The organism is Psychrobacter sp. H26 (assembly GCF_059073035.1).
Genome location: NZ_JCACRW010000001.1, coordinates 3,114,259 through 3,208,688 on the forward strand (window position 1 = coordinate 3,114,259; position 94,430 = coordinate 3,208,688).

The following is a 94,430-nucleotide window of genomic DNA, read 5'->3' on the forward strand; positions in this document are numbered from 1 at the left end:
TTGTCTGCTTTGAAGGACGGGTGCGCAATCATAATAATGCTACAAGCGTAGATCGTCTTACCTATTATGGTTACGAAGATTTGGCCATTAACCAAGGCCGTGCCATTATAGAAGAGGCCAAAAAACGCTTTGAGATTACTCATGCCATAGCGATACACCGTATCGGAGCCTTAGAGATTGGTGATGTGGCTGTATGGGTAGGGGTGGTGTCGGCACATCGTTATCCTGCATTTGATGCGTGTCGCTGGATATTGGATACCATCAAAGCAGATATTCCCGTCTGGAAGCAAGAGTATTACGAAGACGACTCGTCCAAATGGTTAAGCAATAATGGTTAAAGTGGTCAAGTCAGTAGCTGCTGCCGGAGCATTTACCTGTCTTCTGCTCGCACTAAGCGCTTGTACACAAGATAGTGGGGCCAAGTCTGCGACTGATACGACTGAGCAAGACAAAACGCTGCGTATCGCTGCAGCTGCCAATCTATCTGATGTGCTACCCAGCATCGTTGATAGTTATCAGGCAGACAACACTCTCTCTGGACAAGACGCCTTAGATATTGACGTCACTTATGCCTCCTCTGGCAAGCTGTATGCTCAGATTAGGGCAGGGGCACCTTATGATATATTTTTGTCCGCAAATCAGGAGTTTCCAGCAAAGCTTGCTGATGAAAGCATCGCAAATAAAGCCAGTGAGTCAGTGCGTCCGTTTACCTATACCAGAGGGCAGTTAGCACTCTATAGTGTCACAGAACCTTTGAGTAGTATCACGCCAACCTCACTTAGTGAGGTATTTAGCCGTGCCAACTTTACCAGTAACGGCAAGATAGCCATTGCTAATCCTGATCTTGCCCCTTATGGCGCCGCGGCAAAAGCCTATCTACAATCACAGAAGATGTATGACACATTAAGTGCTCAAAAACGTTTGATACAGGCAGAGAATATCGGTCAAGCGTTTCAATATGCGCACACAGGCAATGTAGACTATGGTTTTGTGGCGCAGTCTCAGCTTGTCGCAATACAAGCCAAACCTGAGCAGTTTGTCATTTTACCACCCGCAGCCTATCCAGCTATTCTACAAGATGGCATTATCATCAATAATACAACTGCTGCCGCAGCGTTTATAAGCTACTTGCGCTCGGAGGTGGGGCAACAACACTTCTCACAAGCAGGCTATCTGTCTATCAATTAATTCGTTAGACTAGACATTCTACCTATAAAACGAGCAGTGACATTATATGATCGACCCGTCTCTTATGTCAGATATGCTCAGTCCATTTTGGGTGAGTATCAAGCTCGCTACTGTTACGACCTTATGTCTATTGCTATTTGCCACGCCTATCGCTTATTGGCTGGCAAAACCTAGCCGTAGACAAGCTATGGGACGTCTCAAAGTAGTCCTCATGGGTATCATTGCTATGCCACTAGTGCTGCCACCTACCGTCATTGGTTTTTATTTACTTCTCATCCTGAGTCCCAATGCTGGTATTGGTAAGTGGCTCATTGAGCACAATATCAGTCCATTGATTTTTACTTTTGAAGGATTGGTGGTGGGTTCGATTATTTACTCATTGCCTTTTTATATACAGCCAGTATATGCACAGTTTTTGCGTATTCCCCAAAGCGTGACGGAAGTCGCGCATCTGTTAGAGCCCAGTCGTCTGCGCCGATTTATCAAAATCTCCCTACCGCAAGCGCGCGTGGGTATCATTTTGGGCAGTTTAGTGAGCTTCGCTCATACCATTGGCGAATTTGGTGTCGTACTGATGATTGGGGGCAGTATCTCTGGTGAGACTAAGGTGGTGTCGATTGCGATATATGAACAAGTAGAAGCACTCAACTATGAGGCGGCGCACATGATGTCGGGTATCTTGATTATTGTGGGAGTAGTGATGGTAGCGTTGATTGCCAGTGTCAGCCGCATGAGTCAGCGTCCATAGTCATAAAAAGATATATGCCCGTTAAATGATTATAACTATCACTAATGCAAAATAGAGGCTTATTGAGAGATACCTATATCAGTAAAAGTATAGATGTTAGAGGAAATATGGAAAGCAAGAAACACAGACACAAAAAAACCCCAAACAATCTAATGTTTGAGGCGAAACTTGCTTAAACTCGAGAGTTTAAATTCGTTTTAAATATGGCGCAGCGGACGGGACTCGAACCCGCGACCCCCGGCGTGACAGGCCGGTATTCTAACCAACTGAACTACCGCTGCTTAGGTCGTTTTAGCTTTTTGCTCCTATTTAAGGAGCCCACTTGCTAAGAAGTGGTGGGTGATGACGGATTCGAACCGCCGACATTCTGCGTGTAAGGCAGACGCTCTACCAACTGAGCTAATCACCCTTCGAACAATTGCGATGCAATTTATTCAACATCAACTGAGCCCTAAGTTTGTCACTAAGCTCTGCTGCTGTGGGTGTGTATTATATAGATTTACACATGGGTGTCAAACGTTATTTTGACTATTTTATGAAATAATTCATAATAATTTTTTAATATTATTAAAAACAATGGCATAAGGCCGATATTGATTGGCATTTTTCATAACCCATTAATTATCGTTAGCTGTTGTTTGATAATGAAAAGCTACTATACTACGGTTACTTTGTTTTTAGGCATCATTGATGGAGGTCAGCATAAATACTTTTACTATTGGACAGACCTTCACCAATTGGTCGTTGGGCGACTTTGCAGGTCTGGGTCTGATATTGCACATTGTGCTTATGATCGTCATGACGTTACGCGTGGTGTCAGTACAGCGTAATATTGGGGTATCCATTGCTTGGATTGCCGTGCTTTATACGGTGCCCGTATTCGGTTTGATTGCGTACATATTATTGGGCGAGCCGATGATCGGACGACGCTATCGTGAGCGTGTCGATCAAGCAAGTATCGTGATGAATGATATGGCACGCCGCGCGCATTTGGTGTTCGATAAAGGTCAGGAGCTATTGCCAATCAAATATCGCGGCGTCAGTCAAATTGGAACACGCTGGACAGGGCTTGGAATATATCCTAATCATCAGATGCAGTTATTGACAGATCCTGCTTTGATTTTCCAGCGCTTGATAGAGGATATCCATGCAGCAAAGCGCCTTGTCTTTATGGAGTTTTATATTGTATATCCAAAAGGACAAGTATTAGAGGTAATAGAGGCGCTATCTGTAGCGGCGCAGCGTGGGGTGGAATGTCATATATTGGCCGATAGTGTGGGTAGTTTTAGCTTTATCAACAGCAGTGAGCATCGCCGCTTAGAAAAGGCGGGTGTTTTTGTTCATCAGTCATTGCCAGTAGGATTGTTTAAGACGTTGTTTAAGCGCTCTGATTTGCGTAATCATCGCAAAATGGTCGTCATTGATGAACATATTGGTTATATCGGCAGCTTTAATTTGGTTGATCCACGGTTTTTTAAACAAAATAAAAACGTTGGACAGTGGATTGATGTGGCGATACGAACCACCAGTCAACAGGCTATCAGTATTAATACAGCGATGGCCAAGGTTATCGTGACAGATATCGGCGCCGAAAATAACGACAATCTTGCCCAGCTACATCAGCGAGTCAATAACTATACCCGTAAGCTGTACGTGATGGACCCGACCATCAATGACTTGAATAGTCGAGTGAAGGTACTGGGCGATACTATTGATGAGCATGAGCAACCAGAGATTAGCGCTACTGCTATTGTGATACCAAAGATGCCTGTCGTGGATAAAGTATTGGCGCAGCTAATACCTTCAGCCCCGCAGCTGACGGCTCACGTGATATATAACACGTTGGTCACAGTCGTCCATCGCGCAAACAAACGCATTCGCATCACCACGCCATATTTTGTACCTGATGAATCCCTATCAGGTGCCTTAACGATAGCAGCTAAACGCGGGGTAGACGTGACGCTTATCGTCCCTGAAAAGGTTGATTCGTTCCTGGTACAGCATGCGTCACAAGCCTATTACCAAGAGCTACTCGATGCTGGCGTGACCATTGCATTGTTTAGAGGCGGTTTATTACATGCCAAGACCGTGGTTATCGATGACGATTATTGTCTATTTGGCACGGTCAATATTGATATGCGTAGCTTTTATTTGAATATGGAGGTCAGTCTGGCGATTTATACACCAGAGATGGTGGCCCAAGTGGCTGACTGCCAAGAGGTCTACTTGCAAAACTGTCGTATCTTGAATAGTGAAGAGTGGCAGAAGCGCCACGGCTCAAAGCGCTTGTTTGATAATGTCGTACGCTTGTTCAGTCCGTTATTGTAGCGCTTTGGTTTTTGGGTTAAGGTAAGCTATTCAGATTTTTAATCGTGTGATCACGCTAGCTGTCTCGTCTCTACGATCAGTTAATCTACTAAAAGGACTCGCCTGTCTATGTCTGTATCGTCTGCATCGCCCTTAACGCCGCTGGATTATATGGCAGCAGGCTACTGGCAGGATTTTTTGGCTGGACGCCCTGTCGCAGGTGGTATCGCATACGAGGCAGAGCTACATGCTTGTGTGCTGGATGAGTCACTTGAGAGTTTGCAACGTATCGATACGTTATTGTCTCAGGTACGCCGTGATATGGTTAAGAGCGGCATATGGGATGAGTCGACGTTATTAGTCGATGAGTACTACCGTAATTTTTTGGTGTTTTTGGCATTTTATGCAGGGCGGGTATTGGCGCAGCAGTGGCAAAGCAGGCCCCATTGGTATGGTCAATTTGAGCTACGTAAGCACTATTCTGAGTTGCCACTCATCACTGATGACTTTTATCAGCATATGGCGGTTGGCTATAATGATAATAATGTGGCTACTGATGCTAGGCCTTTATTTTTTGTATTGGAGCCGATAGGACTGCGTTTGTTTGGTCATATTGATCGTCCGTTTGATGCAGTACAAGGTGGGCAGATTGCTAGTGGGTTGTACCAAGCAGTTAAGACAAGACTGCCAGACCTCTCTGATCCATTGAGCTATCATACGAGTGAAGTAGCAACGCCCGATGCGACCCAAAGCGTACAATCACCGATAACGCCAAATGCACATGCTGAAACAAGTGCAGCAGCCAATCTCCATGAGCAGTTAAAAAAGGCACCTGTCAGTTATCCGGTGACTCAACCTGATAGAGTAATAGCCGACACAGAGACAGCTTCTGCTATCGCTACGACCTCTGAGACATCGATGGGCGCCATACCGTTACCAGTAGAGAACCATGTGCGCCCTGAGCTGAGTGAAGTGACTGAAGTGACTGAAGTGACACCGCCAGTCACCAAACCTATAGCACCAGCAAAAACTTCGCCAACCCCAGAGATGTTTACACAATTGCTCGTAGAGTTGGATGAGATTGAGGTACCACAAACAGTAGGTGTGGCTGAATACCAAAAAGCGTGCAAAGTGCTCGATCAGTTTGAGCAGCATATTGCCAAGCAGGACAAACCTCGCAGCCAAATTGTCTTTTCAGATGATCATATCGAAGCAAAGAATAAAGCGCTGCAAACCCTGAAAGTAGCGGCCGAGACTAGTAATACGGCTGCTATGTTGCGTTTGGCAATGTATCAGTTGTTGGGCGAAGGACTGACGACAGATAATGAAAGCGATAAAAAAGCGGCTGTGGATTGGGTGAAGCAAGCCGCTAGCAAAAACGATAGCCGTGCACAGCGCTTACTCAGCAAACTGTATTACCAAGGAGTAGGTGTCCCTCAAGATATGACTAATGGTAAATACTGGTTGGAGCAAGCTGCAGACAACGGGCATATGGAAGCTGCCAATCTAGTACGCCAATGGGAGCAAGCGCAAGCATTGATCACAACCCAAAAACAAGAGCAGCACAGTACTAAACGTTATCAGTTATTATTTGGCGCCGTGATCCTAATCGCATTATTGATTTTGATTATTGTCTAGTAGCTGTTTTTAGTGCTCTTTTTTTAGTAACTGTTTTTCAGTAACCGTTTAAAAGCTTATTGTTACGCGCTGATTTCAGGTAAAATTGGCGCGTTTTCACATTTACCCTCCTATTGTTTGATCCATTACTAATTTAGGCTGCTCAATGCCATCATCACATTCCTCATCTGACAACGCTTCGAACCCGGCGGACACTATGCTAGTAGACAGTCAGCCATTGACTGAAAAGGTGGTGTACCAGACGCCGTTTTATTATCAATTTCTGATCAGTTTGCTAAAGCCACTGTACCGCTTGCAAGTGTGGCGTCGCTCTCATAAACGCGACAACTACCAGCAAGAAGTGGCTCAACGTTTTGGTAAGCAATACCCATCGCCCCCAATAGCTATGGATGAAGATCATAAAGGCGTTATTTGGTGCCATGCGGTCTCGCTTGGAGAAACCAATACCGTTGCGCCTTTGTTAGATATGCTAATGGCGAATGGTTATCAGATATGGCTGACCAATACCACACAGACAGGGTTTGCTCGCGGTGCCAGTCGTTTTGTAGACGAGATTGCCCAAGGTCGCATGAGTCACAGCTATGTACCCGTCGATAGCCCCGCTGTGATTGAGACGTTTTTGGCTCATGTACAGCCTATCGCTGCGCTATTTGTAGAGACCGAACTGTGGGCCAATATCTTGACCAAGCTGGCTCAACATCAGATATCTAGCGTCTTAGTCAATGGTCGTCTATCGTCTTCTTCTTTTAAAAGCTATCAAAAAATTGCGGCGGTCAGCACCAGCATGATGAAAAACCTTGCTCTCATCATTGCACAAGACAGCGATTCTGCGAAACGTTTCAGGCAATTGGGGGCTGATAGCGCCCAAATTCGCGTGGCAGGGTCACTAAAGTGGGTAATCAATACACCCAAAGCTAATAGTAATACTATCAATATTGATGATCAGGACGCCGATACAGCAGAGGTGTATGCACATATAGCACATCAAAAAAATCAGCTGGCAAAAGAGTTTGCCACAGTAGGTCGACCAGTGTGGGTCGCAGCGAGTACGCATGAGGGCGAAGAGGCGGCGGCACTATCCTTGCATCAACAGCTATTGTCACAATCAGCACTGGCTGAGAGCTTGTTGATTATCGTTCCTAGACATCCTGAACGCTTTGATGCGGTCGCAGAGCTGATTCAAAAGACTGGGCTCACTATGGCTCGTCGCAGTAACGATGAGCCGATTGGTGCAGACACGCAAGTTTATTTGGCAGACAGTATGGGTGAGATGATGACGTGGTACACGCTGGCAACTGTCGCACTAGTGGGAGGGTCATTGGTAGATATAGGCGGTCACAATCCAGTTGAACCGGCTAGCGTGGCAACGCCTGTCATCATGGGGCGCTATACCCAGTCGTGCCAAAGTGTGGTCGATAAGCTGGCAGAGGTAGGCGCTTTATATCAACCAAACAACGAGTGTTATCATTCGGTTGTAATGAATGAGTCATCCGAAACGGCACAACGCACTACAAATCAACAGACATTAAATAGCAATAACAAACCCTCTCACAACCACACTACTGGTAATACTGGCAGTACTGATGACACTGCACTTATTTATCAACAGTTAGAGCGCTGGCTAAGCGACTTGTCGTTAGCAGCAGCGGTAGGGCAGGTTGGTGAGAAAACAACCGCGCAGCAGCAAGCAGTATTGCTCCGTCAATTTGCGATGATCGAAGATGTCATCGAGCAATACGCTATTCGAGAACAGGCTGTATAAGAGCTGGCTATTCATAAAACTAACGATCAAAGAACTAGCCATTAGAGCACCAGTTATTAAGAAGCTAAACCAAGAGATGCTATGAACTGTATACTGTTACCTGCCAAGAACTTCTCGACAGACAAAGCAAAAATTGATGCTCTGGCACAAGTCAATCATGTCAATAAAGTATTGGGTGCAAAAGTCGGTGACACGCTCAAAATCGGACAGCTCGGTGGTCATTTGGGTACAGCTACCATTGAGAATATAGCACCTGACCGTATTCAACTGTGCCATGTTCAGCTCGACGCTATACCGCCTGCCAAACCAGATGTGACGGTTGTTTTAGCCTTGCCACGTCCTAAAGTGCTACGGCGTCTGATTATTGATATGACGGCGCTTGGCGTACGTAATATTGTTCTGATTAATAGCTACCGCACACAAAAAAGCTATTGGCAAAGTCCGATGCTTGAGCGCCTCGATGAGTTTGTATTAGAAGGACTACAGCAAGGGGTTGATACGATTGCGCCTAGGATTATGTTACAAAAGCGCTTTAAGCCGTTCGTCGAAGATACCTTGCCATGTTTGATGACGAATCAAGCTATCGTTGCGCACCCTTACGGAGAGCAGTCCTTTTCTGAATGGCTACAGAGCAGCTCATCTCTAGGACTACCAAGTTTAGTATTTATCGGTGCTGAGGGCGGCTGGATCGACTATGAGATTGCGTTACTCACAGCGCAGGGCTGTACACCTGTGCATATAGGACCCCGCATATTGCGTACAGAGGCCGCAGTCAATGCTATCTTAGGACAGTGGTTGCTCTAATCTAATATCACATCTCTAGAATTTCTGAAAACGAGTCTCCGACGAAAATTCTTGGTATCTGTAATTGGTATCTATAAATAGCACTTAAGGTAAATAATGGGTGTATTTCTGAGTTCAATAAATGTATTGATAACTACTATCATTTCCATTAGTATGTTGTTCTCACATATTATGGTCTTGTGATTCCTGATATTTAAGGGTTTTATAGCCATTTTTTCTTACCATTTGTTGTACCTTTTTTATAGCACTATTATGGGGAAAACCATGTCATTGAATACCATCAGCGCTAACCTTATGTCTACGAAGCTTGTTCTACCTGCGGCCGTATTTGGCATGATGTTGGGATTAGCAGGCTGTAGCAATTCATCTACTACAGAAGAGAGCGCAGAAGTAGAAGCGCCAGCAGCTGGTACTGAACAACAAGTAGCTAACGATGATGGTGCTACTAGCGCAGATGGCCAAACGATTACTATTTATTCTTCACGTAACGAACAGCTCATCAAACCACTACTAGATCGTTATACCGAGCAGACAGGGGTGAAGGTTGAATTGGTCACAGACCAAACAGGCCCACTCATGGCGCGTCTAAAAGCGGAAGGTCAAAATACCCCAGCTGACATGCTATTGACCGTAGATGCGGGTAACCTATGGCAGGCGGCAGAGCAAGGGTTGCTACAACCAGTAGCGTCGTCTGTGCTAGAAGCAAATGTCCCTGCAAAGTATCGTGATCCAAAAGGTCAGTGGACAGGTTTGTCGCTACGTGCGCGTACGATCTTTTATGATCCAAGCAAAGTTACCGCTGACCAATTGTCTACTTATGCCGATTTGGCCGATCCTAAATGGAAAGGCAAATTATGCTTACGTACCTCTAAAAAAGTCTATAATCAATCGCTTGTTGCTAGTATGATGGAGCATTTGGGCGAAGAGAAGACCGAAGCCGTCATCCGTGGTTGGGTCGATAATCTAGCGACTGATGTATTCAGTGATGATACCAGCATGTTAGAAGCGATTGCTGCTGGTCAGTGTGAAGTCGGTATTGCCAATAGTTACTACTATGGTCGCCTATTGGACGAACAACCAAACTTCCCTGTTAAGATATTCTGGGCAAATCAAGACACCACGGGCACGCACGTCAACATCTCAGGAGCAGGTGTGGTTGCAGGCTCGGACAATCCAGATGGTACGCTTAAGCTTATAGAGTGGTTGTCATCTGATGAGGCACAAGGTCTGTACGCCAGCTCAGACAAAGAATTCCCAGTCAAAGAAGGGGTTGATGAGTCAGAGATGCTCAGATCGTGGGGTGAGTTCAAGAAAGACGATATCAACGTACAGAAATTCGGTGAGCTACAAACCCAAGCTATCCAAATGATGGACAAAGCGGGCTATAAATAAGAGACTGCCAATAATCGATATACCAAGCTTAAAAACATATGTCTTGACGGATAGTTTTATAGACAACTCATGAAGAGTAAGTTATCAAAATAATGATAATTTTGAGTTTGGTATCAGTTTATAAGGTCTCGATGAGTACGACATGGTAATGAGAATATGATCACAACGCCAGATACGTCCCTTACTCAGAACGACACCGTCCATGACAGTGCCGATGATGAGCAGGCTATCAGCCAAGACCACGCCCTTCGTAAACGTATTATATCGAAATCAGTCTTAGGGCTGATTTCGTTGTTTATGCTGGTGCCAATTTTGATCGTGCTGTTATCGTGGACTCAGCCTGTCGCAGATATTTGGGCGCATATGGCAGACTATGTACTGCCACAAGTGCTCAAAAACACTGCAATTTTATTGCTTATGGTGACGGTAATCTCGGGCACTATTGGTACGGCTCTTGCTTGGGTGACCAGTATGTACCGCTTCCCTGGTCAGCGATTTTTTTCGTGGGCATTGATGTTGCCGCTAGCAATACCTGCCTACGTATTGGCATTTGTTACTATCGGTATTGTTGATTTTAGTGGTCCGCTCCAGACAGGGTTACGCGATTTTGGTATCAGCACCGCGATTCCGTCAGTACGTAATGTATGGGGTGCCGGTTTAGTTTTATCGCTGGCGTTCTATCCTTACGTATATTTGTTAGCCCGTCAGGCGTTTTTGTCTCAAGGCAGACGAGCGATTGAAGCAGGGCAGATGCTGGGCTTGAGCCGGAGCCGAGTGTTTTTTCGGTTGGCACTGCCGCAGGCACTACCGTGGATCATTGGTGGACTGTTACTAGCAAGTATGGAAACCTTGGCAGATTTTGGTGCGGTGTCAGTATTCAATGTCGATACCTTTACCACAGCAATTTATAAGGCGTGGTTTGGCTTTTTTAGTTTGACGACGGCGGCGCAGCTGGCCGCGTTGCTCATCGGTGTGATCTTTATCGTGGTATTGTTTGAGCAGTATTGGCAAGCCAAGCGTGGTAGCTCACTGACGCAAGGCAGTAATCAACGCTTTGATGCTAGCAAGCCTGCCAAAATAGGTATGACGCTGCTATGCACAGTTGTATTTTTAGTGGCGTTTTTGGTGCCAGTTTTACAGCTGATTTATTGGACAGCATTGAACTTTCGCCAAGATTTTGATGCGCGCTATATTGATTTTGTGACCAATAGCCTCATGATTGCTAGTATGACCACGCTTTTTATTGCCTTTTTGGCAGTTATTATTGCGTGGATCAAACGGCAGTATTCTGATAAGTCGACCAAGCTTATGACCACGTTGGCCAATTTAGGTTATGTGGTACCTGGTACGGTATTGGCAGTAGGTATATTTATTCCTATTGCGTGGCTTGATAATCAAATGATTGCCTTTGGTATTACTTCGCAGCAAGTGTTGTCTGGTAGTGTCATCGTGATGCTACTGGCATTATCGACACGTTTTATGACGGTGAGCTTTCAGCCGGTAGATAGGCAGCTGCAACGACTAACTGTCAATCAAGAGGCAGCGGCAAAGCTACTAAGCGATAGCGCTTATCAGCGCTGGCGTCATGTGATGTTACCTGTGCTTAGCCCCGGCGTACTCACGGCACTACTGATGGGGTTTGTGGAAGTGATGAAAGAGATGCCAATTACATTAATGACACGGCGTCAGGGCTGGGACACGCTCGCAGTGCGAGTGTTTGAGATGACGAGCGAAGGTATGTGGGGACGGGCAGCACTACCCAGTCTATTGATTGTGCTGGTTGGTTTACTGCCTGTCTGGATACTATTGCGTCAAAGTGACAAACAAAGCTAATAGCAACAAAGCCAACTGCTGCTGCTTAAAAACCTGCTATATTCGATAGCGCTTAGCGTAACTGATATTATTATTTTACTGTTTACCTAAAACTGTACTTACCAATAGCGAACTGGGATTGTCTATGTATACTGACTCAATCAACGACTCATCAGATCCTAAGTCAGTAAAGGCTGGGGTAGACATCATCCCTGCCAAAAAATCACCAATCACCCAAGCTCGGACATTGCCGGGGCAGTCCAACGAGCCTTTAGAAAAAACCAATAGCGTACGCCAAGGCACTGAGCAGTCTCTCGCTGGCAACCCTTATTTTAGTGTGCAAAACCTAATCGTCGGCTATGACGATACTATCGTCGTCAATGGTATGTCGTTGATGCTCGAGCAAGGAGAGATTGGCTGCTTTTTGGGTTATAGTGGTTGCGGAAAGACGACAGCATTACGAGCCATTGCAGGACTAGAGCAAAGCCGCGGCGGTACCATTCACTTAAACAACCAGCGCTTGACTGAAAAAACTACTCGGCACTCATTTGCCGTGGCACCAGCCAAACGCGGTATGGGGATGGTGTTTCAAGATTATGCGCTTTTCGGTCATCTAAGCGTGGCCAAAAACATCGCCTTTGGTCTCAATAAATGGTCAGCTGCTGATAAAAAAGCTCGAGTGGCAGAAATGCTGAGCTTAGTTGAGTTGACTGAACATGCGGACAAACGTCCAAATGAGCTGTCTGGTGGGCAGCAGCAGCGTGTGGCTCTTGCAAGGGCGCTTGCACCAAAACCTAAATTACTGCTACTTGATGAGCCGTTCTCTAACCTAGATGTGGTATTACGTGAATCGCTGGCAATGAATGTCCGCGATATTCTCAAAAGCACCAATACCACAGCGATATTGGTCACTCATGATCAGAACGAAGCCTTTGCCTTAGCAGACAAAGTCGGGGTCATGGATAAGGGTAGACTGGTACAATGGGCGACTCCAAGCGAGTTGTATCATGAGCCTGTTAGTCCTTTTGTCGCGGAGTTCGTTGGTGAAGGTGCGATGATAGACGGTATCATCAAAGAAGGGCATGTAAAAACAGCACTGGGCAATATTTATCGCCGTATGGAAGTCTATGATGACTCGGGGCAGCCGCAGTACTGCGAGTATGACTATCCAAACGGCACGCCGATCAAAGTGCTGGTACGTCCTGATGACATTATTCATGATGATGACAGTACGCAGACAGCCTTGGTGGTGGGACGCGTCTTTCGCGGTGCTAATTATTTGTACCGATTGCAACTAGATGATGGGCAGACTGTGTTGTCATTGGTTGCCAGCCACCACAATCACGCGATTGGCTCACACATTGGGATTTTGCCGTTGTTAGAGCACGTGGTAGTATTTGATGAAAAAGATATCAACGCGACCACGTGGTCAGAGTACGATAGATCATCGAGAGTCGATGAAGAGGTTTAGTCATTTTCATAATGTTTGAATTGTTGTCTCAATTTACCGTTTAGCCAAAATATGCAAATATCTTCCAAGCCATTTGTACGGCTCTAGTTGTGAGTAGCGTAACTCCATTCGTATCACTGCATCTGGGTCGTTATGCCCACCGCGTTTGAGCGGGGCATAATCATGAAATACTCGCAGACCACTGCTGCGCACGGTTTTGTACTCATGCGCCTCTAACCACTGCTCAACCTCTTCTTTGGCAACCGGATGGTTGGGTGTCAGGCTTTTCTTGTTGTCTGCCTTATAGTCATTATTATCAAGTAAATTAAAATTCCCCATAATCAGGTTGCGATAATCAAAGCTGGCTGGGTTATAAAAGCACAAAGATAACGCGCCATTATCGGTCAAATACTGATCAAAAAATTTCATGACCGCTGCTGGCTCTGCGAGCCACTCCAGTAGCGCATGACACATGATCAAATCGAACTTTTCTGTTTCTATGTGGGCCAGCTTTTCTGCAAGCGCTTGATAGGGACAGACATACCAAGTGATGTCTAATTTTTGCTCAATCTGACCTGCACTTGCTTTTGCTTTTTCGAGCATATTCGATGATATGTCATTGATAACTACGCTATGACCTTGGGTGGCGAGCTCTATCGCAACCTGTGCAAGCCCTGCACCCACATCTAAGATACGTAGAGGTCGCCCAAGCGCCTCACTCACTTGCGAGCTATATTCAAAAATATCACGGCGCAATACCGCCAGTCGAATTTCACCTTTTAGCCCACCATAGACCTTTTTTTCAAAATGATCAGCAATAGTATCGAAGCTACGATCTGCTCGCTTGCTCTCTGATGCTGTAGCGTGGGTTGGGTCAGGGTGGCTATCTTGATGTTTAATTGGCATAAGGTATTTAGATCAATAAGTGAGAGGTTTGGAGGATAGTCAGCGAACTACTAAACCGCTACGATGTTACCTTCCCTAGAGGTACTATATGTACAATCTGCGGTAGGCTGTCTTGTAGCTGTTTTAGATTTCTTTGACTATAAAAAAATATTCAGTACAGACTAGCGTTTTAAACGTCTATTAATAACCCATTTAAAAACGAATTTCGCTAAAACAATGATGATAAATACGACGATAACAAACACCCACATACCACTACCTTGTAGGTTTTCTTGATAGGCTTGTGCCAAGTACGCGGATAAAGCCATAGCAACCAAAAGTGCTCCCCAGCGGACATAAGGTACGGCACGATTGTTATGATTGGGAAAGCTGGCAACATAATCACTCGAAAAGCTATATAGCACCATTGCTAAAATCCAAATAATCGCAAGAATGATATCCATAATATAAGTAGCCTGTTAGGTCGTTATGTAAGTAGGGCGTGTTTAACATGCCTTACTGTAGAAGATGAGTTAGTGTAGCGTTTAAATTTTTTTTGTCTAGAGCGTGTTTTCAATTTACTCGACAACCATTCAAACAGGCTAAATGGGCCAAAAACAGCAAAATTAGCCAATCAAAACGTCCCTGTTAGTAATATATTTTTAGAGGATATTGATTGTTTGAAATATTGGGGTTAATAGGCTGTTTTGCTTGATTTTAATGACGCTCAGAACCCCTAAATCAGCAAATTTGTGCTAAAATAGCTTCTTTTATTTACTATCAAAAATATCATCATTTTCCCAATATTTTTCACGCTTTATAGTGTTGCTTTGCTTGTTATATTTATTGGTTCTTATCAGTATTTAATGAGGCAAATACGCTATCTATAAAGCCTGCAAAATTAATAGCGTGGATATGAGTGAAGGAGTGTATATGAGCGAGTCGGTCAGTCCTATTGGCATTGTAGATGAACTGAAGCAGTCCTATCTGGATTATGCGATGAGCGTGATTGTCTCGCGTGCGCTACCTGATGTGCGTGACGGGTTCAAACCTGTCCATCGCCGCGTGATGTATGCCATGCATGTGCTATCTAACGACTACAATAAGCCATACAAGAAGTCCGCACGTGTAGTCGGTGATGTCATCGGTAAATATCATCCACATGGCGATAGTGCGGTATATGATGCCATCGTACGTATGGCGCAGGACTTTAGCTTGCGCTATCCGATGGTCGATGGTCAAGGTAACTTTGGCTCGATCGATGATGATCCTCCTGCTGCTATGCGCTATACCGAAGTACGTATGACCAAGCTGACCCATCAGATGCTGGCTGATTTGGACAAAGATACGGTCGATTGGGAAGACAACTACGATGGCTCTGAGCGTATGCCAAGCGTGATGCCAGCGCGTATTCCTAATCTATTGGTCAATGGCGCCACGGGTATTGCCGTTGGTATGGCAACCAACATGGCACCGCACAATTTGACCGAAGTGATTAATGCTTGTCTAGCGTATGCTGAAAACCCTCAAGTCTCAGCCGAAGAGTTGATGTCGCATATCTCAGGTCCTGATTTCCCAACGGGCGGCATTATTTATGGTCGTGCGGGCATTTTAGACGCTTATCGTACGGGTAAAGGTCGCCTGCATATCCGTGGTCGCTATCATATCGAGCCAATGAGCAACTCTGGGGTCAACCGTGATCGCGAGCGCATCGTATTCACCGAAGTTCCTTATCAAGCAAACAAAGCCAAGCTGATCGAGCGTATTGCTGAGCTGGTTCGTGATAAGAAAATCGAAGGTATTAGCGAGATTCGTGATGAGTCTGACAAAGACGGTATGCGTATTGCTATTGACTTGCGCCGCGGTGAGACCGCTGAGGTTATCGTCAACAACTTGTTCTTACAAACACCACTAGAGTCTAGCTTTAGTATAAATATGGTGGCGCTCGATAATGGTCAGCCAAAGCTATTGACTCTGCGTCAGCTTATCGCTGCGTTTGTCCGCCATCGTCAAGAAGTTGTGACGCGTCGTACGATTTATGAATTAAACAAAGCCCGCGTCCGTGGTCATTTGCTCGAAGGCCTGACCGTTGCTCTAGCTAATATTGATGAAATTATTGCAACGATTAAAGCGTCTGCAAACCGTGGCCTTGCACGTGAAAGCTTATTGAATAATACGTGGGGTTCAGGTAGCGTCGTTGCGATGCTTACCGCTGCGGGTAGCCAGTCAGTACGTCCTGAGTTCATCGAAGGCGAAGATCCAAAAGCGCCGTTTGGCTTAATTGAAGGCGAGGAGCGTTATCGCTTGTCACTTGAGCAGGTCAATGCGATTTTAGATATGCAATTGCATCGCTTGACTGGGCTTGAGCAAGATAAATTGACCGAAGAATACCAAGACTTGCTACGTGAGATTGCTCATCTAGAGTCTATTTTAGGTGATTTTGATAAGCTAATGACTATTATCTCTAATGAGATGATTGAGATTCGTGACAACTTCGGTGATGAGCGCCGTACCGATATCATCGATTCGCGTATGGACTTTAGTCGCGAAGACCTTATCCCTGAGCAGACTGTCGTTATGACGGTATCGCGTACTGGTTATGCCAAAACTCAGCCAATCGATGACTATGTTGCACAAAAACGCGGCGGTAAAGGTAAGTCTGCCACAGCCATGAAAGAAGATGATGTGATTGATCATTTAGTCGTGACATCAACGCATTCTACAGTACTGTGTTTCACTGATAGTGGCCGTGTCTTTAGTCTACGAGGCTTTGAGGTACCGATCGCTAGTCGCGGCGCTCGTGGTCGTCCATTGGTCAACTTAATTGGTCTAAACAGTGATGAGACCGTAACGACCATACTACCGATTCCAAAAATAGTAGAAGAATCACCTGTAAAAGATGACGATTCATCAACAGATAATGAGTTGTCAGAAGACAGTAATGAAGCAGAAGCGCCATTTGTTTTCTTTGCAACGGCTAATGGTACCGTCAAGCGGGTAGAGCTCAAGCAGTTTGCTAATATTCGCTCGAACGGCTTAATCGCAGTCGGGTTAGAAGACGGTGATAAATTGGTTAGCGCGCGTATTACTAATGGTAGCCAAGAAGTGATGTTATTTGCGTCAAGTGGCAAGGCGATTCGTTTTGATGAAAATGATGCACGTGCAATGGGCCGTACAGCAAAAGGCGTTCGCGGTATGCGTCTGTCTGCTGAAGAATTTATCAAGTCACTGGTCGTTATCGAAGATGACGTACGTGAAATCCTGATTGCTTGTGAAAATGGCTTTGGCAAACGTACCTTTGTCGAAGAGTTCAACACACAAAACCGTGGTGGTGGCGGTGTGATTGCAATCAAGACCAGCGAGCGTAATGGCGCACTAGTACGAGCGACCAAGGTTGACTCTACCGATGATATTATTTTGATCTCTGATAAAGGAACGCTCGTACGTACCCCAGTTGAGCATGTGGCCAGCTCTGGTCGTAATACACAGGGTGTCACGCTTATCCGTCTATCAAAAGATGAGAAGCTGGTCGCTATGGCACGTGTTGAGCACGAAGAGAGCGACGATGAGTTAGTCGACGCCATGAGAGAAGACGGTACATTTGAGGTAGAAGGTCAGGAGCAAATAGATATTGATGCGACCACTGACAATACCGCAATGATCGATGCCAATGATGCTATCGACATTGCAAATGACCATACGCCAAATGATGATCAATAATACTTATAGTAATTAGCTTTTTAGTCTAGTTTTACATCATTTTTCTAGAAAAAAGCCTCTGACGTTCTCGTCGGAGGCTTTTGTTTTTTTGATTTATTTTTCTCAACAATTTACACAGGGTTCTATTTTTAAGGCTGTTGTTATGCTCACGACCAATCAAACTTTTCAGGGAACGATTGCATCAGTATCATCAAGCTTTTTGTTCTCGATGATGTTTTTGTTTGGGCTATTTATGCTGCCCTTGTCAGGGACACAGGTGGCGTCATGGCGGGTACTCATGATGCTATTGAGTTTGGTGATATTGCTCAGTTTGACTAAACAGTGGCAGCATGTCTTTGAGTATATAAAAACACTAAAGACGCCCAAAGAATGGCTGATATTTATACTGCCTGCACCAATCTTAGGCGGGCAGATATGGCTGTTTATGTGGGCGCCAGTCAATGGCTTTGGTTTGGATGTAACGCTAGGCTATTTTTTATTACCATTGATGATGATCGTGCTTGGTCGGTTTTTTTACCATGAGCACATGAGTACTTTGCAGTGTGTGGCGGCGATATTTGCAGCGTTAGGTATTGGCTATGATGTGTTTCAATATGGTTCGGTGTCTTGGGTGACGCTGTTTGTGTGTTTGGGTTATCCGCCGTATTATCTACTTCGGCGTACCCTCTCTGTACCACCCATCACGGGCTTACTGTTTGATTTGGCATTATTGACACCCGTGGTGCTCATCGTACTCTACATGACCGGTGGTTTTAGTGTGGCAGCACAGAACATAAAGTTTTGGTATCTACTGCCGCTGCTGGGTGCTTTTAGTGCGATGGCGATGTCACTGACGATGGTCGCGAGTAGTAAGTTGCCAGTGTCACTATTTGGTGCACTAAGCTATATAGAGCCGATGCTATTGTTTGTGTTGTCCATTACGGTTCTGAGCCAAAACCTTGAAGAAGGTGGTTCGCTCTTTATGTACGGCATGATTACGCTTGCACTAGTGGTTATGATGGCTGATAGTGTGGCAGGGTATCTGGCTCGTCGCCGAGATGATCATCTTCATGGATATAGAGAGCCGCAGGTAGGAGGCTTCCCGCCACGTCGTCATTTTATCAATCAGCGTATCGATGGCGTACTAAAAGCCCATCGTTTTCGTAAGATTCGTCACTACCAAAAAAAGATGAGTAAGATACAGCAAAAAATCGAAAAACTTGATGCAAAATAATCATTTATCTGCATTAAATTTACTCAATGTAGAAGTTAATCTACTAGATGCATACTGGCATTGCTTATCTATTCTGACTTTGACATAATGCGCCCCATGATGTAAGCCTAACACATCAAAAGCGTTCAACTTAGATTGCGCGACGACCTTATATGCAAAAGCCTCAGACGTTCTCGTCTGAGGCTTTTGTTTTTTTTAAAAATTGCCAAGGATGTGCCCCAATCTCTAAAGGCTGTTGTGATGCTGACTACTAACCAAACCTCGCAGGGTACGATCACTGCTGTGGCTGCAAACTTTTTATACTCTTTGCTGTTCTTATTTGGTTTGCTTCTGCAACCCTTATCAGGTACGCAAGTCGCTTCGTGGCGTGTGCTTACGATGTTTTTTAGTCTGGTGCTGCTGGTCAGCGTACTAAAGCAATGGCAGCACATTTTTGATTATCTAAAAACTTTAAAGAACGCAAAAGAGTGGTTGTTGTTTATATTACCCACACCGATTTTGGGCGCGCAGATCTGGATATTTATGTGGGCGCCAGTCAATGGGTTGGGACTTGAGGTCACTTTGGGTTACTTCCTATATCCTATGATTATGATTGTTGTCGGCAGGTTCTTTTACAACGAAGACATGAGTCTACTTCAGTGGGCTGCCATTGTGTGTGCAGGTCTCGGTATCGCTTACGATATCTTTGCATATGGGGCTATTTCTTGGGCGACTTTATTTGTTTGCTTGGGCTATCCACCATACTATCTGCTACGCCGTAAACTGGCAGTACCACCTATTACTGGTTTGATCTCTGATCTTGTATTGTTATTGCCAGTGGTATTGGTCGCGCTGTATATGAATGGTGGTTTTGAAGTGGCAATCACCAACCATAAGCTTTGGTACCTGTTGCCTTTACTCGGCATTATTAGCACTGCGGCAATGTCATTGACGATGGTCGCGAGTCAAAAGCTACCGGTCTCACTGTTTGGAACTTTATGCTACCTTGAGCCAGTATTTCTATTTATATTCTCGATTGCAATTTTAGACCGTAATTTACATGAGGGCGGCTCCATCCTGATGTATAGCATGATTTTTATCGCATTGCTGATTATGATTGCGGATAGTGCCCTTGGCTATCTGGCGCGCAAACGTGACAATCGCTTACATGGCTACAATGAGCCACAAGTGGGTAGTTTTCCGCCGCGTCGTCGTCTCAAAAACCGCCGTATCAAGGGCGTGCTGATTGCGCATCGATTCCGTCAAATTAAGAAATACCAGCAAAAGATAGATAAGATGACGCGCAAGATTGAAGCGCTAAATCTATCATAATGCTAATGAGTGTATCGCTATAGCAGCCAATAGAACTGACTTGGTAGGTAAGATTTTTTGCTATTACTCTACAAACTTGCTGTGTCAAAGGGCATTAAATTACGCTATTATCGAGGAAGATGCTGCTGCGCTTAATTAAGGGCGCTGCACTATGTTTAAGAAATTATGTTTAAGAGATTATGTTTGAGAAACTGTCTCTAAGTGACGGTATCTAAAAGGTTGTCTCTAAGAACGTACCTCTTAAACCTCAGGACTGACCCAAAACAATATATGACTAGGACGGTTTATGTTACATCTTCATCATTTAGCAAACTCACGCTCGTTTCGTATCATTTGGCTACTAGAAGAGCTAAACGCCGATTATCAATTGACTTGCTATGAGCGCAATAAAGCATACCGCGCCCCTGATAGTCTAAAAAAAGTGCACCCAATCGGTAGTGCGCCAATGCTAGAAGTAGACGATCGCGTATTGCTTGAATCAGGATTCATTATTGAGTATTTGATCAAGCACTACGACAAAGAAAAACAGTTCAAGCCTGACGATAGTGACGAAGCGGCGTGGGAAGCCTATACGTTCTGGCTGCATTTTGCAGAAGCCTCGCTGATGCCGTTGTTGGTTATGCGTCTGGTGTTTACAAAGGTTGTGAGTCAGTCGCCTATGCTGATCAAACCGATTAGCAAAAAAATCCAAGGTCAGGTCGAAAAGAACATGATCGGAAATGGTTTGGACAAAATGCTGAACATGATGGAACAGCACTTGAGCAAAAATCATTGGTTTGCAGGTAGTGAGTTTAGTGCTGCTGATATTCAGATGCACCTTGCTGTCGTAGGCGCAAACGCGGGCGCAGGTCTCAATAAGAGTAAATATGCCAATATCTTAACGTGGCTACAACGCTGTGAAGAACGAGATGCCTTTAAGCGCGCCGAAGAAAAAGGCGGTCGTCTTAATTTTTAGATAATGCTGGTATTATCAAATTGGTATCATCAATAAGCACTGCTCAGTACTTGGCTTATTACTCGAGTAGATATTTAGATAAAAGGTTTTGTTTATTTTTAAGCAAAGCCTTTTTTAGGATAAAACAATGACAGATTCCAATAGACCGAATCATAAAGATCTAAGCAAAAACATTAACTCCAACCAGCCATCAGGACAGAATATGCAAGATAGGCAAGCTATTGACAGCCAGCAGGTATCTATCAAGGCATGGTCACAAAAACTACTGGTTGTCATTCTATGTGCTGCCAGTTTTTATGGTGGTTGGAAGTCTTATGAGTCCAACATGGTCAACGAGTGTACCGCAAATGGTGGGCAAATGATTGAGGCTCAACGAACCATGATATGTCAGCGGTCATAATAAATGTCCCTGACAAATAAAAGGCACCATCTATGCTAAAGCTAACCTTTTTGGGGACCTCTGCCGGGGCGCCAACCAAACAGCGTAACGTAACTGCATTGGCAATCGAGTGCTTGAATGTTCACAATTCTGGTTCGAAGCAGCAGAGCCGCTCACAGCATAGTAGCAATCAAAATAAAAAATCACGTCCTTGGCTACTCATTGATTGCGGTGAAGGCACACAGCAGCAGCTGCTACATACCAAGCTGTCTTTACGTCAATTGACTGCTATCTGTATCACCCATGTCCATGGTGATCACTGCTATGGTCTACCAGGATTGCTGGCGAGTGCTGCGATGTCAGGACGCCGTGATCCGCTAACGCTCATTGCACCCAATGCGATTGCTACCTTACTTGAGGCTATCGTCTCAACGACTGAGCTATACCTACCATTTACGCTCGATTTTGTGTCGATAGAAGACTTACTCTCACAAGAGAGTGACAAAGGTAAAGTGACGCTAGAGTTAGATGGACAGCAGCAGATTATGATAGAGGTCTACCGGCTATCGCATCGCGTGCCGTCCCATGGTTTTGGTATCGCTCAGACCATCAGTCGCCGACTATTGAATACTGATAAACTCAAAGAGAATGGTATTCCAGCAAGTGCACTATGGGGCAAATTACAACAAGGCTGCGATGTTATCACTGAGGATGGTCAGCAATTGCGCTCAGCAGATTATGTTTATAATGATATGCAGCGTACAAAAGTAGTGGTGGCGGGTGATAATGATACGCCAGAATGCTTGAGTGATGCTGTTGCTGATACAGATCTGTTGGTGCACGAAGCCACTTATACGCATGAGGTATTGATGGCTATTCAAGCCAGAAATCCAGAGTTTGATCCCATGCATAGTAGCGCGCATATAGTGGGTACCTTCGCGCAAAACACAGGTGTGCAGAATCTGATTTTGACCCATTTTAGCGCTCGTTATCAAAGCTTTGATAACCCAGAGAGCGAAACACCAAATATGGCCTATATCCGCTTAGATGCGCAAAGTGTCTATAAAGGTAATCTATGGTTAGCGTCAGATTTTGCACAATATACGGTCGATGGTGCTGCCACCTTGGTAGACGACCAGCAAGATAACCGCGTACAGTATGTGGGTTCTGCACGCAGCAATCAGTTATGACTTTATAGACATAACTTTATAGGCATGACTTTATAGGTAAGGTGTTACGGGTATGGATTAGCAGCTATTGCTTATTTGTGGTCCTCAAGCGCCAATTGCGTCTTGCCGCTCCAGTAACGGCTAAATTGATAAGCCACTCGTCCTGAGCGCCCACCACGTTCAGAGGCCCAGCGCAAAGCATCCATTCTTATCTTGTTGGCCAAGCTGCCATCATCCGCAGTCACCTCCACATCATGATCAGTATGTGCCGAGATTTTCCGTTGTTCTAAATTCAGGTAATGTTGAATAATTTGCAAATAAGTCTGTTGATCCATAGGATGAAAGGTCAATGATAAGCCAAACCGATCTGACAACGACACAGTCTCATCAATAGTCTCGTAGGGGTTAACCTCGTCGGTCTGACCATTATAAATATCAAGATTGTCTTTCATCATCTGAGGGAGCAGACGACGGCGATTACTGGTGGCGTAGACCAGTAGCTTGTCTTGCTCAGAGTCTAGCGCGCCATCCAGCACGCTTTTTAGCGCGCGGTAACTTTCATCTTGACCATTGAACGCCAAGTCATCACAGTAGACGATGTAGCGACAGTTCGAGTCTGCTGGCAGCTCATTAATAGCAGTGCGAATCTTATCCAGTACTTGTAGGTCATCACGGGCAATCTCAATAATACGCAACCCTTCGCTATGATACGCTTGTAGCAAGGCGCGAATCAGTGAAGATTTACCGGCACCGCGTGTGCCTGTCATCAAAACGTGATTGGCGGGATAACCTTTTAGAAATTGGCGCGTGTTCTGTACCAGTTTTGATTTTTGCGTATCGATACCTTGCAAGTCATCTAAACTCAAAAATAGATTGACCGATAAAGGCTGCAGGTGACCAGTACGTCCACCAACCCAGCGATATGCCAGTTGATCAGGGTCAATCTCAATGGTGGGTGTGACGTGCTCTTGCAGATACTGACTGAGCAACTCTAACAAGGAGGCGGGCAGGGCATATTGGGTAGACTGTGACATAATAACTCTAGTGGTAAAGTAGCGGTTGGGTAATAAGATGGTGGCGTGATTGGGGCGGTGCAATATGATAGATAACAACACTGTGAAAAATAGTGCCAGTAATTCGCCTATTAAACAAGCCTTGCAAGCGAAGTCTAGGCAACTATTGCCAGTCATCACCCAAGCATTGTCAGAGCGAGCATATAGTAAAATAGTGCATCAGCGTATTAGTCAACAATACAGAGAGGGAAGCCCAGAGCAGACTCAAGAGAGCGACACGCAACATATCAGGCAGAGCAGGCAGCAAAACTGCTATCAAGGTCTCACGCGCGCCCAACATTTACAGTATGGCAGGGTGATGATCAAATGGGAAATATCCAGCACTTCAGATGTGCCACAAAATATCTCAGATCTGAATCATGAAATAAGCGTATTACAATCGCTAAGTGTTTCGCAGAAGATTCAACTTACTACTATCACACCATCTGTATTTGACAATTATGATATAGATATCCAAGCGTTGGAGCAGCCTCAGCGATTGACGGTATTGGTTATGCCGTATTATGAAAATGCTGGCCTAGCCAAGCTGCTCAATCATCAGCGCCACTCATTTCTAACTGACGAGCAAAAGCATCATTTGCTTGTACAGTCCGCTCAGCTCATCCTCAGTCTACACACAGCTGGTTGGTTGCATAATGATATTAAACCCAGTAATTTTTTGCTTAGCAATATTATCAACACCCCGAAGGATAATGCTGGTAGCGACCATAAAGCATCCGACTTACTACTGACGGATTTTGCATTAGCCCAAAGAAGCGATCAACCAAACGCAATAAATTCTGCTAGCGGCACACCAGCATACTTAGCGCCTGAGCGTTGGCAAGGGCAAAAGGCAACCATACAAAGTGATATTTACGCGTTTGGTATCATGATGGTTGAGATGTTGACGGGCGCGCGACCATTTAGTATAAATTCTAAAAGTCAGCAAACAATGACAGATTGGGCCATGCAGCACTGCCAGCAACCTATTCTCAGACTACCGATAGAGTATGCTCGCTATCAAAGTATAGTTGATAAAGCATTGGCAAAGCGAGTAGAGAAAAGGTATCAGAGCATGGAAGCTATATTGGAGGCTTTAAAAGCTTGTAATGGTGAGTAGTAAATTGCAGACACAAAAAAACCTGCTAAAAAGCAGGTTTTGATATTTGGTCTAAGATGTACTATCCGAAAATGGTGGGGCTGGAGAGACTCGAACTCTCACACCTTGCGGCGCCAGAACCTAAATCTGGTGCGTCTACCAATTCCGCCACAGCCCCATTTTCCGTTACTCTATCATCAAAAGCGTTTAAATTCAAACGCTATCTAGACAGTTAACTGATTCGGTAGTGCGTCTCAGTGGTTGGCTATTATATAGAGTTTGAATTTTTGGTCAACCCCTATTTGCATTTATTTTTAACTATTTCGCAATTATTTTTCGTTATTTCTATAAATATCTGATTTTAATAGCATTTAAATTTCGCGTTTTTGATGATTAATTAACCCTTAATTAATCTTTGGAAGGTACTCTTGGTGCAGAGATATCTAGTTGCTGTAATTTACGGGTTAGGGTATTGCGCCCCCAGCCGAGCAAACTTGCCGCCTCTATCTTTTTACCGCCGCTATGATTGAGTGCTGCCGTCAATAAGACCCGTTCGAACTCAGGCGTTGCGGTTTGTAAGATATCAGTCTCGCCTGTGTTGAGAGATTGCTCAGCCCAAATAGCAAGTACTTGCTGCCAACTCGGGTTTGTAAGAGCATGACTGGCTTTGATGCTTGGAGCGTCTTGAGCATTATTTATGGCAGCGTCGCTGTTTTGCAATGGAGGCGTGTGAGTCACTTCTTGTGGTGATAGACCATGCTCCTGATACAGCTCTGCGTCTGCTGGGATGTTTTCGAGCAGCTCAGGTGGTAAGTCTGCAGCCGTCACGGTATCACCAGTCGCCATTACTGTGAGCCATAAGCAGACATTTTCAAGTTGACGGACATTACCTCGCCAGTCAAAGGCTTGCATGATCTGTACGGCAGCAGGATGTAAATGCTTGGCGGCCGTGTTCATCTGCTCAGCGGCAGACTGCATAAAGTGAGCCGCTAATGCTGGAATATCTTCGGGTCGTTTGCGCAGCGGTGGTAGCGGTAGACGGATGACATTGAGTCGATAAAATAAGTCTTCACGAAATCGGTTTTGAGTGACCAGCTCTTCTAAGTTTTGATGAGTAGCCGCAATGATGCGTACATCGACTTGGATAGGCTGCTGTCCACCAACGCGGTAAAACTCACCATTAGCCAGTACACGCAGTAAGCGCGTTTGAGTGCTAAAAGGCATGTCACCGATTTCATCCAAAAACAACGTCCCACCATCAGCCTGCTCAAAGCGGCCTTGCCGAGTTGTGGTAGCACCAGTAAATGCGCCTTTTTCATGACCAAATAACTCAGATTCAATCAAATCATGAGGTATCGCTGCCATGTTAAGTGCGATAAAAGGCTGCTGCTTACGCGGTGAGTGTTGGTGCAGGGCACTGGCGACCAATTCTTTACCTGTGCCAGACTCTCCTGTGATCAACACAGAAATAGGCGACTGTGCCAATCGACCAATGGCGCGAAACACCGTTTGCATAGCCTGTGACTGACCCACTATACCGCTAGGATTACCATTGTTTTTTGGATCAGGGATCACTTCAGCGTCATTTTTAGCGTTTTTGGTAGGTGGGCTGGTTGCTATAGGTTTTACATCACTCTCAGAGGTATCAGTGGTGGAGAGCTGACTGTCAGGTTCGCTTGGATAGTCAGCTGCGGCCATGTTTGGCTGGTAATTGATGGCTTTGTAGATAGTAGCCACGGCATCATCTAAGTCAAAGGGCTTGGGCAAGTATTCAAAGGCACCTGTCTGATAGCTATTGATAGCAGAAGTGAGGTCTGAATGCGCTGTCATGATGACAATTGGCATATCAGGAAAGTGCTGATGTACCCAGTCGCTAAATGACAGACCATCCATCATGGGCATACGAATATCAGTTAATATGACATCTGGTAGCTGAGCGTCTGATTCTGGTTGTTTTAACGAATCGTTGAGACGAGTCCATGCTGCTTGCGCTTGGGTAAAACTGATTACCGTCAGTCCTGCATCTTCAAACGTATCTGCCAAAACCATACGCAGTGCAGCATCATCATCGATCAACCATAGCGTAGCAGGGTGGTCGCTAGGGATATTATTAACGGTTACTATTGGGGATCTGGCATCGCTTTTAGGTTTGTGGTTATCACTATATTCGGTCATGTATCGGGCCTAATGAGCAATTGTTATTGTTGGTTTGGGATTGAGCGTCTTATAATTTAGCAGTTTTAGAGCATAATGTGTTCTACGTTTCAGCGATAGGCTGAGTAAAGGGCAGATATAGCGTAAAACGTGTTTGATTGTCACTGGCTTCTTTTGTAGAACTCACATCAATCATACCATGGTGGTGGCTAATGATATCTTGCACGATGGATAGCCCAAGACCAGTGCCTGCAGCACGGCTAGTCACCATCGGGAAAAATATCTGTCCAATGAGTGCAGGATCAATGCCTGAACCATTATCGGTAATGGTGATTTGCAATACTTGCTTGTGCTGCTGTCCTATAATGGTGTGCTGAAAGGCAACGCGAGTCTGGATGTGCAGAGTGGGCTGATAATCAGAATTTATATTGGCTTGCACGTCAGCGGACAATGCGTCTTTAGAGTCAGAGAGTTTATTCTGTTGCAGCGTTTGCTCGAACTCAGTCATAGACTCACAAGCGTTATTGATGATATTCAAAAATACCTGAATCAACTGATCTTTGTCAGCGCACAACTCAGGCAATGACAAATCATAATCTCGCTGTATTATTATTTTTGGATACTGGCTGACGACCAAAGTCAACACATGCTCTAGGGGTTCATGGACATTTAGTGTCTGCCAGTTGGGCAGTTGGTTGGAGCCAAGCAACTGCCCAATCAGATGTGTCAAGCGATCGGTCTCTGAGATGATGATATCAGTATAGTTACGCAGTTTTTGATTCATTTTTTGCAAATCATCATTTGTATCAGCGCTGACACTCGATGAAGTACTGCTAGCGGTAGCATTATTATTGGTGGTCGTGACATCACTGAATTTGATAAATTGTCGCTGCAATAATTGCGCGGCACCGCGGATACCCGCGAGTGGGTTTTTGATCTCGTGAGCGACTGACCGTAGCATATGACGGGCAACGGCATATTGTTGCTGCTGGCGCTGCTCCTCTGATATGCGGCTTTGGCGATCTTTTCCCCACATCTCAATGATGAAGTATGACTGCTGCTCATAGATCACAGGCGTCACGCTATAGTCGACAGAGAGTAATAGGTTGCCATTTAATGGCGTCTTGATGAGGTGATCATGGTCAATAAACGGTTGCTGGTAATCTTGCGCTTGACTAAAACGCTCTCTTAAAGAGCAGATAGGCTCATCCAGATGCCCATTCTCACTATTGTCGCTATTATCCAAAGTGGCGCTTTCTTTGGGTTTTAACTCCTCAGGTGCCAATAGCGTTAAGATAGACTGATTGATTAATCTTCCACTACTAATTGCCAGTAATTGCTCTGCTTGTGCGTTTAGACGTGTAATCGATAACTGGTCATTGACCCATAAAATAGCAGTAAATAGATGCTGTGATACAAATGCTAAATCAGGGGTGGTTTTGGTGGTGATAAAATCAGCAGTCATGAATGTTACCCAAAAAATAGGATGTTTGATTGAATATTTAACCACAAATCAAGACTATAGAGCGGCAAAACTGGTGATTTTTGCAAAAAAAACGTACAATGCGCTCAGCCAATTTATCTCTAGCAAGGTCAGCCATGTCCAAAACTTCTACCGAGTCAGTGAACACGACAACGACAACCTCCACGTCAGCCGTAAAAGATACTGCCACCGTCTTTAATCCTGCTAAGCCAGCTGTGGCAAAAGAGCAGAGCCAGACAGATAGCAGCCAAGCTAATACTAGCCAACCTTACCATCATAAAGCCAATCATAATCAAAACCGTAGCGTCACTCAAAGTAGCGATGTGACGTCTGCGAACGCTACTGCCACTATGTCAACCAGTGCAGCGCCAGTAACGACAGCACCAAAAATTGGCTTTGTGTCACTAGGGTGTCCAAAAGCATTGGTAGATAGTGAGCGTATCATTACTGAGCTTAGCCGTGATGGCTATCAAGTTGCCAGCGACTACGATGGTGCTGATCTGGTCGTGGTTAATACCTGTGGCTTTATTGAGTCAGCGGTTCAAGAGTCACTTGACGCGATTGGCGAGGCCATTAGCAAAAACGGTAAGGTGATTGTCACGGGTTGTCTGGGCAAAGAAGCGGACAAGATCCGTGAGATGCACCCTGCTGTGCTCGCAGTGACGGGCGCGCATGCTTATGATGAAGTAATTACGGCAGTTGCACAGCATGTGCCAAGACCAAATCGTAGCTTGGATGCCAACTACGATCCAAAAATAAATCTGATTGATGAGGCGGGTATCAAACTAACGCCAAGTCATTACGCCTATCTAAAGATATCAGAAGGCTGTAATCATCGCTGTACGTTCTGTATTATTCCAAGTCTGCGCGGAGATTTGGCATCGCGTCCAATTGACAATGTTATGAATGAAGCCATGGCGCTCAAAAAGGCGGGCGTGAAAGAGCTGCTTATTATTTCGCAAGATACTTCAGCCTATGGCCTTGATCTAAAGTATAAGACTAGTTTTTGGAATGGCATGCCGCTCAAGTCTAAATTTTATGACATGTGCCAAGCATTGAATGATTTAGGGATTTGGGTACGCTTACATTATGTCTATCCGTATCCACACGTAGACAAAGTCGTCGAACTTATGGGCGAAAAGAAACTGTTGCCTTATCTCGATATTCCGTTTCAGCATGCCAGCCATCGTATTCTAAAAGCGATGAAACGTCCTGCGCACAGCGAAAACACCTTAGCGCGTATCAAAGCATGGCGTGATATCTGTCCTGATATTGTGATTCGTTCGACCTTCGTGGTCGGTTTCCCTGGTGAGACCGAAGAAGACTTTCAGTGCTTGCTTGATTGGTTAGTAGAGGCGCGCCTAGATCGCGTGGGTGCTTTTACGTATTCAGAAGTAGAAGGCGCTGTCGCCAATGATTTGCCAGATCACGTACCTGAAGACATCAAACAATCTCGCTATGAGCGCTTGATGGCGCTGCAACAAGACATCTCAGCACAAAAACTGCAAGAAAAAGTAGGTAAAACCTTAATGGTATTGGTCGATGAGATTGATAGCGATGAGAATATTGCTATTTGCCGCAGCTATGCGGATGCCCCTGAGATCGACGGTCATGTCTATGTCGATGAGATCAATGATCAAGTCAAAGTTGGGCAGTTCTTGACAGTGACGATTGATGATGCTAGCGAATACGATCTATTTGCCAGTTATCAAGGTTAGGCATTTGACAAGATATACGAGTGAAAATTGCCCAATGGCGGGCAGTTTTTGCTACAATTAGCGCAATTTAGCCTGTTTAATACGCTTGTCTTTAAGTGCAGCGTTGCGACCAAACTTGATTTGTGTTTTACCCATAATTTTCTTTATAATTTCATGATAATAAGGTGACCTCATGTCTGACAAAAACCCGCGTTACGCTCGTATCTTGCTAAAACTCTCTGGCGAAGCCTTGGCTGGTAGCAAAGACATGGGTATTGATACCGAAGTGCTTGATAAAATGAGCCTATCTATTGCTCACTTGCGCGGATTAGGGGTTCAGGTCGGTATCGTGGTCGGCGGTGGTAACTTATATCGCGGTGCTCAATTACAAAAAGAAGGCTTGGTTGGCCGTGTCACTGGTGATCAGATGGGTATGTTAGCGACCGTTATGAATGGTCTAGCAATGCGCGATGCCCTTGAACGTCGTAATATCAAAACACGCCTGATGTCTGCATTGCCAATTGGTGAGGTTACCGAAAGTTATAGCAGTCGTAATGCGATTCGTTATCTCAAAAACGGTGAAGTCTGTATCTTCGTTGCAGGGACGGGCAATCCATTCTTTACGACTGATACAGCAGCATGCCTGCGCGGTATCGAGATCGAAGCGGGCTTGATCCTAAAAGCAACTAAGGTTGATGGGGTTTATGACAAAGACCCAAGCCTACACGCTGATGCCAAAAAATACGATGGTCTCACTTTTGATGAAGTGTTAGAACAAAAACTTGGCGTGATGGATTTAACGGCTATTGCACTGTGCCGTGAGCATAATGTACCGCTACAAGTCTTTGACATGACCAAACCCAATGCCCTGTTGAACGTCATCATGGGCGAAAACGAAGGGACACGCGTTTTTCATTAATTGATGTGGCACTGAACGCAGAGTTTAGCAAGCAGCTTATAATTAACACCCTAATAGTAAATAAAAAATTTGTCGATAGCGATAAATAAGGACACATAATGATTAAAGAGATTAAGCAAGACGGCGAATCACGCATGCAAAAAACACTAGAAGCGCTTGAGAGCACTTTTAGTAAAGTCCGTACTGGACGTGCCCATCCAGGTATGTTGTCAGGTGTCATGGTCAGCTACTACGGTTCTGATACACCGCTAAACCAAGTTGCAAGCGTCAACGTTGAAGACTCACGCACCTTACTGGTTCAGCCGTTTGACCGTACCATGGTTCAAGCAGTAGATAAGGCTATTCGTGAAGCGGACTTGGGTCTAAACCCAATGACTGCTGATGTGATTCGTGTGCCAATGCCAGCATTGACAGAAGACACTCGCCGCGACATGCAAAAACTTGCACGCGGAGAAGCGGAGAGCAGCCGTGTGTCTATCCGTAATATCCGCCGTGATATGATGAATGACATCAAAGATTTAGCAAAAGAAAAAGAAATCTCAGAAGATGACGAGCGCCGCGCCAATGATGATATTCAAAAAATCACTGACAAATATATCGAAACTATCGATAGTCGCTTAAGCAAAAAAGAAAGCGACCTGATGGAAGTCTGATATTGATACACTTGCTATTTATAGCAATGCTCAATTCAATCGACTATTTATAATGTGACAGCCAATACGTGATAACTATTGGCTGTTTATTCTTGGATATATCGATATGCATTTATTGATCTATCCATAACTTTGTAGTGTTTGCCCACAACATGGCAGACTATAGATTAGATGGTTTAGTTTACAATCTATTAAGGGATTTTATCTCTCAATGACGATAAGTTTGTGAATTATTTACATGACGCTTTTTAATCGCTGCTGCACACGTTATCATTATTTCACCTTAATAATAAGCAAGTTTGCCTATGTCCTCTCCAGCCGCTATTGCACCTACTGTTCTTCCTCATCATATCGCTATCATTATGGATGGCAATAATCGCTACGGTAAAGCCAATAAATTGGGTAAGGGCCAAGGTCATATCGCTGGTAAAAATGCGCTAGATCCTTTGGTTGAGTATTGTGTCGATGTTGGTATCGAAGTGCTGACCGTATTTGCGTTTTCTAGTGAAAATTGGCAACGTCCACCTAGTGAGGTGGCACTATTGATGCAACTATTGGCATCGACCATCAATGAGCAAATGCCGCGTATGCATAAATACCGCATTCGTTTGCGTTTCATTGGTGATCGCAGTCAGCTTAGTGAAGAGCTGCAAGCATTAATGCTAGATGCTGAGCAAAAGACCGCGAACTTTGAGGCTATGACGTTAGTGATTGCCATCAGTTATGGTGGACAGTGGGATATTGCCCACGCTGCAAAACAACTGGCACATCAGGTGCAGTCAGGTGATCTCAATCCTGAAGATATCAACGCTGAGAGGCTTGGTGAGCAGGTACAACTGGCCGACGTACCAGCAGTAGATATGCTGGTGCGTACAGGCGGTGACTACCGGATATCTAATTTCTTGTTGTGGCAAGCGGCCTATGCCGAGTTGTTTTTTACGCCAACTTTATGGCCAGATTTTGTCCCACAAGAACTTGCTTCGATGATTGCCGAGTTTGCACAGCGTCAACGCCGCTTTGGCAAAACTAGCGAGCAGGTTGTGACAGAGCAGCAAAGCCACTGAAGTGTTTGTCGTCATAAAAATTCAATTAGTACCCTATAAGTGGTCAATATCGCTTGCTTGTGAAATGATAAACCGCTTTAATTAGTGTCACTGCTGCTATTGGGCGATAATCAACTAGCAATTACAATACATCTCTTGGCTGTATTTTCATCATCATTATAAGGCTCGATAAGTATGTGGCAACGAATTAAGACGGCAATTGTTCTCGTTATTATCGTTGGTATTGCAATGTTTGCGAGCCAAACACCTGTTTTATTTGCGCCGCTGCTAGCGGTTGGCGTGGTTATTGCGGCTCACGAGTGGGCAAAACTAATGCCGAAATGGCGTCAGCCGATTGTATTTGTGTTATTGGTATTCGTCATTACTGTATTGTCGCTTATGTTCAAGGTAACTTGGCTCTTCTGGTGGATTGCTTCACTAGTCATATGGCTGATGGCGTTATCTTGGGTCAAAGTATTCCCCACGCAGACCAAATGGTATGGTAAACAACTAGCATTGATGGGTGTGGTCATTTTGACAGCGTCAATCACAGCGATGTTTTATCTGTGGCAGCTATCAGCATGGTGGCTCCTTTACGTGTTCTTATTGGTATGGTGCGCTGACAGTGGGGCTTACTTCGTTGGCCGTAAGCTTGGTCGCCGAAAGATGGCACCCAATGTCTCACCCAATAAAAGTATGGAGGGCTTAGCTGGTGGCTTGGTTACCGGTTTACTGGTAGTGGTTGCGATCAGTGTGTTCCAGCTACAGCTGACAGGACTTGCGCTAATTGCTTTTGCCGCACTATCTGCAATCACTATTCTTGCCTCTGTACTTGGTGATTTGTTTGAATCAATGCTCAAACGTCGTGCTGATGTCAAAGACTCTGGAACTATTTTGCCAGGTCATGGCGGTATATTAGATCGCATTGATTCATTGTTATCTGCCACGCCTATATTTGCCCTTGGTTTTTGGCTGATACAGCAGCTGGGTTTAATAGTGGTATAAGATGACAGGGTCGCTTAGCTGGTTGTATGAGTATGATACTCAAGCTAAGTGACTGTCTTGGCGAGCATTTCATAGACAGCCTTATCCACGATTACATCATTTTATAGTTTTTCATATCTTGTTTATTCTTCTTTTACTTTCTAAATATCATAGGCATCAATGGTTATGACCCAACGCATCGCCGTATTAGGCGCGACAGGCTCGATTGGCGATAGTACGTTAGCAATTTTGGCTGTGCAGCCGCATCTCTACGAAGTCTACGCATTATCAGGCTACTACCGTTTAGACAAGCTGTTTGCACTGTGTCAGCAGTTCTTGCCAAAGCGCGTTAGTGTGCCAATGGCAGCGGTAGACGATTTTGCTAAAAGGCTTAAAGCAGCAGGAATCGATAGTGACGTCGTAGGCGGAGAAGAAGGGTTAGTAGATATCGCCACTGACTCCCAAACTGATACTGTTGTTGCCGCTATCGTAGGTGCAGCAGGGCTGCCGTCTACTTTAGCCGCGGCGCGTGCAGGCAAGCGTATTTTGCTTGCTAACAAAGAGGCCCTAGTGATGGCAGGGCAAGTTATGATCAATGCAGTCAAAACGCATAAAGCCACTTTGCTGCCACTCGACTCTGAGCACAATGCTATTTTTCAGTGTTTACCGCCTGCTATTCAACAAGACAACACCCAAATTCATGAGCCAGACCATGGTGTCCGTAAGCTATGGCTGACTGCCTCTGGCGGTCCATTTTTGCAACAGTCATTTGAGCAGATGCAGCAAGCAAGTGTGGCCCAAGCGGTCAAACATCCTAACTGGTCAATGGGGCAAAAAATATCTGTCGACTCGGCCACAATGATGAATAAAGGACTTGAGCTGATAGAGGCCTGTCATCTGTTTGACTTGCCTGAAGACAAGATAAATGTGGTGATTCACCCACAAAGTATCATTCACTCAATGGTAGAATATAGTGATGGCAGTTTTTTAGCGCAGCTGGGCAGCCCAGACATGAAAACGCCAATCGCTCATGCACTCAGCTACCCGAATCGTATTGATAGTGGCTCGCAGCCTTTAGATTTGTTTGCACTCAGTGGTTTAGAATTTATTGAGCCTGATCTACAAAAATTTGCCTGTCTACGTTTGGCGCGTCAAGCCATGCAAACTGGTACACAGGCGACTATTGTCTTAAATGCAGCAAATGAAATTGCAGTCGCCGCATTTTTGAATGGTCAAATACGCTTGACTGATATTGCAGATATTAATGAGCAAGCTTTGAATGATATACAGTTGCCACCCTTAGATGCTGCTGCTGATATCGAAGATATATTGGCCATTGATAAGATAGCACGTCACTTGACGGACAAGCTTGTGGCAAAACTGGCGTAATTACTCCAAGTGCAGTTGAGCCAAACGATAGTTGCGACGGCAGTACTGATAAAATATGTCAATGTTAATAAAAGATGCTAAGAACCCTACTGAGAAAAGATCATGACGTTTTTACTAACGCTTCTTGCAGCAATATTTGTCTTAGGTCCACTCATCGCTTTGCACGAGTGGGGGCACTATATTGTGGCACGGATGTGCGGTGTCAAAGTGTTAACATACTCTATCGGTTTTGGTCCTAAACTGTTTGGTTGGACCAGTAAAAAAAGCGGTATCGACTATCGTATCTCGGCCTTACCACTGGGCGGTTATGTCAAAATGCTTGATGAGCGTGAAGGCAATGTCGCAAAAGATGAGCAGCACTTGGCATTTAATCATCAGCATCCACTCAAAAAAATTGCGATTGTTGCCGCCGGTCCCATCATGAATTTTATCATTGCCATTGGACTTTTTTGGGTGTTATTTATGACACCATCTGAGCAGTTGGCGACTAAGATTGGGCAGGTACTGCCAGACACACCTGCGGCAATGGCTAAGTTACCTGTCGGTGATAAGATTGTTGCGATTGACGGACATGAGGTACAGACGTGGGAAGGTATCAACTATCGTCTTGCAGGGCGTATGGGCGAGACGGACAATGTGAGCATCACCCTACAGTCGGATACCCAGGCCAATCAATCGACCCAAACCTATCAAGCTCCTGTCACCCAATTTATGCAAGGTGAGGCACAGGGCAAAGATGCGTTGACCAGCTTTGGGATGTTGCCATGGCAGCCACAGATTGCGCCGATTGTTGGCGGTTTGGCTCCTGATGGCGCCGCCAGTCGTCAAGGTCTACAAGTAGGCGATCGTATTATAGCCATCAATAATGAAGCAATCAAAGACTGGATCAGCGCCACGCGTATCATTCGTGACAATCCTGAGGTATTGCTTGAGTTCACTGTGTTGCGTGATGATAAGACTGTCCAGCTACAGATCATGCCGCAAGGCAAAAAGGACAACATGGGCAACGACTATGGACAAATTGGTGCTATGGTAGACCAGACTGAGATCGTGATCCCTGATGCTTACAAAACCACCGTGGTCTATGGCCCTGGTGAGTCTTTGGTCAAGTCGTTCGAGAAGACTGAACAGCTCGCCGTGATGACGGTAGACTCTATGGGCAAAATGCTCTCAGGAATGATTGGTCTAGATAATCTATCAGGTCCGATTACCATTGCCAAAGTTGCCAAACAAAGCTTCGATATCAGTTGGCAGATGGTACTATCGACTGCCGCGCTCATTAGTCTAAGTCTGGCGGTATTGAATCTTTTACCCATTCCAGTATTGGATGGTGGTCATATTGTTTATCATTTTATTGAGCTGATTCGTGGTAAACCGCTCTCTGAAGGGGTGCAAATGGTCGGGCTAAATATCGGTTTACTCTTACTGGCAGGTTTCATGGTGTTAGCAATTGGTAATGACATCAGTAGGCTGTTTTAATCAATTAATCCATAATATATTTGATAAACCACGATATACTAATGGCTTAGTGACTCTTATCTACTGATTATTGTTATGATACGCAAGATATTTTGTGTCGTAGCCTCTGTACTAATCGTAATTTTTAGTTTATTTTGTGATGCATTTTATATAAAGTGTTCTGAGTCAGCCATGTATGGAGTTGCAACTTCATGCAAAACGGGCTAGACAACATATATTTTTTAACTTAACTTTAGCAAGTTTTTTATTGACGGATAGTGTTTATGCGTACGCCTTTATTTATGAGCGCGGCTGGGTTGCCGTTAGTTGTAGCAATGATGAGTATGCCAGTACAGGCTGCAGAATTTGTAGTCACTGACATCGGTTTCAATGGTTTGCAACGCCTAACCCCTGATAGCCTCTATCCGGTCCTACCTATTACGGTAGGAGATACGGTAAATGACAGTAGCTTGGCTGCCAGTATCAAGGCACTATATGCGACTGAAAATTTTGCTGATATTCAAAGCCGTGTCGAAGGCGGTAATCTAAGGTTCGACGTGGTTGAGCGTCCAACCATTGCTGAGGTAAACTTCGAAGGTAACAAACTCATTCCAAAAGAAGGTCTTGAGCAAGGCCTTGGTAATGCTGGTTTGTCAGTTGGTGATGTACTAAAGCAGTCAACGCTACAAGGCGTGGCTAATGAGTTACAACAGCAGTATATCAGTCAAGGATATTACAACAGCAATATCGAAGTAGATCAGACGGTACTCGATGGCAATCGCGTCAAACTTGATGTGCGTTTTATCGAAGGCAAGCCTGCCAAAGTGGTCGATATCAATGTGATCGGTAACAAACACTTTAGTGACGAAGAAATCAAAGACGTCTTTGCGGTAAAAGAATCGTCATGGACACGTTTGCTCTCAAAGTCTGACCGATATGCACAAGAAAAACTGGCCGCCAGTTTAGAAAACCTAAAAGCGTTGTACCAGAATGATGGTTATGTGCGTTTTGCAGTAGATAATGCGGTACTAAATATCAGTGAAGATAAGCAGAGTGTGTTTATTGAAGTCAGTCTGACTGAAGGTGAACAATACCAGTTTGGTGAAACCAATTTCTTAGGCAAACCTACTTTTGATAACAATGAATTGAATGAGCTGGTTACTTTTGCACCTAACGAAAAGTACTCACAAGCCAAATTAGATGCCACTACTGCCGCGCTCAAAAGACGCTATGGTAACGAAGGGTATTATCTAGCCCAAGTCAGACCAGTACCACGTATTAATGACGATACCAAAATGGTTGATGTAGACTATTACATTGATCCTGCACGTCCTATTTATGTTCGCCGTATTAACTTTACAGGTAACTTAAAAACACAAGACGAAGTGCTGCGCCGTGAAATGCGCCAGCTAGAAGGGGCACTTGCGTCTAGCGAAAAGATCCAATTGTCACGCACACGCCTTATGCGTACAGGTTTTTTTAAAGCGGTCAATGTCGATGTAAAGCCAGTGCCTAATCAGCCAGATCAGGTAGATGTTAGCTACACGGTAGAAGAGCAACCTTCTGGTAGCTCAACGATTGCAGCGGGCTACTCACAGAGTGGTGGTGTGACCTTCCAGTTGGATTTGACCCAAAATAACTTTATGGGTACAGGTAACCGCGTCAAAGCGGCCCTTTCTCGCTCGGAGACACGTGACTCTTATAGTTTGGGCTATACCGATCCGTATTTCACAGAAAATGGCGTCTCGCAGGGTGTTAGTGCCTACTATCGTAAGACCAAGTATGATGATGACAACGTCAGTAACTATGTGACAGACTCATATGGTGCAACGCTAAATTATAGCTATCCTGTTGATGAAACCAAGCGTGTTAGTGCAGGACTCAATGTTGACAACACAAAAGTACGTGGCGGTCGCTTCCTAGGTATCTCGAATGCTCAAGAAATTCTGGACGATGGTGGTACGCAAACATTTGACGAAGACGATGATGGCGTTTCGACATTCAGAAATGACTATCAAACCTATAACTTATTACTTGGTTGGGACTACAGTACGCTAGATCGTCCAGTATTTCCAACTAAAGGTATGAGCCATAGTGTCGATGCCACTATCGGTTTGGGCGACGCAAATTATCAAAAACTTGTGTATAGCGGCAACGTATATTATCCGCTATATAAAGATGTAGTCGCACGTGGTTACACCAAGCTTGGCTATGGTAATGATTTGCCTTTCTACGAGAACTTCTACGCAGGCGGCTACGGCTCAGTACGTGGTTATGAGTCGTCTACTCTAGGGCCTAAATCACAAGTGTATTATGACGCGGTCACTGATCCAGACGACCAAACCTTTTTAGCAGAAGAGGTTGGTGGTAATGCATTAGTTACTTTTGGTAGCGAGCTGATTTTACCGATGCCATTCAAAGGCGATTGGGCAGATCAAGTACGTCCAGTGCTATTTGCTGAAGGTGGTCAGGTATTTGATACCTCTGATAAAGAAGACAGAACCTTTAATGATTCAGATGTACCTCTATTAACGCAAGACAATGAATTCCGCTTTAGTGCTGGTGCCGGTGTGACGTGGTATACGCCAATTGGTCCAATCTCACTCAGTTACGCGGTGCCTTTCAATGACAAAGAAGGTGATGAGACTGAAAAAGTTCAGTTCCAGATCGGTAATACATTCTAGATTACTAATAAAATCTATCTAACCGCTCTTATGTTTATTTGAATAGGTTAGAATGTCATTAGTTTCCAGTAGGTCGTCAAAATAACAATGTGTTTTGACGACCGTTTTATATACACCTATATTCTATTAATAGTCATTATGATAACGATTGAGCAACTTATCACTCGGATCGAGCAGCGGCAGCCTATTATCAATAAGGCTGATCTGGATGCTGATCAGTTATGTCGACCATTTGTCAGCGTTGGCAGTCTAACCACTGCTGGTGAGCAACAGCTCAGTTTTCTAGCAGACCCTAACTACATCTCTAGCTTGTCTACTAGCCAAGCAGGTGCCGTTCTAGTTACAGACTCGTATCGGGATCAAGTGCCTGCATCAGCCGTAGCATTGGTAGTATCAAATCCATACTTGGCTTATGCCAGCGCCAGTCAGCTGTTTGCTCGTAAGCTATCGTCCAAAGGAATTCATCCCAGTGCTGTCATTGCTGATAGTGCCATTATTGGCGATGAGGTTACTATTGGTCCTTTTTGTGTGATTGGTGAGCATGTACAGGTAGGGTCACGTAGCTCGCTAGAGTCCCATGTGGTCGTCGAAGCACATACTGGTATTGGTACAGATTGTGTCATCAAGCCACAAGTCGTTATCGGCCATGATTGCGTTATTGGTAGCCATGTTAGACTACATACAGGGGTGAGCGTAGGTGCTGAAGGCTTTGGGTTTGCACCTACCTCAGATCCTAGTACCTCAGGCTGGGAGCGTATTGCTCAATTAGGCCGTGTGGTCATTGGTGATCACGTGCGTATTGGTAGCCAGACTTGTATCGATCGCGGTGCTATTGACGATACGATCATTGGCAACCATGTTATTATTGATAACCTAGTACAGGTTGCTCATAATGTGCGTATCGGCGATGGTACAGCTATTGCCGCCCATACGGGTATTGCAGGTAGTACTACCATTGGCAAGCGCTGCATTATTGGCGGTGCTGTTGGTATTACAGGCCACATCGAAATTACAGACGATGTCGTATTGTCTGGTATGACGATGGTCACCAAATCCATAAAAACTGCTGGTTCATACTCTTCTGGCACCGCTGCGATGCCAACTGCTAACTGGCGACGTGCAGCAGTACGCTTTCGTCAGCTTGGTCGTAATTAATCTACACAATCAATCAATATTCAAAACACAGCAAGGAAGCGGCATTATGAGCAGCAACAACATAGATATCCCAACCGACGAAGATATCAAAAGCTTGGCTGAACAAGGTCTTAAGCTACCATTAACGTACCAGACGATTAAGCATTATTTGCCGCATCGTTATCCTTTTATGTTGGTAGATAGAATTGTCGCTTGTACACCTGGCGAGTGCATCACGGGTATCAAGAACGTGACGATCAATGAAGAGTTTTTTAATGGTCACTTTCCTGATGAGCCGATCATGCCAGGGGTACTGATGGTAGAGTCAATGGCACAGGTTTCAGGCGTGCTTGGGTTTATTAGTGCTGGTTTGACCGCAGAAGATGGTTATCTTTACCTGTTTGCAGGAGTAGACAAAGTGCGCTTTAAGCGTCGTGTCATTCCAGGTGATCAACTCATCATTCGTGCAAAAACAGTCATGCAACGTCATGGTATTTATAAGTTTGATTGTACAGTACATGTTGAAGATGAGCTTGCTGCCAGTGCGCAAATTATGATTGCACGCCAAGAGCAGCAAAAAATCAAAGATGCATAAGCGAAAAAGTGCGTATTCAATAAAAGTGCATAAAAAGTGATATCAAACCGACCATTACAATTATAATTAGCAGGTATATTTAACAATACAGCCTAGTATTAATATCATTAATGAGGCTAGATGGGTTGTATTGGGCTTACTATTTACTCGTATTAAATGATACAAGGGTTCACATTATGAGTCAGATTCATCCCACAGCACTCATCTCCCCATCTGCGCAGATTGATGAGACTGCCATTATTGGTCCTTATTGTATCGTTGGTGATGAGGTGTCCATTGGTGCACATACGGTACTGCATCGCCACGTAGTCGTGACTCGGCTAACACGTATCGGTGCGCACAATCAGTTTTATCAGTTTGCAAGTGTTGGTGAAGATCCACAAGATCTGAAGTATGCAGGAGAGCGCACTTGGCTTGAGATTGGCGATCATAATACCATTCGCGAAGCGTGCAGCTTACATCGCGGGACTGCTCAGGATGGCGGGCTGACTAAAATAGGGTGCCACAATCTACTGATGGTCAATACTCATGTGGCGCATGACTGCGTGATTGGTGATCATAATGTATTAGCAAATAACGTCGGGGTAGCAGGTCATGTGTCCATCGGTAATCACACAATCATAGGTGGCAATTCAGGTATTCACCAGTTTTGCACGGTAGATGATTATAGTTTAGTGGGCGGGGCAAGCTTGATTCTGAAAGATGTGGCTGCCTTTACTATGGTGTCTGGCAATCCAGCCAAAACTCATGGTATGAATGTTGAAGGAATGCGCCGTAAAGGCTGGTCGAAAGAGACTATTAACTCACTCCGTCAAGCGTACCGTGTGATTTTTAGGTCAGGTTTGACGACGGTACAAGCGCTCGAAACGCTTAACAATGAGCTACTGCCTCAAGAGCCAAAAATACAGCTCCTTATCGATTCACTACAAAACAGTCGCCGCGGTGTGGTGCGCTAAAAGGGTATTATGACTACTAACCTATGATGCCATTTTATATTTTTTAATTTGCCAAAAGGTTATTAATAAAAGATAATAGCGCCAAAAGCCATAACCAATTGTTATGGCTTTTTATATTTATGAATACTTGACTTTTTTAGTCGCTTAGCAGAAACTGAGCGTTTACGATATTGTAAACAATTCTTTCTTAATGTTACTGGGCGCTTCACATCGAAGTGTTTACTGAATAGTTCGGTAGTGGTACTGGCTATTTGTGGTGATCAAGGATGATTATCAGTGATGTTAATTTGAGCACGAGGACGGAAAAAATGGCTATCAACAAACAAGAACATGCACAGTGGAGCTCGAGTTTTGGCTTCGTATTGGCAGCAGTAGGCTCAGCAGTAGGTCTAGGAAATATTTGGAAGTTTCCATACATGGTAGGTGAAAGCGGTGGTTCAGCTTTCGTTATTGCTTATTTATTCTGTATCGCTCTGGTTGGTTTTCCCATACTGGTTGCTGAGTGGCTAGTTGGTCGCCGTGGACAAAAAAACCCAGTCAACACTTTTGCAGATGTCGCTGCTAGTGAAGGCAAGTCACGTAGCTGGAGCATCGTTGGTGCTACTGGTATCTTGGGTGGCTTTTTGATTCTATCGTTTTATAGTGTCATTGGTGGTTGGGCACTTAACTATATTACAAAAATCTCAACAGGTAGCTTTGTGGGTCAAGATAGCGATTCTGTCGCTGCAACCTTTGATGCTATGCTCGCGTCAGCGGGTACATTGACGATTTGGCATACCGTATTTATGATCTTAACCGCGGTCATCGTTGGTATTGGCGTCACAAGTGGTATCGAAAAAACAGCTAAGATCTTAATGCCATTGCTAGGTGTTATCTTGTTCGTTATCGTTGGTTATAACGTGATGAATGGTGGCTTTGGTGAGGCAGTGGCTTATCTATTCACGCCAGACCTTAGCAAACTGACAGCTGACGTTATGCTGGCAGCACTAGGTCATGCGTTCTTCACACTATCGATTGGTATGGGTATCATGGTTGCTTATGGTTCGTACTTAGGCCGTGAAGTGAACTTACTAAAAACAGCACGTACGGTTGTTATTTTAGATACCGTTATTGCGTTGGCTGCTGGTCTAGCCATCTTCCCAATTATCTTTAGTAATGGTTTAGACCCTGCTGCAGGTCCTGGTCTTATCTTTGTTAGTCTACCGATTGCTTTTGGTAGCATGAGTGCAGGTACTATTATTGGTGCATTGTTCTTCTTGCTTATCACCTTTGCTGCTATCACTTCATCTATCTCACTACTTGAGCCAACCGTTGAGTTATTAGAAGAGCGTACCTCGATGAGTCGTACTGTATCGACTATCGTTGCAAGTACGGTAATCTGGCTATTAGGTATTGCTGCATTGCTATCGTTCAACCTATGGTCGGACTTTACTATCATGGGTAATGGTATCTTTGATGCACTTGATAAGCTTACCAGTAAATTCTTATTACCTCTGACTGGTCTTGCTGCTATTTTATTCGTTGGTTGGAAGATGGATCAACGTGCTATCCAGCAAGAGCTTGGTTTATCTAATGGCACATGGCAGCTTTGGCAGATCGTTGCAAAATTCATCGCCCCAATCGCTGTTGTGGTGGTATTTGTAACGTCGCTAATGGGCTAATATTAATAGTGATTTAGCATTACTAAATCATCTAATGTTAAACATAGAAAAAGGGCTTAAGAATTATCTTAAGCCCTTTTTCTATGTTTAACAATGAAGCTATCAATAATCAAAGCTATCAGTAACGCTTACAACAGACTAACGTAAGTTCAGCTCAGGCACGGTTTGTCCACGTTTACTATAGAACTCGTTCACGAACTCATCGAACTGATCTTGCTCAATAGCATCTCTAATCCCTTGCATCAATCGCTGATAGTAGCGTAGGTTATGGATGGTCGCCAGCTGAGCTCCTAGCATCTCTTTGCACTTATTCAAATGATACAGATACGCACGGCTAAAGTTCTGACAAGTATAACAATCGCACTCTGGATCTAGTGGACCTTCGTCATTGCGATACTGGCTATTACGAATACGTACCACACCAGCATTGTCTGCATCGCCCGTCACAAAGTAATGACCATTACGCGCATTACGAGTAGGCATGACGCAGTCAAACATATCGACGCCGCGGCGTACGCCTTCAACCAAATCCTCAGGCTTACCAACACCCATAAGATAGCGCGGCTTGTCTGCTGGCATATCATCAGGGAGGTAGTCTAGGACATCTATCATCTCTTCTTTGGGTTCACCAACGGATAGACCACCGATAGCATAACCATCAAAGCCAATCTCTAGCAGACCCTCAAGTGACTGCTGACGTAGATCAGGATACATACTACCCTGTACGATACCAAACAAGGCATTGGTACTGCCCAGCCTGTTATGCTCATCAATACAGCGCTGTCCCCAACGTAGCGATAGCTCTAAAGATTTCTTTGCTTCTTCGTGAGTCGCGGGGTAAGGCGTACATTCGTCAAACTGCATAACGATGTCTGAGTTTAAGCTGTACTGGATCTGCATCGATTTTTCTGGAGAGAGAAATACCTTGGCGCCGTCGATAGGCGATTTAAAATTAACGCCTTCTTCGGTAATCTTACGCATGGCGCCCAAGCTAAATACCTGAAAACCGCCAGAATCGGTCAAGATAGGTTTGTCCCAATGCATGAACTTATGCAAACCACCAAATTTATCAATCACCTCAGTACCCGGACGTAACCAAAGATGAAAAGTATTGCCTAGAATAATATCAGCACCGATGGCTTCGATGTCACGTGGCAGCATACCTTTGACCGTACCATAAGTACCAACAGGCATAAAAGCAGGCGTTTGCACATCGCCATGATTGAGATGAACCGTACCACGGCGTGCACGCGTGTCACCGCTGGCCGTTTTATGTAAGACAAATTGCATATGATAACCGCTATGTAAGCTATGAAAATGGCGCTAATTATAGCATTGTTGGTTAATTTTTTGGACATAGATATTGAGTGCTATCCATATACGGTGAACGCGATACTCAATAATATTGGCTATGGTCACTTTGTCATAACCAAAAAACACAGACCATACCTCAAAAGACACAGACAGTACGAGTCGTCATTGATAAAGTATCAATCATACTGGTGAGGCATTTAGCGTCATTAGGCTATACGTTAAAAAACTAAAATTTAAAAAACCATACTTTAAAAAACTAGGAAAACAATATGAAAAAGACAGGGTATTTATTATTAGCAGGCGGATTATTGTTGATATCGAAAGGGGCGATGGCGGCTGATGTAGAAGAGCCTGAGTACACGTTATTGGCACAAACAGACGATTTTGAACTACGTCGCTATGATGAACAGCTCGTAGCACAGACGTGGGTAAGCGGTGACCAACGCGCGGCAAGTCGTGCAGGGTTCAAAGTACTTGCAGACTATATTTTTGGTAACAATACCGCACCAACAGGTGGCAGTAGTAAGATCAGCATGACAGCGCCCGTCACTATGCAGCCCAATAACGATGATGGCAGTGACTCACAAAAAATCGCGATGACCGCACCGGTCAGTATGCAACAAGATGACGGGAAATGGCGCGTACAATTTACGATGCCTAGCAAATATACGATGCAAACACTGCCTAAGCCAAACAATCCAGATGTTGAAATCGTAGAAGTACCTGCACAAACGTACGGTGTGATTAAATTTTCAGGGTTTACTGGAAGTGAAAAAGTAGATAAAAAGACACAAGAGCTACAGGATTGGATGCAAAGCAAAAATCTAACGCCTACAGGTGATCCTGAGTTGGCACGCTATGATGAACCATGGACATTACCGTTCTTGCGCCGCAATGAAGTCATGATTGCCTATGAGCAAAAGTAGTCGTTCTACTGGACTCTAAAGGAATGCCACTAGTTTCCTATACTATCTCGATTATTAATCAAAAAAAGACAGCCATTGCTGTCTTTTTTGTGTTCAATTTTTAGCCAGCTGGTTTAGCTGTTTTGCTCACGGATGATGTTGAGCATACGGCGTAATGGCTCTGCTGCGCCCCATAGTAGCTGATCACCAACAGTAAATGCGCCCAAATATTCAGGACCCATATTAAGTTTACGCAGGCGACCTAGCGCAACAGTTAGTGTCCCAGTTACTGCCACTGGGGTGAGGCGATTCATAGTGGCTTCTTTGTCATCTTCGACTAAGTCCAACCATTCGTTGCCACTGTTTTTGAGCGCCGCTTCGATCTCTTCTAGTGGGATGTCTTTTTTGAGCTTGATGGTTAGGCCCTGTGCATGGCAGCGCATGGCGCCCACGCGTACACACATACCATCGATAGGAATGGTGCTTGCGTCATCATTGCCCAAGATCTTGTTGGTTTCAACACCACCTTTCCACTCTTCTTTTGATTGTTTGTTTTCTAACTGAACATCGATATAAGGGATCAAGCTGCCTGCAAGCGGTACACCGAAGTACTGCGTAGGAAAGTCGGCTGAGCGCTGAGTTTGCGCGATTTTTTTATCAATATCAAGGATAGCGCTCGCAGGATTGGCCAGCTCATCCTGTACAGCGTCATGCAAGACACCCATGCCTGAAATCAGCTCGCGCATATTATTGGCACCAGAGCCACTTGCCGCTTGATACGTCATTGCGCTGACCCATTCAACCCAGCCTCTATTGAACAGCTCGCCGATGGCCATCAGCATCAATGATACGGTACAGTTGCCACCGATAAAGTCTTTTTTGCCACCAGCTAAGGCATCGTCAATGACACTGCGATTGACGGGATCAAGAATGATGATGCTTTCATCTTTCATACGTAGGGTACTTGCCGCATCAATCCAGTAGCCACTCCAACCGCCATCACGCAGTGGTTGATGAACTTTTGAGGTATAGTCACCACCTTGGCAGGTAATAACCACGTCACAAGCAGCGAGTGCTTCAATATTATGAGCATCTTTTAGTTGACCGGTCTCAATACCATCAAATTTTGGTGCATCGCCACCCGCATTGCTGGTCGAAAAAAACACAGGCGTGATACCGTTGAAGTCATTCTCTTCTTGCATACGTTGTATCAATACTGACCCTACCATACCGCGCCAGCCTACCAAGCCTACTGTTAAATTACTCATGAAATTCAATCCTATTTACAATTATTTGTTGCGTCATCAACCGATAACAATGCCGTGAATGGCAAAAAAAAGCAAGGCGTTTTGGCTATTATTTGGTCATTTTCTATACACTATTAAATATGCTCACTATAACTTTAGGTTATCACTATTCAAAATCACTGAGACATCTACTCGTTTCTAGTATCGTAGAGTAATGCTCCGAATGTCGGCGCATTTACACATACTCATTATACTAAGGGGTCTGACATTGTAAATTTTTATGACAGTTGCCCCATAATTATGACTCACTTGTAGGCGAAAATCCTATGAAATGCTAAAGTAAGCTTCTAGCATTATTGCCTAACGTCAGTTCGGTCACATTAAGACTATGATGCACTGTGTCATTGAACAAACGATGTCTGACATCATTGACTCTATTATCCTCTCAATAAACGGTTAGTACATACTATGGATCTCTCACTATTATATTATGGCCTACAGTGGCTAGCAGGATTCATCGCATTTGTCACAATCTGGGGCTGGATACCGCTTGATAATTGGTGGGTGCGCGGTGTTGAGTTTCCACGTATTCAGATCATGGTGCTTGGTATTATTGCTTGGCTGGGGATGATCGTGTTCTCTTCAGAGTGGGAGTTGGGTCAGTGGCTGCTGTTCGTTATACTTAGCATCACTTTAGCCTTTCAGCTAAGAATGGTCCTGCCTTATACCAAGCTATGGAAAAAGGAAGTCCAAAAAGCAAAAGATAAGCCAGAAGGAAAAGTCCATCACTTGAAAATTATGGTATCAAACGTACTGACACCTAATGATGAGACGCAAAAACTGGTTGAGTTGGTTGGACAAAAGCAGCCTGATATTTTAATAACGTTAGAGAGTGATAAAAAGTGGGAAAAAGCATTGCACCAAATTGAATCTGATTATCCTTATACGGTCAAGGTACCACTCGACAACCTATATGGTATGCATCTGTATTCTAAGCTTGAGCTGATAGATCCTGAGGTTAAGTATCTGATGATCGATGACATACCTTCTGTTCATACTCAGCTGCGTCTGCAGGGCGGACGGGTGATTTGGTTATATTGCTTACATCCCATGCCACCTAGTCCAACTGAAGCTGATAAATCAACCACGCGTGATGCTGAGTTGCTCATGGTTGGCAAACACATCAAAGAAAATAACCAAACGGCGATATTGGCTGGTGATCTCAACGATGTGGCATGGTCAAAAACAACGCGACGTTTTCAGCGCATCTCGGGTCTACTAGATCCTCGTATTGGTCGACATTTTATCAATACTTTTCATGTCAAATACCCGTTTTTACGCTGGGCTTTAGACCATATCTTTCACAGTGCTTGTTTTACGGTCGTCGATATCAAGCGTATGCCGTCTATAGGGTCAGATCATTTTCCTGTAATGACCACTCTGCAATACGAGCCAGAGGAGACCAGTAATCAAGAGGGTAATGCACCTACTGCCGAAGCAGAGGATGTGGAAGAAGCAGACCATAAAATAGAAGAGGGCAAAAAAGAAGGTAAAAAAGTATCAGATGAGCATAGAGAAGAACAGCGCAATTTTGCTTCACAACAGATATCGCAAGCAGACAGAACTGATGCTGTCGTAACGTAAGCATATGCTTACGTCAAATAAGGTCTTTAGCTTCTATTCGTACTACATTGATTGTCCTATAATACCTCCATCAACACAAGGATACGCAAGGATGCAGTGTTGAGACGGTACCAATACAAGAACAGGTCAGCCCGCTGTCTTATACGTTACTGTTTATGACTCAGGATGAGTCAACATGGAAGAGAGATAATAACAATAACATGAAGCGTCAAAGCCCTGAACCAATCGCCCTAGGTTCGGGGCTTTTCTTTGTGTGTTATTTGGAAATGTAATGGGTTGCTAATATAGCTAGCGGTATTCAGACATCTGTATTGGATAAGTTTGTTGTCAGCTATCTTTATGATTCAATAATAAATTATCCATTTTTAGGTAGCAAAAAAGGGCACATGCTACTGCACATACCCTTTCTGATACTCGTATTACTACTTGTTGCCGAGTACTCAAACAATAAGTATTTAGCCCAACACTTGGACGTAAGCACCTGCACGTAGCTCTTGTAACCAGTCTTCTTTGGCTTGTGGCGCTAGGCGCTGATACAACGCTTGACGTGCCATATTACGACGATACTGTTCGCTAACGTCTTGCTCACGCTTGCCATCGACTTTTAGTATGTGCCAGCCAAACTGAGTTTTGAACGGTGCAGAGTAATCACCAACTACCGTGTTTTTCATAGTGGCTTCGAATGGGCCAACCATATCTTCTTCACTGACCCAGTCTAGATCACCACCGCGCCCAGCTGAGCCTGGATCATCCGAATAAGTCGACGCTAAACTAGCAAAGTCAGCACCGCTACGCAATTGGTCGTACAGGTCGTTGATTTTTTGTTCAGCAAGCGCATCAGTCTGAAGTTCATCTACTTTCACCAAGATATGACGAGTATGCCACTGCGGTATGAGCATTGTATCGCTGGCCTTTTTATCAGCCAATTTGATGATATCGATACCTTCAGGTGTTAATAGTGGCTCACTAACTGCGCCAACATCAAGCTTGGTTATCTTACTCGATAACTCTGTAGGTAGAGAGGCTGCTTTATGAAAGCCCATATCCCCACCTTGAATAGGAATAGGGTAGCTCCCTTGGCTTGCCGCAACGGCTTCAGAGACACTGACGTTTGGCGCAAGCAGACGAGTACGTAAGTTTTGAGCCACTGTTAAGGCTTCTGCGCGCTGCGCTTCTGACAAGCGGCTGTAGTCATCTATATAGGGAACACGGACGTGTACGGTTTGATATTCACTTTGGTTTAGACGCTTTGCTTCTGGTGATGCCAAAAAGGCATCAATATCTTGTTCACTAATGCGCACACGGCGACTGATTTGACGCTGCTGCAGTGCTTGGATAGAGGCCTCTTCAATAAGCTGAGCACGCAGCGCAGCGTAGCTACCAGGACGGGCGGCATCTAGACGTTGCTGCAGTCCCGAGATGCTATTGATGCCTTCAGCTTGAGCGATCTGAGCTAAGCGCTGATTGATATCCGCTTCATCAGGCGATACACCGACACGTTTTACCATTGATAATTGCAGTTCACGCAAGATCAGGGCATTTAGCACTTCAGACTGTAGCTGCGATGAGTTGGCAATAGGTTCTCCTGCTGCTCGTGCACGCGCTTGGGTCTGCGTAATAGCATTGACCAGCTCACTTTTTAGAATAGCATTTTCGTTTACTAAGGCAACGATACCATCTGTACTAGTAGCAGGTGTCAAACGAGCTGCCGTGCTTTGTTCTGCGGTCGACGATGCTGGTACTGCTGCAGGTTTTACAGTGGCTGCTTGAGCACTTAAGGTAAGCGCAAGGCTAGCGCCCGTAGATAGCAGTACAGCACGGCTGGTTTGACGTAAAGAAAAAAATCTCATGATGCTCCTCATCAATGTCATCGCATCGGATGGTAGTTGGTCAACGCTATCCAATACTGTTAATAATCAATTATTCGACAGCGTTGACCATAATAGGGGTTCAAGTAATGTCTTACAAATATTCGTCTAAATAATAGGTCACGCTAGCAAAAAGTGCATTAGTCTTTCCATGCTGTCTGAACAGGTTCGAAGCCCAACACTTTGTCAGCGAGCAATCGTGTTAAGCGGCTGCTGCCACTACCAAGACCATTCAACCGTATCTCTGCCATAACCGCTTCTGTTGGTTCGTCTTTCACATTTAGGTCATTATAGTAACGACGACCATAAACTGCAAAACCAAAGCAACAATCTTCGTAATCAACGCCGATAAGTGAATCAAGCATCTTATTACTATTATAATCATATTGACCTTGAGCCAATATCCGCCAGCTATTATTGATAGGGAAAACAGCAGAAGCCGTAAAAGCAGACAATGGCAACTGATCCGTATTTTCGTCGCGCTGACGTTTAACATAGCCCACATTGAATAAGCTATTGTCTGAGGGTTGATAGCGTAGCTCAGTCGTAATATAGTTCAAATCATAGTCGTTAGTCAGCGCACCGCTGACATCAACCCAAAAATTATTGTAAGGTTGGGTACTGGTATCCCATACCATGCCCGAAGACGAGGAGTTGAAAACTCGTTGCTCATCATCAAGCGTTACACGTCCATCATCTATATAGAACTGTTCTGCAATGCTACCATCAAAACGTGTCACACCCGTTGCATCGATGTAACGATAATTGACGCCAGGCGTGATAGAGTGCAAATCCTGCAAGCGATCATGCCCTAAGAACCAACTGTCCGAAAATAGCTGCTCATAGTTGATAGAGGCAATACGAGTATTAAAGTTAGGGATATCATTTTGGTTCTTGTACGGCGAGTACGTGTATTTGACTCGTGGACTGAGCAAGCGGTAGCCACCCATAGTGTCATCAAAAGCACCAAAAGGTGAGCCTGCTTGATAGAAGTTCAGTGCCGCATCAATACTGGCTTGTGGCACGAATACGGACTGGCTACCATCTTCCTCACTAATATCATTATCTGCCAAGCTGTCCTCATCATATGAGGTGTAGAGATGTTGCAAGCTTAGCTTCGGTCTAATATAGCCCCAAGATCTTTCCATCGGGTAAACGGCGCTCAGTTTATTATAGATACGTGCGCCGCTCTTCTCATCTTCAGAACCATCATCTATAGATTTTTTGAAATAGGCAGAATCATGCACACCAGTGATGTCAAAGTTCTTTGCCCACGGTAGTCTATAGTCAAGCTTGAGCTGTGGTAGGCGTGAATAGGGCTTGTCCTTGTCTTCTAACGCCTCACCATCATCGGTAAAAGCATCTAGCGTCTGAAAAGTTTCAACCTTTAGCTCACCATCGACATAATCATTGTAATAATTAACGCGAGCACGGCGTGGTAGGTTGATGGTGTTATCTGATAAACCTAAATTATCAAAATCGTCAAGATAATCTGAATCCGAAACGTAGCTATATTTGGCATCCGCACTCAAGCGTGGAATATCTTTGGACGACCAATAGTGATCATAAAATAAGCTTTTACGATCTTCATCATTGAATTCTTTGTCGTTAGGCAAGTAAGAGCCGCTAACGATCCCTTCACCATAATTTTCGGTCAAGTAGCGAAACTCGCCTGACAACATAGGGTTGCGGTTGGTATATATTTGAGTATTGAGCGTGGCGTCATAATTGGGTGCTAGATTAAAATAATAAGGCACATCAAGCTCGACACCGCTTTCGCTACTCACGCTAGCACTAGGTAACAAAAACCCACTGCTACGCCGGCTGTCTATCGGAAAATTAAAGTAGGGGAGATAAAATACAGGTACGTCAGCAATACGAAAGGTGGTGTCGTAAGCTTCACCGCGTCCAGTATCGGTATTTAGATCGATACTTTTGGCATCGAACTGCCATTTACGATTGGTAGGCGGACAGGTACTAAACATCACCTCGTCCAACTCGTACTCACTATCGTTGGGTTTGTTCAAGCGCTTAGCATAACCATGTGCTTGTAACTCGACACTAGCAAAGGCCACATCATTGGCCGTTGATTGTCCAGTTTCTGTATTATAGTTCAGGCTATCTGCGACTCCAATCAGACCGCCTTGCCTTGCTCTGTCATTTAGGCTCGCCTGAGAGCGGTTTGGCGTACTTTTGACTGATTTTCCAGTTGCCTGATCAGTAAACATAACCTTGCCCTGTGCAGCGGCAACGCCGTTACTCAAGTCAATAACGACCTTTTCTGCTTCAATGTGCTGGGTGCCTTGATCGACTTTGACATTGCCTGACAGCTCAGCATAGTTAATATTGTTGTAATAACCATAGTCTGACTCTGTAAACAGGGGCGCTTGGTTATTCGGTACGCTATCTACATCAGCAATAGGTTGTCCATTTGCAGCACCAGCTTCATTCACAGCACGCTGGTAATTAGGGTTGCTCTTTGGATAGACCCATTGACCTTCACAGCGCTGCGCGCTATCTACCGCACTTGGAAGTAGCCGTAAGTCTTTACCGACTTTTGGAATGGTTTGGGCTGCTGGTGCTAGGGTGCTCTGGGTATCCTCTGATTCGACGATCGTTACCTCATCGACATTATCTAAGGTAGAAGTGTTTAAGGCAGAAGTGTCTGTTTCTGGCGTGAGCTCATAAAATTCTGCCAAACGCGTGAGGCTGGCTTGAATGCTCTCATCACTAGTATCGAGCTGTTGGTTATCTGTTACTGTGCGGTTAGGTGTAATAGTCGTGCTGGCCCGTGTGTCATTGATTTTTGGAGCACTGTCCATTGTATCTACGGGTTGTAAAGATGACGTATCATCGGCTTCATTAATTGCTGTGATGCTTAGCTCTGAGTCTGAGTCGTCAGAGGCGTAGCTGCTCGCACTGCTCATTGATGGCTCAGTTGACTGGGTGTCAGCATCGTTAATAGCTGCACTGACAGATAGACTAGAAAAGCCTAAGGCACCAAATAAGATCAAACGAATGCTTTGGTAAAGCGGAGAATATAACAAGGGCACACCTATGATTGCAGAGCCTATTGGATTGCGATACTGAATTGCATAGCCATACTGTTCGACAATACATCACTGCCAATAAGCGGCTAAAAGATCACTTATTGATAGCGTCGTCTCAAGAGTTTGGCTATTTACATATAATGACGACTAATCATAGTCAAAAAAAACCAAATCAGCTACACTATTTACCAAAATTTATAATATAAGCAAGCTGATTGTGAACGAGATAGAGCGTTCAGTTGAGCATCAAATACTAAGTAATATCTTTATACGTCTACTGGCGCTGATGTTGCGGTCCAGGACAGGGCTATTTTAGCAAGTATTTGCCTGACTTATCACTACTTTAATTATTTATGATTTATATTTAACCAACGATGCCCATTATGACTGATAAAATGACTATAGAGCCTGACATGATCGATAACAATAACGACAATCGCCAACAACAACTAGAGCAGTGGCTGCAGCAAGTATTTACAGATAAAGCTTTTAATTTGGAGAGTTTGCCTGGTGATGCGAGCGCCCGTCGCTATCATCGCATTCAACTATCAGAAGCTAATAAGCCAGAAAGTACGCGCTATATTGTTATGGACTCTGCTGACGAGCAAGATGCCATGCGTCAGTTTATCAATGTCGCCAAGCTCATGTCGCCTGCCATCAATGTACCGACGCTCGTCGCACAAAATCTGGAAAAAGGGTTTTTGGTACTACAAGATTTTGGTGCTACAGAATTTGCGCATCTGCTCACAGACGCAGCGCCAGCGCAAATTAACGACTATTATCAACTGGCAATGCAGACACTAGTAGCGCTGCAAACGGTACCCGTTGAGACTGCAAAATCTGAGCACCAGCTGCCAGATTATGATACAGCGCTATTAGATCGTGAGATGAACCTATTTAGCGAATGGTTTATACCTTATATCGGGGTCGATCTAAACGAGACGGTGTGGGAGAATTTAAAAACCACATTGATAAATGCAATCTTGTTGCAACCACAAGTAGTTGTCCATCGTGACTATCATAGCCGCAACCTGATGCAAGACCAAGCGGACACATCACGTTTGGGTGTGATTGATTTTCAAGACGCCGTGATCGGCTCTTACACGTATGATTTGGTGTCGCTAGTACGTGATGCCTATGTCGAATGGCCAGAGCGTCAAGTGTCTACATGGATTAACGACTTTTGGCAGTTACAACAGCAAAACTCACTATCTACAGCAGACACTGCGTCACAGCTTGAAAACGATGTGAACGTCATGGGTGTACAGCGTCATCTAAAGGTATTGGGTATTTTTATTCGATTATCTGAGCGTGATGGCAAAGATCGCTATTTAGCGGATATTCCCAAGGTCATGCGTGATCTGATTATTGAATTAAACTGGTTGGCTAAACAAGGAAGTGACGACATCGCGCTTGCCGTTCGACCGTTCAATCAATGGCTACAAGAGACTGTCCTGCCTGCATATCAAGACAAATTTACGTCACTTTCGCTTTCTTAGGATGAGTCGCTACAATAAACATCAGTTAAACTGATTACTTGAATAATGAGCACTTAAATAACGAGTACTCAAATAATAATATAAAAAGGAGCGTACATGTCGACATCTACGTCTAAGATTACGCAAGCAATGATTTTGGCTGCTGGCAAGGGCACACGTCTGCGTCCATTAACGTTAGAGACGCCAAAGCCTTTGGTTGAGGTCGGTGGTCAGCCGCTTATTGTGTGGCACATCAAAGCATTGCAGGCAGCAGGTATTACTGACATCACAATCAATGCCTCTTGGTTGGCTGACAAGCTTATGAATAGCTTAGGTGATGGGTCGCAATACGGAGTCACACTGCATTGGTCAGTAGAGGACGATGAACCGTTAGAGACGGCAGGCGGTATTTTTCAAGCACTACAATCAGGAAAGCTGCGAGATGAGCCGTTTATTTTGGTCAACTCTGACGTTTGGACGACCTACCATTTCACTCAATTACAGGACTATGTGCTGAGCGCCGACCAGCGCGCGCATCTGCTACTCATCGATAACCCAGAGCATAACAATGGTGGCGATTTTGCGATCAATAATGGTCTGGCTAGTGAGCACCCGGTTGGCGACGCAGACAAATATACCTTTGCAGGTATTAGTGTGATGTCACCCGCATTGGTCGAGGGATTAGTACCAGGGCAGCCTGCTGCATTGGCGCCGCTGCTCAAGCAGGCGATGATTAAGTTTCAGATTACTGCTGAAGTGATTACAGATAACTGGATAGATGTGGGCACCCCTGAGCGTCTGACACAAGTAAATGACTTTGTTGAACAACATGACACGAATGGTCATCATGGTAGAGCAGACTAGCTAATTTAGCAAAAACCCATAAAAAAGCAGCTTTGATGATTCAACGCTGCTTTTTTGTGGGTTTCGATATTTATCTTCAACATCAATGACTCTAGTCCCAGATGCTGTTTATTAAACACCCATAGCAAGTTTGATGAGCTGTGCAATCGTAAACACAACTAAAAACCCTGCTGTATATAGACCAATAAACCATAACCATTGAGATTGTTTTTTACTAAGCTTTTTCATATCTTTCTCCTGATTAGCGTATGAACAGTGGCTATCGACTATCAACAATAACAGCCACCGTTTCTAGCTGATCCGTTACTTATCACTATTAGCGATCAGTACATCGGATTATGATCAGATTTACCCTTGAACGTATAGTAAGCAAAAGCGGTATAGCTCAAGATAATCGGTAGCATGATAACGGCGCCAATAAGCATAAATGATAGCGAAGTATCCGCCGCTGCTGCCTCATAAATCGTCATCTGATACGGTACGATATATGGGAATAGAGCAAAACAAACACCAATATAACCCATCAGAAATAGCGCAACCGTCAATAAAAACGGACGATATTCACGCTCGGTCTTCAAGTCTTTACGCATGACAAAGAACAAAATCACAGCAATTACAGGCATAGGGGCAAGATATAGCAGCTCTGGAAAACCAAACCATCCTTCTAACGCATCAATGTCCGAGAAGTACATAAACGCGGTGACAACAATCATCGCTACCACTAAGGCGCTCAGCATCCAGCCTGAGACTCTACGCGCCCATACTTGTAGAGTATGTTCTGTTTTTATGATAAGCCACGTCGAGCCAAGTAAGGCATAACCAATAATCATGGCAAATCCGCAAACGATCGAGAAAGGCGTAAACCAATCAAACGGACCACCCGTATAGAGACGGTTGCTGGCCTCTAGTCCTTGCACCAGCGCCCCAAGCATAATGCCTTGAGAAAAGGTGGCAACGACAGAGCCTACAAAGAAAAAAGTATCCCACACATGTCGACGCGACGATGACTTGAAGCGAAACTCAAACGCTACCCCGCGCATGATAAGACCGAACAGCATGGCAGTCACAGGCAGGTAGAGACCTGTCATGATAATACCGTAAGCAACAGGGAATGCGGCAAATAGACCGCCACCGCCTAATACTAACCATGTCTCGTTACCATCCCAGAAAGGGGCGATAGAATTCATCATACGACTGCGATTTTTGTCTGAGCCTGCAAATGGGAACAAAATTCCGCAGCCCAAATCAAACCCATCAAGCAGCACATAGATAAAGACAGATAAAGCAATCAATCCGCCCCAAATGAGAGGTAAGTCTAATACATCACCGAAGTTAAACATTAGCGTAATCCTCCATCATCGACATCATCTGCAGGCGCATCTAAGTCCTCTTCAGTATTTTTGGCAGGATTGCTATCGCCACTCAATGCGCGACCTTGGCTTTCTGTTACTGAGTGCTCATAGAAGTTGTCTTCAGCAGGATCTGTATAAGGCTTAGGACCTTGAGCAATCAAGCGTAAGATATAAAAACTACCGGCACCAAAAACAAATATATAGAGCACAATGAAGCCAATGAGTGTCGTAGCCACTTGCTGCGCTGCAAGAGGAGACATACTTTCAGCAGTACGAATCACCCCATATACTGTCCAAGGCTGACGTCCTGTCTCAGTCACGAACCAACCCGACAATAGAGCAATAAAGCCAAGCGGGGTCATCATCATCCACGCACGGTGGAACCATACGCTATCAGAATTGAATTGTTGTTTCTTAAAGTATTTGTAGAGACTAAATAAGCCAACCAGTACCATAAGCATACCGATACCAACCATGATACGAAATGCCCAGAACACAATGATGACCGGTGGCTGATCTTCAGGGGCCCAGTTCTTCAGACCTTTGACTTCACCATCCAATGAATGGGTAAGAATCAAACCAGTTACGTAAGGAATTTTTACTTCGTACTTATTGGTCTGGTTTTCTTGATCAGGAATCGCAAACAGTCGTAGAGCAGCACCGCGCTCATCTTCCCAGATACCCTCCATTGCAGCCACTTTGGCTGGTTGATGCTCAAGCGTATTTAGACCATGTTCATCTCCAATCAACACCTGCGCTGGCGCGACAAAGATAGCCATGATCATCGCCATACCAAGCATCACGCGACCATGCTCACGGTGATCTGCGTGTTTTTTGGATTGGATATAGTAAGCACCAATACCACCGATAACAAAGGCAGTCGTTAAAAATGCTGCAGTCATCATATGGGCGTAGCGGTAAGGGAACGAAGGATTGAAAATGATCTCAAGCCAGTCGGTTGGATAAAGTAGACCGTCTGCACCCATCATAAAACCTTGAGGGGTTTGCATAAAGCTGTTGGCAGACAGGATCCAGAAGCCCGAGATTAGCGTACCGATGGCGACAATGGCAGTCGAGGCAAAGTGCATGCGCTTGCTGACACGTCCCCAGCCAAATAGCATGATACCCAAAAAAGAAGCTTCTAAAAAAAATGCGGTCAATACTTCATAGGCGAGTAGTGGGCCTAAAACGTTACCCGCCTTGTCAGAGAAGACAGCCCAGTTGGTACCGAACTGGTAAGACATCACCACGCCAGATACCACACCCAGACCGAAAACGACGGCAAATATCTTAACCCAATGCTTATAAACTTCAGCATAGATAGGATTACCAGTTCTCAACCAGCGAAATTCAAGCACTGCAAGCCAGCTGGCAAGTCCGATAGAGAAGGCAGGAAAGACAATATGAAACGAGATAACAAAAGCAAACTGAATGCGTGCGAGCATCAGCGCATCGAGCTGGTCTATCATAAATGTAGCGAACATAAACGGTTACTCTCATCTGTTAGCTGAATAGCGCTGGCTTCCGTACAACGCTCAAGTAACTGTCCGTAACTGTACATAGATCAAGGTGACAATGATTACGGGCAATGGCTTTTGGTGATACAAACTTTAGCAACATTAGGCATAAATTGTGGCTAAGCTTGCGAGTCACGGTTTAGCTGGATTGAATAATTTATGTCCCTATAAATTCATATATTACAGTCATGTGCTATAGATATATTATGCGCTTCCCTAGATAGTCACGCAACCCGAGTAGGTAGCCAGTCACGTACCTAATAGTCATTAAAATAACCTCTAATGACCCTTGAAAAATAATATTAATTTTATAAAAAACAATAGCTTAAAAATTAGCCATATCGTTTAAGAAAGCTGCTGTCCCTGTTTTTGTGTGGTGATCCACGCTACCAGATACCCATAGATAACAAAAACATACATCATTCTTGTAACTGTTTATGAAGTATTCTTCGTAACGTCAAAATAGTCTGTGGATTGGTTTGGATACTATGACCACCGCTGATAATAGTTTCAGAAGCAGCGCCATCTAAGTGCGCGCTAGTATAAGGAACGATACCATCTGACAGGCGTTCAGTCAGTGCTTGGCTAATATCATCATTGACAGTCACCGCTGCGACTGTTGGCGTAGCGGATTGATCAGACGTGTTTTCTGTCACACTGACACTAGCATTCTCGTCTTCGAGATTTTTTTCTGTTGCTTGAGATAGGTCAACTTTGACACCCTCTGGCTGTGTTTGTGCCAGCCCTTGGGTAATGTCAGCATCATTATTGGCAATAATCGAATGATAGGTCACACGGTCATTAATCGTCAGGTCTTTGGTCAGTTCAATAAAAGAGGACTTGTTGCTTAATTGACTGGCACCGTTTTGTAAATACAACGCCCCTAATGGGTTTTGCGCCAGATCGCCCTGTGTCGCAATGGTGGCTAAGTTGTCAGTGACGGTCTTCGCCAACCCAACTGGCAAATAGACAATGCGGCGCAGTGCACGCGTGAACCAGCGGTCTGCATAGTCAGTACCTCGAAAGGGTGCGGACAAAAACACAGCGGTATCGACTTGTGGCAACGACTGTAGCTCAAACCGTTTTTTGAGTTCTTTTTCACCGAAAGAGGCTTTGAGTGCATCACGAATTTGTCGTTTTTCGCTATTGGACAGCACCTCTTGGTCATCCAGTCTGTCTAAGTCATCAACCAAATCATCATCAGATAGCATCATTCTGGCAATGAGTGCTCCCATACTGTGGCTGATAATCAGACTGTTCTGACTGGCGCGGTTTTGCCCATTGGGATCCGTCTGCTCATAAGTACTATTGATTAACTGTTGAATTTGATAGCGATTTTCTAAAATAGGTAAGTTGGTTGGATAAAATATCTGCCAAACTTGGTAGTTGTCACGCAGTTTGTCGTCATTAAGAATATCGTTGGTCAGATTAACCCATGTTGCCGGGCTAGAGGCCAGACCATGCAGCATAATGATGACACGCTTATCAGGATCATAAGGCTCAAGCATAAAGAGTTTAGGCAGTCTTGCCTCCGGCTGACGCGTGATCAAGTTCAGATAGCCGACACTATCCAATTGGTTTTCTGCGAGCCACATGCCGTAGCCTGCTGAAAAGTTGGCGGCCAAGGGATAGTTATCGTTGAGGACATTGACGGTTTCGGTCTGGTAAGGGTTGTACAAATGAACGTCGAGCTGACGGCTACCCAGCACATCCAATACGCTATCACCGCTTGGTTTTATCAGGCCTGTTAGCAGTAGGTGACCTGTAGGGTAAATGCGAGTGCTTGGTTCACTCTCCGTTTTATTCTTATCATCATCGGCTAATCGACCTGATAGAGATGACGTGAGCAACTGACGAATCGTCGTGGTATAACGATCGTCCAATGAAGCAACTAAGCTGATGCCCAAACCTGGGCGTTTACTGACAGAGTTAAGCCCAGACAGACGCAGCTCATAAGTGGAGACTAGATCTGCTAGTGCAGAGTCTTGCTTATGAGCATTTTGCAGATAGTTGTTTTCATTTGGCAAATAAATACCAAGGTTATAGCCATCTACCTGTACATTCATGACCTTGATCTGATCAACCGCTTTGCCTTGTAGCGGTGCGCGATTGGCAATGGCTGCTTGCTCGCTACTATCGCGTTTAGCAGCAGGGATAGGCAGGTATTCTACCTTTGTGTCATTCATCAACTTATCTGCGTCTCCTGTCGATCGATAAAGCTGAGTGATGACATCATTGCTAGCAGCATTATAAATATCTTGGGTCTGAATATCATTGTCAGTTGGGATGCGAGTCTGTGCGTGGGCACTACTGTAACTCTTATCGGCACCCTCAAAGTCATGGGTCAAGCTGTCATAAAACAAATAGGTATAGCTGGATTTTACGGCATCAAATAGTCGTTCCTGGTAGCTATTAAGACATAGATTGGTTGCGTCTTGCTGTGTTTTCGCATCAGCGTCGCTCAAAGGCGCGTTGGCATAATAGGGATCAAGTGGCGGTCGAGCAAGGGCGTTACGACAGTTTTGTGAATCGGCGAGCTGGCGCGCTTTTGCGTAGTGCAATTCTGCAAAAATAGCCAGTGCAGGTCGGTAGTGCTTATTTAAAATACTGTCAGTAAGCTGGGTCAAACACAACTCAAATTGCTGCAAGCAGGCTTGTTCATTTAGACCTGCAGATAACAAGGCAGATGCAGTATCGCTGCTCAGCTCATTATCAGTGACAATATTGCCGCGCTGCGCTGAGATGGTCTTGGCTGATGCTTGTCTTTCTACCGAGACGACACTACATGCTGGTAGTAGGGTGGCCGCTACCAATAATACGACTGAAGTAACAAACGGCGTTTTTTTATTGGTGGATATCATCGTATGCTTGCTAGGGCTAACAGGAGTCATAGGTCAGTCCAGTAAAAGGGTAGTTTTGAGAAGAGATCAATTAAAATACTTTTGGCTATAATGAGTGTAGCGCAACTTGTGACATTAGACTATGTTATTTGAGATGCTATGACTAAGCGGTAAGTTTCAAAACGAGAGTATTTGCTTAGATAAGCTGAGGTAACCACTAGAGCGCTATAATTATTATTCTAACAGACACAAAAAAGCGCCTGTGTTTGTATTAATGGTTATATTAATAGAACAAAGGCGCTTTTCTGTTTGGAGCTATTGTGTCGAGCTAGTGTTGTGATTTACTCATTTTAGTCATAAACCTGCAGACTCAATCTACGCACCGGGTTTGACATTGATGTCAGGTGCTGGAATATCCCAAATGTAGAACTTACCTTCTTCAACGAGTTTGATTTGTTGAGGGATAACCGTATTGTTAGGGTATTGTCCCTCAAGGCGACGTAAGCGCTCTAATGCATTAGCACGGCGATCACTGAGTAGGTCTGATTGCGCCAGGCTTTGTTCAGCTTCGGTATAGCCAACAGAAACCGCTTTCTCTAGATACTTTTGACCTTCCTTAAATCCGCCACCTTCTGATAGCATCATACCGTACAAGAAATTAGCTTCGCCGCTATTTGGCTGAATTTTGATAGCACGGTCGACATACTGTCCGCCGCGTACCGTATAGTCTGAGCCTAGATCTAGATTTCGACCCATACCATTTAGTTTGGCTGCACGGAGCAAGACGTCATAAGAGGCATTTGGTGACTTGGCATATGGCTCGATCCAATCAGTCAAGACTTTGATTTTTTCGCGCGTGTAATGGCGCTGAGAGCGGTTAGGGAAGTTTGGTGGATAGTGACGAGCATTAGGCGATACATCGGCGATGAAGTCATCAAGTAAGCTGACGTCAAGTTTATCAGTACCTAGGCCAGTTTGCTGTGGAATCAGTACGGTCTTAACAAAGCTCATATCTGAAAGCTGTACTCGCGGTGTTGGAATATTTGGCAACTGACCGCTACGAAGATCAATACCAGCAGCAGACATTGGACCAGGCTCATAGACGCGAGTGGTACCACTGATCACGGGGGCATTAGCTGGACTCATCATTTGTGATGCTGGTGGCTGAGCGGCGCTGACAGGTACACGATTTGGTTGAGTATTGCTTGATTGCATCATCTGCGCTGCCTGTGCCGTGCTCAAAGGAATACGGTTAGGCTGAGCGTTGGTTGACGGCATCATTGGCTGAGTACCAACTGACTGAATGCTATTAGAAGGAGTAGCCTCTGTTGTACCTTGAGCGGTACTGGCCGCTGCACCTGGCCTTGCCAGACGAATCACACGCTTGCTCGAGTCTACAGCACTGGGTACCGAAGTAGCTGTAGCGTCAGCTTCTGCAGCATGTACAGGTGCTGATAGCATCATCGTACAGGCTGCAGCTAGGGCGGTCAAAGTTGCAAGCTTCGGTGACTTGTTCGGTGACTTTTTCGGTGACGTGGTAGCAGTATTGTTGGAGTAGATAGCTTTCATAGAAATCATTACCTTGTTTAATTTATTTAGTCGTTATTTATTCATTGGTCGGTTGATCATCAGGATATATCGTCACTACCAAATCGTACAAATTTTTAATACCCTAGCAAATTAAGCTTTACGCTATCTGTGGTAGGAATGTTAATCGCTAGTATTGGATACGCTCAACAGTACGCGCCTTACTAGTGATAAAAACAACGATGCCCTCATCTACAAACACCTACAAATGATAAGCGGTGGCTTTCATACGATTGGCCATCCAGCGCATGGTCTGGCGGACAGGTGGTGACAATGCAGCGCCGCCACTTGCTAGAGCCAATTCGCGATGATGCAGCTCCTCGATATCCATTTGTGCCAGTATCTCTCTTGAGCGCTGATCATGTTGTGGTAACTGATTGATATGGTCTTGGAGATGCTCGCTGACCTGCGCTTCTGTCTCCGCGACAAACCCCAGACTAAACTCATTTGAGATCGCCCCTGCGACTGCACCCAGCCCAAAAGACATGCCATACCAAAGCGGTGTAAAGACACTAGCATGGCTACCGAGTTCATTTAAGCGCGTTTCGCACCAGACCAAATGATCGACTTCTTCTTCAGCAGACTCTTGCATGGCTTGTTTTACATCTGTGTCTTTGGCTGCAAACGCCTGCCCGTGGTATAGACCTTGCGCACAGACCTCACCAGTATGGTTGATACGCATCAATCCTGCGACATGACGCGCCTCAGTGATGGTCAGCTCAGGAATCTCATCACTGCTCACCGGTAACGGGCGCGCACTGGGGTTTGAGTTTGGCACGACAGCTCGTAATGCTTTGTCGACCCCAAGTAGTAATTGGTCGACTTTGGATAAGGGACGCAGGGCCATGGTTCACTCCTGATGGCGTTAAATTCTATCAATAAAATAAGAGTAGCGACTGCTCTCAGGCAATAATCCTATACATAGCTTCTATGCACATTACTATAGCAAACAACCCAAATTATCGGCATCAATATTATGATCTTGAGCACTATCAATTGCTATAGCCAACCAAGTTCAATATTACCTGTTCAAAGGGCTGCTTTTTATAGGATCACTCTTATGGGGTTATCTCGTCATTGGTTTGAATGACGGCATGTTTGATATGCTTGTTCAATTTAATGTATAAAAAAGTACCAAAGGCAATATTGAGCACACCAGTGACCAAAAATAGTTGCGGCAGACTTAGTCCTAGTGAGTTTAAGATAACAATCGCAAAAATCGCTGATGTCACCATAAATATCGCATTAAAGATATTGTTGGCACCCACAATACGTGCGCGATGGCTTTTAGGGGCGTAGGCCTGCATCGAGGCATACAAAGGCACAATATATAAACCACCACTGAACCCCAAAAAGAACAAATCAGCAAAAACGCGCCAGCTACCACTCGTACCAAACAAATCACCAATACCGAGCAATACATCATTATTCACGTTTATGTTTAAGCTGGATAGGGAAAAGTACAAATCAATAGCAAAGATACTCAATCCAGCAATACCGAACGGCAGCAAGCGTAAGCTCACTTGATTTTTGGTCAACGATTTGCATAATAGTGATCCGATCGATACCCCGACCGAAAACAGCGTCAATAAAAAGATAACGACTGACTCATCACCGTGCAAAATCACCTTGCTAAATTCTGGTACTTGGGTCAAAAAGGTCGCCCCATAGAACCAGAACCAACTGTTGCCAAGAATAACAAAGAATAAAAACGGCAGTGAATATAAGTAGCGTACCGTGGACAAACTGGTAGTGATGATATTCCAGTTGACCTTGAGGTCCGGCTGCATGGCTGGCATATTAGGAATATAACGAGCCGCTAGATAGCCTAATACAGCGACAACCAATACCGTGGCACTGATCCAATACAACGATTGGGATAACTGAGTCAATATGCCAGCGACGATCATACCAACAAGAATAGCCAAGGACGTACCCATCTGAAACAGACCATTAGCACCGACCAGCTCATCTTCTTTCATAGCTTGGGGCAGATACGCGTACTTAATCGGTCCAAAGAAGGTCGAGTGCGTCCCCATCAAAAACAAGGCGACAAATAAGAGCGCATACCACTCAAAGACAAAGCCAACCGCAGCGATTGCCATAATGACCAGCTCAAGCATTTTGATAAATCGTGTGAGCTTTGATTTTTCATACTTATCAGCAATCTGTCCTGCCAATGCCGAAAACAAAAAGTAAGGCAGAATAAATAGCATTGCCGCCAAATTATTTAAAATACTGACTTCTACACCCAACTGACTGGCAGCGGTATAGGTAAGAACCAATATGAGCGCTTGTTTGAATATATTGTCATTAAACGCGCCCAAAAACTGGGTGAAAAACATGGCGCTAAAACGGCGGCGCTTGAACAACTGAAACTGATTGGACATGAACGTTCCTACAGATGAGACGCGGCTAATAGAGTAAGAAAAAGCCCTGAATATAGCTTATAGTATTATGGTAATCGTCAGTATTATCAAAAACTTATCAAAATATAACATAGGTTTTATGAATATTAAGCCGTATAATAGCAAGGCTTAGGTAAAAATACATGTAACCTGCGCTATGATTTCATAATTAACTAAGTTATGATTTGTAAATTTTATATGGTTGTATTAAAAGGTGAGAGCGACGGTAAAGTTGACGACCTGCTATCAATCAAAACTGTCTGTATGGTGTCATGGTTCTAGTGCTACTGTTTGCATTAGTAACGTCCATCATTGAGAGCAAAGTAGTCAACCATTCATTCAGCAAACTGCGATAAGCTTGTTCACCGGTCAGACTTAGCGATAGCTATCGTTAATAAAAGTGCGCCGTGTGAGGCGATAGGACACAGATATGACACAGCACCCTTTAACTCGAGCACGCAACATAACCACAAAGCAGCGTGATAGGGTGAGTATTCAGAGCAACACCAGTATTCAAAGCGTCTATGTCACCGCGCCGCGTATGTATTTTAAGCGCTCAGCACTCTGTACTGCGCTAGCAACCAGTCTAGTCAGTATTGCCCCTGTAGCATTGGCGGAAACAACCAGTAGCATAGGGATCACAAACCAATTGACCAGCAATCAGGTGGTTAATAACCAAGCTGCTGACAATCAATCAGCCACGCTATCAGACGATGATACCCAGCTAAATGCTGCCTTGGATGCGTTGCGTCTAAAAAAAGCCGTAGAACAAGGCATCATCGATCAGTCGGTCTTAGATGACTATAACGAACAAACCTTAGGTAACCAAACCTCTGGTGTCAATCAGTCTTCCACTCAAAATAGCAGTGTTCAAAGTAGCAGCTCCCAAAACAACACCCTTCGAAATTCGAACCTCTTTAATGATGATTTGTTGCAGCAGGCAACTGCCGTACAGCAGCAAGGCTATCAGATGATGACGCCTGAGCAGATCGATCGTGAGCTTGCGATGCTGGACTTGCAAAACGCTCAAGATATTGACAACATAAATAATATCAGTGGCGACAGTGCCTTTGATGCGCCAATCGCCACGTTAGATGATACAACACCGCCTATAGGCTTGGATATTGATCTGGATGCGACCAATCTACCCACACCTAGCAATCTTGATACCTTAGGTACAGGGGAGACGATAGAGGAACGGGCAGCTACGGCTGAGATTATGGCACGTCCTATTGATGTCAGTGATTCTGTAAGTAGCGGACGTGTCAATACAGCAAACAGTATCAATGATGAGATAATAGCGGGCAACAGCGATACATCAGATCAAGGCAGTACGCCTGCAGAAATTATCAATCCTGATGATTATTTACCCGATTACGAAAGCAATACCCAAGCGGTAAATCAAAGTATCGAACAAGCCGATAAACCAAAGCCACGTGCTCGCAACAGAGGCAATATTGTTAAGCGTCTCTATAATCGCCTTTTCAACGGCGGCGTGATGGCGCTGCCGAATGTAGAGACCACTGTCTATCTAGAGCAACTGTCAGCTGAAGATGCCCCTAATGGTAAGGCTGTACTTGTCGAGGCTGATAACGATATTCAACCGATAAAAAACATCAAAGCTGCACTTGATGATACGTCGGTACAGTCGGTTATTGATTTTACAGCAGCATTGCCACGCTTGCGTGAGACGGCACTAGATGCGGCAAAAGCGGTCGGCTACTATGATGTTACCCTACGTTTGAGCCAGCCTGATCGCGATACAGTCAACGTTGTTATTGAGGCTCTGGGTGAGCCTGTACTTGTAGACAGCCGTATTGTTGAGATTCGCGGAGAAGGTAGCGAGCAAGAAGAGTTTGTTGCGCTCAAAACAGAGCTGCCACCCCAAGAAGGTGATATCTTCAACCACCGTGTGTACAAGAGTAGCAAAGCTGCGCTTGAGTCTTTGAGTAATACCTACGGATATTTTGATCAGTATTGGTTGAACAAATCTGTCGATATTATCTTGCCAGACAACAAGGCTGACGTCTCGTTGGTATACAACACAGGTGACCGCTATGAGTTTGATGATGTGGTTTTCTTTACGTATGACAAAAAGACCAACACGCTGACACAAGACCCTGACAAACTACCAGTAGAGTTGTCATTACTGCAGCAATTGTATGAATTCACACCAGGCGACCCGTTTTATCGCCCATCAGTGACAAAGTTCAGTAATGACTTATCAGCGACCCGTTATTTCAATACTGTCAATGTCGAGTCCATACTGCCACCTGATGATAGTAGCCAGGCGAGTACATTGGCGTTTGACAATACGCCTACCAATAGCGACGGTACATTAGATGATGATGTCAATGACGACAGTATTTTAGATGCTGCCAATGGTAATGGGTTTGCTAGCCTGACTAATAGAGAAGATACTCTTAATGACAATAGCGATATTGGCGGTGAAGGTGACAGCGCATTAACTGCCAACAGTGGTGAGACGGTCAACGAAGCTGATATCGCTGCCATCGAGTTTGAAGCTGATGAAGCGACGCTCGATAAGCTACAAGCAATAAGACAAAAAGCAGAACGCTTAAGCCGCCTACCAAATGATCGTGTGCTAGATGAAAAAGACCAAGAAGCTGATAATCTATTAGGAAAAATCAGTGACTCAATCAGTAACGTGGCGCAAAAGATATTCCCTGACGAAGAAAGTATATTGGCCGACGAAAACTTCGTTCCTCCGACATTAGCGGGACGCAAAACGCCGCAAGATGTTGCGACGAGCAAAAAAATACCGCTATATGTTTTTGTAGCTGCTGATAAGCCCCGTGACGCTCAAGTTGGTTTGGGTTATGGTACGGATACAGGGGTTCGAGCGACTGCAAAAATTGATTATAACCTGCTTAACCGTCAGGGTTACCAAGCAGGTGCAGAGACCGAGGTCTCAAGAATTAGCAAAAACGTTGCTGTCTATGCCAGTCGCCCTTGGAATCATCCGCTCAATGATAAGTTGGACGCCCGTCTTACTTATGAAGAAGAAGTTATTGACCAAGGTGAAGGTAACTTTGATTTGTCTACCAAAACGCTAAAAGCCGCGCTAGCGCGTAATATCCGTAGTGATAATGGCTGGAATCGCAGCTACTCTGTGCGCTATCGTTTGGATGAGCTTGAGACGGGTGTTGATGGCGCAGCGCTTGACGACTTGCCGATACGCTTTACCTCGTCCAGCCCTAAGCAGCAAGCGTTGCTATTTGGCTATGGTATGAACAAGACTGATACGGATAGTGCTACTAACCCGACGCGCGGTATACGTCAGTATTACTCGATTGAAGCAGGTGCTGATAAAGCACTAAGTGATACGGATTTGGCGATCGTTCGTGCTGGTGTCAGCGGTATCTATAGTTTCGGTGACGACAACAAACACCAAGTACTAGGTAGCGTGAATGGTGGTTATATTTGGGCGGATGATTTTTATGATGTTCCTTATAAGCTGCGCTTTTTTGCAGGTGGCGATCAGAGCATCCGCGGCTATGATTACGAGAGCCTGTCACCGCTAGAAAATGGTTATCTGACAGGTGGTCAAGTATTGGCGGTCGGTAGTGCAGAGTATAACTATGAGTTTAGACCAGGCTTTCGCGGTGCGTTCTTTACCGATGTTGGTAATGCCTATGACAAAGACTTTGAAACTGAGACAAAAGTCGGCGTTGGTGTCGGTATCCGCTGGGCATCTCCTGTTGGAATGGTACGCGTCGATGTAGCTGCAGGGGTGACAGAAGAAAGTATTCCTGTGCGCCTACATTTCTTTATTGGCTCACCATTGTAAGTGCTCGCTTTATAAACGTGCAATCAGATTGTTTAAACCGTCTTATCTATTACCCATCGCGCCGATCGCTGGTCATCATTTTTTAACGTAGTTGAGTGTCATGCTGACAGAAAATACCCCGCCTAACCACGCACCAGATGAAGATCCAGCACAGCGCGATGCCCGCGCAGTCAAGCGTTGGTATCCGCTATCATTTCTCATCAAATTACTGGTACTGATTCTTATCGTACTCGCGATTATGTTTGCGATATTCTTTTATGCAGCAGGCACCGATGCTGGTACCAAGTTTATTTTAGAAAAAATCAGTGCCGAGACGGGTATTGATTTTAAATATGGACGCGGTAACTTGCGTGACGGTATTTGGGTAACTGATATCGATGTCGATGCAACTGAAGACCTTGAGATATTAGTAGACAAAGCCTATGTTAAAATAGGCTGGCGTGCAGTATTTGCAAAAGAAGTGCATCTGAGTGATGCTGATATAAATACCATCGAAATTATCAATAAAAAACCACCTACGGGTGAGCCGTTCGATTATAAAACCTTAAAACTACCCATTAATTTACGTTTTGACCAAGCAAAAATTAACAAAGTCGTTTATAGACAGGTTACCAAAGATCCGGTTGTTATCAATAATATTACAGCTCGTGATCTGACGTGGGTCGGTAGTACCGTGACCGTAGGCCGTGGTGATTTGCAGTATGCTGATATCGTCAAAATAAGTGCGCTACAAGGTGAGATTGATCTACAAGGCGACTATCCACTAGATTTGAGCGCGATAGCTGAAGTCAGTGCGCTTGAAAAAGCATACATTGACCCGTTAAATATTAGTGCGACCGGCACACTGAAACGTACTGTTGGTAAGGTGCGTAGTCGCTACAACGATAGTGATGTCAGTGGTGATTTTGTGGTGCAGGGGTTAGATGCAGGCGCACCGTTTGACGCAACATTACAATGGGATGATATTTTGATCCCTTATGCCGACAGCCAAGATATCCGTTTACAAAGCGGTACGGCTACGGCGTCAGGGGTTATCTCCGAAATACGGTTGCGTATCAATACTGAGCTGACCGCAAAGGATATTCCGTCAGGTCATTATCAAGGGCGCGCGGTCATTGCCGATAGCCAATTGCGCATTGATCGTTTGGAGGCTGATGTCCCAGCGGGGCGTCTGGCGTTACAAGGTATTTTAGGCTGGAGAGACGGCTTTGATGCCACGATACGTGCAACGGGTCGTAATTTTGATATTCGCCGTGCTATCCCTAATGATTATGCTGATTTCAAAGCTTATGCCCCGCAAACACTGAATGGCAGACTATCACTACGCTATCAGCAGCAGAACGTTACGGGCAATACAGAGATCGATGCTGACTTACGCCAGCGAGATGGTGAACATATCAATGCGAATATGGTCCGCGGCAAAACCTCTGCTAAATCTAAGCAGGTGGCGCCTTGGTATATCGATGCCACGTGGCAGAATCTGATCCGCCGTGATGTCCCTAATATCGGTAGTATCGACAGTCCTCGTGGTCAGGCAGATGTTATCGTTCGCGGCTCGAATCTATCAGTCGATGCCAATGCGGTTATTAATGAGCTCAACGCTGCGCCTAAGGGTAACTACGACGTGCGCTTACGCAAAGCAGGTGACGTCATTGATATCAATCGACTCAATTACGATGGTATCGTGGGTGATCTATCGGGTACTGGGCAGATCCAGCTTGCAAATCGCAACCGCCCATTGACGTGGCAGATTGATGCCAGTACCAAAGGTCTACTGCCTAAAAAATACCGTAGCGACCTACCACTTGAGCGTCTTACAGGGCGCCTAAGTGCTCGTGGCCGATTGCTCAATATCAGCAAAAACGGTGTAAGTGGTCAGCGTCATGTGATTACTTTAAATAATACCGACTTGCAGGCGCAGCTTGATGCCACGCAGAATAGCCGTGCTATTGGGGTGACAGGTAGCGGCGATGCCAGTGTTGATATCGTGGGTGGTGAGTTGTCTGTATTTGACGCGCGCTTTGATGGTCAGGTCGATACAGCAGATGTACCAAAAGGTCGTCTCTCGATTGATGCTGCTGGTACACCAAAGCTAATCAGTATTCGCAAGTTAAACTATAACGGTGAAGCTGGTGCAGTCAATGCAAAAGGCGTCATAGATCTACGGAACAATATCGGCTGGAATGTCGACGGCCGCTTTGACAAATTTAATGTAGGGTATTTTTTACCCAACAATCCAGCCATTATCACAGGGAATCTAAAAACTAGTGGTGAGTGGCAAACCCTTGCCAAAAACAATGCGAATGCCGCAGGTAAATTACAGCGTTTTGCCATTAACTTCGATGGGGTTTTGGATGCTGAGCAATTGCCAGCAGGTAAGCTTAATATTGAAGCCAGTGGCGATAGCCAATTGATTCGTATCAATCGCTTCCGTCATGTAGGTGCGGCAGGTAGTATCAATGCAGAAGGAACAGTCGATGTGCGACAAGGCATTGCCTGGGATATCAATGCAGTGTTGGATCGCTTCAACATTGGGTATTTCCTAAAAGACACGCCAAGCCTGATCACGGGTACTATCGATACCGATGGTCGCTGGGGTGATACGCAGCAGACCATCAATATCAATCAAGTAAACCTGAGCGGTATGCTAAAAGGTCAACCACTCAGTGCGAAAGGTAGCTTGGCTGCAAAACTGCGCTTGCCAAAAGACTTGGCCAGTTATTTTAAGCGTCTGCAGGCACAGGATGCACAGGCACAATATAAGCAAGTAAATGCTTTAGTGGATAGTTTGAACGCTGATAATCTAGTGCTGCGCTGGGGTGATAACTACGTCACTGCCAATGGCAATGCCAAACAGCTGCAAACCAAAATCAATATCACAAGTTTAGATCAATTGTCTGATAAGCTTGCTGGAAAAGTGACTGGCGGCGCCACATTGGCTCAGCCAGCAGGACAGGCGTTACCAACGATTTATATCGACTTGGTCGGTGAACGACTTGCACTACCAGGATTTATCTTACGTCAGGGCCGTATCCGCGGCAAGCTTGTCAACTTAGCCAATAGTCCCAGTCAGCTCATTGTCACTGCTGAGGGACTAGATGCTGCTGGACAAAATTTCGATAGTATAAAAGCATCATTTAACGGTACTGAAAAATCTCATGTAGTCGATCTAAACATCGCCAATAGTAAGTTAGATATTGGGGCCAGACTCAAAGGTGGCTTTAATAGAGATAAGCTCAGCTGGTTAGGGGTTATTGGTAAAGGCCGCGTCAAATCCAAATACGCCACCTTAAACCAATTACAGCCAGCACAGTTGATCGTAAACTTGCCTGATAACCAAAACGGCAACAATACAGACCTAAAGGTACAGTTAGCAGCGCATTGCTGGCAGGCGGCTGACCAAACGGGCAAGCTATGCCTGCGCCAAAAACTGGTCGCTTCACCATCCAATGGTGAAGTCGATGTGGCACTGCAGAATTTAGACACCTCACTATTTTCAGTATTTTTACCAAAAGATATTGATTGGCATGGCAAAATCAACGGTAAAGCCGTTGTCGGCTGGCAACGTGGTCGTCCGCCAACCATAAACACAACCTTATACTCAGACAATGGCAAAATCGGCTTGATTCAAGATGGCGATAGCACGCCAATGACCTTGCCTTATAAGCGCGTTTCTCTTATCGCTTTGTCTGTGCCGGAAGGTATTAAGCTGCGTACTGATATCAATACAGGACGCGGTGCCCGTGGCTATGCTGAGGTTGTCGTTGATCCTTACAAAGATCCTAAGCCAATCTCTGGTGCCCTAGTGCTCAACGAGCTTGATTTAGCGATATTGAAGCCTTTCTTCCCTGGTATGCGTGTCCTAAGAGGTAACGTCACGATGGCAGGCGGACTGGGAGGTACTTTGACTAAGCCGCAGTTCTACGGTGATGTAAAACTCTCTGACGGCCGCGTTGCAATGCTTGATTTACCAGTCAATCTAACCAACGTGAATGCCGAAGCAAAAATACGCGGTACGCAAGCGACTATCGATGGGACGTTCAACAGCGGTGATGGTAAAGGTGAATTGTCTGGTACCGTCAACTGGCAGCAAAAGCTTCAGGCCAAATTAAGTATCGTTGGCGAGCGCTTAGTGATCACTCAGCCACCATTATTAGTGGCTGAGATTGACCCTGATATTGATATCATCGTGCGCCCAAGTGACCGCTATGTCGATATCAAAGGCGCTATTAGCGTACCCTCAGCTACCATACGTCCACCAGAAGCCAGTGAAGACATCATCACTCAAACTGAAGATGCCGTCGTATTGGATCGTCGTTTGATTGGTAACATTGATGAGGTATTGGCCATCTCAAAACCATGGTCAATCAACGCTGATATCGGTGTCGATTTGGGTGATGATATTAATTTCCGCGGTTTTGGTGCCGTTATTCCATTAGCAGGTGCGATTAATATCACACAAAGCGGTACAGGTATCATGCGCGCAACAGGTGTCGTACAGGTCTCACGCCGTACCAATATTAATGCCTTTGGTCAGAACTTAGAGCTCAATTATGGTCAAGTACGCTTCAATGGCGACGTGATGAAGCCGATATTGAGTATTGAAGCTGTCAAAACGATCACTGGCAAAACAGTAGGCGTACGTGTGAAAGGCAGTACAGAGAGTCCGAACATCACTGTCTTCAATAATGCAGGACTGACCCAGCAGCAAGCAATGAACGCTCTGGTAACAGGACGTATTGATAATAAGAGCGCCACTCAAATCAGTGAGCAAGGATTTAAGTCTCAGGTGACCAATAATCTTGCCGCCGCTGGATTGAGCTTTGGCTTGAGTGGGACACGTGGTCTGACCAACCAAATTGGTCAAGCTTTTGGCTTACAGAGTTTGACGGTCGATGCCTCAGGCAGTAGTGAAGATACCAATGTCAACGTCACCGGTTACGTGACCCCTGATCTATATATCCGCTATGGAGTGGGTGTGTTCAATGCTCAAAACAGTCTGTCGGTTCGCTATCAGTTGACCCGCCGTATTTACGTAGAAGCAAGTTCAGCGGCAGAAAACGCCGTGGATGTCGTCTACAGTTGGCAGTTTTAATAACGTATCTCAAGGACAGATGTTTCACTATTGACGTCAATTGAATCTATTTGAATAATGACTGTCCAAAAAAAACGCCTTGTAATGAAGGCGTTTTTTTATAAGTACAAATAAACGGTACTAAATTATTTGGTCAGGATTAAACGGTTATTACGAGTTAGGCGTAATCGATACTCTTCGCCCTCATGCTCAATACGCACTTCTTTGGTCAAAGCAAATAGATGCTGTGATTGTAGAGTCGGCAGACGATTTTCACGGCAGTTTAAATAACGAGAGATAACCATGCTCATGGTGAATTCCTTTTGATAGTAAGTGGCTTAGTAAATTAGCTATATCGTAACTGACTTTAACGATAATAATTATCATTTAGATTAAAGGAATTTGCAAGCAATTGATAAAATAAAATGCAGTTATTATGTAAACTTATCTACGCTCACTGTCACAAACGTTAAAGTTCGAGAATTACACGCACAAATTTGCACGCATAAAAATCTCGTATGCCTGAATCAATTTTATTGATACAACCGATTCAAACCAAATAATTAAAAATTATCAACAGACATAATCGCAGAGGACAACGCTATGCCAAGCGAATCAAACAGCCCGTCAGCAATAACAAACGTAACCATCGTCAATGTGGCTGTCGCAGTTATCCATTACCAAAACCAGTATTTGCTGGGGTTCCGAGATGCAGCACAGCATCAAGGCAATCGCTATGAGTTTGTAGGCGGCAAGATAGAGGCGACTGAATCAGCAGAGCAGGCACTAAAACGAGAAGTAGCTGAAGAGACAGGTATATTAGTTGATGATAATACTATCGTTAAGCTTGGGCGTTTGCACCATGATTATGGTGATAAGCAAGTCAGCTTGCAGGTTTATAAGATTGAGCTGACAGCGCAGCAGTACGAGCAGTACAAGAGCCATGAGTATGGTCTAGAAGGACAGGCAATAACGTGGGCAGATAAGTCGCGTCTACTGGCAAGTGACTACCCGTTGCCTGCTGCCAACAAAACTATTCTAGAATGGTTGAGGCTACCTACACAAATAGTTATCACTTATCCTTTAGCTGATTTTCATCAGCATACTGATCCAAAAACAGCATGGCTACAATATCATCAAGAAAAACTACCACCAAAATCTTGGACATATATTCGCTTGAAGCACTCTGATTCAGAGTCTATAGCCAAGCAGCTAATGGACGCACGTCCAGATCTTCTGGCAATTTTACCCTATAGCAGCGATTATCAATACACTGACACTGAAGTATCAGTAGAAGCTACTCACAAAAAAACCAACGATTCAATCGTCGCTAGGCACTTAACACATTCAGCATTAATGGAATGGCTTACTAATACTCAAGGCGTTATAGCGTCTGAACCGTTACTGCCTGATAACTATTCATTCACTTGCCAGTTGCTCGCTAGCCACTCACTCAATGATTATCCACTCATTGTTAGTTGCCATGATACTGCCAGTATTGATGCTGCCAATAGGCTTGCCAGTGCGCGTATCGAGCAGGGTTTACCTCCAGTCATCGGCATGCTCCTGTCTCCTGTATTAGCGACCCAAACGCATCCTGATACAGTACCACTTGGTTGGCAGTCATGGTCATCATTGGCACAGTTGGCTGATATGCCTGTTATCGGCTTAGGCGGATTGGCGCCTTCGATGATTGAACAAGCATTAGACCATGGAGGTCTCAGTATTGCTGGTATCCGTCAGTTTCATTTGTAAGAAATACAAAAACAAATATAGTTCAGCTATCGATATTGTTTGTATAGACCTTGTCTCAGTCATCACATGCGACTATTAAAATAAGTAAATGTAGATGACTGATTTTTAAAATATTTATTCAGTAAGTAACTGTGTGGTTATGATGTATTTATAGCAATGCACAAACACATCGTTATTTACAAACCGTTGCGTTTCCCTACATTGGACTACTGTTTTAATCGCCTGACTGCCCTTAATATATATTGCATATCTAAAGCACATTTATTTCTCAATGATGGATCGACTAACGACGACTCTATAATAATTATAATAAATAAGAGCGTTGGTAGTAGTGAAGCTTGAATATGTTCTCGATTTTATAGCCAATATTCATTTAGAAATTAGATAAATGGAACTGGATAAATGAAACTAGATAGATGATATACGCAAAGAACTTCAACAATCACTATTAATATGGTATCCCTATGAAAACCAACAAGTTACCTAAGTCAGAATGGACTGACACACAGGCAGCTGGTTCTCAATCTCAGCAGTCTGTACCGTCTAGCGATTACCGCAGGCACAGTTATGTCACGCAGCAGACCAAAAACGCCAGTAATGACGCTAGCTATAGCCATAAAGAAATAAATAATGAACGTTCAGATAATGAGTACTCAGACTACTTGGCAGAAGATAACGTCTTGTCGCATAACTATTCTGGATACAAAAGCGCTGGCACAGATCTTAATGATGCAAAAGAGTCAGCTATGAATCATCAGGTCATAGAGCAATTCAATACTGCTAATGGCTACAAACGACCAAAAACACTGAACAAAGATGAGCCATTGATATCAGGGCTTTTGGATGATCAAATGAGCAATTTAAAAGATAACGTCCAACAGGATGTTAACGTATCGTCAGCCGATATCGACTCATCATATAAAGAGATACCGGAGCGTGTATTTATGAATGGACTTATCAAACATACGGGCATTGCGTTAGCGATTATCATACCGTTAGCGGCGTTTTCAGCCTATGCAGCTACGCCACCAGTGAATATGGCAACTACTGAAACGTCTGGTAATGCGATTAGTGAAAAAACCACAACTGATATGTTGTCAGTTAAGCCAAGTGATATTATTTATAAGTCTACAAATATACCAACCACAGTAGATAATGTAGACCTAAATTCTTACGCAGGGACATGGTATGAAATCGGTCGCCTACCGATGTACTTTCAGCGTAAGTGCGCAGGTGACGTAACCGCAAATTATGCTCAAAATAATGATGGTTCAGGCATTACAGTCACCAATAAATGTGTGGCTGCAGATGGTTCAGATATCGTTGCAGAAGGCATAGCAAAGCCAGTAGATGATAGTGGCAGTAAATTAAAAGTGACATTCTTACCTAAGTGGATCAGGTGGATTCCAGTAGGTCGCGCAGATTATTGGGTGCTGGCACGTGATGAAGACTACAAAACGGCTCTCGTGGGCACACCTGACAAAAAATACTTATGGTTATTGGCACGTTCACCAAATATCAGCCAAGAGACCTATGCTAAGTACCGCCAAATTGCGCAGCAGCAAGGTTACGATTTAAAAGAGTTTATGCTGACGTCACAAACTGATCAAACCGTGAATTTGGTACCATAAAGCTGAATAAGCCACATATTTTCTTCTGCAGAGATTTAGATGCAAATTTTTGATATATCATCAACAATTCATATTCAATAGCTAGACTAATTCAAGATAAAGCAGCCGTCCGTGCTGCTTTATTTTTATTGCTATACATCAGAATTAGGATGCTAATACATACTATGTAAACGGTTATCACTGGCAAAATAAGGCGTTTTAGGCTAAAATCTAGGCGATTTGAATACTCTGACGTCAAGAACTGATGTTGATAGTGGTTGATAATCGCATTACAGTCACCACTTAGAGCATACACGACCTATCTCATTTATACTTCTCCGTATTTTATTGACCATACATTACTGACCATAAGGATGTTTCTCGTGAGCAACGCTGATACCTTACGCCAATTACATCAAGACCACTTGAAAAATTACAACAATCAAGAGCAACAAGCCATTGAGCTTATGGGGCTATTGAATAAGCTTTACAATGCGCAAGATGTACAAGTGACTTTGTTTGGTGAAACGCTAGATTCTACCTCAGTCAGTCAGATATTAGCGCTACATCAAAAAGTAGCCCTACGTGACCACGGTGCCAAATCTATCGATATCTCTGATACTTTAGCAATGGTAAAAGTTATCTCAGAAAATACTGACATCCAAGCCACTCGCATCGATGTTGGTCAACTGCTCGCTAACGATACTGACGTACAAGCAGCGCTACAGTCTATTACTAACGCTGGCACTGCAAATGGCGCGACAGATGTTGTGCTGTACGGTTTTGGTCGTATTGGTCGTATTTTGACTCGACTATTACTGTCACAAGCCTCAAGTGCAAAAGGCTTACAACTAAAAGCCATCGTTGTGCGCCCAGCGGCTGCTGGCGATCTTGCTAAGCGTATTTCATTGCTTGAACGTGATTCAATCCATGGTAGATTCTTAGGCGGCATTAGTATTGATGACGACAATAACGGCATGATCGTGAATGGCCGTTTTGTACAAGTTATCTATGCCAAAGATCCGAGCGAGATTGACTATACTGCTTATGGTATTGATGATGCATTAGTCGTCGATAACACAGGTATCTGGAAAGACGAAGCTGGTCTCGGTAAGCACTTGCAAGCGACAGGCGTGAAAAAGGTCTTATTAACAGCACCTGCTGGTGGCGATATCAAAAACGTCGTTTATGGTGTGAATAGTAATACGGTTGGCGACGATAATATCGTTAGTGCTGCGAGCTGTACGACTAATGCGATTACGCCAACGCTAAACGTACTAAACGATGAGTACGGTATCGAAAATGGTCACGTAGAGACTATTCACTCATTTACCAACGATCAAAACTTGGTTGATAACTACCATAAAGCAGATCGCCGTGGTCGTAGTGCTGTCATGAATATGGTTATTACCAGCACAGGTGCAGCAAAAGCAGTGGGTAAAGCATTGCCAGAATTGAACGGCAAGCTAACTGGTAACGCGATCCGTGTACCAACGCCAAATGTCAGCTTGGCTATTTTGAACTTGAACTTAAAAAATGCACCAGCAAATGCTGAAGCTTTAAATGAGTTCTTACGTAAAATGGCTAACAGCAGCACGTGGCAGTCGCAAATCGCTTATACAGACTCTACAGAAGCAGTATCGACAGATTTTGTGGGTACAACCCATGTCGGTATTGTTGATGCGCAAGCGACTATCCTAACTGATAACCAAGCTATCGTATATGTTTGGTATGACAATGAAGTGGGTTACAGCACTCAGGTACTACGTCTCGCGACACAAATGGCCGGAATCAGCTACGCTCAAATTCCAGCATAGTGTACTGAACATAATAGAGCAATGACATGCTATTAATCATATCGAAGTTGTATTTACTTTAGATCAGCGTTATTTAATGATTATGCGTTCGTAGATACCACTTTGAATAGATTGATATGGCTTTAACTGTCATACTTAGACACCCGATAGTCCGATTGATTATCGGGTGTTATTGTCATAATGGGCGTTGAGTAATAGATGCTCGCTTAGTCTTCATTATGACGCAATAGTCTAGCAAAACCCAAATACAACCGTTGGTTGTTACCAGTTTATACACTGGATTGTGAATTAAGGAACGTAGAATGCGATTTATTGATGAAGCCGTCGTAACGGTAAAAGCAGGTGACGGTGGTAACGGAATCGCCAGTTTTCGCCGAGAAAAATATGTCCCGCGCGGTGGTCCTGATGGTGGTGATGGTGGCAAGGGTGGAGATGTGTATGTCATTGCAGAAGACAACACCAATACCCTAGTTGACTATCGTTACACACGTCGTCATGACGCCATGAGAGCAGAAAATGGTCATAGTAGAAACTGTTCAGGTAAGGGGTCAGATGATTTGTATCTACCTGTACCAGTTGGCACGACGGTCGTTGATACTGAAACCGATGAAGTATTGGGTGATTTGATTGAAATTGGACAGACGTTGCTGATTGCCAAAGGTGGTGACGGTGGTCTGGGTAATACGCATTTCAAGAGCTCTACCAACCAAGCGCCGCGTAAAGCCACTTCAGGTTTTGAAGGTGAGCTAAAGGTTCTTAAGTTTGAGCTAAAAGTAGTGGCTGATGTGGGTCTGATTGGTTTGCCTAATGCAGGTAAGTCTACCTTTATCCGTCAGGTTTCTGCTGCCAGACCAAAAGTTGCTGACTATCCTTTTACCACGCTAGTTCCTAACCTCGGTGTGGTTGATATCGGTCGTCATCGTTCGTTTGTGATGGCTGACATTCCTGGTCTAATTGAAGGCGCATCAGAAGGCGCAGGACTTGGCATTCGTTTCTTAAAGCATGTTGCGCGTACCCGTCGTTTGCTACATTTGGTTGATGTAAAGCCAGTCGATGGTAGTGACCCGGTCGAAAATGCCCGTGTTATCTTAAATGAGCTTGAGCGTTTTTCGCCCGAATTGGCTAATCTACCGCAGATTTTAGTATTGAACAAAATTGACCAAGTGGCTGAAGAAGAGCTAAATGAGCTATGTACGCATATCGTAGCAGAACTTGGCTGGACAGGTATAGTATTCCGCACAGCAACTTTAACGGGTGAAGGCGTTGATGCAGTCAAGTATCACTTAATGAATGAGATCGAACGTGAGCGTGAGCGCGAGATAGAAGATCCTATCTTTGCTGATGCACAAAGAGAGCGTTTTGAGCGGCTAGAAGCAGAAGTACGTCTAAATACTGAAGCACAGCGTGAAGCATACCGTGCAGCCAAAAAAGCGGCACGTGAAGGTTTGGATTTGTCTGATGACGACGATGACGACGATGGTGTTGAAGTAATGTACGTTCCTTAAGCTAGTATGCTTGAGCTGATATACTTGAATGATTAAATTAATCCCTCTAATCAATTTATGTGAGAAAAAGGAGTTTATATGGCAGGTGACATCGCAAATACGACCGAAGAAGCAAGGTTTATTAAACAAGATCGCAACTTTGATATTCAGCGCGTTATTGTCAAGATTGGCTCGTCGTTACTGACTAACAATGGTCGGGGGCTGGATCGTACTGCCATATATGAGTGGGCAAAGCAGATTGCTCGCCTACACAAAAAAGGCGTAGAGGTATTGCTGGTTTCATCAGGTGCCGTTGCCGAAGGTGTGGTACGCATGGATCTTGAGGAGCGCCCCAAGAAACTGGCCGCACTACAAGCTTGTGCATCTATCGGTCAGATGGGTTTGATCGAAACGTGGTGGTCAGCTTTGATTCAGCATGGTATTCAAAGCTCGCAGCTACTATTAACGCACGATGATTTATCAAACCGCAGCCGTTATCTCAATACTACGAGTGCGCTGACTCAACTATTAGAATGGCGTGTGCTACCAGTTATCAATGAAAACGATACCATCACTATTGATGAAATCAAATTTGGTGATAACGATACGTTGGGTGCCATGGCAGCTGCAATGATCAATGCAGACTTGTATATTATTTTAACGGATCAAGATGGGGTATTTACTGACAACCCACGTGACAACCCCAATGCCAAAATGATCCGCCAAGAGCGTGCGATGGCTGATTATCTATTTGATATAGCGGGTGACGGTGGCAAGCTCGGACGCGGTGGTATGTTGACCAAAATCCGTGCGGGTCGTCTGGCTGCGATGGGCGGTTGCCCAACTGTTATCGTGAGCGGTGCGATTGATGATGTGATCACTCGTGTGGTGTCAGGTGAGGCGGTAGGCACATTGCTGACTACCAATGACGAAGACAAAATCATTGCACGTAAACAGTGGCTTGCAGCTCACTTACGCATGGCAGGAAGTCTGATGGTTGATGCTGGCGCTGCCAAGGCGCTCACTGAACACAATAGAAGTCTATTGCCTGTTGGTGTGGTAGATGTGCGTGGCGACTTCGATGAAGGCGACGTCGTAGAAATCACCCATCAAGATACTGGCGAGCGTATTGCAGTGGGGCAGGTGAATTTTTCATCGAATGATGCACGCCGCGTCGCTCGTGAGCGTACTGAACAGTTCGATAAGATTTTTGGCAACAATGAAGAACGCGTGGTTATGGTACATCGTGATAATCTTGCACTCACCGTATAGCGCATAAGTTGTGTAGCCGCCTTTACTTTATCTAGCGTCTCTAAGTTTTAGGTACGCTGGATATTAGGTGTGTTAGATGAATTTATCAGCTACAAATAGGTGATAAACTTTGCCTTAACCTCAGCTGATGTAGTTCATACGCTATAACTGTTTATTATTTTATTCAATCTATTTTATCCAATACAGCATCCGTTAACAATTATGGATATTGTGTTACTTTGGAGATTTGTACATGAGTGCTTTAGACAATAGTGACTCGATTCAGCAGCAGTTTGCCCCTTTAAAAAATGACAGACTGCTACGCGCATTGCGCTTTGAACCCATCGATACCACGCCAGTTTGGATGATGCGTCAAGCTGGTCGTTATCTACCAGAGTACAAAGCCACTCGTGCTGAAGCAGGCGACTTTATGAGTCTGTGCAAAGATACAGATCGAGCTACTGAAGTGACGCTCCAGCCATTACGTCGTTTTGATCTAGATGCTGCTATTTTATTTAGTGATATTTTGACCATTCCTGATGCTATGGGATTGGGTCTTTATTTTGAAACGGGTGAAGGTCCTAAGTTCAAACACCCGATTCGTGAACAGGCAGATCTTGATAGATTGCCAGTACTTGAACCTAATGATTCTCTTGACTATGTGATGCGCGCCGTCACAAGTATCCGTAAAGCATTGAATGGTCAAGTACCATTGTTTGGGTTTTCAGGCAGTCCGTGGACGCTAGCTACGTATATGATTGAGGGCGGAAGCTCAAAAGATTACCGCTATACAAAAGGTTTCTTGTACAGTAATCCTGGTTTTTTACATCAATTGTTGGATAAACTTGCGACCTCGGTTATTGATTACCTAGATGCACAAATCGTTGCCGGTGCTCAGATTGTACAAATATTTGACAGTTGGGGCGGTGCACTTGGCCATCGTCAGTTTATTGAGTTTTCGCATGTTTACAACAAACGCATCGTCGCTGAACTGAAGCTGCGTCACCCGCAAGTACCAGTAGTACTGTTTACTAAAGGTGGCGGGTCATGGCTTGATACTCAGGCTGATAGTGAGGCTGATGTGCTAGGTCTAGACTGGACGATGCCACTTGACCGTGCGCGTCAAGTACTGACTGAAAGCCAGCGCCAATTGACCAAAAAACATAAAAAACTGCAAAGTAGTAAAGCCATTCAAGGTAATTTAGATCCAGCAACACTATATGGATCACCAGCGACTATTCGTGCTGAGGTGAATGCGATGCTTGATCGTGCTTATGCAGATGGCGAAAAGACAGGCTATATAGCAAACTTAGGTCATGGCATCACTCAATGGGTCAACCCTGACAATGCCAAAGTCTTTGTCGATGCAGTACACGACTATAAAATCTAAAATTGGGCTTACTCTTGTATGGCTAGATGAGCCATGTAAGAGCCTATCGGTATTGTCTAGTAATTTTGAATAAAAGAGAGTGTTTTATGATTTCAGCAGCTATTGTTGGTGGTACAGGCTATACAGGTATCGAGCTTATTCGCTTATTGTCTGCTCACCCTGAGGTTTCTATTGATTTGCTTACCTCGCGTAGCGAAGCTGGCACTCGTGCTGATGAAATATTTCCAAGTTTGCGCGGTATCTCTGACATCGTGTTCAGTGATTTAGGTGATAACACGCTGAGTGCACTACAAGAGTGTGATGTTGTGTTTTTTGCAACGCCACATGGTGTAGCGATGAAGCAAGCTGAAGCGCTCACGCAAGCTGGCGTAAAAGTTATTGATTTGGCTGCTGACTTTCGTTTGCAATCATTGACTGAGTTTGAGCTTTGGTACAAACAGTCTCACGCCTGTCCTGAGCTGTTGAAGACAGCGGTTTATGGATTGCCTGAAATCAATCGTGATAAGCTTGCCAGTGCATTGTTAGTAGGTAATCCTGGCTGTTATCCAACCACTGCAATCTTGGGACTAAAACCAATCATCGAAGCACAAAATGAACAAACAAAAAGGTTGATTGAGTCTCGTATCGTAATTGATGCCAAATCTGGAGTATCTGGTGCTGGTCGCCAAGCATCGCTTGCACTCAACTATGCTGAGACAACCGATAACTTCAAAGCCTATAGCGTTGAAGGTCATCGCCATTTACCTGAGATAGAGCAGGGTGTTGCACAGTTATTGGGTAGTCAGTTTGACCACCGTATCCGTTTCTTACCGCATCTGGTACCGATGATACGTGGCATGCTGAGTTCAATTCATATGGAATTGACTGATGAAGGTGTGGCTATTGATTGGCAGCAAACGTTTGAAGACAGCTATGCTTTAGAAAGTTTCGTTGATGTCATGCCAAAAGGTGTTTATCCAGACACGCGCAGTGTGCGTGCTAGTAATCGTTTACGCATTGCGATACATCAAAACAATGAGCGCGCCGAATTAACGGTTATTGTCGTACAAGATAATTTGGTGAAAGGTGCAGCAGGACAGGCCGTTCAAAATATGAATGTGATGTTTGGATTTGATGAAACAATGGGACTAAATTTTGCGCCTATTGTTCCTTAATGCTGACTTTGTTGCGTTTAAGTCATTCATATTTATGATACTAGGTATTGATTATAAATTCCGCTATAATGACTTGCCCTTACTTTTAAGAGATACCATCTAGATGCGTACTAAGCTTGAACTACGCTTTTTCTCGAAGTCAGCACGCTTATCGTGTCAAGATCCTGTTCTATCTGATTTGGGATACAAAATGCATTCCAATCAAGATGATAATGGTCTTGAACAGCATGTCGGGAGCAATCAACGCGGCGCATCTACGCTAGTACTGGCATTGTTCGTGGTAGCCGTATTAGTAACAGCTGTGGTTGGATTAGTATTTGGTCATAAGCTTGGCTATCAGCGCGGCTTTCACTCGATGGAAACACAAGCCAAACAAGCGATTATCGATGGTACTGAAGCGACAGCAGCACTTGAGGATTTGCGTCTCAGTAACAAGATAGCGACGAATCAGGCGGCAACTGCCAAGCAAGAATTGGCCATAAGCTTAGCGAACCTCAACGAGCTGCGTGAAAACCAGCAAGCGTTGACAGTAGAAAACAGACAAGTCACACAGCTCAATGAATTATATGCTGATGTCATTAGTGATAAAGGCGGTATGCCACTGCAAGTATTAGGCGCCAAGATTGAGCCACTACCCGAAAATGCTTTTGAGTATGGTTTTGACATCGGGATGCTTAGCAGCGATGGTCAGGCTAAGCGTCTTAGACCAACGTTGACACTACTCAACAATGACGACCTTGTAGAAGTGCCCCTAGATCCTGCAAGCTATGCTATTGAAGGTATTGTCCGTATACGTGGTCGCTTTGTGATGCCATCAGGTTTCAAGCCTTTACAAGCAAAGCTTAGCTTGCAAGCAGGTGGGCAAGAGGTGGAACAACTGTATGATTGGAGACTCGGCGATAGAGTTGATAACATGCTACCATCACTTTTAGATTTGCCAGAAGTCGATGAAAGCCCTATTTCGCAATAGTGACGTGTCCTAATAAACATCTAATAGCGATGATATAGCCAAAAGCAAAGTAGAACGATTATAGTCATAGAAAGTAGAGCCACTATAGTTAGTAATTATATTTTGCATCATGGCTCACCGCCTGCCTTTACAACTTCTTTTATTTTAAACTTACCTTATAATTATACTTTGATTATGATGAAAAAAATGATATCACAAGACATGCCAACAGCTGCTGATTGGCACTTTCCACATATACCTGCGTATCGTGCACAAGATGGCGATACCGATGATGAAACATCACCGCAAGCAGATGTATTGGTCGCAGAACCAGAAGTCGCTAAACCACCAATGTATGCAGTAGTTATGTACAATGACAACTATACGCCAATGGAATTCGTTGTTTATATTTTACAGTCAGAGTTTCGCCATACCATGGATTCTGCGGTTGAGATTATGTTGACGATTCATAACAGTAGCAAAGGCATTGCTGGCATTTACCCCAAGGATATTGCTGAGACCAAAGCCAAAAAAGTAAATAGCTTAGCGCACCGTGAAGGTTATCCGTTACTGACGCAGATTGAACCTCATCAAGGTGAATAAGCGTTTGCGTCTCGTTTTGTCATCAGTATTTGCCTTACCATGCAGGATTTTTTAACATATATCAACGGCTCACTATCACAGTGAGCTTGATCACTTATCTTCTCAACATCTGCTTTTCTTTCGATACGTATTTTTCTAATCACTTTGTTTCAAATCTTCATTGTATTAACCATATTAGTGAGCAGCCACGTCGCTATGATAGACTTGATTTTTTCATAATATATCCTTATATATTAAAGTGTATCTATAAATAGCTTTGAATTCGATACTATGATGATAGCTGCTTTGTTGGCTACAGAGCTATTTAGCATAGTCATTTGGCATAGTACTCAAATAATCCTCTCGATATTAATACCCCTAATAATCCATTCATCTTTTATCTGCTCAAAATTTTGAGTGTCAGTCGTTGCTGTTTAGCCTTTTAACACTTACTTTTTGTATGCTTTGATACACTTTAGTCTGCGTTAATAGATTGACTCCGTCCAAATATCGTGTTGATATAAAGACAAGCGACTATGAATTATCACAATCACTGCTAACTGGTAGATAGGTTAAGCATTCGTAAAACAGTCTTTATCACAAACAATATATCCACGACTTGTGATAATACGAATATCACCCTTGAACAATCGATCTACCGCCCTGATTTACTTACTAACTCATTCATAAAACTATCAATTATAAAGATAGATATAACCGTAGGAAGTTGTTATGTTAAGTCGTCATCTTGAAGTTTCTCTACGTTTAGCAATGACGCTTGCGCGCCAAAAATCGCATGAGTATCTTACTGTTGAACATCTGCTACTAGCGCTACTAGAAAACACCCACGCTGCCAATACGTTGACTGCTTGTAATGCCAATGTGTCGGCGCTACGGTCTGAGCTTGAAGCGTATATTAATAAGCATACGCCAACTATCGATGCAAACACGGAACAATCGCCGCAGCCAACGCAAAGCTTCGATCGTATTTTGCAGCGCGCTATTTTTCACGTGCAATCTATAGGCGGTGGTCGCCTAGTTGAAGGCTCTGATATTTTAGTATCTATGTTCTCAGAGCATGATACTTATGCCGTTTATTTGCTCAAAAAGCAGGGCATTAGTCGCCTTGAACTGACCCAGTATTTGTCACATGGTCAAGACAAAGAAGAGCCGTCTGAACCACGTGCTTCTATGTCTGGCGAACGCCGCAGTGCATCTGAAAAAACCAGCAAAGATCCATTGGTTGAATTCGCGACCAATCTAAACCAACGTGCTGCAGAAGGTAAGACAGATCCTTTAATTGGACGTGCTTCTGAAATTGAGCGTGCAGCTCAGGTCTTATGCCGCCGCCGCAAAAACAACCCATTATTGGTGGGTGAGCCTGGTGTTGGTAAAACCTCTATCGCTGAAGGTTTAGCATGGTTAATCATCAATGACAAAGCGCCAAAACCACTTAATGGTTGCGTGATCTATAGCCTTGATATTGGCTCACTGATCGCGGGCACCAAATATCGCGGTGATTTTGAAAAGCGTATGAAATCATTGCTTGATGCCTTGAAGAAAAAACCAAATGCTATTCTTTTTATTGATGAGATTCATATGATCATTGGCGCAGGGTCGTCGATGAGTAGTAATATGGATGTATCAAACTTAATTAAGCCTGCACTTGCTAATGGTGAGCTACGCTGTATTGGTTCAACTACCTTTACTGAGTATCGTCAGGTGTTTGAAAAAGATCATGCACTATCGCGTCGCTTCCAGAAGATCGATGTAAAAGAGCCTAGCGTCGATGATACTATTGATATCTTACGCGGTCTCAAACCTCGTTACGAAGAGTTCCACAATGTCGAATATACCGACGAAGCATTAGTCACGGCAGTACAATTATCAGCCAAGCACATTCATGAACGCTTCTTGCCTGACAAAGCTATTGACGTAATCGACGAAGCAGGTGCTTATAAGCGTTTGGGCGTGGTACCTGATGTGGAAGACATTGATGCTGAAGAGAGCTTTATTGCCGATTTAGAGCAAGATTTTGATGCGCAAATCGATGCTGAAGAGGTTGATATCGATGCAGACAATGACAGTGATAATGAAATGTTAGATGAAGCCGAAGCTGCTAAAGCAGATGACCGCGCTAAGTCTACTGATGGTGTAAAAGTATCAAAAGCAGCGAAACCGCCAATGAAAATTGACGTGGCTGATATCGAAGCTATTATTGCTAAGCTTGCACGTATTCCGCCTAAGTCTGTATCAAGTGATGACAAGAGCATTCTTGAACACTTGGATCGCGACCTTAAGCATCTAGTGTTTGGTCAGGATGAGGCGATTGCAACACTTGCTGATGCCATTAAACTGTCTCGTGCAGGATTAAAAGCACCAGATAAGCCAATTGGCTCGTTTATGTTTGCAGGACCAACAGGCGTGGGTAAGACAGAAGTATCACGTCAGCTTGCTAACTTGTTAGGCGTAGAGCTGGTACGTTTTGATATGTCAGAGTATATGGAAGCCCATACTGCCTCGCGCCTGATTGGTGCGCCTCCAGGCTATGTCGGGTATGATCAAGGTGGTTTGCTCACTGAAAAAATCAACCAACATCCGCATTGCGTATTGCTTCTTGATGAGATTGAAAAAGCGCATCCTGATGTGTTCAACTTATTACTGCAAGTCATGGATCATGGTACCTTGACGGACAATAACGGCCGTGTTGCTATCTTCAAGCAAGTCATTGTTATCATGACGACGAATGTTGGTGCTGATAGTATCAGTCGCTCTTCTATGGGCTTTACTCAGCAAGATCATAGCCGTGATAATACCGAGTCACTCAAGCGCGTCTTTACGCCAGAATTCCGTAACCGTTTAGATGCGATTATTCAGTTCAATCCACTAGATACTTCAGTTGTCGTATCGGTTGTTGATAAGTTCTTGGTTGAGTTGCAAGTGCAGCTTGACGACAAGCAAGTCACTTTAGAGATTGATGATGACGTACGGGATTATTTGGCTGACAAAGGTTATGACCGTCTGATGGGTGCACGTCCAATGCAGCGCCTGATTCAGGATGAAATCAAAAAGCCATTGGCGAGTATGATCTTATTCGGCGAATTGGTGAATGGCGGAGTAGTTCACCTGACCTTGGAACCCAAAGCAGACGACACACAAGATGGCGATACCGTGAAGCTAGATAAGTCTATGGATAAAGGCTCATCTGACAGTCGAATCGTTCTGACAGTCGTTGAAACTCACGAGCCGCGTTCAGACTCTGAGTCAGTAGCTAGCTAAGCAGCTTACTGAGGCACTTACTACTAATGCGTTTAGTTCTAAGGTGCTGAGTTCGAGTGAATGACAAACGGTTACCGTATGAATGCGGTAGCCGTTTTTTTATTGCTATAATTTATCAACAAAGCTCATATGGTTTTTTGTTACCATTAGCCTTTAAAATAAACCAATCATTGAGCCCTATCTCATAATAAATATAAAAAGGATTTACTATGGAACTGTTTGACGAACAAACAATCAAAACGCCAGAGCAAAAACAAGCTATTCTAGATAATGTCCGCTTGCCAGAAGACTGGAAGACGGCATTGGCCGATGAGTTGACGTCTGAAAATATGGATAATTTACGCGCATTTTTAAAAGAAGCTTACCAGTCGAGTGATAGTATCTACCCACCAGCACCACTTATGTTTAATGCGCTGAATCTTACCCCTTTATCACAGGTCAAAGTTGTTATCTTGGGTCAGGATCCTTATCATCGCCCAGGACAGGCTATGGGGTTGTCATTTTCTGTTCCTAAAGCCATTCCCAAGCCGCCATCACTTAATAACCTCCTAAAAGAGATGGCAGATGATATCGGTATCCGTCCGTCAGCGCATGGGGATCTGACCTATTGGGCGGAGCAAGGTGTTTTACTGTTAAATAGTTCACTGACTGTACGAGAAGGCGAGCCGAATAGTCATCAAAATAAAGGCTGGGAGCAATTCACTGATGCAGTCATCGATGCGGTGAACGAACAGACAGAGCATACTGTGTTTATACTATGGGGTAGTAAAGCACAGAAGAAGGGAAAGTATATTGATACCGATAAGCATTTGATTTTGACTGCAGTACATCCTTCACCCTTGGCTGCCAACCGTGGTGGGTTCTTTGGTACCAAACCTTTTTCCAAAACCAATGATTATTTGGTGCAATATGGTCAGACACCGATTGATTGGCAACTGCCACAATAAATGATGACCATATCGAGTACAAGTTTGAAACCTTATCAATCGTTGAGTCGTCAGCCAGATATCAAAGGTGTGCATACCAGTACATTTTGGTTAGCTGAAGATGCCAAATGGATGCAAAAAGCGCTGAAACTCGCTGAACAGGGAGCTGAGTGTGGGGAAGTACCAGTCGGGGCAGTGTTAGTTCATGAGCAGCAGATAATTGGTCAAGGGTTTAATCAACCAATTGGCGGTCACGATGCGACAGCTCATGCTGAGATAGTCGCGTTGAGAGATGCGTGTCAACGCTTAGAAAACTATCGATTGCCACTACACACAACTCTCTATGTGACTTTGGAGCCGTGTACGATGTGTATTGGCGCCTTGATTCACGCCCGTGTAGACAGGCTCATATATGCAGCGAATGAACCGCGTGCTGGTATGGTAGGTAGTCAGCTCGATTTATCAATTCAGCCTTTTTACAACCACAATATCCAAGTTCATAGAGGGTTGTGCAGTGAGCATAGTAGTCAGATGCTAAAGACGTTTTTTCGTGAGCGTAGGCGAGCAGCAAAAAAGAATAAAAGTAAGGCTTTGATTGAAAATAACTAATAAACAAGATATTAGTCTTGGTGCTAGTGATAGCGTCTATTTTTTGCTATAATGTCGCCCTATTTGGTAGCGAACCTTTTGTTCTGCTACCAAACATATGATATATCAGTAAATATTACTTTATTGAGATTATGTGATAGATCCCATAAGTAGCAATTATTATTGTTGAGTAAGCACTATGACCGTCTCCACATCTGACAACGATTTGCTCAACAAAAGTGATAGCAAAGGTCATCTAACGCGCTATCCTGTGATCTGTATTGATGGCCCTAGCGGTGCAGGAAAAGGTACGGTCACTTGGCGTTTGGCACAAGTACTGGGTTATCAATTGTTGGATTCCGGGGCGTTATATAGAATCGTAGGACTCAAGGCATTTGAAGCTGGATTAATAACCGCAGGTGCTAGCCAACCAATTGACGAAGATGCTGTATTAGCACTTACAAAAAGCTTAGATATAGCGTTTGTACCGAACAATGACTCAGGACGTGTAGACATCATCGTGAATGGGCAAGCAGTTGGTGACCAAGTACGCAATGAGACAGTTGGTGGATATGCGTCGAAAATCGCAGTGTTTCCACAAGTTCGTGAGGCCTTACTCACATTACAACAAGACATGGCCACACGCTCAGGGCTTGTCGCTGATGGTCGAGACATGGGAACGGTTGTATTCCCAGATGCGGATGTCAAAGTGTATTTGACTGCCAGTGCTGAAGCGCGTGCTCAGCGCCGTGTCACTCAGCTAATTGATGCGGGTCAAACGGCAGATTTTGAAGCGATTTTATCAACGATCAAAGCGCGTGATGACCGTGATGAAAACCGTAGTACAGCGCCATCAAAACCTGCAACGGATGCTTTATTACTTGATAGCTCTACACTTAGTGCTGATACTGTTTATGAGCAAGTAAAGAAGCACTGCCAAGATCAAGGTGTTTTTTTTAGTAGTTAATTAAAGAGTAATAGCTAGTAAAAACAACATATTAAGTACCAAAAAGTTCAACACAAGCTTTGTTTTTGATGTAAAATTATACAGCTAGGATTTGGTGCTTTAACTGAGTAGAAATAGTTAGCTGAAAAACTCAAAAAAAGACAGTTGTTGTTAGTAATTTCGATAATATGTTTACTAACAACAAACGTTTTTTTATATGACTGTATGAGATATAAAACCAGTATCCTCGTTTTATACAGTCATAAATTTGATCCGTACTGTGCTGGACAGGATACGGCTATACAAAGGTAGACATAATGGAATCATTTGCTGAACTATTTGAAGCGAGCATCGAAGAAACAGGCCTAGATATCGAGCGTGGCTCGGTTATCAACGGTACTGTTGTGGCCATCGATAGCGATTGGATCACAGTAGATACTGGTCTGAAATCTGAAGGTATCGTCGCTCGTGAAGAGTTTTTAAGCGAAGAAGGCGAACTTGAAGTTGAAGTTGGCGATAGCGTTGATGTCGTAGTTGAAGCGGTTGATAACGGCATGGGTCAAACCTTGCTGTCACGTGAAAAAGCTAAGCGTGTTGAAACTTGGAACTTCCTTGAAAAAATCGCTGACAATGATGAAATCGTAAAAGGTATCATTTCAAGCAAAGTTAAAGGCGGTTTCACTGTAGATATCGGTTCAGTACGCGCATTCTTACCAGGTTCATTGGTAGATGTACGTCCTATCCGTGATACGACGCATCTTGAAGGCAAAGAGCTAGAATTCAAAGTCATCAAACTTGACCAAAAACGCAACAACGTTGTTGTTAGCCGCCGTGCAGTTATGGAAGCTGAAAACTCAGCTGAGCGCGAAGAGCTATTGAACAAGCTTGAAGAAGGCATCGAGATCGAAGGTATCGTTAAGAACCTTACTGATTACGGCGCGTTCGTTGATCTAGGTGGTATCGATGGTCTATTGCACATCACTGACATGGCATGGCGCCGTATCAAGCATCCATCTGAAGTTGTTGAAGTTGGCCAAGACCTAAAAGTTAAAGTATTGAAGTTTGACCGTGAGCGCAACCGCGTTAGCCTAGGTCTAAAACAACTTGGTACCGATCCTTGGGATAACGTTGGCGGTACTTATCCAGTAGGTAGTGTTGTTAAAGCACGCGTAACCAACCTAACTGACTATGGTTGTTTTGCTGAGATTTCTGAAGGTATCGAAGGTCTAGTACACGTATCAGAAATGGATCATACCAACAAAAACATCCACCCATCTAAAGTTGTTCAAGTGGGCGATGAAGTTGAAGTAATGATTCTTGATATCGACGAAGAACGTCGCCGTATCAGCCTTGGTATCAAGCAGACTCTAGCTAACCCATGGGATGAGTTTGATAAGAAACATGAGCGCGGTGATAAAATCACTGGTACGATCAAATCAATCACTGACTTCGGTATCTTTATCGGTCTAGACGGTGGTATTGATGGTCTTGTTCATCTTTCTGATATCTCTTGGAACGAAACTGGTGAAGATGCTATCCGTAACTACAATAAAGGCGACACCGTAGAAGCTATGGTATTGTCTGTAGATGCAGAAGCTAACCGTATCAGCCTAGGCGTGAAGCAGTTGAGCTCTGATCCATTCAACGAATACCTAGTTGGCAACGACCGCGGTGCTATCGTTAATGGTAAAGTAAAAGAAGTAGATGCTAAAGGCGCTACTATCGAGCTTGCTGACGAAGTTGAAGCCTATCTACGTGCTTCTGAGATTCAACGTGACCGCGTTGAAGATGCAACTAAGCATCTGAGCGTTGGTGATGACGTTGAAGCGAAAATCATCAGTGTAGATCGTAAAACACGCAACATCAACTTGTCTATCAAAGCGAAAGACGAAGCTGAAGAGCGTCAAGCGATTAAAGATCTTGGTAGCACCAATACTACTGCTGCTCCAGGTTCTGATGCACAGCCAAAAACTATTGGTGACTTGATCAAAGAACAAATGCAGTAAGCTGTAAGTTATTGATATAGCAGTAATATAAAAAAGCGAC

66 protein-coding genes and 3 tRNA genes (1 of these 69 running past the window's edge) are annotated in these 94,430 nt (G+C 44.3%); 49 read left to right on the forward strand and 20 right to left on the reverse strand.

Translation table 11 applies throughout. The annotated features are described in order from the left end of the window. The 3 genes in view from AC5JPT_RS13025 to modB are tightly spaced (at most 46 nt apart) and all read left to right on the forward strand, a layout consistent with a single transcriptional unit that may run on beyond the window. A protein-coding gene (locus AC5JPT_RS13025; RefSeq protein WP_493858354.1) for a molybdenum cofactor biosynthesis protein MoaE crosses the window boundary here: on the forward strand, positions 1–338 show its 3' portion. 154 nt of this gene lie to the left of the window's left edge; only the last 338 of its 492 coding nucleotides appear in the window; the start codon falls outside the window, past its left edge; the stop codon is at positions 336–338. Continuing rightward, entirely contained in the window at positions 331–1,188 is an 858-nt protein-coding gene (gene modA, locus AC5JPT_RS13030; RefSeq protein ID WP_493858355.1) for a molybdate ABC transporter substrate-binding protein, read from the forward strand. The genes AC5JPT_RS13025 and modA overlap by 8 nt, the downstream gene beginning before the upstream one ends. 46 nt (positions 1,189–1,234) lie before the next feature. After that, positions 1,235–1,936 (forward strand): molybdate ABC transporter permease subunit, encoded by a 702-nt coding sequence (gene modB, locus AC5JPT_RS13035; protein WP_493858356.1) that lies wholly within the window; start codon positions 1,235–1,237, stop codon positions 1,934–1,936. Positions 1,937–2,140: 204 nt separating this feature from the next. Here the strand turns inward: modB and AC5JPT_RS13040 are convergent. Together AC5JPT_RS13040 and AC5JPT_RS13045 are read right to left on the reverse strand one after the other, a co-directional pair. Next, positions 2,141–2,217, reverse strand: a tRNA-Asp gene (locus AC5JPT_RS13040). Positions 2,218–2,269: 52 nt separating this feature from the next. Continuing rightward, positions 2,270–2,345: transfer RNA gene (locus AC5JPT_RS13045), tRNA-Val, on the reverse strand. Between the two features lie 281 nt (positions 2,346–2,626). On the opposite strand from AC5JPT_RS13045, the gene AC5JPT_RS13050 reads away from it, so the two are divergent. From AC5JPT_RS13050 to AC5JPT_RS13080, 7 genes are all read left to right on the forward strand, one after another. After that, on the forward strand, positions 2,627–4,264 hold the full coding sequence (locus AC5JPT_RS13050; protein ID WP_493858357.1) for a cardiolipin synthase: 1,638 nt from the start codon (positions 2,627–2,629) through the stop codon (positions 4,262–4,264). A gap of 108 nt (positions 4,265–4,372) precedes the next feature. Beyond that, positions 4,373–5,881: a tetratricopeptide repeat protein gene (locus tag AC5JPT_RS13055; protein WP_493858358.1), complete on the forward strand. Its 1,509-nt coding sequence runs from the start codon at positions 4,373–4,375 to the stop codon at positions 5,879–5,881. A 145-nt stretch (positions 5,882–6,026) separates the two neighbouring features. Continuing rightward, a complete protein-coding gene (locus tag AC5JPT_RS13060) occupies positions 6,027–7,643 on the forward strand; it encodes a 3-deoxy-D-manno-octulosonic acid transferase (protein ID WP_493858359.1) in 1,617 nt (538 codons plus the stop codon). An 81-nt stretch (positions 7,644–7,724) separates the two neighbouring features. Further along, positions 7,725–8,447 (forward strand): 16S rRNA (uracil(1498)-N(3))-methyltransferase, encoded by a 723-nt coding sequence (locus AC5JPT_RS13065; RefSeq protein WP_493858360.1) that lies wholly within the window; start codon positions 7,725–7,727, stop codon positions 8,445–8,447. A gap of 264 nt (positions 8,448–8,711) precedes the next feature. Next, a complete protein-coding gene (locus tag AC5JPT_RS13070) occupies positions 8,712–9,839 on the forward strand; it encodes an extracellular solute-binding protein (protein ID WP_443524665.1) in 1,128 nt (375 codons plus the stop codon). Positions 9,840–9,995: 156 nt separating this feature from the next. Beyond that, positions 9,996–11,672 carry an ABC transporter permease gene (locus AC5JPT_RS13075; RefSeq protein WP_493858361.1) on the forward strand — a complete coding sequence of 559 codons (1,677 nt, stop codon included), beginning with the start codon at positions 9,996–9,998 and terminating at the stop codon, positions 11,670–11,672. Positions 11,673–11,796: 124 nt separating this feature from the next. Next, positions 11,797–13,122, forward strand: coding sequence for an ABC transporter ATP-binding protein (locus AC5JPT_RS13080; protein ID WP_493858362.1), 1,326 nt, complete (start codon positions 11,797–11,799; stop codon positions 13,120–13,122). Between the two features lie 33 nt (positions 13,123–13,155). Here AC5JPT_RS13080 and AC5JPT_RS13085 read toward each other — a convergent pair whose 3' ends face one another. Together AC5JPT_RS13085 and AC5JPT_RS13090 are read right to left on the reverse strand one after the other, a co-directional pair. Continuing rightward, a complete protein-coding gene (locus tag AC5JPT_RS13085) occupies positions 13,156–14,007 on the reverse strand; it encodes a methyltransferase domain-containing protein (RefSeq protein WP_493858363.1) in 852 nt (283 codons plus the stop codon). Between the two features lie 161 nt (positions 14,008–14,168). Beyond that, on the reverse strand, positions 14,169–14,450 hold the full coding sequence (locus tag AC5JPT_RS13090) for a hypothetical protein (RefSeq protein WP_493858364.1): 282 nt from the start codon (positions 14,448–14,450) through the stop codon (positions 14,169–14,171). Positions 14,451–14,919: 469 nt separating this feature from the next. Between AC5JPT_RS13090 and gyrA the strand changes: the two genes are divergently transcribed. The 6 genes from gyrA (at position 14,920) to AC5JPT_RS13120 (ending at position 22,754) form a co-directional block, all read left to right on the forward strand. Further along, entirely contained in the window at positions 14,920–17,706 is a 2,787-nt protein-coding gene (gene gyrA, locus AC5JPT_RS13095; protein WP_493858365.1) for a DNA gyrase subunit A, read from the forward strand. Positions 17,707–17,848: 142 nt separating this feature from the next. Further along, positions 17,849–18,919, forward strand: coding sequence for an EamA family transporter RarD (gene rarD / locus AC5JPT_RS13100; protein ID WP_493853418.1), 1,071 nt, complete (start codon positions 17,849–17,851; stop codon positions 18,917–18,919). Between the two features lie 240 nt (positions 18,920–19,159). After that, entirely contained in the window at positions 19,160–20,230 is a 1,071-nt protein-coding gene (gene rarD / locus AC5JPT_RS13105) for an EamA family transporter RarD (RefSeq protein WP_443524652.1), read from the forward strand. Between the two features lie 286 nt (positions 20,231–20,516). Then, positions 20,517–21,185 (forward strand): glutathione S-transferase, encoded by a 669-nt coding sequence (locus AC5JPT_RS13110; protein WP_443524650.1) that lies wholly within the window; start codon positions 20,517–20,519, stop codon positions 21,183–21,185. A gap of 127 nt (positions 21,186–21,312) precedes the next feature. Beyond that, complete coding sequence (locus AC5JPT_RS13115; protein WP_493852541.1) at positions 21,313–21,585, forward strand: hypothetical protein; 273 nt, start codon at positions 21,313–21,315, stop codon at positions 21,583–21,585. A gap of 32 nt (positions 21,586–21,617) precedes the next feature. Beyond that, the gene (locus AC5JPT_RS13120; protein ID WP_493858366.1) at positions 21,618–22,754 is read left to right on the forward strand and encodes a ribonuclease Z; all 1,137 of its coding nucleotides are present in this window, start codon (positions 21,618–21,620) and stop codon (positions 22,752–22,754) included. 71 nt (positions 22,755–22,825) lie between these two features. Here the strand turns inward: AC5JPT_RS13120 and AC5JPT_RS13125 are convergent, their stop codons facing one another. Then, on the reverse strand, positions 22,826–23,767 hold the full coding sequence (locus AC5JPT_RS13125; RefSeq protein WP_493852543.1) for an ATP-binding protein: 942 nt from the start codon (positions 23,765–23,767) through the stop codon (positions 22,826–22,828). Positions 23,768–23,831: 64 nt separating this feature from the next. Between AC5JPT_RS13125 and AC5JPT_RS13130 the strand changes: the two genes are divergently transcribed. Next, positions 23,832–24,905 carry a serine/threonine-protein kinase gene (locus tag AC5JPT_RS13130; protein WP_493858367.1) on the forward strand — a complete coding sequence of 358 codons (1,074 nt, stop codon included), beginning with the start codon at positions 23,832–23,834 and terminating at the stop codon, positions 24,903–24,905. A 72-nt stretch (positions 24,906–24,977) separates the two neighbouring features. Here AC5JPT_RS13130 and AC5JPT_RS13135 read toward each other — a convergent pair. The 3 genes from AC5JPT_RS13135 to AC5JPT_RS13145 all read right to left on the reverse strand — a co-directional run bounded on the left by AC5JPT_RS13135 (position 24,978) and on the right by AC5JPT_RS13145 (position 28,503). Then, positions 24,978–25,062 (reverse strand) — tRNA-Leu (locus AC5JPT_RS13135). 230 nt (positions 25,063–25,292) lie between these two features. Beyond that, positions 25,293–27,059 carry a sigma 54-interacting transcriptional regulator gene (locus AC5JPT_RS13140; protein ID WP_493858368.1) on the reverse strand — a complete coding sequence of 589 codons (1,767 nt, stop codon included), beginning with the start codon at positions 27,057–27,059 and terminating at the stop codon, positions 25,293–25,295. Positions 27,060–27,141: 82 nt separating this feature from the next. Then, positions 27,142–28,503, reverse strand: a complete 1,362-nt coding sequence (locus AC5JPT_RS13145; RefSeq protein ID WP_493858369.1) for a two-component system sensor histidine kinase NtrB — start codon at positions 28,501–28,503, stop codon at positions 27,142–27,144. Positions 28,504–28,637: 134 nt separating this feature from the next. On the opposite strand from AC5JPT_RS13145, the gene rimO reads away from it, so the two are divergent. The 12 genes from rimO (at position 28,638) to AC5JPT_RS13205 (ending at position 43,694) form a co-directional block, all read left to right on the forward strand. Further along, positions 28,638–30,239 carry a 30S ribosomal protein S12 methylthiotransferase RimO gene (rimO, locus tag AC5JPT_RS13150; protein WP_493858370.1) on the forward strand — a complete coding sequence of 534 codons (1,602 nt, stop codon included), beginning with the start codon at positions 28,638–28,640 and terminating at the stop codon, positions 30,237–30,239. A 172-nt stretch (positions 30,240–30,411) separates the two neighbouring features. Then, positions 30,412–31,137, forward strand: a complete 726-nt coding sequence (pyrH, locus tag AC5JPT_RS13155; RefSeq protein ID WP_319050043.1) for a UMP kinase — start codon at positions 30,412–30,414, stop codon at positions 31,135–31,137. Positions 31,138–31,235: 98 nt separating this feature from the next. Then, on the forward strand, positions 31,236–31,790 hold the full coding sequence (frr, locus tag AC5JPT_RS13160; RefSeq protein ID WP_319050044.1) for a ribosome recycling factor: 555 nt from the start codon (positions 31,236–31,238) through the stop codon (positions 31,788–31,790). 305 nt (positions 31,791–32,095) lie between these two features. Next, positions 32,096–32,854, forward strand: a complete 759-nt coding sequence (gene uppS, locus AC5JPT_RS13165) for a polyprenyl diphosphate synthase (protein WP_443524571.1) — start codon at positions 32,096–32,098, stop codon at positions 32,852–32,854. A 174-nt stretch (positions 32,855–33,028) separates the two neighbouring features. Further along, entirely contained in the window at positions 33,029–33,838 is an 810-nt protein-coding gene (locus tag AC5JPT_RS13170) for a phosphatidate cytidylyltransferase (RefSeq protein WP_319050046.1), read from the forward strand. 159 nt (positions 33,839–33,997) lie between these two features. Next, positions 33,998–35,206, forward strand: a complete 1,209-nt coding sequence (gene ispC, locus AC5JPT_RS13175) for a 1-deoxy-D-xylulose-5-phosphate reductoisomerase (protein WP_493858371.1) — start codon at positions 33,998–34,000, stop codon at positions 35,204–35,206. 102 nt (positions 35,207–35,308) lie between these two features. Further along, positions 35,309–36,685, forward strand: coding sequence for an RIP metalloprotease RseP (rseP, locus tag AC5JPT_RS13180; protein ID WP_493858372.1), 1,377 nt, complete (start codon positions 35,309–35,311; stop codon positions 36,683–36,685). Between the two features lie 263 nt (positions 36,686–36,948). After that, positions 36,949–39,348: an outer membrane protein assembly factor BamA gene (bamA, locus tag AC5JPT_RS13185; RefSeq protein WP_443524566.1), complete on the forward strand. Its 2,400-nt coding sequence runs from the start codon at positions 36,949–36,951 to the stop codon at positions 39,346–39,348. A 138-nt stretch (positions 39,349–39,486) separates the two neighbouring features. Further along, the gene (lpxD, locus tag AC5JPT_RS13190; RefSeq protein WP_493858373.1) at positions 39,487–40,503 is read left to right on the forward strand and encodes a UDP-3-O-(3-hydroxymyristoyl)glucosamine N-acyltransferase; all 1,017 of its coding nucleotides are present in this window, start codon (positions 39,487–39,489) and stop codon (positions 40,501–40,503) included. 46 nt (positions 40,504–40,549) lie between these two features. Then, the gene (gene fabZ / locus AC5JPT_RS13195) at positions 40,550–41,077 is read left to right on the forward strand and encodes a 3-hydroxyacyl-ACP dehydratase FabZ (RefSeq protein WP_319050051.1); all 528 of its coding nucleotides are present in this window, start codon (positions 40,550–40,552) and stop codon (positions 41,075–41,077) included. Between the two features lie 176 nt (positions 41,078–41,253). Further along, on the forward strand, positions 41,254–42,033 hold the full coding sequence (gene lpxA / locus AC5JPT_RS13200) for an acyl-ACP--UDP-N-acetylglucosamine O-acyltransferase (RefSeq protein ID WP_493858374.1): 780 nt from the start codon (positions 41,254–41,256) through the stop codon (positions 42,031–42,033). 308 nt (positions 42,034–42,341) lie between these two features. Beyond that, complete coding sequence (locus AC5JPT_RS13205; protein WP_319050054.1) at positions 42,342–43,694, forward strand: sodium-dependent transporter; 1,353 nt, start codon at positions 42,342–42,344, stop codon at positions 43,692–43,694. A 138-nt stretch (positions 43,695–43,832) separates the two neighbouring features. Here AC5JPT_RS13205 and tgt read toward each other — a convergent pair whose 3' ends face one another. Continuing rightward, the gene (gene tgt, locus AC5JPT_RS13210; protein WP_319050055.1) at positions 43,833–44,984 is read right to left on the reverse strand and encodes a tRNA guanosine(34) transglycosylase Tgt; all 1,152 of its coding nucleotides are present in this window, start codon (positions 44,982–44,984) and stop codon (positions 43,833–43,835) included. Between the two features lie 293 nt (positions 44,985–45,277). Here tgt and AC5JPT_RS13215 point away from each other — a divergent pair, with 293 nt between their 5' ends. Then, entirely contained in the window at positions 45,278–45,934 is a 657-nt protein-coding gene (locus tag AC5JPT_RS13215; protein ID WP_493858375.1) for an SOUL family heme-binding protein, read from the forward strand. A gap of 113 nt (positions 45,935–46,047) precedes the next feature. Here AC5JPT_RS13215 and asd read toward each other — a convergent pair whose 3' ends face one another. Beyond that, positions 46,048–47,181, reverse strand: a complete 1,134-nt coding sequence (gene asd, locus AC5JPT_RS13220) for an aspartate-semialdehyde dehydrogenase (RefSeq protein ID WP_493858376.1) — start codon at positions 47,179–47,181, stop codon at positions 46,048–46,050. A gap of 447 nt (positions 47,182–47,628) precedes the next feature. Here asd and AC5JPT_RS13225 point away from each other — a divergent pair, with 447 nt between their 5' ends. Next, positions 47,629–48,804 carry an endonuclease/exonuclease/phosphatase family protein gene (locus AC5JPT_RS13225; RefSeq protein ID WP_493858377.1) on the forward strand — a complete coding sequence of 392 codons (1,176 nt, stop codon included), beginning with the start codon at positions 47,629–47,631 and terminating at the stop codon, positions 48,802–48,804. Between the two features lie 455 nt (positions 48,805–49,259). Here the strand turns inward: AC5JPT_RS13225 and AC5JPT_RS13230 are convergent, their stop codons facing one another. Together AC5JPT_RS13230 and AC5JPT_RS13235 are read right to left on the reverse strand one after the other, a co-directional pair. Further along, positions 49,260–50,654, reverse strand: coding sequence for a peptidylprolyl isomerase (locus AC5JPT_RS13230; protein ID WP_493858378.1), 1,395 nt, complete (start codon positions 50,652–50,654; stop codon positions 49,260–49,262). Between the two features lie 158 nt (positions 50,655–50,812). Beyond that, complete coding sequence (locus AC5JPT_RS13235) at positions 50,813–53,719, reverse strand: LPS-assembly protein LptD (RefSeq protein ID WP_493858379.1); 2,907 nt, start codon at positions 53,717–53,719, stop codon at positions 50,813–50,815. A 386-nt stretch (positions 53,720–54,105) separates the two neighbouring features. On the opposite strand from AC5JPT_RS13235, the gene AC5JPT_RS13240 reads away from it, so the two are divergent. After that, on the forward strand, positions 54,106–55,221 hold the full coding sequence (locus AC5JPT_RS13240) for an aminoglycoside phosphotransferase family protein (protein WP_493858380.1): 1,116 nt from the start codon (positions 54,106–54,108) through the stop codon (positions 55,219–55,221). A gap of 96 nt (positions 55,222–55,317) precedes the next feature. Further along, positions 55,318–56,064 carry an N-acetylmuramate alpha-1-phosphate uridylyltransferase MurU gene (gene murU, locus AC5JPT_RS13245; RefSeq protein ID WP_493858381.1) on the forward strand — a complete coding sequence of 249 codons (747 nt, stop codon included), beginning with the start codon at positions 55,318–55,320 and terminating at the stop codon, positions 56,062–56,064. A 111-nt stretch (positions 56,065–56,175) separates the two neighbouring features. Here murU and AC5JPT_RS13250 read toward each other — a convergent pair whose 3' ends face one another. The 7 genes from AC5JPT_RS13250 to AC5JPT_RS13280 all read right to left on the reverse strand — a co-directional run bounded on the left by AC5JPT_RS13250 (position 56,176) and on the right by AC5JPT_RS13280 (position 65,750). Next, a complete protein-coding gene (locus AC5JPT_RS13250) occupies positions 56,176–56,292 on the reverse strand; it encodes a DUF2474 domain-containing protein (RefSeq protein ID WP_423725573.1) in 117 nt (38 codons plus the stop codon). 95 nt (positions 56,293–56,387) lie between these two features. After that, entirely contained in the window at positions 56,388–57,404 is a 1,017-nt protein-coding gene (gene cydB / locus AC5JPT_RS13255; RefSeq protein WP_443524549.1) for a cytochrome d ubiquinol oxidase subunit II, read from the reverse strand. Further along, the gene (locus AC5JPT_RS13260; RefSeq protein ID WP_442967625.1) at positions 57,404–58,900 is read right to left on the reverse strand and encodes a cytochrome ubiquinol oxidase subunit I; all 1,497 of its coding nucleotides are present in this window, start codon (positions 58,898–58,900) and stop codon (positions 57,404–57,406) included. The genes cydB and AC5JPT_RS13260 overlap by 1 nt, the downstream gene beginning before the upstream one ends. A 452-nt stretch (positions 58,901–59,352) precedes the next feature. Next, positions 59,353–61,824 (reverse strand): esterase/lipase family protein, encoded by a 2,472-nt coding sequence (locus AC5JPT_RS13265; RefSeq protein ID WP_493858382.1) that lies wholly within the window; start codon positions 61,822–61,824, stop codon positions 59,353–59,355. A gap of 324 nt (positions 61,825–62,148) precedes the next feature. Then, positions 62,149–63,342: a tetratricopeptide repeat protein gene (locus tag AC5JPT_RS13270; RefSeq protein ID WP_493858383.1), complete on the reverse strand. Its 1,194-nt coding sequence runs from the start codon at positions 63,340–63,342 to the stop codon at positions 62,149–62,151. A 220-nt stretch (positions 63,343–63,562) separates the two neighbouring features. Continuing rightward, positions 63,563–64,201, reverse strand: coding sequence for a 2-polyprenyl-3-methyl-6-methoxy-1,4-benzoquinone monooxygenase (gene coq7 / locus AC5JPT_RS13275; RefSeq protein WP_493844442.1), 639 nt, complete (start codon positions 64,199–64,201; stop codon positions 63,563–63,565). A 217-nt stretch (positions 64,202–64,418) separates the two neighbouring features. Beyond that, a complete protein-coding gene (locus AC5JPT_RS13280) occupies positions 64,419–65,750 on the reverse strand; it encodes an MFS transporter (RefSeq protein ID WP_443524544.1) in 1,332 nt (443 codons plus the stop codon). Positions 65,751–66,198: 448 nt separating this feature from the next. Between AC5JPT_RS13280 and AC5JPT_RS13285 the strand changes: the two genes are divergently transcribed. Together AC5JPT_RS13285 and AC5JPT_RS13290 are read left to right on the forward strand one after the other, a co-directional pair. After that, on the forward strand, positions 66,199–69,579 hold the full coding sequence (locus tag AC5JPT_RS13285; protein WP_493858384.1) for a BamA/TamA family outer membrane protein: 3,381 nt from the start codon (positions 66,199–66,201) through the stop codon (positions 69,577–69,579). A 100-nt stretch (positions 69,580–69,679) separates the two neighbouring features. Next, a complete protein-coding gene (locus AC5JPT_RS13290) occupies positions 69,680–74,674 on the forward strand; it encodes a translocation/assembly module TamB domain-containing protein (RefSeq protein ID WP_493858385.1) in 4,995 nt (1,664 codons plus the stop codon). Between the two features lie 125 nt (positions 74,675–74,799). Here the strand turns inward: AC5JPT_RS13290 and hemP are convergent, their stop codons facing one another. Continuing rightward, positions 74,800–74,958 (reverse strand): hemin uptake protein HemP, encoded by a 159-nt coding sequence (gene hemP / locus AC5JPT_RS13295; protein WP_227672156.1) that lies wholly within the window; start codon positions 74,956–74,958, stop codon positions 74,800–74,802. A gap of 298 nt (positions 74,959–75,256) precedes the next feature. On the opposite strand from hemP, the gene AC5JPT_RS13300 reads away from it, so the two are divergent. The 14 genes from AC5JPT_RS13300 (at position 75,257) to rpsA (ending at position 94,390) form a co-directional block, all read left to right on the forward strand. Further along, a complete protein-coding gene (locus AC5JPT_RS13300) occupies positions 75,257–76,408 on the forward strand; it encodes an NUDIX domain-containing protein (RefSeq protein ID WP_493858386.1) in 1,152 nt (383 codons plus the stop codon). 464 nt (positions 76,409–76,872) lie between these two features. Continuing rightward, complete coding sequence (locus AC5JPT_RS13305; protein WP_493858387.1) at positions 76,873–78,039, forward strand: lipocalin family protein; 1,167 nt, start codon at positions 76,873–76,875, stop codon at positions 78,037–78,039. Positions 78,040–78,392: 353 nt separating this feature from the next. Continuing rightward, a complete protein-coding gene (locus tag AC5JPT_RS13310) occupies positions 78,393–79,835 on the forward strand; it encodes a glyceraldehyde-3-phosphate dehydrogenase (RefSeq protein WP_493858388.1) in 1,443 nt (480 codons plus the stop codon). A 302-nt stretch (positions 79,836–80,137) separates the two neighbouring features. Then, the gene (cgtA, locus tag AC5JPT_RS13315) at positions 80,138–81,340 is read left to right on the forward strand and encodes an Obg family GTPase CgtA (protein WP_493858389.1); all 1,203 of its coding nucleotides are present in this window, start codon (positions 80,138–80,140) and stop codon (positions 81,338–81,340) included. 78 nt (positions 81,341–81,418) lie between these two features. After that, the gene (gene proB / locus AC5JPT_RS13320; RefSeq protein WP_493853390.1) at positions 81,419–82,591 is read left to right on the forward strand and encodes a glutamate 5-kinase; all 1,173 of its coding nucleotides are present in this window, start codon (positions 81,419–81,421) and stop codon (positions 82,589–82,591) included. Positions 82,592–82,823: 232 nt separating this feature from the next. After that, positions 82,824–83,960 carry a uroporphyrinogen decarboxylase gene (gene hemE, locus AC5JPT_RS13325; protein WP_493858390.1) on the forward strand — a complete coding sequence of 379 codons (1,137 nt, stop codon included), beginning with the start codon at positions 82,824–82,826 and terminating at the stop codon, positions 83,958–83,960. 86 nt (positions 83,961–84,046) lie between these two features. Continuing rightward, on the forward strand, positions 84,047–85,114 hold the full coding sequence (gene argC / locus AC5JPT_RS13330) for an N-acetyl-gamma-glutamyl-phosphate reductase (RefSeq protein WP_493858391.1): 1,068 nt from the start codon (positions 84,047–84,049) through the stop codon (positions 85,112–85,114). Between the two features lie 190 nt (positions 85,115–85,304). After that, positions 85,305–86,084 carry a hypothetical protein gene (locus tag AC5JPT_RS13335; RefSeq protein ID WP_493858392.1) on the forward strand — a complete coding sequence of 260 codons (780 nt, stop codon included), beginning with the start codon at positions 85,305–85,307 and terminating at the stop codon, positions 86,082–86,084. Between the two features lie 186 nt (positions 86,085–86,270). After that, a complete protein-coding gene (locus AC5JPT_RS13340) occupies positions 86,271–86,666 on the forward strand; it encodes an ATP-dependent Clp protease adaptor ClpS (RefSeq protein ID WP_319050078.1) in 396 nt (131 codons plus the stop codon). A 711-nt stretch (positions 86,667–87,377) separates the two neighbouring features. Further along, positions 87,378–89,924 (forward strand): ATP-dependent Clp protease ATP-binding subunit ClpA, encoded by a 2,547-nt coding sequence (gene clpA / locus AC5JPT_RS13345; RefSeq protein WP_493858393.1) that lies wholly within the window; start codon positions 87,378–87,380, stop codon positions 89,922–89,924. 209 nt (positions 89,925–90,133) lie between these two features. Beyond that, complete coding sequence (locus tag AC5JPT_RS13350) at positions 90,134–90,871, forward strand: uracil-DNA glycosylase (RefSeq protein ID WP_493858394.1); 738 nt, start codon at positions 90,134–90,136, stop codon at positions 90,869–90,871. Next, on the forward strand, positions 90,872–91,459 hold the full coding sequence (gene tadA, locus AC5JPT_RS13355) for a tRNA adenosine(34) deaminase TadA (protein WP_493858395.1): 588 nt from the start codon (positions 90,872–90,874) through the stop codon (positions 91,457–91,459). 178 nt (positions 91,460–91,637) lie between these two features. Next, positions 91,638–92,405 (forward strand): (d)CMP kinase, encoded by a 768-nt coding sequence (cmk, locus tag AC5JPT_RS13360; protein WP_493858396.1) that lies wholly within the window; start codon positions 91,638–91,640, stop codon positions 92,403–92,405. Between the two features lie 296 nt (positions 92,406–92,701). Continuing rightward, a complete protein-coding gene (gene rpsA, locus AC5JPT_RS13365; RefSeq protein ID WP_493858397.1) occupies positions 92,702–94,390 on the forward strand; it encodes a 30S ribosomal protein S1 in 1,689 nt (562 codons plus the stop codon). The last annotated feature ends 40 nt before the right edge of the window (positions 94,391–94,430 follow it).

What these genes read in the sequence shown, in the direction of transcription:
- AC5JPT_RS13070 (WP_443524665.1), top strand. Translation starts at nt 8,712, where the DNA reads ATGTCATTGAATACCATCAGCGCTAACCTTATGTCTACGAAGCTTGTT.
- AC5JPT_RS13260 (WP_442967625.1), bottom strand. Translation starts at nt 58,900, where the DNA reads ATGTTCGCTACATTTATGATAGACCAGCTCGATGCGCTGATGCTCGCA.
- AC5JPT_RS13060 (WP_493858359.1), top strand. Translation starts at nt 6,027, where the DNA reads ATGCCATCATCACATTCCTCATCTGACAACGCTTCGAACCCGGCGGAC.
- modB (WP_493858356.1), top strand. Translation starts at nt 1,235, where the DNA reads ATGATCGACCCGTCTCTTATGTCAGATATGCTCAGTCCATTTTGGGTG.
- frr (WP_319050044.1), top strand. Translation starts at nt 31,236, where the DNA reads ATGATTAAAGAGATTAAGCAAGACGGCGAATCACGCATGCAAAAAACA.
- murU (WP_493858381.1), top strand. Translation starts at nt 55,318, where the DNA reads ATGTCGACATCTACGTCTAAGATTACGCAAGCAATGATTTTGGCTGCT.
- AC5JPT_RS13130 (WP_493858367.1), top strand. Translation starts at nt 23,832, where the DNA reads ATGATAGATAACAACACTGTGAAAAATAGTGCCAGTAATTCGCCTATT.
- AC5JPT_RS13120 (WP_493858366.1), top strand. Translation starts at nt 21,618, where the DNA reads ATGCTAAAGCTAACCTTTTTGGGGACCTCTGCCGGGGCGCCAACCAAA.
- AC5JPT_RS13310 (WP_493858388.1), top strand. Translation starts at nt 78,393, where the DNA reads ATGTTTCTCGTGAGCAACGCTGATACCTTACGCCAATTACATCAAGAC.
- cgtA (WP_493858389.1), top strand. Translation starts at nt 80,138, where the DNA reads ATGCGATTTATTGATGAAGCCGTCGTAACGGTAAAAGCAGGTGACGGT.
- cmk (WP_493858396.1), top strand. Translation starts at nt 91,638, where the DNA reads ATGACCGTCTCCACATCTGACAACGATTTGCTCAACAAAAGTGATAGC.
- asd (WP_493858376.1), bottom strand. Translation starts at nt 47,181, where the DNA reads ATGAGTAATTTAACAGTAGGCTTGGTAGGCTGGCGCGGTATGGTAGGG.
- rarD (WP_443524652.1), top strand. Translation starts at nt 19,160, where the DNA reads ATGCTGACTACTAACCAAACCTCGCAGGGTACGATCACTGCTGTGGCT.
- AC5JPT_RS13305 (WP_493858387.1), top strand. Translation starts at nt 76,873, where the DNA reads ATGAAAACCAACAAGTTACCTAAGTCAGAATGGACTGACACACAGGCA.
- AC5JPT_RS13230 (WP_493858378.1), bottom strand. Translation starts at nt 50,654, where the DNA reads ATGAGATTTTTTTCTTTACGTCAAACCAGCCGTGCTGTACTGCTATCT.
- AC5JPT_RS13055 (WP_493858358.1), top strand. Translation starts at nt 4,373, where the DNA reads ATGTCTGTATCGTCTGCATCGCCCTTAACGCCGCTGGATTATATGGCA.
- AC5JPT_RS13125 (WP_493852543.1), bottom strand. Translation starts at nt 23,767, where the DNA reads ATGTCACAGTCTACCCAATATGCCCTGCCCGCCTCCTTGTTAGAGTTG.
- cydB (WP_443524549.1), bottom strand. Translation starts at nt 57,404, where the DNA reads ATGTTTAACTTCGGTGATGTATTAGACTTACCTCTCATTTGGGGCGGA.
- uppS (WP_443524571.1), top strand. Translation starts at nt 32,096, where the DNA reads ATGTCCTCTCCAGCCGCTATTGCACCTACTGTTCTTCCTCATCATATC.
- hemE (WP_493858390.1), top strand. Translation starts at nt 82,824, where the DNA reads ATGAGTGCTTTAGACAATAGTGACTCGATTCAGCAGCAGTTTGCCCCT.
- hemP (WP_227672156.1), bottom strand. Translation starts at nt 74,958, where the DNA reads ATGGTTATCTCTCGTTATTTAAACTGCCGTGAAAATCGTCTGCCGACT.
- AC5JPT_RS13050 (WP_493858357.1), top strand. Translation starts at nt 2,627, where the DNA reads ATGGAGGTCAGCATAAATACTTTTACTATTGGACAGACCTTCACCAAT.
- AC5JPT_RS13280 (WP_443524544.1), bottom strand. Translation starts at nt 65,750, where the DNA reads ATGTCCAATCAGTTTCAGTTGTTCAAGCGCCGCCGTTTTAGCGCCATG.
- AC5JPT_RS13265 (WP_493858382.1), bottom strand. Translation starts at nt 61,824, where the DNA reads ATGACTCCTGTTAGCCCTAGCAAGCATACGATGATATCCACCAATAAA.
- pyrH (WP_319050043.1), top strand. Translation starts at nt 30,412, where the DNA reads ATGTCTGACAAAAACCCGCGTTACGCTCGTATCTTGCTAAAACTCTCT.
- AC5JPT_RS13085 (WP_493858363.1), bottom strand. Translation starts at nt 14,007, where the DNA reads ATGCCAATTAAACATCAAGATAGCCACCCTGACCCAACCCACGCTACA.
- tgt (WP_319050055.1), bottom strand. Translation starts at nt 44,984, where the DNA reads ATGCAATTTGTCTTACATAAAACGGCCAGCGGTGACACGCGTGCACGC.
- AC5JPT_RS13250 (WP_423725573.1), bottom strand. Translation starts at nt 56,292, where the DNA reads ATGAAAAAGCTTAGTAAAAAACAATCTCAATGGTTATGGTTTATTGGT.
- AC5JPT_RS13065 (WP_493858360.1), top strand. Translation starts at nt 7,725, where the DNA reads ATGAACTGTATACTGTTACCTGCCAAGAACTTCTCGACAGACAAAGCA.
- AC5JPT_RS13290 (WP_493858385.1), top strand. Translation starts at nt 69,680, where the DNA reads ATGCTGACAGAAAATACCCCGCCTAACCACGCACCAGATGAAGATCCA.
- AC5JPT_RS13090 (WP_493858364.1), bottom strand. Translation starts at nt 14,450, where the DNA reads ATGGATATCATTCTTGCGATTATTTGGATTTTAGCAATGGTGCTATAT.
- rarD (WP_493853418.1), top strand. Translation starts at nt 17,849, where the DNA reads ATGCTCACGACCAATCAAACTTTTCAGGGAACGATTGCATCAGTATCA.
- argC (WP_493858391.1), top strand. Translation starts at nt 84,047, where the DNA reads ATGATTTCAGCAGCTATTGTTGGTGGTACAGGCTATACAGGTATCGAG.
- ispC (WP_493858371.1), top strand. Translation starts at nt 33,998, where the DNA reads ATGGTTATGACCCAACGCATCGCCGTATTAGGCGCGACAGGCTCGATT.
- lpxD (WP_493858373.1), top strand. Translation starts at nt 39,487, where the DNA reads ATGATAACGATTGAGCAACTTATCACTCGGATCGAGCAGCGGCAGCCT.
- rseP (WP_493858372.1), top strand. Translation starts at nt 35,309, where the DNA reads ATGACGTTTTTACTAACGCTTCTTGCAGCAATATTTGTCTTAGGTCCA.
- AC5JPT_RS13215 (WP_493858375.1), top strand. Translation starts at nt 45,278, where the DNA reads ATGAAAAAGACAGGGTATTTATTATTAGCAGGCGGATTATTGTTGATA.
- AC5JPT_RS13350 (WP_493858394.1), top strand. Translation starts at nt 90,134, where the DNA reads ATGGAACTGTTTGACGAACAAACAATCAAAACGCCAGAGCAAAAACAA.
- AC5JPT_RS13115 (WP_493852541.1), top strand. Translation starts at nt 21,313, where the DNA reads ATGACAGATTCCAATAGACCGAATCATAAAGATCTAAGCAAAAACATT.
- AC5JPT_RS13170 (WP_319050046.1), top strand. Translation starts at nt 33,029, where the DNA reads ATGTGGCAACGAATTAAGACGGCAATTGTTCTCGTTATTATCGTTGGT.
- AC5JPT_RS13075 (WP_493858361.1), top strand. Translation starts at nt 9,996, where the DNA reads ATGATCACAACGCCAGATACGTCCCTTACTCAGAACGACACCGTCCAT.
- AC5JPT_RS13285 (WP_493858384.1), top strand. Translation starts at nt 66,199, where the DNA reads ATGACACAGCACCCTTTAACTCGAGCACGCAACATAACCACAAAGCAG.
- fabZ (WP_319050051.1), top strand. Translation starts at nt 40,550, where the DNA reads ATGAGCAGCAACAACATAGATATCCCAACCGACGAAGATATCAAAAGC.
- AC5JPT_RS13300 (WP_493858386.1), top strand. Translation starts at nt 75,257, where the DNA reads ATGCCAAGCGAATCAAACAGCCCGTCAGCAATAACAAACGTAACCATC.
- bamA (WP_443524566.1), top strand. Translation starts at nt 36,949, where the DNA reads ATGCGTACGCCTTTATTTATGAGCGCGGCTGGGTTGCCGTTAGTTGTA.
- rimO (WP_493858370.1), top strand. Translation starts at nt 28,638, where the DNA reads ATGTCCAAAACTTCTACCGAGTCAGTGAACACGACAACGACAACCTCC.
- clpA (WP_493858393.1), top strand. Translation starts at nt 87,378, where the DNA reads ATGTTAAGTCGTCATCTTGAAGTTTCTCTACGTTTAGCAATGACGCTT.
- AC5JPT_RS13340 (WP_319050078.1), top strand. Translation starts at nt 86,271, where the DNA reads ATGATATCACAAGACATGCCAACAGCTGCTGATTGGCACTTTCCACAT.
- gyrA (WP_493858365.1), top strand. Translation starts at nt 14,920, where the DNA reads ATGAGCGAGTCGGTCAGTCCTATTGGCATTGTAGATGAACTGAAGCAG.
- rpsA (WP_493858397.1), top strand. Translation starts at nt 92,702, where the DNA reads ATGGAATCATTTGCTGAACTATTTGAAGCGAGCATCGAAGAAACAGGC.
- modA (WP_493858355.1), top strand. Translation starts at nt 331, where the DNA reads ATGGTTAAAGTGGTCAAGTCAGTAGCTGCTGCCGGAGCATTTACCTGT.
- AC5JPT_RS13225 (WP_493858377.1), top strand. Translation starts at nt 47,629, where the DNA reads ATGGATCTCTCACTATTATATTATGGCCTACAGTGGCTAGCAGGATTC.
- AC5JPT_RS13335 (WP_493858392.1), top strand. Translation starts at nt 85,305, where the DNA reads ATGCATTCCAATCAAGATGATAATGGTCTTGAACAGCATGTCGGGAGC.
- proB (WP_493853390.1), top strand. Translation starts at nt 81,419, where the DNA reads ATGGCAGGTGACATCGCAAATACGACCGAAGAAGCAAGGTTTATTAAA.
- AC5JPT_RS13145 (WP_493858369.1), bottom strand. Translation starts at nt 28,503, where the DNA reads ATGACTGCTGATTTTATCACCACCAAAACCACCCCTGATTTAGCATTT.
- AC5JPT_RS13270 (WP_493858383.1), bottom strand. Translation starts at nt 63,342, where the DNA reads ATGAAAGCTATCTACTCCAACAATACTGCTACCACGTCACCGAAAAAG.
- AC5JPT_RS13080 (WP_493858362.1), top strand. Translation starts at nt 11,797, where the DNA reads ATGTATACTGACTCAATCAACGACTCATCAGATCCTAAGTCAGTAAAG.
- AC5JPT_RS13110 (WP_443524650.1), top strand. Translation starts at nt 20,517, where the DNA reads ATGTTACATCTTCATCATTTAGCAAACTCACGCTCGTTTCGTATCATT.
- AC5JPT_RS13240 (WP_493858380.1), top strand. Translation starts at nt 54,106, where the DNA reads ATGACTGATAAAATGACTATAGAGCCTGACATGATCGATAACAATAAC.
- lpxA (WP_493858374.1), top strand. Translation starts at nt 41,254, where the DNA reads ATGAGTCAGATTCATCCCACAGCACTCATCTCCCCATCTGCGCAGATT.
- AC5JPT_RS13140 (WP_493858368.1), bottom strand. Translation starts at nt 27,059, where the DNA reads ATGACCGAATATAGTGATAACCACAAACCTAAAAGCGATGCCAGATCC.
- AC5JPT_RS13205 (WP_319050054.1), top strand. Translation starts at nt 42,342, where the DNA reads ATGGCTATCAACAAACAAGAACATGCACAGTGGAGCTCGAGTTTTGGC.
- tadA (WP_493858395.1), top strand. Translation starts at nt 90,872, where the DNA reads ATGATGACCATATCGAGTACAAGTTTGAAACCTTATCAATCGTTGAGT.